This is a genomic window from Bradyrhizobium sp. SUTN9-2, from assembly GCF_003122645.1.
GTDB lineage: Bacteria > Pseudomonadota > Alphaproteobacteria > Rhizobiales > Xanthobacteraceae > Bradyrhizobium > Bradyrhizobium yuanmingense.
Window position 1 is genome coordinate 6,586,875 of sequence record NZ_LAXE01000001.1, and the last position, 113,831, is coordinate 6,700,705.

Sequence of the window (113,831 nt, forward strand, 5' to 3'; positions counted from 1 at the left end):
CAAAGGCGCATAGCGCCGTGCCCACCATTCCTCCGTGATGGATGCAGATCGTGGGCACGCTTCGCTTTGCCCACCCTACGATATCGAGTGTGTCGCGAGCAGCCTCCCGATCCCGTCATTGCGAGCGCAGCGAAGCAACCAGAATCCCTCCGCGGAAACAGTCTGGATTGCTTCGCTGCGCTCGCAATGACGGAGCAAGGAGCAACGGCGTCGTTCTCCGCTGGCAATTCAATTTGCAGACACAGCTTCGCAGCCTCGCGGCTCATCTCGCCCGAGCTTTGCTTCATTCCGTCGCCCCAAAAGAAAGAGGGCGCAGGGAAGACCGGGTGCCGACGGGCACCCGCGGTCCGCTGCGCGAAAAGCACACGCAGAGAAACCGCACAGCAGCATACAGGTGTCGCCGATCACTCGGCCTTCCCTGCGCGATGGTCGGACGGCTTATGCCGTGCTCTCCCGGGAGCCGAATTCCTTCTGGCCTCCCTCGCCCCGCGAATTGACGATGCCGTCCGCCCGGTTGGGCTCGCGCGCATCTCCGCAAGAGGCTTGACCGTAGCAACGACGGCCAGGACCACACGGTTTTGCCGTACGCAGCTCATCCGGCTTCGCCAAGAGGCTTCGCCGGACTTCAGCGCCGTTCGTCTGCACGCGGCCTCGGGCTCACAGGGACTACCCGCCCTGCCCGCACCCATCGTGCCGACGCTGCCGCGTCCACCGCAACCCGGCCCGCGTTTCGAACGACTCGCGAACCGCCCCTCTTTCGTGAGCCGGGCTGTTTCGATCTATGCCGCAATTCCGAATTTCGGTAAAGCGGAATATTTTTATGGAGAGGGGTTGACGGGGTGACGGGGTGTTTTGCCCGACGGGCTACGGGCCGTGAAGCGTCGCCGCCCACTCCAGCGCCGGCAGCACCGTGCCTACGAGCAGACCATATGAGAAGGCCTTTTGAACTGGTGTGCGCCGTGGAAACCATCCTACTCCGCCCATGAAGTACATTATCGCCCAGAGGCCGGCAAAGAGGGTCCAATCGCGCCAGCCCACGCGGAGCAGCAGACCGAGCGGAATAGCGTTGCAGAGAAAGACGACGCCGCAGAAGGCAATCTGGCCAACGGATTGCCGCTCAGCGCCGGATTGGGGCATTTGGCGTTTTGCCTATCGGTGAAGCGCATAGGGCGGATTGGCCGAAGGCGTAATCCGCCACGGCTCGTTTTCACATCGAAAGAAGCGGTGGATTACGCCTACGGCCGCGCTTCGCGCCGCCGCTGGCTAACCCACCCTACGAAGATATCACGCCACCGCTGCGTCCGGAATCCTTGCGGCTTCCAGCGGCTGCTTACCGCGGATGAGGTCGGAGGCGCGGTCGGCGATCATCATCGTCGACGCATTCAAATTCGCCGAGATCATGCGCGGCATCACGGAGGCGTCAATGACGCGGAGGCCTTCGAGCCCGTGGACGCGGAGCTGGTCGTCGACCACCGCCCACGTCGAGTCCGCCGGTCCCATGCGGCAGGTGCAGCCGGGGTGGAAGGTGGTGGTGCCGCGCTCGGTGGCGGCGTGCAAAAACTCGTCGTCGGTGTTGACGTTGGGGCCGGGGAAATCCTCGTAGGCGTAATAGGGCGACAGCGGCGCGGACTTCAGCAAGCGCCGCGCGAGCTTCATGCCGCCGACGATGACGCGGCGGTCAAGCTCGGCATCGAGATAATTGGTCTGGATAACAGGCGGCGCGAACGGATCCGATGAGCGGATGCGGACATAGCCGCGGCTCTCCGGCCGCTGCTGCCAGGACGCCACCGTCATGCCAGGCTCGTCCTCGAGCTGGCCCTGCACGCCCTCCTTGTAGCTTGCCGGCGTGAAGGTGAGCTGCAGGTCGGAGCTCTCCGCGCTCTCGCCGGAATGCCAGAAGCAATAGACCATGGTCGGCGAGAGCGACAGCAGGCCGCGGCGCGCGGTGGCCCATTTCGCCGCCTCGACCCAGAGACGCCAGCCGCGGCGGAGCTCGTTGATGGTCTTGATGTCCTTGACGCGCGCCACCGTGCGCGGGGCGTAATGGTCCTGCAGGCCTTCGCCGACCGGTAGCGCGTGACGCACGGCAATGCCGTGCTGCTGCAATAGGTCCGGCGAGCCGATGCCGGAGAGCTGCAGCAGCTGCGGCGAATTATAGCTGCCGCCGGACAGGATCACCTCCTTGTTGGCGCGCACTTCGACCGGCTGGCCGCCGCGGCCGCCCTTCATGTAGCGCACGCCGACGGCGCGCTTGCCCTCGAAGATGATCTCGGTCGCGTGCGCATGGGTGTGCACATGCACGTTGGGCCGCTTCATCGCCGGCTTGAGGAATGCGGTGGCGCCGGAGACGCGCAGGCCGTTGTTGATGGTGCGCTGGCAGTAGGAGACGCCTTCCTGGGTCTTGCCGTTGTAATCGGGATTGCGGGGAATGCCGAGCGAGACCGCGCCTTCCATGAAGGCCTCGCAGAGCGGATCGCGCCAGTTCATGGTGGTGACGATGAGGTTGCCGTCGCGGCCGCGATAGGTCTCCTCGCCCTCGCCGATCCGCTTCTCCAGTCGGCGGAAATAGGGCAGCACGTCGGCATAGCCCCAGCCGCGATTGCCCATCTGCGCCCAGGTGTCGAAATCCATGCGCTGGCCGCGATTGTAGATGTGGCCGTTGATCGAGGACGAGCCGCCCAGCGTCTTGCCGCGCGGCGCATAGATGCTGCGCCCGCCGGTCCACGGACCGGGCTCCTGCTGATAGGCCCAGTTGATGCTCTTCATGTGGAAGGTCTTGATGAAGCCGGCCGGCAGATGAATGTAGGGATGCCAGTCGGACGGGCCCGCCTCGAGCACGCAAACGGAGGTGTTGGGATCCTCGCTGAGCCGGCTGGTGAGCACGCAACCGGCGGAGCCCGCGCCCACGATCACATAATCAAATCTATCCATGGTCCCTCGGCCGCCCCTAGCGCGGCTTGTCGTTGAGTTGAAATTCGAGATGCGCCTGCACCGTCGGCCATTCGGCGGCGGTGATGCTGTAAACGACAGTATCGCGCAGCGTGCCGTTCGGCGCGATCTGATGGCTGCGCAGGATACCGTCCTGCTTGGCGCCCAGGCGCTCAATGGCGCGGCGGCTCTGGTGGTTGAAGAAATGCGTGCGGAACTCGACCGCGATGCAGTTCAGCGTCTCGAAGGCATGGCGCAGCAGCAGCAGCTTGCACTGCGTGTTGAGCGGGCCGCGCTGCGCGCTCTTGCCATACCAGGTCGAGCCGATCTCGACGCGGCGGTTGGTGGCATCGATGTTCATGTAGGTGGTCATGCCGACGATCTTGCCGCCGGCATCGAACACGGTGAAGGGCAGCATCGAGCCCGCGGCCTGCAGGCCTAAGCGGCGGTCGATCTCCTTGCCCATGTTCTCCGGCAGCGGGATTGCGGTGTACCACAGCTTCGACAGCTCGCCGTCCTTGACCGCCTCGACCAGCCCTTCGCGATGGTCATGCGACAGCGGCTCGAGACGGGCATGCTGTCCGCGCAGGGTGACGGGATCGGGCCAGGGCATTCTGTCGTTCCTTATGATTGTCATTCCGGGGCGGCTTGAAGAGCCGAACCCGGAATCTCGAGATCCCGGGTTCTATGCTCCGCATAGCCCCGGGATGACAATCGCGTTTTACGCGATTGTCACTTGTTCAGAAAATTCAACGGCAATCCGGCGCGCGGCCAGTCCATGGCGATCAGCTCGCCCTTGCCCGACAGCGTGATGTAGGCGGTCTTCAGCTCGGGGCCGCCGAAGGCGATGTTGGTGGTGACGCGGTCGCCGGTCGGAACCTGTTCCACCAGGGTGCCGTCGGGCGCGATCACCGAGATGCAGCCGGAGACGAGCGTGGCGACACAGACATTGCCGTTCGCTTCCACCGCGAGCGAGTCGAACATCTGGTAGCCGCCAAGGCCGCAGATCGGCTGGCCGCGCTCGCCGCGATAGATCGGATCGCGCGGCTTGAGCGTGCCCGGCGCCGAGAGCTCATAGGCCCAAAGCCGCCCGGTCGGCGTCTCCGCGATGTAGACCGTATTCTCGTCCGGCGACAGGCCGATGCCGTTCGCCGGCAATACGCCATGCACGATTTCGACGATCTCGCTCATGCCGGGCTTGAGGTAATACATGCCGCCGACATCCATCTCGCGCGCGCGCCGCTTGCCGAGGTCGGAGAACCAGAGGCCGCCGTGCTTGTCGAAGACGAGGTCGTTCGGCCCGCGCAGATCGTGCGCGCCACATTTGGTCACGACGGTCTCGACCTTGCCGGATTGCAGATCGACGCGCTGGATCGCGCCGCCGAGATAATCGTCCGGCTGCGGACCCGGCATGATCATCTTGCCGGCCGGAATCCAGGAGAAGCCGCCATTGTTGCAGATGTAGATCTTGCCGTCGGGCCCGAGCGCGGCGCCATTCGGGCCGCCGGGAATCTTCGCCACGATCTCCTTGCGGCCGTCGGGATAGACACGCGTCAGGCGCTGGCCGCGGATCTCCACCAGCACGACCGAGCCGTCCGGCATCACGACCGGCCCTTCGGGAAATTCGAGGTCGGTGGCGAGAACGCGGACGTTGGACATTGGAGACCCTCCCGGCTGCTTGTTATGGCTTGCGCGGGATGTCCGGCACGGGCCCCCGCAGGCAAGATTTGCCTGCGGTTATGGCAAAGTCGCCGGAGCTTGCCAAGCAAGCGGGACGGTATGCCAGCGTTGCGTGTTATTCTCTGACCGGTATCCAGATTTCGAAGCCGCCGTTGCCGGTCGCGGGATCGAATTTTTCGTCATAACGCTCGAAGTTGGGCGCGTCCGCGGCTTTCAGGCCAGACGCCGGCAGCCATGGATTCCAGATCGTGTTGACGGTGCGCCGGATCGAGGCGACGTGATCCTTGTGCGTGAACACCGCATAGCGCTGCTCCGGAATGCGGATGCGACCGAAGCGGCGCGGCAGGTCGGAGAAATCGGCGACCTCGACGCCGGCAATGTAATCGAAATTGCCGGCATCATCGCCGTTGCAGCAGACGCCGTAGGCGACGTGACCGACCCGCGCGGAGATGTCGGCGACCTCCTGATTGAAGCGCTGCCACAGACCAGGGATCATGGCACCGTTGTCGCAGGAGATGCGCTCGGCGCAACCGGCGACGAGGAAGGCCTTTGCGGTCTCGAAACGCGGTGGGGCAAGATGGTCGAGCATGGTGGAATCCATGAGGATCGGCTCCTGTAGCCTGAGCTGGTTGACGCACGCTGCCGCCCTCACCGCTTCGGGCGTGGTGCCGAATTGGTCGCGGAACGCGCGGGTGAAAGCTTCGTGCGAGCCGTAATCCGCCTCCAGTGCCAGCGACAGGATGTCAGGTGCGCCCTTTGCCAGACTGCGCGCCGCCTCCGTCAGCCGCCGCGCGCGCACGTAGCGCATCACCGGCAGACCGACGGCTGCGGCAAACGCACGCACAATGTGGAACCGCGACACGCCCGAGATCGCAGCGATCTCGTCGAGCGTCATCGGCTCGGCCAGATGGCTCTCGATATACCAGAGCGCGCGCTGGGCTGGATTCATGGCGGTTCAGGCTCTCGTTCGAAGCGCGGTGATGATGCGCCGATCGGCATCACTTTGCTTGATCGGCATTGCTGTCGTTTGCATGAGGATAGCCGGTCAATGGAAGCTGGCAACGCCCCGGTGTTCGTGGCTACACTCGCCGAAACCGCTCACGAGAAAGAGGAACCGGGTCATGGAAATCACCGATGTGCGGGCGCACCATATCCGCATCCCCTATGATGCCGGTGTCGCGAGCTTCCGCCAGGGCGCGTCCGCCATCACCGCACTCGACATGGTCCTCGTCGAGGTCACGACCGATGCCGGGCTGACCGGCTGGGGCGATGCTTTCGCCTATGTCTGCCCGCGCACGACGCGCAGCGCCGTCGAGGAGATGATCGCACCGCAGGCCCGCGGGCTGGAGGTGCCCGATGCGGCCGGCATCCCCGCCGTCATGGAGCAGATCCAGCGCAATTTGCATCTGTTCGGCCGCTACGGCATCACCATGTTCGCGATCTCCGGGCTCGATATCGCATTGTGGGACCTCGCCGCGAAGGTCGCGGGCGTGCCGCTGCACCGCCTGCTGGGCGAGATCAGGCGCACGGCGATCCCGGCTTACGCGAGCCTGCTCCGGATCGGCTCGCCCGACAACATCGCCGCCGAATGCAGGAAGGCGCTCGCGCTCGGCTATGGCGCGATCAAGCTGCACGAGACCACGACGCCTGCGGTGCTTGCCGCGCGCGAAGCGATCGGTCCGAGGATTCCACTGATGGTCGACATGAACTGCCCGCTGACCGGGGACCAGGCGATCGCGTTCGCGGCGACATGCCGCGACGCGCAGCCGATGTTCCTGGAAGAGCCGGTCTGGCCGCCGGAAGACTTCGCCACGCTTGCCGAGGTGCGCAGCAAGAGCGGGCTCGGAATTGCCGCCGGCGAGAATGCCTGCACCGAATATCAATTCCGCCAGATGATGGAAGCGGGCGCGGTCAGCCACGCCCAGCCGTCAGTCATCAAGGTCGGCGGCATCACGGAATTCCTGAAGGTCGCAGGCTTGGCCGATCGGCTCGGCATCAGGATCGTGCCGCACTCGCCTTACTTTGGCCCGGGCCTGCTGGCGACGCTGCATCTGCTCGCGACGCGCGACGACGGGCTGGTCGAGATGTTCTATTTAAAGCGCGAAGCCTGCCTCTGGGGCGGCCGCGCCGATGTCGATGCAAGCGGCCATGTTGCGGTGCCGGCGGGTCCCGGGCTCGGCTACGAGCCCGATCGTGGCGTGATGGAGCGATATCGCGTCGCGTGATCGACGCGCCTATTTCGCAGCATCCTTCGCCGGCGGCGCGTCCTGCTTCTTCTTCAGATCCTCAGTGGTCTTCGCCTGCGCGGCCTGGAGATCGAGAAGCGTCTTCTGCAGGCCGGCGATGGCTGTCTTCAGCGCATCGATCTGGCGAGTGGCAACATCCAGCTTTTGCTGATGGTCGAGGCTGAGCTTGGTGATCGTCTTCTGCAGGAAGTCGACATTGCTCTGGAGGCAGCTGGTGCGGCGCTCCATGGTTTTCTCGACCGTGCAGATCTCGATGCCGGGCACGTCCTGCGCGAGCACCGGCAGAGGCGCCAGCGTGGCGAGCAGCAACATTGCGAAACAAATTCCGGCGTTTCGAAGCAGCATGAAAGTTCCTCGGCCAGTCGATCACATCAATGTGCGCTGTTTGCGCGCTGCAGCGTGAGGCTACCACACTCGCACCGCATTCTCGCGTTGAGCTTGGGCCCGTTCCCTTGGGACGGGGAGCAGTGAACCGCATGCGGGAGAAGTGGGCGCTCTCCGCGGCTTTGTTTAGGGGAGATTTTTGGAATGGCAACGCGCGATAGACGTTTGGCGGAATTCGACGGCGCCGGAGAACCACCGCCGGGCCTGCCACTTGAAGTGCTGTGCGAGGATCACAGCGGGACGTATCAACTGCCGTTCGCCTGCCGCTATGTCGAAGGACGCTGGCAAAACCACGAGGCCGGGATTGCGGTGGAAGCAACCGTGATCGGCTGGCGCCTGCCGCGCCTGAAGCAGCGCGGGGCCGCCTGAAGGCGGTGTCTGTTTCAAAATGCGACGGGGCCGCGCTGCGCTTTAACCTTCGGAACGCGGCCCGAACGAATCACGTCCGAATCAGCCGAAGCGCCTTGTACGCACCTGTTCACGGCTAGATCTCGCTGCGGTTCGGCAGGCGCGCACAATATCTGCGCAGCCGGCCGGATCGCAGGCGCCTGTCGCCGGGTCCAAAGGTTAATTGTTGCAAGGGCATAGCGCCGCGGTCCGCAGCGGAGGGCCGCCGCCCTCGAAACAGGCACAGCCGTGCAACGCCTGCCTAATATTCGACCTCGAGCTCCTCGATCTCGGCCGGCTCCTCCTTCGCCGCCGCGACCCATTCCTGCATCTCGGGCATGGCCATGATGGTGTCGGCATAGGCCTTGAGCGGCGGTGCGAGCTTGACGTCATAGGTCACGAAGCGCGTTACGACGGGAGCGTACATCGCATCCGCCATGGTGCGCTTCTCGCCAAACAGGAAGGGACCGCCCGATTTCTCCAGGCAGTCGCGCCAGATGAACCAGACCCGGTCGATATCGGCCTGCGCCCGCGACCAGATCTTGAAGCCGGGAAAGTGCCCCTTCAGGTTGACCGGCAGCGAGGCGCGCAGCGTGGTGAAGCCGGAATGGATTTCGCCCGAGATCGAGCGGCAATGGGCGCGCTGGATGCGGTCGGCCGGCAACAGGTCGGCGTCCGGCATGACCTCGTTGAGATATTCGGCAATCGCCAGCGTGTCCCAGACCACGGCGCTCTCGTGCCGCAGGCACGGCACCAGGATCGAGGACGACAGCAGCAGGATCTCCGCACGCGCCGACGGATCGTCCGGCGCGGTGACGATCTCCTCGAAATCGAGCCCGGAGAATTTCGTCAGCAGCCAGCCACGCAGCGACCAGGACGAGTAGTTCTTGCTGCTGATGGTCAGTGTCGCCTTCGCCATAGAGCCCTTCCCTCACGCCTGGGCAACGCACCGCCGCGCGTGCGTGCCCGTGATCTGTGCCTACCCGACCGGGGCGCAGCAAGCGACGTGCCAATTTTCCGGGCGGTCCGGCTCCCGTCTGGCTTCGATATTGCATCACGACAGGAGGCAAGTGGGCGCTTCAGTATGATGTCGATGTATTATCAGGCTTTTCAGAACCACATGGACCTGACGGCGCCATGGCGCGCGGGGGCTTCGTCCGCACTCAAATTCCTCAATCTGGTGCCTCAGGGCTCATCGGACCAAGTGGTCGGCCGGCTTTCGGCCGCGCTGGAGCTGATCTCGCGCTCCACCCTCACCTATGACCGTCCCGCCTACGGCATCGACAGCGTCATGGTGGGCAACCGCGACGTCGCGGTCAGCGAGGAGATCGCCTACGCGACGCCGTTCGGCTCGCTGCTGCACTTCAGGAAACACGGCGTGGCCGAGCAGCCGCGCATGCTGCTGGTTGCGCCGATGTCCGGACACTTTGCCACGCTCCTGCGCGGCACCGTGAAGACGCTGCTGCAGGACCACGACGTCTACATCACCGACTGGCACAATCCGCGCGACATCCCGCGCAGCGAGGGCCGCTTCGGGCTCGACGACTACACCGAGCACCTGATCGACTTCCTCGGGCAGCTCGGGCCGCGCCCGCACATGGTGGCGATCTGCCAACCGTCCGTCTCCGCGCTCGCGGCCGCCGCGATCATGTGCGAGGACAACCATCCCTCGCGCCCGGCGACGCTGACGCTGATGGCCGGCCCGATCGACACACGGATCCAGCCGACCAGGGTCAACGAATTCGCCAAGAGCAAGCCGATCGAATGGTTCGAGCGCAATCTGATCAACTACGTGCCGGTGCAGTGCCGCGGCGCTCTGCGCAAGGTCTATCCCGGCTTCGTGCAGCTCACCGCCTTCGTCTCGATGAATCTCGAGCGCCACATCAAGCAGCATCTCGACCTCGCCAACCACATCGCCAAGGGCGAGAAGGAGAAGGCCGCGACCATCAAGACCTTCTACGACGAATATTTCGCCGTGATGGATCTGCCGGCCGAATTCTACATCGAGACCGTGCGCGACGTGTTCCAGGAGCATCTCCTGCCGCAAGGCAAGCTGATGCATCGCGGCCGTCCGGTGAACACCAGGGCGGTCAGCCGCATGGGGCTGATGACGGTCGAGGGCGAGAAGGACGACATCTGCTCGATCGGCCAGACGCTCGCCGCCCAGGATCTCTGCACCGGCGTACGCGCCTATCGCCGCGTCCACCACATGCAGGCCGGCGTCGGCCATTACGGCGTGTTCTCCGGCAAGCGCTGGAACAACGAGATCTATCCGCTGCTGCGGGATTTCGTGCACGTGAATTCGTGAGGCGCACGCCGCGGCGCACGAGAGCTACTCTTCAAGCTCGTATCGCGCTGGGCCACGCGATGATTTGCCCTGACATCACAAGGCGGTTGCGCCCGCTCTCCTTGGCGGCGTAGAGCGCCTTATCCGCGGCCGCTATCAACGACGTGAAATCAGCATTATCGCCGAACGACATATGTGTGGCGCCACCAATACTGAGGGTGACCTGCTTGGATGGCGGGTTGAGCGCGTGCAGGATGCCGAGGTCTTGAATCGCTTGCCGGATTCGCTCGCCGACCTGCTCGCACCCTCCCGTGTCCGTATTTGGTAGCAGCAAGGCGAATTCCTCACCACCATACCGAGCGGCCAAGTCTGCTGGCCGCCGGGCCTGTTCTGCCAGGACCCCGGCGACCGAGCGGAGACATGCATCGCCCGCCTGATGCCCGTACTGATCATTGAAACTCTTGAAATGATCGACATCCATCAGCAACAGTGACAGAGGCCTTCCTTCGCGCCTGGCTCGGTCCCATTCCGCCTCTAGCCGCTCGTCGAAGTGTCTGCGGTTTGCCAAGTCCGTCAGGCCATCCGAACTGGCGAGAGCCGCCAGCTTATCCTCCAGGTCCTTACGTTCGGTCATGTCGCGCGAGATCGCCACCACGCCGTTGATGTCTCCACTCTGCGCACTCCTGGCGACGCGCAGCGCGGTTTCGATCCAGACCTCGCCTTTCTCGCGATGCCGAGTGCGATAAGTGATTCTCGCCTCCTCGGCTTCGCCGTTCATCAACGCGGAGATCGTCTCCTCAACCCGCGCCAGATCCGCCGGATTTATGCCGGCGAGGGCCGACGTATCCACCAATTCGTTCGGAGCCCAGCCGAGGACTCGCGCGCTGGACGGCGACGTATAGAGAATCCGTCCATCGACCGCTATACGCATGACCATGTCTCCCGACTGCTCCGCGAGGAGACGAAAATCCGCCTCCTTGGCGATCAGAGCAGCGGCCATCTTCTGCCGCATGTGCAACTGGCGCACCAGCCAAACCCCCGCAACAGCGAGCCCTCCTATCAGTCCCAGCACCGCAACCACGCGCGTCAGCGCCGCTTTGCGCCAGGGGGCCAAGACGTCGTCTTCCGATTCCGTCGCAACCACGACAACAGGGTAGCGACTGCTGAGTTGATAAAAGCTCAGACGCCGAACGCCGTCGAGAGGCGACGTGAAGTAGTAGACGTCCGCACTTGGCCGCTCGCGGAAATTCCTAAAAAGCGGTGCATTCGACAGATCGCGACCCGTATATCCGTTGTCCGGGCTACGCGCGAGGACAACGCCCTTCGCGGTCGCCAGTGCAATTGAGCCGTTCTGGCCAACGTCGAATCCGCGATAGAATTGCAAAAAATAGTCGACATCGATCGTGGTAAGAGCCACTCCGGCAAAACTGCCGTCAGGATGGTCGAAGCGCCTTGACGCTGTGATGATCCATTGCCCCCCCGATCTGCTCCTCACTGGACCCCCAATGAAGGTTCCTCGCTCAGCCACGGCGCGATGATGCTGGAAATACTCGCGGTCGCTGTTGTTGAGGCCGGCGAAATCCACGGGCTCGCTGGTTGCGAGCCAGCGGCCGGTCTCGTCATAGACGAACACAGCTCGAATCCGGTTCGCGGCTTTGCGCCGGGAAAGAAAGGTCTGAATCTTCGCGATCGCCGCCGGGCTGGTCCCCTCGAGTTCGAGTTGGCCGACCACCACATTGAGAACGGTGTCCGCGAGTTCGAACGTATCGTCCGCGTGTTGCGTCACCGACCGGGCCAGATTGGCCACGTCTGTTTCGGAGCCCTTCAGCAGCGTCTGTCGCTGGGACCACTCCCGCCAGCCGCTGAGCGCGACAATCGCCAAGCAAGCGACCGCCACGAATGCGGAGGCCCAGAGCGTCAGACGCCCCTTCCGAAGATCGCTGCGGTGATCGATCAAGAGATGCTCCCTGCACCCTCAACCCCGTAAACGCCTTGGGCTAAAGGATGGTTGCTCGTTCCGCTTGTGATTTTTTGGGAGAACACCGGAAGGAGATTGACGGCATCGATGAGCGGCTTGACCGTCGATCGATAGCGCATGGACTGGTCCGGCGAGAAAGACAACACAGCAATCAACTCGGCGCGACGGCTTCGATTACTGTGCCGGCCACTCGGCCAAAGCCAGGTTCAGTAAAACTCGTCGGATGCAGGCTTCGAGCTCCGGCAAGAAGTGCAAAATCGTCTGTCCGCGGTTGAGGCCGAATGACCATGCTCTCTGCCGGCAGACGCTCGGTCGGCGAGACCGACGCGGGCTTCGCGCCGCCTGCAACAATGTGGGGCAACGGTGCGGCCATCAACCAGATGTTCTTAAGCATCGCCCTATTCACCGAGCACGCGACGACACCTTTCCGCTTCAGACGGGCGACGGTAAAGAGCTTGCGGATCAGCAGGTCTCGTTCAAGCGACTGCGGCAATTTGAACTGCACCCCGATGAGCCGGCCCCTTTGTTGCGCAATCACCGCATCGACCCATCCGACCTGCATGATGTGCACGCGCAGCGGTTCTCCGGCGCGAGGACAGTCAATACCGGAGCCAAGCAGAACGCCGGCGCCAGAGAGGGAGATGTTGCTCACGCGTCCAGAAAGCTGCTCGCCGGTCACGGTCTGGATCAAGATAGTTTCGTCGATGTCGAAACGCTCCTCGGTACGTCCCATCCGCGCCTGCAGCGAGGTCATGCAGACGAAGAAAAGCACGACGATGTTCACGACCGACCAGAAGGCGACCATCGGTAGAGCGGCCGGATGATCGATGATGCGCCATTCCGGGATCGTGTTCAGAACCACACCGACAACCGTCAACGCCATCAAGACCGCCGACGGCCAGAATATCTCCGCAGCGTAACTTGCGCGCCGCGCGGCAGCGCCCTTCGGCGTCACCCTGAACGCATGTCCCGCCGGCTTGACGAGAGTCCCCAGCACCGTCGGCAATATCTTGAAGCTCTGGATCGTCGCCGACACCTGAGCGGCGAGCGGAAAATGCACGTGCGGCGCGAACCAGGAGATGCCGCCGTTGAGCGCCAGGATCGCGGGGAACAAGTAGTAGAACACCGATTCGGGGGTGACATCGACGACAGGCGCCAAGCCGGTCCACATGAACACGATCGGAACCACCACGACCATGAGCGCCCGCAAGCCCAATGAGAGCCAATGCGTCGGAAAGAAGAGGAGCCGATGCATCAAGCCCAATCCGGGGCCGAGCGGACCGGCGGCGAGGTACAGCGTCTGAATCGCGCCACGCGCCCAGCGTTGCCGCTGCACGAAAAAGGCATCAAGGCTTTCCGGCGCCAGTCCAATCGCCAGCGGTTCGCAGAGATAGCGGGTGACGTATCCCTTGCGCAGCAGGACGAGCGTCAGCAGGATGTCTTCCGTAATGGACTGGGTCGGCAAGGCATCGCCTACCGCGCGGAGTGCTGCGCGACGCGTGACGGAGTTGGAACCACAACAAAAGGCACCATCCCAGCCGTCGCGCGCGGGCATGATGGAATCGAAGAAGAACCGTTGCTCGTCCGGCAATCCCCTGTGCAGGCCGAGATTCGCCTGCATCGGGTCCTCATTGTAGAAGGCGTGCGGGATCTGAACGATTCCGACCTTTGGATCAGCGAAGAAGCCCATCGTGCGCATCAGGAAATTGCGCTGCGGCACGAAATCCGCATCAAAGATCGCGAAGAACTCGCCGCTCGTCTTGGTCAGGGCATGATTGATATTGCCGGCCTTGGCATTCAAATTGTCGGCGCGCGTGAGATAGCCGGCGCCCTTTTGCATGCAGAGTGCCCTGAGCCAAGGCCTGCGACCATCATCCAAGACCCACACCTGGACGTTCGGATAGTCCAGGCACAGCGCGCCGGTGATCGTCTTTTCCAGCACCTCGAATGGCTCGTCGTAGGTCGGAATAAAGACGTCGACCGAGGGCAGCTCATCATCCGGCAGCCTGCGAAGCCGACGCTCGTGCTGATCTGCTTCGCTTCGGCGATCGGTCCTGCGAAGGAACGTCAGATAGAGAATGAACTGATCTGTGAAAGTCACAAGCTCGACGAACAGACAGAACCAGATCCAGCCGACCTGATACCAGGTCCCGCTTGCCGGCAGCACTGTGGTGAAAATACGCCATTCGAGATAGTGGGCCACCACAAGCCAAACCACAACAAAGACCGCAAGACGCGCCCAAGGGCGCGCGACCGGAAAGGTCGGCGCCAACAGATACATCGCAGCAAAGATGCCCAGCATCGGCGCGAACAGCTGAGAGAGAGGCAGAGTCATGGCTTGCATGGAACTTCTCGCTCACAGGAGCGACTGGTCGAGTTCCAGGCGAGCGGTCAGCCATTTCAACTTCGAGCTGACCAATCGTAGCAGGCCGTCGGCTCTGCGCTCGAAGCGCACCTCAGCCAATCGTCCGATATCGCAGGAGCCGTTGCGGTCGGCCGACGTCTCATTGGGTGGAAGCGATATCTCAATGGTAATGTTGCCCGGATCAGGCCGCGGCACCCGAGCCGCAAGCAGCCGATCATCGCCGTACGCGGCCGATCCGCGGACCTGCCGGATCTGGCCGCTCTTCCATTCGCGACTCCCAATCAGACGGACGGTAGCCGCATCTCCGGCCTTGATCTTCTCGAAATCGCGCTCGGGTAGTTCAACGACGATAAACCGGCGTTTGCAATCTGCGAAATCGAAGACCGACTGCCCTTCCGTGACCATCGAGCCCGGGCTGGCCGCGACCGACCAGACCACATGGGCTGCGGGCAAGGACAGATCGTAGTGATCGAGACGATCAAGTCGAGTGCGTTCCTCTGCAATTTCCGCGGCCAACTGCGCGGCACGTGAGCTGTTCTGCAACAGGTCTGTCTCGAGCTCCTGGCGGCGGAGGACAAGCCGCTCGCGCTGCTGCTGAGAATAGGGCACGTCGTTGGCATCGCCACGAAGATAAATGCCCTTGTCGGCCGCCCCCAATTCCGTCTTGAGGCGCCGCAGGCGTTCATCGGCCATCTGGCACCGCGTTGCGGTTGCCTCCTGCGAGGCCTGGGCCTCACCGGAGCGGATCTGCGAACTGATGCCGAGCTTCACGAGCCTCTCCATCCGGCCCGCGACATCGTTCCGCTGCCGCGCCTCAGCGAGACAGCCGCCTTTTTCAACTTCCGTTTCACCTATCTCGTGGCGCAGGCGCGCTACCATCCCCGAACGATAGTCCTCGCTTCGCTCGCGGAGCTTGCGATCGAGCTCGGCGATTTCCTCGAGTTGCCGGCGTGCGAGCTCGGCGCGTTTGGTGGACATGGCCAGCTGCTGATCAAGGTCCATGAGGTGCCGGCGATCCGGCGAACGCGCCTCGACCAGCGGCACCATCCGGGTGTGCTCGAAATATTCGCCCTTGCGGGGAAGATCTGACGAGAGCTGACCCGCCATCGGCGCAGTCACCCGCATGAGCTCGGCATTGACATAGGCGGAGGGCGCGATTCGGTAGGTCACATACGGCAACAGGGCCCATCCGCTGAGAGCGATGATCCCGAGCGCCAGGGACCGCCGAGCGATCCGGCTGCGAATGAAACGTTCGACATGCAGGCGAACCACGACTGGATCTCCAAATGGGCTTTGGTCGCTCCGCCTGCCCTTGCGAAGGCAAGCCTATCACCGCATGGCCCAGGTGTTGGCATGAAGCCTGCGCCTTGAGACAATGAGCAATCCGACAACAGCTGCTTGCCGAAATCAGGATTCGCCGCCGCAGCAGACTCCCCCTCGCAACCAGGAGAAGCATATCTAGCTTTCACCACAGCAGGTTAAGACGTGTCAAAACCGGAGAACTACGGCTCGGGAATCGAGAACAAGATGCCGACCTATTCTGGCTTGAAGTCGGCGCGGCGCTTGTACTGATCGAATGGCGGCGCGGCTAACGCCCATTCTTAAGCAGCTCTTTCGCTTCCGCAAATTCGGGAAGTCCATGCTCCGCCTCGAATTGAGCGACCACGGGCGCAAGCACTTCGGATAGCGTACGCGCTCGGCCATTTGTCTTGTACAGGCGTGCAAGTTCAAGAGCGCTGCGCAGCTCAAAGGTCTTGGTCTGCTGATGTTGTGCGATGTCCAGCGCCCGCTTGATGGCGTCTTCGGCACTGGATTCGTCCGAAGGATTATGGCGCGATAAGAGTTTACCGCGGACACGATGCAGCTCGGCATCAAGCCAATGCTGGCCGGATTGTCCCGTCCCGGCGATCAATTCGTCCAGGATTTCCAGCCCGGTCTCGACTTCACCTACATCTGCAATCGCGAGGGCGACATGCATCCCCCAGAACGGTTCGCAGAGATAGCAATCGTTCTCGTGCAGGAAGGTCCAGCCGTGACGCATGTCCGCCAGTCCGGCCATTCGGTCTCCTGCACGCCACTTGGCGAGGCCGTTCAGGTAGGTGCCGGCGGCCACGTACAGCGGCATCGTGTGGTCGCGCGCGAGACCGAGCGCCAGGATCGTCTCTGTCTGCTGCAACATGCCCCCGCATACTCCGTCGAACACCGCGCGATGAACCAGCGCATTGGCCTGGGACAGCGCCCGTTTTTCTCCTGGAGCACCCACCGCTTCCGCGGCGAGCTTGCGCGCACGAGCGATGTCGCCGAGCGGCCAGAGCACCAAAGCGAGAAATCGCATGATCACGAACGGGAGATCCAGCGCCGAAGCCCTGAAGGTCGCGGGATCCGGTTCGGCCCGATAGATCGCCAGCGCCTGCTCAAGATGCGTACGCGCGTTCAAATACTCGCCGGCGAACCAGCAGGTCACGCCCTCGGTCCAATGGGCCACGACGGCGGCCACCGGCGAGTCCGGCCGCAGCTCAGCGGCGCTCCTGATGGCATCCGCCAGCTCCCGCATCGGAGCAAGTTCGCCATGGGTCAGGCAGGCATTGAAGAGGCCGGAATGGACCGGCGCAAGTTCAACGGGATCATCGATACTGGCTGCGAATTGTCGCGCGCGCGTCCATGCCGCGACCGTTTCCGGAGCACTGTGGCCGAGGCTGCCCCGCAAGGCACGGCCATATGCGATTTGAAGATGCAGCCTGCTCATCATCCGGTGGGGCTCGCCAGGCAATTGATCGGCGATCGCGATGGCCTTGCCCAGATGCGCGATCGCCTCGGAATAGGCCGAGCGTTTCAACGCCTGCTGGCCCGCCTTGCGCCACCATTCGAGGGCGATCTCGCTCAGCCCCGCCTCGGTGAAGTGGTGCGCGAGAACTTCCGGCTCGGTCTCGGCGACGATTGGAAACTTGTCGCGCAGGACATCGCCAATCCGTGTGTGAAGCACCTGCCGTTTGCTCTTGAGCAGGCTCTCGTAGGCCGCTTCTTGAACAAGGGCATGCTTGAAACTGTAATTTGCTTCGGGCGGTGTCCCACGACGCAGCAGCAGTTCGGCCTCTTCAAGTTGTCCCAGCGCCGCGCCCAGCGTCAGATCGTCGCGTCCCGCCACGGTTTTCAGCAGCGCGTACGAGAAGTCGCGGCCAATGGCGGCTCCTATCTGGGCCACCTCCTTGACCGGAGCGAGCCGATCAAGCCGCGCCATCAGCGAATCCTGCAGCGTCGCAGGGATAGCAAGCGGCGGCAGCGGATTATTCAGGCGGTAGCGCCCGGCATCCTCAACGAGCAGCCCGGACTCCAGCACCATCTTGGTCAATTCCTCGACGAATAGCGGAATGCCATCGGTCTTGTCGATGATCTGCTCCATCATCTCGCGTGGCAGCTGGCGACCGACGACAATCTGCTCGACGAGCGCGCGCGTGTCCTGGCGATCGAGCCGGTCGAGCCGCAACAGACTGACGTTGGCAAGGCCCGACCAGGAGGGCTCGAACTCCGGCCGGGACGTCAAGAGCACAAGTATCGGCAGTCCCCTGATCCGATCGACCGCGAGATCGAACAGTTCAAGTGTCGTGGCGTCGGCCCAATGCATATCCTCGCAGATGATCAGCAGCGGCTGGCCTCGCGCCAGTCCCTCAAGCTGATCGAGAAGGGCGGCAAAAGTCTGCCGCCGCTGCTGCGCCGGGCTCAAGCCGAGGGGCGGGCAATGGTCGCCGGTGGGAATCGAAAGCAGAGCCGCAATGAGCGGTGTTGCCCGGGCGACCTGCTGGGTTCCTATTGCGAGCATTGCCTCGAGCTTGTCGAGTTTTTGATCCGCCGTGTCGTGCGAGCGAATTCCGGCGGCGCGCTCGAGCTGCGCGACGAAGGGATGAAGCGCACTATTGGTGTGGTAAGGCGAACACTGATATCGCACGCGACGGTGCAACCCCAACGAGGGGCTTTCCGACAGCGTTGCCACAATACGGGACTTGCCGATGCCCGCTTCGCCGGAAATCAATACGAACTGGCCCCGCCCCTGCCATGCCTCCCGCTGGCGCGAGAGGATGAACTCGATCTCGTTCTTGCGGCCGACAAAACCGATCGAGCGCGCGGCACGGACTGCCTCGAAGCGACTCTCGGATGCAGTCGCGCCTTCCACCGCCCAGACCGCGATGGGGTCTGCCATTCCCTTGACCTCCCGACGACCGAGATTGCGCAGGGAGAACAGATCGCCAAGCAGCCGGCGCGTCGATGAAGCAACGACGACGACCCCCGGCTCCGCCAGGCTCTGGAGCCGGGCGGCGAGGTTTGGTGTGTCGCCGATGGTTGCGTGCTCCTCCGACGCATCTCCGCTGATGAGGTCGCCGACCACCACAAGTCCAGTCGCAATTGCGATCCGCAGTTCAGCTCGTTCGTCGGTCCCTGTCTTGAGCTGGCGTATCGCGGAGATCATGTCGAGGCCGGCGCGCACCGCGCGCTCGGCATCATCTTCGTGGGCGCGCGGATAGCCGAAATAGACGAGTATTCCATCGCCGACGAATCTGGCTATCCTGCCATCATAAGCAGCAACCACGCTCGCGCAGGCAGCGCGATAGGCCCGGATCACCTCCCACATATCCTCGGGATCGAGACGCGCCGAGAGCGCAGTCGAGCCGACCAGATCGCAAAACATGACCGTGAGATGACGCCGCTCGGCGTCCTGAGGAGGAGCGGGAGATGCGATCAACGCGGCCGGATCGAGGTCAGCGATAGCACGCAGCATCTTGCGGCGATGGCCGAGCAGGACTCCGAGCTTATCGAAGTCCTCTTCCATCAGTTCGGGAAGGACGCCTATGTCGATCCCATTTTGGGCAAAGCGCTCCGCGTATTGCGCAAGCCCCAGCTTCTCGAGCCACTCCGCAATCTGCATTGGCTCCACCGATCGTGTGGTTAGCGGTTAGCAGAAATTTTGGACCACGGCGCGCGGGGACAATATACCAACGTTACCATTATGGCACGTCATGTTTGTTGCGCGACCACCTAGGCTTCTCAATCCCGATATCGCATTGAACCAGTGAGCTGCGCGAGGCGAACGGCTTCGCACCTAAACATCGTCGGCACGCAGCATTGGACGGCAGAGGTTGCGATGAGTCTCGTCGCAGTCGTTCCGAACCAGAAACTGAGGCTTGTGCCAAGCGGATATTTTTCGCGACCGCAGCTCCTTCATTGCTCGCCGATAGGCGCTTCATGGCTGCGAGCCATCGTGCCCGCCGCAACCTGGAGCGAAGAACCGATTACCCAGCAGCCGGCAACAAAGCCGATCAGGCCGTTAGGCAGATTTTGATCAAGGACAAGAATGCTGACGGACAGAGTCGCAGCGATTGCCGCACCGAACGTGCCAGCCGCACTCATAATCTCGACCGGCTCGGAACCGTTCCATTCTTCGGAGATGCTCGATGTCGACCTCTGTGCGCCATGGCCAGCCATATCAATTCCGACGTAATAGCCGACAGCTCCGTAGAGCATTGTTATCAGGACGATCCAGCCGCTTTCGAATAGTCCGGCTTTCTGACGTAACAGGGCCGCCCCAACATAGAGGCCGCCAGATGCACCAACGGCGGCCAGCCCGATTCTTTCAAGAAGATGAGCCGATTTGATCAGACTTGAACGGGCGATCCGAAGATTGCCGACGCGCCTTGTTGCAGAAAAGGCGCTGAAAATTGCGCTGCTTATCTTCATAAGAGCTCCTTCTGAGTAAGTAGCAGCCTACCGGCCGACCCCGAACAGAAGCTGCGTGAGTTGCGCGATGCCCTTTCATTCCAATTTCTGAAGAATCTTTGCTGAGTGATGGGACTGGCTTTGCTCGTGAGCGAGACGGAACCAATCCAAAGCTGCGAGCATGTGGCTGCGCAGGCATTGCATCTCACCCGTGTTTCAAATGATCCGGGTGCGGCAATTTTCGTTGCGAGAGTGGTAATTCAGAAAGAGAGCGAGCGCGTATGAAGCGGTTCACACACGGTCCTCCCTGTCGCTCTATTCGGTCACAATTTCCGAAGGACGCATCTCATTTCGCGATAACGGACGGCGAACATGCTGGATCTGCAACGCGCGGTTGGTCAGCACGCTGCCCGCGTCTGGCCGAAATCAAAGATACGCGCTTGGTTTCGTGAAGCTCGCAGCCTCAGGCCGACCATTCCTCGCCCCACATCTGCACGACGTGACCGGGCGACACTTCGCGATAGCGCCGCACGGGGGGCTGATAATCCGGCGCGCGGACCGGGCTTCTGATCTCGTCGTTGGAGGTTGGACGCGGCGTGCCGCGGCGTGACGGATCGGGCACCGGCACGGCGGCCATCAGCTTTTTGGTGTAGGGGTGCTGGGGGTTGCCGAACACCGACGCGCGCGGGCCGATCTCGACGATCTCGCCGAGAAACATCACGGCGACGCGGTGGCTCATGCGCTCGACCACGGCGATGTCGTGGGAAATAAAGAGATAGGCGAGGCCCATGCTGGCCTGGAGGTCGAGCATCAGGTTCACGACCTGCGCCTTCACCGAGACGTCGAGCGCGGAGACAGCTTCGTCGGCGACGATCAGCTTCGGCCCGAGCGCGAGCGCGCGCGCGATGCAGATGCGCTGCCGCTGGCCGCCGGAGAATTCGTGCGGGAAGCGCGCGGCCATGTCAGCGGAGAGGCCGACGCGGACGAGCAGGTCGGCGACCTTGTCGCGCGCCTGCGACGCCGTTGCCAGTCCGTTGGCAAGCAAAGGCGCAGCGATCGCCGTTCCCACCGACATGCGCGGATTGAGGCTCGCGAACGGATCCTGAAACACGATTTGCATGTGCTTGCGGACATCGCGCAAAGCCCGGCCGTTCATGGCCAGCACATCCTGGCCATCGATCAGGACCGTACCGCTGTCCGGCTGCGTCAGCTTCAGAATGGAGCGTCCGGTGGTCGACTTGCCGCAGCCGGATTCGCCGACCAGCGCCAGCGTCTCGCCGGCGCGCAAGGTGAAGGAGACGTTCTCGACCGCATGGACGCGGCCCGAGACCTTGCCGAACAGGCCCGAGCGGATCGGAAAGCGCGTCGTGAGGTTTGAGACTTCCAGCAGAGGCCGCTCGGCGGGCGAGACCGTATCGGGCGTCTCGGCCGGCTCGTCCGACGTGCCCGTCACCTTGTCGACGATCGGAAACCGCATCGGCCGCATCCGCCCGTCCATCGAGCCGAGCCGCGGCACGGCCGCGAGCAGCGCGCGCGTATAGGGATGCGCGGGCGCGGCAAAAATGCGCGCGGTGGCGTCCGTCTCCACCGCCTGCCCGCCATACATCACCACGGTGCGGTCCGCGATCTCGGCGACCACGCCCATGTCGTGGGTGATGAAGAGGATCGACATGCCCTCCTCCTGCTGAAGTTCTTTGAGCAGTTCCAGGATCTGGGCCTGGATGGTGACGTCGAGCGCGGTGGTCGGCTCGTCCGCGATCAGAAGCTTCGGCTTGCAGGCCAGCGCCATCGCGATCATCACGCGCTGGCGCATGCCGCCGGAGAAGCGATGCGGGTGCTCGTGGAAGCGCGACGCCGCCGCAGGGATGCGGACGCGATCGAGCAGGCGGACGGTCTCCGCCTCCGCCGCCGCGCGCGACAGGCCGCGATGCTGGATCAGCGCCTCCGCGATCTGGAAGCCGATGGTGAGCACCGGATTGAGGCTCGTCATCGGCTCCTGGAAGATCATGGCGACGTCATTGCCGCGGATATCCTTCATATCAGCCTCGGGCAGCGCGAGCAGATCGCGCCCCGCCAGCATGACGCGGCCCTCGACCCGGCCGATCTCGCTCGGAATGAGCCGCATGATCGACAGCGCGGTGACGCTCTTGCCCGAGCCGGACTCGCCGACGATCGCGACGGTTTCGCGGGCTGCGATGTCGAACGAGACCTTGCGAACGACGGGAATCCATTGCCGCTCGAGCATGAAGGAGGTGGTGAGGCCGGAGACCGAAAGCACGGAGGACTGTGCTTCGGCAACGGCCTGATCAGATCTTCTTCTGTCGATGCTCATGCGATTGCCCTAATAGCCCCGCCTGCGATCGACCAGCCCCGGCAGCTCCTCGCCGCGGCGGTGACGCGCGATGACGTCGAGCACGAAATCGACGGCCGTATCGGGCGTGGTCATGCTGGCGTTGTGCGGCGTCAGCAGGATACGCGGATGGCTCCAGAACGGGTGGCCTACCGGCAGCGGCTCGGGATCGGTGACGTCGAGCACCGCACCTGATAGCGCGCCGCTGTCGAGGGCTGCGAGGAGATCGGCCTCGACGAGATGCGGGCCGCGTCCGACATTGACGAGCCCTGCCCCGCGCGGCAGGCGCGCGAACAGCTCGGCATTGAGAATGCCGCGCGTTTGATCCGTCAGCGGCAGCAGGCAGACGAGAATGTCGGCCTGCGCCAGAAATTCTGGCAAGGCATCGGCCCCCGCGTAACAGGTGACGCCTTCGATCTCGCGCGGCGAACGATTCCACCCAAGAAGCGGAAAGCCGAACGTCTTGAGCCGTTCCAGCACGGCCTGGCCGAGCTGGCCGAGCCCCATCACGCCGACGTGCCGGCGCCTGGCCGGCGTGATCCGGATCTCGCGCCAGACCTGCTGCCTCTGCTGACTGACGAAATCGAGGAGATCACGGTGCAGGGCAAGCACGGCCATGGTGACGTATTCGACCATGGTCTCGGCAATGCCGGGCTCCAGCATGCGGACCAGCGGGATGTGCGCCGGGACTGTCGTGGTGTCGAACTGATCGACGCCCGCGCCCACCGAGAAGACCAGCTCGAGATTGGGAAAGGTCGTCGTGATGTCATCCGGCGGCACCCAGGCCACGAGATAACGCACCGCGGCGGGATCGCCGATGTCGGGCCAGAGCCGGAACGGCACATCAGGCGCGCGCTCCGCGAAGAAGAGCGCCCACTCGGCGCCGCGCACCATATTGGCCTTGTAGAGAACCGTCATGCCGGCCTCAGAACGGGCTGACCGGCGCGAGACGACGGCCGTCGATCATGCGCTTGTGGCTGTAAGCGGCGGGATCGACCAGCGGCGTCGCGCCCGTCACGAGGTCGGCCGCAAGCTTGCCAGCGGCGGGACCGATGCCGAAACCGTGGCCCGAGAAGCCGGTCGCGAGGAAGAAGCCCGGCAGCGCATCGACCGGTGAGATCACCGGTATCGTATCGGGCGTGCAGTCGATGGTGCCGCCCCAGGCTTCGGCGATCTCGATGTCCTTCAATTCCGGATTCGACTTGATCAGCGCCGCCAGCGCCGAGTTGACCAGCGACATGTCGGGCGCCGGATCGCGCACGCGCTCGGCCTCGAACGGCGATGGCTTGTCGAAACTCCAGCTGGTGCCGCGCATGAGCTGATCGAAGAACGACTTGCCGAACGAGAGCTTCAATCCGTTCTTGCGATGCTGATAGGTCGGCCAGAACGTGCGCGCGTAACGGAACAGGTCCGGCGACAGCTCGACCGTGCCGCGGTTGCGCAGCGCCAGCGTGAAGCCGCCGTCGAGGCGGCGGCGGATGCAGTAGAAATCGGTGCCGAGCGCGCCGGAGGTGATCTCCGGTCCCGGCGTGGTCCGGCACGCGGTGGCGTTGACGAGGCCGATCGGCAGCTCGATGCCGTGGCGGCGGCAGAACAGCGATGACCACGCGCCGCCCGCCAGCAGCACGGATTGCGTGCGGATGGTGCCCTTCTCGGTGACGACGGCGCTGACCCTCCCGCCCATCGTCTCCAGCCCGCGCGCGGCGCAGCCCTGGTGGATGGTGACGCCGTGCTTGCGTGCGGCGGTGGCGAGCGCAGGGACGGCCATCGACGGCTCGGCGCGGCCATCGCTCGGCGTGTGCAGGCCGCCGACCCATGTGTCGGCGTTGCCGGGCATGCGCTCGGCGACCTCGGCCGGCGTCAGCACGGTGGAGTGAACCTGCATCTCGCGCGCGACCGCGGCCCAGCGCTCCCAGCTGGCGAGTTCGTCCTTGCTCTTGGTCAGGAACAACACCCCGGTTCGCCGGAAGCCGGCATCGACGCCGGCATCGTTCTGCATGTCCTCCCACAGAAGCAGCGCCTCGCGCGCGAGCGGGATCTCCTCGCGTGCGCGGCCTTGCTGGCGGCACCAGCCCCAATTGCGGCTCGACTGCTCGCCGCCGACATGGCCCTTCTCGACCAGCGCGACGGAGTGCCCCTTCTGCGCCAGATGATAGGCGGCCGAGACGCCGATGACGCCGCCGCCGATGACGACGACATCTACCTGCGCCGGCAGGCGTTCGTCGCTGTTGATGCGGTTGAGCGGCGGGGACATGGGGCACTCCTGGAGTTCAGTTCGAGCTCTTGCGCGTCAGAGGTCTTGCGCGTCACGGGATGTTCATTCGCGGATCGAGCGCATCGCGCAGGCCGTCACCGAGAAAGTTGAAGCTGGTCACCGCGAGCGTGATGGCGACGCCCGGCGCGATCGCGAGCCAGGGCGCGCTGGTGAGATAGATCTGCGCATTGTTGAGCATGTTGCCCCAGCTCGCCGCCGGCGGCTGGATGCCGTAGCCGAGATAGCTGACATAGGATTCGAGCAGGATCGCCTTGGCGACGTTGAGCGTCGCGGCAACCACGATCGGCGCGATCGCGTTGGGCACGAGCTCGCGGAACATGATGCGCAGGTTCGAGGAGCCGAACGCGAGCGCGGCCACCGCGAATTCCCGCTCGCGCAACGAGCGCACCTGGGCTTCGACCACGCGGGCCACCGCCATCCAGGCCGTGGCGGCGATCAATATGGTGGTGGTGACGAGACCGGGCTCGGTCAGCGCTGCGAGGGCCAGCAGCAGGAAGATGGTCGGAAAGCACAGCACGGCGTCGACGAGCCGCATCAACACCGCGCCGACCGCGCCGCCATAGAACCCGGCAAAGGCGCCGACGACAATGCCGACCGCCATCGCGATCACCATCGCGACGATGCCGATCGAGAGCGAGACCCGCCCGCCCATCATCAACCGTGCCAGCACGTCGCGGCCGAGCTCGTCGGTGCCGAGAATATGCGCGCCGGAGAGCGGCGGCGCGAACCGCTTCATGATGTCGATGTAGGTGTCGTCGAACGGCAGCAGGTAGGGGCCGAACGTCGAACCGAGCACGAGCACGAGGATGATCAAGGCGCCCGCGAGCGCCAACCGATGCCGGCGAAAGCGCCGCCACGCGGCCTGGCCGGGCGAGAGCTGAACGGTGGAGAGGGCTGCGGTCGCCATCGCTTCAGCCCACCCGGATGCGCGGATCGACGACGGCATAGAGGATGTCTGCCAGCAGCGAGCCGATCAGCACCATCGTCGCCGAGAACATCAGGATGCCCATCACAACGGGATAGTCGCGGTAACCAATCGAATCCAGGAACAGGCGGCCCATGCCCGGCCAGGTGAACACGGTCTCCGCCACCAGCGCACCGCCCAGCAGCGTCGGAAACTGCAGGCCGGCGACCGTGATCATCGGCAGCAGCGCGTTGCGAAGCGCGTGCACCGTGAGAATGCGCCATTCCGGCATGCCCTTGGCGCGTGCAGTGCGGATGTAGTCCTGGTTGATGACCTCGAGCATCGAGGAGCGCATGAAACGGCCCCACATCGCGGTCTCGACCAGCGCCAGCACCATGGCCGGCGCGATCAGATGATGCAGCAGGTCGAGGAAGGAGCCGTCGCCAATGGTGTGCCGGTTGCCCGCCGGCAACCAGCCGAGCTTGACCGAGAAGACGTAGATGGTGACGAGGCCGAACCAGAAGGTCGGGATCGACAGCGCGATCATGGCACCGACGGTGGCAAGCGTATCGAACAGCGAGTAGCGGCGCAGCGCGCCAAGGATGCCGATCCAGCAGCCGAGCAGCACGGCGATGATGGTCGCCGTCGCCATCAGCTCCAGCGTGGCGCCGAGATGCGAGGAGATCACCGACAGCACCGCCTCGCCGTCGCGATACGACTTGCCCCAATCACCCCGCACCATGCGGCCGAACCAGTCGAGATATTGGACCGGCAGCGGACGATCGAGGCCGAGCTGCCTGGTGACGCGGTCGAGATCCTCCTGCGTCATCTGACTTGAGACGGCAAACTGCGACAGCGGCCCGCCGGGCGCCAGATGCAGGATGGCGAAGCCGATCCCCGAGACGATCACCAGCAGCATGATCGCCTGCGCCAGGCGATTGACGACGTAGCGGGCCATCTCAGGCGATCCGACCAGCCCGAGACATCAGGCCCAATACCATTCGCGGATGTTCCAGCAATTGATGGAGGTGTTGATGTTGGGACGGAAGCCTTGCAGCCCCTCCTTCACCCCCTCCGCAATGAAGCCCTGGAACAGCGGCAGGATCGCAAAATCGTTGCGGATCAGCTTCTGCAGATCGCCGTAGGTGGTCTTGCGCTGGGCGAGTTCGAACTGCTTGGCGCCTTCAGCGAGCAGACGATCCGCCTCCGGGCTTCTGTACTGATAGGTGTTGAAGCCGCGGCCGCCTTTGGCGGGAATGGCGCCGGAGCCGAAGCGCGGCGTCACGTCGGGGTCGCTGCCGAGCATGAAGTTCACCGACACCAGCACCGAGTTGAACTTCGACTGCTGCCAGAACTCGCCCCAGATCACCGCCGCCGGCATGTTGTTGACGCGCATCGCAGCGCCGATCGCACGCCAGTCCTGGATCAGGAGCTGCTGCGTCTGCTCGCGCACCGCATTGCCCGACGTCGTCGAGTTGGTGAATTCGAGCTTGGCGCCGCCCTTCTCGCGAATGCCGCCGGAGCCGCGAACCCAGCCCGCGGCGTCGAGCAGCGCGTTGGCCTTGGCAGGATCGTATTTGTGCTGCGGCAGACCCTGCTGGAACGACCAGGCCTGCTGCGGCACGAAGCTCTCGGTCGGCGTCGGCAGACCGTAATTCAGCGCGTCGATGATCGCCTGCTTGTTGATGGCGAGATAGAGCGCCTCGCGCACGGCACGATCAGTGAAAGGACCAAAATCCAGGTTCGGCGCGATATGCTCTACCGAGGAGGTCGAAGAGACGAAGATCTTGCGGCCCTTCAGCGTCTTTGCCTCCTGCACGAAGTTCGGCAGGATGCCTTGCAGGCCGGTGTAGTCGACCTGACCGGTGCGGAACTGGGTGTAGAGAACGGTCAGGTCCGGAATGTATTTGAAAACGACGCGTTCGACGTAAGGTCCTTTGCCATGATAACCGGTATGGGCATTCAGCTGGATGTGGTCGCCCGGCACGCGCTCGGCCCAGCGGAACGGCCCGGTACCGATGGGTGCGTTGTGGAACGGCGAGGAATTAGGATCGGACACCTTCTCGAGGATGTGCTTGGGCACGATGAAGGTGAGCGAGAGAATTGACATATATGGCGAATAGGGAGCCTCCATTCGCCAGTGGATCTCGTCGGGCGCGACGACCTTGATGTCCTTGACGAGGCTGTGGCCGACGCGGTTGCGGACGCGGAAATCGGGATTGTTGATCAGCTCGAGCGAGAACTTGACATCCTCGGCCGTGAACGGCGTGCCGTCGTGCCATTTCACGTCGCTGCGCAGCTTGATCTTCCACGTCAGGCCGTCGGCCGAGAGGCCGCCATTCTCGATGGTCGGGACTTCGCGGGCGAGGTCGGGAACGAATTTCCCGTCGGGCTCGATGTACCAGAGCGGCGAGAACACCTGCCACCAGATGCCCTGATCGACCTCGATGCCCGGCATCAAGGGATGAAAGACGGTCGGCTCCTGCGACAGCGCCGCGATCACCTGGCCGCGCGGCTTGTCCGGCGGATTGGTGGGACGTTCGGTCTGCGCGGAAGCGTTCCCTGAAAGCGTCCAGCCTGCGGCCGCGCCCGCGCCGAGCTGGAAGAATTGACGGCGATTCGGAATGCCGAGATGTCCTGCCCCAACGCCGAACTTGCCGGTGTCGTCCGCCATGACCCACTCTCCGTTTCCGCACGCGGCACCGTCTCCCGCGCCCCCGAGACCCCGGCAAAGGGACAGGAGTGGGCTTTAGTGCTTCTAAATTTTTCTCCCAAAAGTTCATCACGACTAAATACAGCTGTCAATCGCATTGCTAGAATGCGCCAGCTTTTCACTCTGACTGAAGGCGCGGGGCTCGATCCCCGACGCTGAGATGATGCATGGGAGAGCGACATGGATGGTCGCGGCGACACGAACAGTCTGAAGGACGCTCCGACGACCGAGGCCGAAGATGCGGTCGACCAGCGCCTGGGTGAAACAGTGCGGCTGCTGCGTCAGCGCGCCGGCCTCTCGATCCAGGACGTCGCCAACAAGACCGGCCTGTCGACCGGCATGATCAGCCAGCTCGAACGTGCGCGCGCGATGCCGTCGATCCGCACGCTGCGCCTGCTCAGCATCGCGCTCGACGTTCCCATCTCCTATTTCTTCGAGAGCAGCGATCCTGCCGAAGCGCCGCGCTACACCGTGCGCAAGAACGCCAGGCGGCTGCTGCGGCTCACCGCCAGCGGCGTCGTCAAGGAAGCGCTGACGCCGGAAGGCAAAGGCCAGCTCGAGCTCTACGAGCTCACGCTCAACCCCGGCGCCTCCTCCGGCACCGACTTCCTGCAGCACACCGGCGAGAAGGCGGGCTACATTCTCTCGGGCAGCCTGCGGCTGTGGCTCGACAACCAGGCCCATGTGCTGGAAGCCGGCGACAGCTTTCGTTTTCCGAGCATCGTGCCGCACATGTTCGACAACCCGACCCAGCAGGTGGCGCGCGTGATCTGGGTGACGACGCTGCGCCAGACCGACTCGCCGGCGGGTTGAGTCCGGCATCAAGGTCTGGCGAGACGGATCTAGCTCATCCTTCGCCGCAGCGTGGCTGACGGCGTCTCGCCGAATTTCTCGCGGTAGGCGCCGGCCATGCGGCCGAGATGGGTGAAGCCGAGATCGAAGGCCATCTCGGTGATGGAAACATCGGGTGCGGCTTGCGCGAGGCGCGCATTGAGGCCGGCGAGGCGCATGTCGAGCAGCATCTGCGAGATCGACACGCCGAAGTGACGGCGGAAGCCGAGCTGCAGCGCGCGGATGCCGATGCCGGAGGCGCAGGCGAGCTGCGCGAGGTCGAGCGGCTCGCCGGCATGGTCGGCAAGGTGGTCGCGCGCGGCGCGAAGGGCACGCGGCAAACGCTCGGCCTGTCCTGAGAAAGTTTCAATCGCATCCGACAGGCCATGCCGCTGCCGGTTGAGCAGATGATCGAGCAGCGCTTCGCGCCAATCGGCCATTGCGGCCGGCGACAGCCGGCCTGATGGTCCGAGACGCTCGGCGAGTGTCATCAGCTCGGCGAGCCTCGTCTGCAGGGCCCGCCCGGACGGCGCATCCAGCTCGATCACCGGATCGAACTCGACCACCCCGGTCGCCCTGCCCGACAAGGCCGCGGCGCGCTGCTCGACCATGCGGCGATCGAGCAGCAGGATCGCCTGCGCACAATCGCTCCACATCATCCGGGTCGGAATTGTCGGCGACAGCAGCGACGCGATCCGGTCCGGGGCCGCATCGAGCTCACGACGACCGGCACGAATGCGGGCGCTGCCAGCAAGCGGGACCTGCACCAGGAAGAAGCGCTCGAGGCAGCCCGGATCGATGCTGACCGCTCCGCCATAGGCGACGTAGTTGATGGAGAAACCCTCGAACGCCGCGCAATTGTGCCGGGCCGAGAAGCCGGCCGCGCGCGCCTGTGTCGGCTTGAGATCATGCGGGCAGAAGATGCGCCCGATCTGCTCGGCCGCCTCGTCGACGTCATCAGTGGTGACGCGGGCGAAGGCCGCAAGCCGTTCGGCTGCAGAGGCTGTTGCGCTCATTTCCAGCTCGGCTGCGGACATCGTCGACCATGCTTCGCGCCCGGAATTCCTTTAAGCCTATAATAGTTCCGCGGGGGCGAAAAGGGCCGGAGCTCGCAAATTCGTCGTGCTGCATGGCAATAGGTTCATCCGGATTCGTTTAACGGATAGACAGGCGGTCCGTCCTCGGACGATGCTCCGTCCCCGCCGGAATCCATGAGGAGCAAGCCATGACTGCACTCGAAAAAGGCATCACCGCGAACGGGAAAGGCTACGGCGGCAAGAGCTGGAACATCCTTGGCCAGGTCTATTTCCCCAAGGCCGTCACCGACTCCACTTTCGCGTTCGAGACCAACAGCGATCCCGGCCAGTTCGTGCCGGTGCATATCCATCCGACCCAGGACGAGTTCATCCTGGTGCAGGAAGGCACGCTCGATCTCAAGCTCGACGGTCAATGGGTCAAGGCCAATGCCGGCGACCTCGTGCGCATGCCACGCGGCATCCCGCACGGCTATTTCAACAAGTCCGACAAGCCGTGCCGCGCGCTGTTCTGGGTCTCACCGATGCAGAAGCTGGAGGCGCTGTTCAACCAGCTGCACAATCTGACCGACCCGGCCGAGGTCGTGCGCATCTCGGCGCTGCATGAGGTCGACTTCCTGCCGCCCGAGGCCAACGACTAGCCGTCGCCGCTTCCTCCGCTTGCATCTGCTTGCAGCCCCGGCCGGCCGCGCCTTGTGGCCGAACGCGGCCGCTTGCGCGCCAAACACATCGAGCAAACCCATGGTCAGCCCAAAACATGTCTGCGTGATCGGCGCCGGCGTCTCCGGCCTTGCCGCCGCGAAAGCATTCTCCACCCGAGGCCACCGCGTCACGATCGTCGAGCGCAGCTCAGATCTCGGCGGCGTCTGGGAGCCGGCGCGCTCCTACCCCGAGGTGCAGACCCAGAGCCCGAAGGAGCTCTACCGCTACACCGACCGCGCCATGCCGGATGCCTATCCGGAATGGCCGACCGGGCCGCAGGTCCACGCCTACCTCGCCGATTATGCCAAGAGTTTTGGCCTCGAGCGCATGCTGCGGCTCAACACCGAAGTCGCCGGCATGGCGCGCCGTGCCGACGGCAGGCCGGGATGGACGCTCGCCTTGAAGGACAAGAACGGCACGACCACGAGCGAGGATTTCGATTTCGTCGCGGTCTGCACCGGGCAGTTCAACGAGCCGCGCGAGCTGCATTGCCCCGGCGAGGACGGCTTTCTGGCGCAGGGCGGCCAGATCCTGCACTCGTCGACATATGGCGATCCGACACTGGCGAAGGGACGCCGCGTCGTCGTCCTCGGCGGCTCGAAGTCCGCGACTGACATCGCCGTGAATGCGGTGAAGTCAGGCGCGCGCAAGGTCACCATCGTGATGCGTGAGCCGGTCTGGCGCATTCCCTATTTCATCGGCGGTCTCGTGAACTTCAAGCGCATCCTCTACATCCGCGCGCAGGAGGAGATGTTTCCGGGCTGGGGCATCAGCGCGATGGGGCGGCTCGCGCACCGCCTCGCCGCGCCGCTGGTCTGGGCCAATTGGCGCGGGCTGGAGAGCCTGTTGAAGGCGCAGCTCAAGCTCGGCCGCTGCAACATGGTGCCGAAGGAGCGCATCGAGGACGGCGTCAACTGCTCGGTGCCCATCGCAACGCCGGGCTTCTACCCGATGGTCGCCGACGGCCGCATCAAGGCCGTGTTCGGCACGTTCGACCATTATGAGGGCGACAGCATCGTGATGAGTGGTGGCGAGCGCGTGGGCGCCGACGTCGCCGTGCTCGCGATCGGCTACAAGCTCGGCGTGCCGTTCCTGCCCGAGGCCTACCGGCAGAAACTGGTCGATGCCGACGGGCAGTACCGGCTCTATCGCCTGATCGCCAATCCGGATCTGCCCGAGCTCGGCTTCGTCGGCTTCAACTCCTCGTTCTGCACCGTGCTCTGCGCCGACCTCGCGGCGAACTGGCTGGTGCGTTATGCCGACGGCCAGCTCGCGAACCAGCCGACGGCACAGGCGATGCGCGACAACATCGAGATGATGCTGCACTTCAAGCGCGTCGAGCGGCCGGCCGCGGGCGTCTATGGCGGCCTCTGCGTCGCCCCTTATCACTACCGCCATTTCGACGAGCTGATGGCCGATATCGGCGCGAAAAACCAGAAGCGCGGCGGACTCGCGGGCCGCTTCCAGCCGCCGGATGCGGATGCTTACGCCAAGTTCCTGGCGACGGCGCCGGACTACCGGGCGGCGTGAAAGGAGAATTGCGGCGGCTCGCCTCCGACGTCTACGATCTCGCTGGCCATCGAATCGACGGGAACCAGCCATAGGATCGGCCATGGGATCGAGACGACTTGCCGCCGCGGCCCTTGCGGCTGTTGCCATCTTCGGCGCGGTGCCCACCGTTGCGCAGAAGGCGGCGCCGACGCCACAGCAATCGGAGGCGCTCGCGGCTTACGAGCGCGCGCTCGGCGACTTCAAATCCATCCTCACTGAGCGGCGGCGCCAGATCGAGGCGAAGGAGCCGCTGCCGAACCTGCCGGGACAGGCGCTCTATCTCGCGCGCGTCGCTGTGATCAGCAGCTACAAGGACCTCACCGACGTCATGCCGTCGCGGATCGGCCGGCCCAACAAGTTCGAGATTCCTCCGGTCTATTTCGACGCCGAGATCGAGCCGCTGGTCGACGAATACGGCAGGCTCTTCGACCTCATGGAGGCGCCGCCTGCCAGCGCGCAGAGCTCGCCGACGCCGTTCAAGGACGTCGTCGATCTCGCCGTTGCGATCGCGCGCGCCAAGGGCCTCGCGCCCGAACATGCCGAAGTTGCGGGGCGGATCAGCCTCGGGCTGTTCTTTGCGGAGACCAACGGCAAGCAGAACGTCCGCAACGCACGCTCGAACACCTATATGGGCAGCTTCCAGACCGGCCCCTCCGAAGACCGCAACGGCCGGCGGAAATGGGAGAAGATCAAGGGCGACGTAGCTGCGATCGACCCGGGCTTAAGCGCGCGAGACGACAAGGAGGAGGCGCGTGCCCGCGGCACCGATCAGCGCTTCAACCACTGGACCAACGTCCGCAACGGGTTGATGAACGCGCACTCCGATCTGTTCCGCGAGATTCCGGGTATCGTCAAGACGCTGCCTGATACGATCGACCAGATGAAGCTTTTCCAGCTGATCCAGATCGTTCCAACCCCGACGCGGTCCGCGCTCAAATCGGGCGATCTCCTGAATTACCGGGTGTCAAGCCCCAGAATCATGGGATACCTGCGCAACAACAGCATCTTTGCCTTCGGACGGGCCGACCGGGCGAAAACCTCGGCAAGCTATCGCGAAATCTTCGCCGCGATGTGGCTGTTCAACCGGAAGTTCGAGAAAGCGATGGCGAAATACGCCGAGATCAGGACACGCTGAGAAAGCGGGTTGCAACTGCCAGCGCAGGTTGTAGTCTCGCGGTGGCATCGACCCCACGGACCATTTCATGCGCATTCTCGTTCTCGGCGGCAGCCAGTTTCTCGGCCGGGCGATCGCAAGCCATGCCTCCGCTGGCGGGCATGACGTGACCTGCGCGGCCCGCGGCCTTGCGGGGCCGATTGCCGCCGGCGCCCGCTTCCTGCGGATCGACCGCGACGTGGCCGACGGACTTGCGCCGCTCGCGGGTGAGACATTCGACGCCGTGGTCGATGTCTCGCGTCATCCCGGCCAGGTCCGTCGCGCAGTCGCCGCGCTGAAGCGGCCGGGCGTGCATTGGACCTTCGTCTCGACGATCAGCGTTTATGCGGACAACCGCATCCCGGGGCAACGCGCCGACACGGCGCCGCTGCGCGAGCCTGTTGCGGGAGAGATCGAGCACAGCACCGAGGCGATCTACGGCGCAGCCAAGGTCGCCTGCGAACAGGCGGTCGGCGATGACGCCTTCATCTGCCGCGCCGGACTGATCGCAGGCCCCGAGGACCCGACCGGACGGTTCGCCTATTGGCCGGCGCGGCTTGCGCGCGGCGGCGAGGTGCTGGCGCCGGGATCGCCGGAGGATGCGGTCCAGTTCATCGACGTGCGCGATCTCGCGCAATGGATCGTGCATGCGGCAGAGAGCGGTCTCGTCGGCATCTATGACGGGATTGGGCCGATCCGCACGCGCGGCGGATTCCTGAGCGAATGCGCTTCCGCGCTGAACGCGTCCTGCACCTTCACCTGGATCGATCGCGCCTTTCTGGAAGCGCATGACGTCAGGCGTTGGGCGGGCCCGCGGTCCTTACCGATGTGGCTGCCATTGCCGGACTACGCCGGCTTCCTGACGCGCGATACCTCGCCGGCACGCGCGGCCGGATTGACCTCGCGACCGCCGGGAGACACCGCGCGCGATACGCTTGATTGGCTCAACGCCGTCAACGGGCCCGTCGTCGGTCTCACTGCCGAAGACGAGAAGGATGTGCTCGCGGCGTGGCATGCGCGCCAGCTCTAGGTGCGGACGGGCCAATCGTTCGCCGGTGAAGAAGCGCCTTGTCGTGACAAATCTGTCAAAAGCCACACTGCCGTTTTCGGTGCAAGACCCGTGACCGCCATGGCTATGGTGTTCCACGACTGCCCGTTTGTTGGTAGCCTGCCGCACCGACAGACAGCAATCGGGGACCACCGAATGACGCGCGCCAATCCCGCATCTCCCGCACGACGCAATGGAGCAGCGAGCAAACATATCGGTCGGGCACTCGCTGCAACCGCGGCATTGGCTGCGCTCGCCGGCTGCGAGGACAAGAACACGTTCGTGGCGCCGCCGCCGCCCAAGGTCGACGTCGCGACGCCGGTGCAGCGTCCGGTGACGCGCTACATCGAGGCCACCGGCAACACGGCGCCGATCAAGAGCGTCGATCTCGTCGCGCGCGTGCAGGGCTTTCTGCAAACGATCGACTATCAGGACGGCACGTTCGTCAAGCAGGGCACCCAGCTGTTCACGATCGAGCCTGAGACCTACAAGCTCAAGCTCGAGCAGGCTCAAGCGGCCGAGGTCGGCGCGCAGGCCTCGCTCCGGCAGGCGGAGGCCGACTACAAGCGACAGGCCGAGCTGGTGCAGCGCCAGGCCGTCTCGCAAGCCACGCTCGATAATTCCACCTCCGCGCGCGACAACGCCCAGGCCAATCTGCAGCAGGCCCAAGCCAACACCAAGCTCGCCGAAGTCAATTACGGCTACACCAAGGTCACGGCACCGTTCGACGGCATCGTCAGCGCGCACATGGTCTCGATCGGCGAGCTCGTCGGCGTCTCCTCGCCGACCCAGCTCGCCACCATCGTGGCGATGGACCCGATCTATGTGAACTTCACCGTCAACGAGCAGGACGTGCTGCGCATCCGCGCCGAGGCGACCCGTCGCGGACTGACGCCCGCGGACATGAAGCACTTCCCGATTCAAGTGGGGCTGCAGACCGATACCGGCTACCCTCATGAGGGCAAGCTCGACTACGTCTCGCCGACCCTCAACCAGTCGACCGGCACGCTGGCCGTGCGCGGCCTCGTTCCCAACGACAAGCGGGTGCTGCTGCCTGGCTATTTCGTCCGGGTCCGCGTGCCCTTCGATCAGGAGAAGAGCGCCCTGCTCGTTCCCGACACCGCGCTCGGCAGCGACCAGGGCGGCCGCTATCTCCTCGTCGTCAACAGCGACAACGTCGTCGAGCAGCGCAAGGTACAGATCGGCCCGGTCGACAACGGCCTGCGCGTGATCGAGAGCGGCCTGAAGCCAGAGGATCGCGTCGTGACCGCGGGGCTCTTGCGCGTCATCCCGGGCCAGAAGATCGACCCGCAGGTGACGAAGATCGAGCAGACGCAGGCCTCGAGCAAGTAGGGGCTGCCAGCCATGATCTCAAAGTTCTTCATCGAGCGGCCGGTCCTCTCGAACGTCATCGCGCTGTTGATGATCCTGATCGGCGGCGTCGCGCTGTTCAATCTCGCCATCGCGCAATATCCCGACGTGGTGCCACCGACCGTGCAGGTCACCACGCGCTATCCCGGCGCCAGCGCCAAGACCGTGATCGATACCGTGGCGCTGCCGATCGAGCAGCAGGTCAACGGCGTCGAGGACATGCTGTACATGCAATCCTACAGCGGCTCCGACGGCACCTACACGCTGACCGTGACCTTCAAGATCGGCACCGACCTCAACTTCGCGCAGGTGCTGGTGCAGAACCGCGTCTCCAGCGCATTGTCGCAATTGCCGCAAGCCGTGCAGAACCAGGGAGTCACCGTGCAGAAGCGGTCGACCTCGATCCTGTTGTTCGTGACGCTCACCTCGCCGGATGCGAGGTACGACAGCCTCTACTTGAGCAACTACGCCACCATCAACATCCGCGACGAGCTCTCGCGCCTGCCCGGCGTCGGCAACGTCACCGTATTCGGCGCCGGGCAATACTCGATGCGGATCTGGCTCGATCCCAACAAGCTGCAGGTGCGTGGCCTGGTGCCGCAGGACGTGATCCAGGCAATCCAGCAGCAGAGCCAGCAGGTCGCCGCCGGTCAGGTCAGCGCGCCGCCGACGCCGCCGGGACAAGCGTTCCAGTACACGCTGAACGTCAACGGACGGCTCGACGATTCCGGCCAGTTCGAGAACATCATCGTCAAGACGGGCACGAGCGGCGACGTCACGCGGGTGCGCGACGTCGGCTGGGTCGAACTCGGCGCGCAGACCTACAGCCAGATCTTCTCGCTCAACAAGCAGCCCGCGGTCGGCATCGGCGTGTTCCAGTCGCCGGGCGCCAACGCGCTGCAGGTTGAGCAGGCCGTCGAGAAGAAGATGGCGGAGCTCGCCAAGCGCTTCCCCGAAGGCATCAAGTACGACACGCCGTTCGACACCACCAAGTTCGTCGAGGCCTCGGTGCACGAGGTCTATATGACCCTGATCGAGGCCGGCCTGCTGGTGCTGGTCGTGATCCTCATCTTCCTGCAGGACTGGCGCGCGATGCTGGTGCCGGCGACGACCGTGCCTGTCACCATCATCGGCGCCTTCGCCGCGATGGCGGCACTCGGCTTCACCATCAACATGTCGACGCTGTTTGCGATCGTGCTCGCGATCGGCATCGTGGTCGACGACGCCATCGTCGTGGTCGAGGGCGCCGCCCACAACATCGAACAGGGCATGAACGGCCACGACGCCGCGATCCGCGCGATGGACCAGCTGTTCGCGCCGATCGTCGGCATCACGCTGGTGCTGATCTCGGTGTTCCTGCCCGCTTCGTTCCTCGCCGGACTGACCGGGCGCATCTACTCGCAATTCGCGCTGGTGATCGCCGCGACCGCCCTGCTCTCCGCCATCAACGCCGCGACCTTGAAGCCGACGCAATGCGCGCTGTGGCTGCGGCCGGCGGTGCCGCCGGAGCAGCGCAATTTCTTCTATCGAGGCTTCAATGCGGTCTACAACCGCGTCGAGCGCGGCTACACGCGGCTGATCACGTTCCTCGTGAAGCACGCCGCCATCTCGGTCGCGTTCGCACTGCTGATCATCGCCGCCAGCGGCTACGGCCTGTCGCGGGTGCCGACCGGCTTCCTGCCGATCGAGGACCAGGGCTATCTGATCGCCGCGGTGCAGCTGCCCGACGGCGCCGCGCTGGAGCGGACGCAGGCCGTGCTCGACAAAGCGAGCGGGCTGATCAAGGACACGCCCGGCGTGGCGCAGGTCATCACTATCGCCGGCATCTCCGCGCTCGACAACAGCGCCAGCCTCGCCAATGCCGGTGTCGCCTACATCATCCTGAAGGATTGGGACGCGCGTAAAGGGCCCGGTGAGGATCTGCGCTCGCTGGTCTTTGGCCTGAACGACAAGCTCGCTGATATCATGGAGGCGCGCACCATCGTGTTGCCGCCGCCGCCGATCCAGGGCATCGGCAACGCCGCCGGCTTCTCGATGCAGGTCGAGCTGCGCGACGGCAACAGCGATTTCGCCAAGCTGCAGGCCATCACCGGCGCGATGGTCACCAACGCTCAAAGCCAGAGCGCGCTGCAGCGCGTGCAGTCCTCGTTCCGCTCCTCGGTGCCGCAATTCAACGTCGAGATCGACCGCGTCAAGACTCAGACGCTTCATGTCACCACGGATCAGGTGTTCTCGGCGCTGTCGACCTATCTCGGCTCTTCCTATGTCAACCAGTTCAACAAGTTCGGCCGCGTGTTCCAGGTCTATACGCAAGCCGATCCCGCCTTCCGCGTCACCGAGCGCGACATCGCCAACATGCAGGTGCGCAACTCGAATGGCGACATGATCCCGATCGGCACCGTCGCAAAGATCACGCCGGCCACCGGCCCGTCGCTGATCAGCCTCTACAATCTCTATCCGTCCTCGACCGTGATCGGCCTGCCGGCGCAGGGCTATTCGTCGGGCCAATCGCTGAAGCTGATGGAGGAAATCGCGGACAAGACGTTGCCGCCCGGCACCGGCTATGAATGGACCGCGATGTCGTATCAGGAGAAGGCGGTCTCGAACCAGATCTACTGGGTGTTCGGCCTCGCCATGCTGCTGGTCTATCTCGTGCTCGCCGGCCAGTACGAGAGCTGGTACGCGCCGATCTCGGTGATTCTCGCCGTGCCGCTGTCGCTGCTCGGGCCGATGCTGATCCTCTCCGCCCTCAAGATCGACAACAACCTCTATTGCCAGATCGGCCTGATCCTCCTGATCGCGCTGTCGGCCAAGAACGCCATCCTGATCGTCGAGGTGGGGCTCGAGCTGCACGGCCGCGACGGCAAGCCGATCATCGAATCCGCGATCGAGGCCGCGCGCGCCCGCTTCCGGCCGATCCTGATGACCTCGTTCGCCTTCATCCTCGGCGTCGTCCCGCTGGTGCTCGCCACCGGCGCCGGCGCCAGCGCGCGCAAGTCGATCGGCATCACGGTATTCTCGGGCATGCTGGCCTCGACCTGCCTTGCGGTGCTGTTCGTGCCGGCCTTCTTCGTCGTGGTGCAGTGTTTCGAGAACTGGCGGTCGTCGAAGAAGAAGCCGCAGGCGGTGGCGGAGGTGAAGCCCTAACCCTGCTCCGCCGGCGCCTGCCGCGCCTCGCCGCTCGAGACCAGGAGCACCGAGACCTTCGACTGTCGCAGCACTGCATCGGCGACGCCGCCGAAGGAGAGATGGTCGGCCTGGATCCGGTCAACGCCCATGACGACGAGGTCGACGTCGGTGGTGTCGATCTCGCGCAGAATCGCCGCCTCCGGCGCGCGGTTCACGCGCAGGGTCGTGGTGATGTCGACGTCGTAGCGGGCGGCGAGATCGCTGGTGTCCTTGAGGATGCCTGTCTCCTGGCTCAACCCGCGCGAGCTACCGCGCTGCGCACCCTTGTCGCGCGTCGTCGCTACATAGACCACCCGAAGCGAACCTGAGCCGGCCTGCGCCAGCGCCACGGCGACCTCGGCACCGCGCTTGGAGACGGCGCTGCCGGACACGGGAACGAGGATGTTGAGCGCCTCGGGCATCGGCTGTTTCAGGTGCTTGCCCTTGGCGGCCACGATCGCAAGCGGTCCTTCGAACTTCGCGGCAATACCCTCGACCTTGCGATCGAAACGGTCCTTGGTGGCGGCGACCTTGGCGATGCCGACGACCAGGAGATCGAAGCCCTTGCGCGCCTCGTCGGCAATGGTCTCGCCAAGCTCCGCGCGCCTGGTGCGGCTGATGACATCGACGCTGCCGGCATCGTTGTCGCTGTTGGCGGAGACGGTTTCGGCCGCCTTCTTCACCACGGCTTCGTGGCTCACTTCCTCGCCGCGCCCCTTCTCTTGTTCCTCGGCGCGCTTGCCGATATGCAGCACCGTGATCGGCAGGCCGCGCATGCCGGCGATCAGTCCGGCGACATGCGCGGCGAAGGTGGCGTTGACGCTCTCGTCCACGGCGAGCAAGGGACGTTCGAGATTGGCGACGAAGCCGCGCCTCTCGAACTCCTCGCGCTCCAACCGCTCCTTCTCCTCCGCGCTCATCGGCAGCCTGGCCAGCGCCGCGCGCAGCATCGGCGGCATCGCCATCGTGGTCACGATCGCCATCGTCACGATCATCGTGAACAGGTTCTGGCTGAGCACGCCGATCGACAGGCCAATGGTCGCGATGATGACCTCGGTCGAGCCGCGCGCGTTCATGCCGCTGGCGAGGGCCAGCGACTCCCTCCCGTTCAACCCGCCCACGGTGCCGCCGACGAACGCGCCACCGAACTTGCCGACGCTGGCGATCACGACGAGCAGGCCGGTGAGCATCAGGAGGTTGGGATCGCGCAGCACCGTGAGATCGGCGCTGAGCCCGGCGAGACCGAAGAACACCGGCATGAAGAAGCTTGAGATCAGCCCGCGCAGGCGCTCGTCGATCTGCCGCGTCAGGATCGGCGATTCCCCGACCAGGATGCCGGCGACGAAGGCACCTAATACGGTGTGGACGCCGATCAGATGCGTGATCATCGCCATGACGCTCATCAGCAGCAGGATCACGGAGATGACCGCGGCCGCGCTGACGAGATTGTCGTTAGCCCAGCGGATCAGCTGGAACACCAGGCGGCGGCCGATGGTGAAGCTGACCGCGAGGAAGGCGAGCGTTCCCAGCACCGACTTGGTCACGGAAGCGATGTCGAGCGAGCCTTGCGAAGCGAGGCTGAAAATGACGGCGATGATGATCCAGCCGATGGTGTCGTCGATCACGGCGGTCGCGACGATGATCTGCCCGACGTTGCGGCGCATGAAGTTCATCTCACGCACGACGACCGCGACGATCTTCACCGAGGAGATCGACAGCGCCGTGCCCATGAACAGCGACGCCACCAGGCGCTCCTGCGGATTGGGCAGCAGCGCATCCGGCAGGAACTCGCCGAGTGCGAAGCCGCAGGCGAACGGCACGACGATGCCAGCGATCGAGATCGCGATCGCGGCCCTGCCCACCTTCCGGACCAGCTTGAGGTCGGTTTCCATGCCGGTCAGCAGCAAAAGCAGCAGGATGCCGAACTGGGCGATGCCGGCGATCATCGCCTTCTGCTCGGGCGTGTTGGGAAAGATCGCGGCTTGCGCCTCGGGCCAAATCCAGCCGAGCAATGACGGCCCCAGGATGATGCCGGCGAGCAGCTCGCCGATCACCGAGGGTTGGCCGATGCGCATCATGATCTCGCCGAGGCCGCGACCCACCGCGATCAGCAGGACGATCTGCGCCACCAGCAGGAATTCGGACGGGCCGGCCGATTTGCCCGCTTCGGCGCCGGCCGCAATGGTGGTGAGGATGAGCGCCGCGGGGACGAGGCCGACCGGCCGGAGCAAGGTCCACAGCATGCAGGCGTCATTTCCCCTTTACCCGGCCCCGCTGTCGGGGCCACGGGGATAGAACCCGCGGGAGGCGGCGGGAGTTCCTGCCGCGCACGACGGGACGGAGGGGGCAAAAACGCCAAACGCGAAAACAACCCCATGCACAGTAGGGATGCCGTTGAAAACTTTCAAAAAGTTCGGCTTTGCCGAAACGGCTTGCTCCGTCGGGCAAAACACTGGCAGAATGGCATCGTGGGTGGCATGGCGAGGGTGCCTCCTCATTCTCCGTCATTCCGAGCGCAGCGACTTGTCCGCCGAAGCCTTGGCGAAGGCGGAAGCAATCCAGAATTTTTCCGCGGCGGCAATTTGGATTGCTTCGTCGCAAGGGCTCCTCGCAATGACGGTGGAGAGAGTCTCCCTCACACCACCTGCGGCGTGCGGATCTCGCGCGGCAGGATCAGCGCGGCGGCGATGGCGAGCAGGCAGAGGGCGGCGAAGGCGTGCAGCATGGTGACGAATCCGCCCCGCTCATAGAGCCAGGCGACCAGACCGACGGAGGCGCCGGCCGCGGTGAAACCGACGAAATAGCGCACGGCATAGGCGCGCGAACGCCACTCTTCCGTGGTGTATTTGCCGACCATGGCGTCGTTGACCGTCACCTGCCCGAACGCACCCATGACGATGCCGATCGAAACGACGATCAGCGGCAGGTTGGACAGGCTCGCGGCCAGATACAGGAATGGCGCCAGCATGAAGGAAAGTGGCAGCGCCACCGTCTTCAGGGAGTAGCGGTCGAGCAGCCGGCCGATCGTGTACTGCGTCATCGCGCCGAACACGTAGACGCCGGCGGCGATGACACCTAACAGAGCCGGGCTCTTGGTCAGGTCCGCAAGGCGCTCGGCGAACAGCTTTGGCAGCGCCACGGTGACGGCGTTGAAGGTCGTGGAGATCGCGATCACCACGATCAGCAGCGCCAGGATCACGCGCCACATGTCCTGCCTGGCCACCCGCGCCTGCGCCGCCGCTTGCTTCGAGCCCTTGCGGTCCTCATGCACGACGCTCAGCGAGAAGGCGATGCCGATCAGGACCGTAACCGCGCCAGGAACGATGAACGCAAAACGCCAGCCGAGATATTGGCCGATCACGCCGGTGACCAGGGCCGACGACGCCACGCCGAGATTGCCCCAGACGCCATTGATGCCCATCTCGCGGCCGAGCCGGTCGGCGTAGGACACGATCATGGCGGTGCCGACGGGATGATAGATCGACGCAAAGATGCCGATCGCAAGCAGCGCCGCGCCGAGCTGCACGGGGGTCTGCACGAAGCCGACCGCGATCATCGAAAGGCCGATGCCGACGAAGAAGATCAGCATCATGTGGCGGCGGCTCCAGCGATCGCCCAGCCAGCCGGTGAGCAGCGAGCCGGCGCCGAAGGCAACGAAGCCCGGCGTCGCGTAGGGCAAGAGTTCCGAATAGGCCATGCCGAGCGCCGGGCCCATGATGATGACAGCGGCGGCGAAGATCAGCATCGAATAATGGTCGATGAAATGACCTGCGTTGACGAAACCGATGACCCGACTGGGGCTGTTCATTCCCGAATCCTCTCCTGCTCCGAAATGAGTTATATGTCCTCCCCATGACGGGATGCTGCCAATGACTGTCTTGGAAACGCCAATCCTGCGGGAGGTCCGGAGCAACCACCGCTCGCCCGCGGGCGTGCACCTGGTCGCCCGCGACTATCCCAAGGGGATGCGGATCGATCTGCACATGCACCGCGAGGCGCAGCTGATCTATGCGGCAAAGGGCACGATGCAGGTGACGACGCCCGCCGGACGCTGGCTGGTGCCGCCGGACCGCGCGGTCTGGGTGCCGGCCGGGCTCGAGCATGCCATCGACCTGCTCGCCGACATCGAGATGCGCACGCTGTATTTCGACCTGTCCTGGCTGAAGCGCGAGCAGCGCTATGACGGCCTGACCAGGGAATTCGTGGTGCGGGTGTCGCCGCTGCTCAATCAGGCGATTCTCGCGCTGTTCGACGGGCGCAACACCGAAGAGCGCACCGAGCTCCTGGTGCGCCTGGTGATGCTGGAATTGCACCAGGCCGAGGATTCCGCGACCTTCGTGCCGCTGCCGCGCGAAGCGCGCTGCCGCCGCGCGGCGATGATCGTGCTCGACGATCCCACCGGCCTGCACGACATCGACACGCTGGCGCGCGCGGTCGGAACCTCCGCGCGTACGCTGTCGCGGCTGTTTTCGAGCGAGACGCAGCTGAGCTTCAAGAGCTGGTGCCAGCGCGCGAGGATTGCGGCGGCGATCGAGCGGATATCGACGGATGCGAGCGTGTCGGTGAAGCAGCTCGCGACCCAGCTCGGCTATGCCAGCGTGCCGGCGTTCTCGGCCGCATTCCGCCAGGTGACGGGTCGGACGCCGACGGAGTTTGCAGCACACGCGGTGTCGTCGCCCGGCTTGACCGGGCGACCCAGTACGCCGAGACGGCTCGGCTAGAATCGAGAAGCTGCGGCGTACTGGATGCCCCGGTCAAGCCGGGGCATGACAGCGCGTTGGAATGAGCACTGCCCGGCATATCATCGACCCGTTCCGGCATGCCCTCATTCTCCAAACGCACGGCGGAGCGAAAGATGCCGCATTCGCCTGCTTGATTGTGATCGGCTTGCACCCAAATCCCGTGTAAGCTTGCCGCATCGCACAGACCTGATACGAAAGCCCCGATGGCCAACGCCTTCTTCTCCGACCTGCTTGCCACCATCTCCGAGCGCGGCCGCACGTTGCTTCGCCGGGGGGACGCCGCCGATACCAAGCATGATGCCGACGGACTGCTCGAGCTCTGCGATGCGCTGCTGTCGGGCCGGGGCGAAGCCTCGGGCACGGCGATGGCGCGCGAGGTGCTCGACATCTACCGGGAGCTGGACGCTGCGGGACGCCGCGCCTTCTTCGAGGGATTGGTGCGCGATTTCGGTCCCGACCGGGAGCGCCTGTCCAAGGCGATCGAGACATGGCGGGCCGCGCCCAGCGACGAGGACGCAAGCTCGCTGCACTTCGCTTCCGAGCCGCGCCGGCAGGAGCTGATCCGGCGGCTCAACCGCGCGCCCGGCGGTACCGGCGATCTCGTCAACATGCGCGCCGATCTGCTCGGCATGATGAACGGGCACACCGATCTCGCCGCGCTCGACCGCGACGTCTCGCATCTTCTTTCTTCGTGGTTCAATAGGGGGTTTCTCGTGCTGCGCAGGATCGACTGGTCGACGCCGGCCAACATCCTCGAAAAGATCATCCGTTATGAGGCCGTGCACGAGATCTCGGACTGGGATGATCTGCGCCGCCGCATCGATCCGGTCGACCGGCGCTGCTACGCCTTCTTCCATCCTGCGATGGTGGACGAGCCCTTGATCTTCGTCGAGGTGGCGCTGACCGAGACGATCCCCGGCGCGATCCAGCCCCTGCTCGCAGTCGACCGCCAGCACCTGCCGATCGAGCGCGCGCGCACCGCCGTGTTCTATTCGATCTCCAACACCCAGCGCGGCCTGGGCGGCATCTCCTTCGGCAGCTTCCTGATCAAGCAGGTGGTGGAAGAGCTGCGCCGCGAGTTGCCGAAGCTCGACACCTTCGTCACGCTGTCGCCGGTGCCGGGCTTCATGGCCTGGGTTAAGCAGGACAAGGATCTGCCGCTGTCGGACGAGGACCGCGAGGTGCTGAGGCGCCTCGACGATCCCAGATGGTTCGAGAGCCCGGAGACGGCGGCGCTGCTCCGCGCCGTGCTGGAGCCGCTCGCGGCGCACTATTTCCTCAAGGCGCGCACGCCGAAAGGCAAGCTGATCGATTCCGTCGCCCGCTTCCATCTCGGCAACGGCGCGCGGCTGGAGCGCATCAACTGGCTGGGCGACCTCTCGCCCAAGGGAATGCGCGAGTCCGCCGGCGTCATGGTCAACTACCTCTACCGCCTCGACGACATCGAGAAGAACCACGAGGCCTATGCCAATGACGGCGAGGTCGTGGCGTCGAGCGCGGTGAAGAAGCTGCTGAAGGGCGAAGGGCGAAGGCTCCTGGATATGCGGCTGTCGTAGGGGGCGGACGCTTACCACATCGTCATTGCGAGCACAGCGAAGCAATGCCGCCGTGGAAAGATTCTGGATTGCTTCGCTGCGCTCGCAATGACGGAGTGTGGGGCGACAGCTGGCGAAACCCAACGACCGCCCACCGCAGGCTCGGACAACCACGGATGACTTCCGCTCCCTCCCCGTCGTTGCGAGGAGCCCTTGCGACGAAGCAATCCAGACTGCCTCCGGGGAGAGATCCTGGATTGCTTCGCTACGCTCGCAATGACGGAGGACGTGGCAGCGGCTCGCCGAGTAGCCGCAGATCTCCTGCCGGTCAGATCAGCGTCTCGTACAAATCGTCCCAATTCGGATTGAGGCTCTCAATGAGCGCAAGCTTCTTCGCCCGGCTGCCACCTTTGATCTGCTTCTCGCGCACAATCGCGTCGGACATGGTCGCGTTCAGCTCGTACCAGACGAGGAGCTTGCAGCCGTACTTCGATGAAAAACCCTTTACCAGTCCTTCGCGATGCTCGAACGCGCGGCGCGGCGGATTGGAGGTGACGCCCGTGTAGATCGTTCCGTTGCGGCGATTGGCGAACATGTACACGCAGGGTTGCTTCATAATCGTACTCGGCTGAGGACAGCTTCTACAATAGCACAACCAGGAGATGACTACGAGGCTTTCGCCAGCGTCATTGCGAGGAGCCGTTGCGACGAAAGCAATCCAGACTGCCGAAGCGGAAAGACCCTGGATTGCTTCGCTGCGCTCGCAATGACGGAGTGTGTGGCGACAGCTCGCGCAATTCGGCACATTGGGCTGCGGGCCAGACGCCCGCGAGCGGCCAGTGGCCCCTCCACCGTCATTGCGAGGAGCTCTTGCGACGAAGCAATCCAGACTGCTTCCACGGAAAGATTCTGGATTGCTTCGCTGCGCTCGCAATGACGGAGTGTGTGGCGCGGACGTCGCGCTCCAACGATACTCCTACTCCGCCAGCGCCTGCATCTCCTTGTAGAGATCGGACTTGCCTTCGAAGCCGATGCCTGCAAGCTCGGGCATGGTGATGTGGCCGTTCTCGACGCGGACGCCGTCGGGGAAGCCGCCATAGGGCTGGAACAGGTCGGGATAGCTTTCGTTGCCGCCTAAGCCGAGGCCGGCGGCGATGTTGAGCGACATCTGGTGGCCGCCGTGCGGGATGCAGCGGCTCGGCGACCAGCCGTGGGTCTTCAGCACCTCCAGCGTGCGCTGGTATTCGCACAGGCCATAGGACAAGGCGCAATCGAATTGCAGCCAGTCGCGGTCGGGGCGCATGCCGCCGTAGCGGATCAGGTTGCGGGCGTCCTGATGGCTGAACAGGTTCTCGCCCGTCGCCATCGGGCCCGGATAGAATTCGGCGAGCGCGGCCTGCAGCGCGTAGTCGAGAGGATCGCCGGCTTCCTCGTACCAGAACAAGGGATAGTCACGCAGCATCTTGGCGTAGGCGATGGCGGTCTCCAGGTTGAAGCGGCCGTTAGCATCGACGGCGAGCTGCGCGTCCTTGCCGATTTCCTTCAGCACTGCCTCGATGCGCCTGCGGTCCTCGTCGATATCAGCGCCGCCGATCTTCATCTTGACGACATTGTAGCCACGATCGAGATAGCCGCGCATCTCGGCCCGCAGCATCGAGAGATCCTTGCCGGGATAATAGTAGCCGCCCGCGGCGTAGACGAAGACGCGCGGATTGGCTTTGACGCCGTGACGCTCGGCGAGTAAGCGGAACAGCGGCTTGCCGGCGATCTTCGCCACCGCGTCCCACACCGCCATGTCGATGGTGCCGACCGCGACCGAGCGCTCGCCGTGGCCGCCCGGCTTCTCGTTGGTCATCATCGCGGCCCAGACCTTGTCGGGGTCGAGATTGTCGCCGGCTGCGTCGAGCAGCGACTTCGGATCAGCTTCCGTGATGCGCGCGGCGAAGCGCTCGCGGATCAGGCCGCCCTGCCCGTAACGGCCGTTGGAGTTGAAGCCGTAGCCGACGACGCGCTTGCCGTCGCGGACCACGTCGGTCACGACGGCGACGAGGCTGGTCGTCATCTTCGTGAAGTCGATATAGGCGTTGCGGATCGGCGAAGAGATCGGCTTTTTAATTTCGCGGACGTCGACGATGCGGACGGACATGGGGTGGGCCTTCAGTGGTTATTATCGTCATTGCGAGGAGCGAAGCGACGAAGCAATCCAGACTGCCTCGGCGGAAAGATCCTGGATTGCTTCGCTGCGCTCGCAATGACGAGGAGAGAGTGCGCGCTCCTCGCAATGACGAGGAGCGAACGGCGCGCGCTCAGGTCAAGCCTATTTCTTATCCCTGAAATACGGCTCCACCGGACCGTGCACCTTGATGGTCAGCGGGTTGCCGTGGCGGTCCTTGGCGTTCCCTGCGGTGACGCGGACCCAGCCTTCGCTGATGCAGTACTCCTCGACATTGGTCTTCTCGATGCCCTTGAAGCGGATGCCGACGTCGCGCGACAGGATCTCCGCGTTGTAATAGGGGCTGTTCGGGTCGACCGACAGGCGGTCCGGAAATTCGTCGCTCATGATTGTCTCGCTCACAACAATGTTTCGATTTGATTGCGCAATCCTTCGGGCCGGGCGGTCGGCGCGTAGCGCGCGACCACGCGGCCCTCACGGTTCACCAGGAATTTGGTGAAATTCCATTTGATGGCGGCGCCGAGAAGCCCGGATTGCTGGCGTTTCAGGTACTCGTACAGAGGATGCGCCTTCGGCCCGTTGACGTCGATCTTCTCGAACAGGGGAAAGGTGACGTCGTAATGGGTCGAGCAGAATTCCTGGATCTCGCTCGCCTGCCCCGGTTCCTGCGTGCCGAACTGGTTGCAGGGAAAGCCGAGCACCGAGAAGCCGCGCGGAGAGAGGTCGCGATGGAGATCCTCGAGGCCGCGATATTGCGGCGTGAAACCGCATTTGCTCGCGGTGTTGACGATCAAGAGCACCTGCCCCTCGAAACGCCGCAGGGCGACCTCCTCGCCGGCCAGCGAGTTGGCCTTGAAGTCGTAGATGGCGGTCATCGCTAGCCCACGGGATCGATCGGCGATGGCGGCACGCCGCCGGCCTCGATCGCTTCGCCCGCGAGCAGGCACAGATCCTCGCGATAGCGGCCAGAGACGATGTGCACGCCGACCGGCGCCCTGCCGACGAGACCTGTGGAGACCACGAGGCCCGGCAATCCCATGAAGGGAATCGCGATCTGCGGCAGCTGCGCTTCCCAGACCCGCTTGAAGGAATCCTCGTCCTTGCGATCGAGATGGTCGTGGAACGGCAATTCGCCGGAGACCGGCGTCAGCAGCACGGCGTATTTTTCGAAGAACAGCATCCAGTCGCGGGTCAGCGTGGCTCGCCGGGTCAGCGCCTTGGCGTAATTGGCCTGATCCATCGGCGTGACCCTGGCGCGGTTGCCGCGCAGGCAGGCCAGTGCGCCGGGATCGCCCTCGCGCTCGGCCATCTCCAGCTGCGCCTCATAGCCGTCACCGAGCCAGAGCTTGATCTGCCATTCCACCGCTTCGCGCATCGGCGGCGTGTCCTCGATCACATCGACGGTCCAGCCGGCGCGCTCCAGCCGCTTGCCGGCATCGCTCACCGCGGCCTTCACCTCCGGTGCGGTGGCAAGGCCACCCGGATTGAGGCACAGCGCAGCGCGCTTGTCCCGTGCGGGTCCTTGCAGCGGCACCGGCGCGAACCAGGGATCGCGGATGTCGCGGGCCGACATCGCTTCAAGCGAGATGCGCAAATCGTTGACCGTGCGCGCCAGCGGGCCCGAGACCGCCATGATCTGCGGACCGATCGGGCGCTCCGGCAGCGCCGGGTTGAAGGCGGGAATGCGTCCGAGCGTCGGGCGCAGACCGTGCACGCCGCAGGCATAGGCGGGATAACGGATCGAGCCGGCGATGTCGGTGCCGTGCGCGATGTGGCCGATGCCGGCCGCGACCGCCGAGCCGGCGCCGCCGGACGAGCCGCCCGGCGTCAGCGAAGCGTCGCGGGGGTTCTTGGTGTCGCCGTGGATGAGATTGGTGGTGAACCAGCGGTAGGAGAAGGCCGGGCAATTGGTGCGGCCGAGCAGGATGGCGCCCGATTTCCGGAAATTGGCGACCACCGGATTGTCCTCGCGCGCGATCAGGTCGCGCTGCAGCTTGAGGCCGTTGGTGGTGGCAAAGCCTTCCTGGTCGACATTGGCCTTGATGGTGACGGGCACGCCCGCGAGGACGCCGGGGTCCTCGCCCCGGCTAATTGCGGCATCGACGGCATCGGCCTGCTTGAGCACGTCATCCGGCCGGTGGTCGATCACCGCGTTGAGCTGGGGATTGACGGCATCGAGCCGCGCGAGACCGGCCTTGGCGGCCTCCCTGGCGGAGACTTTTTTGGACCTGACGAGGGTGGCGAGGTCGGCGGCCGACAGGCGCCAGAGATCTTGCATGGCTTGCTCCGTTTGACCGGCGTCTTTTAGCGCCGGGAACGCGGCAAAGCCATGCGGATTTCGCGGGGGTGCCTCCGTCATTGCGAGCGCAGCGAAGCAATCCAGACTGCCGCCGCGGAGGCAGTCTGGATTGCTTCGTCGCAAGGGCTCCTCGCAATGACGTGGAGGGAGTGGTGGGCCTCTCTTGCCACCTCGCGGACTGGTCCGGCTAATGCCTCGTCGCGGACTGGTCCGGCATGTCGAGCAGCGCTTCGGTGAAGGGAAACTCCAGCACGATCTCGCCGTCGGCGTCGGTGACCTCGATGACGGCCTCCAGCAGCGCCGGCTGGGTTCCTTCCGACTTCACGACCTCGAGGATCATCTGGCGCGCGACCTCCCAGGCGCGATCGGGGTTGCGCAGGTCCTCGCCGTCAGGATCCACGATCAGTTCGTCTCCGATGCGGGTGTTGAAGAAATATCTGGGCATGCCTGATCCATTGGGGTCGTCTGTCGCCGATGAGAAGCCGGTCCATACTCACAACTGGTTTATCCCGACAGGGATCACGACCTATCGGCAATTTTGCGTATCTGATCCGCTCATCTTGCGGCCGCAATACGCCATCTTTGCAGTGCAACAATTCCCGCAGCCTACTACCTAGGTCGGGAAAATTTCACTGGCGAACTTTGCCGTCCGCACTAATTTGTCCAATGGGCGGATACGTCCGAATTCGCGAAAATGGAGAGCCAAATGGCCTGGAAAGCCCCTAAGATCGTCGAAGTGCCCTGCGGCATGGAAATCAATATGTATGTGAGCGCCACCCGCAAGTAAGCGGCTGGTGGAAACGCGTTCTGCGCAGGTGGTTCTTTCGGTCACGATACGTTTCCGGCAAGAGAAACCTTGTCCGAAACTGTCTCGGCCTGAGATCCACCTCGCCAATTCGCCTCCAGGAGACGGATCATGCTTCGCGTCGTCGTCCTGGGCGCCGGGGCCGGCGGCGGAGTTCCGCAGTGGAATTGCGGCTGCGAAGGCTGCCGCGCGGCTCGTGCGAAGGGACAAGAGCTGTTTCGAACCCAGGCTTCTGTCGCCTTCAGCGGCGACGGCGAGCACTGGTTCCTGATCAACGCCTCACCCGATCTTCGCCAGCAATTGAACGCCACGCCGCAGCTGCACCCAAAGGCGGGCGCGCTGCGCCACACGCCGATTGCGGGCGTGATCTTGACCAACAGCGAAGTCGATGCCGTGGCCGGCCTGCTGTCGATGCGCGAAGGCTCGCCCTTCACGATCTATGCGCACGAGAAGGTGCTGGCGATCCTCAGCTCCAACAGCATCTTCAACGTGCTGAACGAGAAGAACGTGCGGCGCCAGCCGATCGCGATCCGCGAGCCGTTCGAGCCGCGGCTGCCCGACGGCACGCGCTCGGGGCTCGAGGTGCTGCCCTTTGCCGTGCCGGGCAAGTCGGCCTGGTATCTCGAAGGCAAGGTGCATCCGGGCGGCGAGAGCGGCGACGGCGACACGCTGGGCCTGAAGATCACCGACAAGGCCACGGGCAAGTTCTTCTACTTCATCGCGGCCTGCGCCGAGGTGACCGACGCGCTCAAGGCCGAGATCGACGGCGCTTCACTGGTGTTCTTCGACGGCACCGTCTGGCGCGACGACGAGATGATCAGGGCCGGCCTCGGCCACAAGACCGGCAAGAGCATGGGCCATGTCGCCATGTCCGGCGAGGACGGCGCCATCGCCCGGCTGGCCGATCTCAATATCGACAGGAAGCTGTTTCTGCATATCAATAACTCGAATCCGGCGCTGCTGCCCGGCTCGCCCGAGCGCAAGCTCACTGAGGAGGCGGGCTGGCAGATACCGGCGGATGGAACGGAGATCGTGCTGTGAACGCCGAATCACTGACTGGAATGACCGCGCTCTCGATCGGCAAGGACTTGAGGCTCAACTCGGCCGAGGAGCTCGAGGCGGCGCTGCGCCACATCGGCGCCACGCGCTATCACAGCCTGCATCCGTTCCATAAGCTGCTGCATGGCGGCAAGCTGAACAAGGGCCAGGTGCAGGCCTGGGCGCTCAACCGCTACTATTACCAGAGCACGATCCCGATCAAGGACGCGGTGGTGATCTCCCGCTTCCGCGACCGCGCTACCCGCCTGGAATGGCGCCATCGCATCGAGGACCATGACGGCGATGTCGGCAGCGAGGGCGGCATCGAGCGCTGGATCAAGCTGACCGAGGGCCTCGGGCTCGACACCGCTTACGTCGAATCCACCGAAGGCATCTTGCCGGCGACGCGCTTCGCGGTGGAAGCCTATGTGCACTTCTGCCGCGAAAAAAGCCCGCTGGAGGCGATCGCCTCCTCGCTCACCGAGTTGTTCGCGCCGAACCTGCATGAAGAACGCATCTCGGGCATGCTGGAGCACTACGACTTCGTCAACCCCGATATCATGAGCTACTTCAAGCGCCGCCTGACCCAGGCGACGCGCGACGCCAATTTCGCGCTCGATTATGTCAAGAGGCACGCCACGACGCCGGAGCAGCGCGCGCAGGTCTGCAACGCGCTGATCTTCAAGACCAACGTGCTGTGGGTGCAGCTGGATGCGCTCCAGCATGCCTATGTCGAAGGCCACATTCCGCCGGGCGCGTTCGTGCCCAAAGCGAGCTGAGGATTAAAGCAATGGCCGGGCCGCGGAACATCAGCGTCAGCGAGGCGAGCCGCCCCGTGCTGCCGCGGCATGCCAAGCTCAGATATGACGAGACCCGCAAGGTCTGGGTGATCCTGGCGCCGGAGCGCGTGCTGGCGCCGGACGAGATTGCGGTCGAGGTCTTGCAACTCTGCAACGGCGAGCGCAATGTCGGCGACGTCGCCGATCAGCTCGCCGCAAAGTACGCAGCGCCGCGCGAGGCGATCCTGGCCGACGTCATCGCCATGCTGCAGGATCTCGCCGACAAGGGCTTTCTCACCGAGATCAGGGAGAAGACGTCATGAGCGACGTGACCATCCCGCCCAGCGACAGCCTCGCGGTGCTTGAGAAGCAGCGCTCGACGGCGGAGACGTTCGGCATTCCGCTCGCCGTGCTGCTCGAGATCACCCATCGCTGCCCGCTGCAATGTCCCTATTGCTCCAACCCGGTCGAGCTCGACCGCTCCGGCAAGGAGCTGACGACCGAGGAATGGAAGAAGGTCTTGAGCGAGCTCGCCGAGATCGGCGTGCTCCAGGTGCATTTCTCCGGTGGCGAGCCGACGGCACGGAAAGATCTCGTCGAGCTGGTCAAGCATGCCAGCGACGCCGGGCTCTATACCAATCTCATCACCTCGGCCGTGCTGCTGACGCGCGAGAGGCTCAGCGATCTCGCAGATGCCGGGCTCTGCCATGTGCAGATCTCGTTCCAGGGCATCGAGGACGGCCTCGCAGATCGCGTTGCCGGCTACAAAGGCGGCCACCGCAAGAAGCTCGAAGTCGCGAAATGGACGCGCGAGCTCGACCTGCCGCTCACCGTGAACGCGGTGATGCACCGGCAGAACCTGCACCAGCTGCCCGACATCATCCAGATGGCGCTCGATCTCGACGCCGACCGGCTCGAGGTCGCCAATGTGCAATATTACGGCTGGGCGCTGAAGAACCGCGCCGCGCTGATGCCAACCGTGGCGCAGCTCGATGAGTGTACCCGCCTCGTTGAGGAGGCGCGCGAGCGGCTGAAGGGCCGACTGACCATCGACTACGTGGTGCCGGATTATTACGCGCTGCGGCCGAAGAAATGCATGGGCGGCTGGGGCCGGCAGTTCTTCAACATCTCGCCCGCCGGCAAGGTGCTGCCCTGCCATGCCGCCGAGAGCATCACCGGGCTCGATTTCGAATCGGTGCGCTCCAACCATTCGATCGCCTGGATCTGGCAGAACTCGGAGGCCTTCAACCGCTATCGCGGCACCGGCTGGATGAAGGAGCCGTGCAAGAGTTGCGAGTTCCGCGAGATCGATTTCGGCGGCTGCCGCTGCCAGGCCTTCGCGCTGACCGGGGACGCCGCCAACACCGACCCGGCCTGCGCGCTGTCGCCGCTGCACGAGACCATCTTCAAGCAGGCGGAAGCCGAGGCCGCAGGCGACACCAGCCGCTTCCTCTATCGCAACTTCGCCGGCGGCACCCTGGAATCCGAGAATGACGCCTGACGCCGACGCGGGCACAGCGGCCAAACGCACTGATCCCTTTGCGCCGCTGACCTCCGATATGCTCGACGTCGGCGACGGCCATGAGCTCTATGTCGAGAGCGTCGGCCGCAGCGACGGCATCCCCGCGGTCTACCTGCATGGCGGGCCCGGCAGCGGCTGCCAGCCCGACCATCGCCGGCTGTTCGATCCCGACCGCTTCTGCGCCGTGCTGTTCGACCAGCGCGGCTGCGGCCGCAGCCGGCCCAAGGGATCACGCGAGCACAACACCACACAGCATCTGATCGCGGACATGGAAACGATCCGCGAAAAGTTTGGCTTCGAACGCTGGATGGTGGTCGGCGGTTCCTGGGGCGCGACGCTGGCGCTGGCGTATGCAGAGGCGCATCCCGAGCACGTCTCCGGCATAGCGCTGCGCGCGACGTTTCTCGGCACGCGGGCCGAGGTCGAGACGGCCTTCACCTCGCGCCTGTCGCAATTCCATCCGGCGCTGTACGAGGATTTCCTCAGCGTGCTGCCGCCAGAGGAGCGCGACCGGCCGGTGGATGCCTATTGGCGCCGCATCCTCGATAGCGACCCTGCCGTGCATGGCCCGGCGGCGAAGGCCTGGCACGACACCGAGCGCGTCTTGTCCGAGCACAAGCCGGCACGGACGCGGCTCGACCTCGCCGGGCTGAACGTCTGGCGCACATTGCCGGCGACGCCGTTCATGGAAGCGCATTATTTCATCAACGACAGCTTCATGAACGAGGACCAGCTGCTGCGGAACGCGGGCCGGCTCGACGGCATTCCCGGCATGATCGTGCAGGGGCGCTATGATCTGTTGTGTGCTCCCGCGACAGCGCAGGCCCTTGCGAAAGTATGGCCCGGTTCCGAGCTTCGCATCGTGGAAGAAGCCGGGCATTCGCTCTATGATGGCGGCGTGAGGGACGCCGTCATGAAGTCGATCGCGGACCTTGCGTCGAAGATCGGGCGATGAGAGGACAAGAAGAATGCCGCTCGCCGGAAAGGGCATGCTGCTGACGTCGATGAATATCGACGCTTCGGACGAAGCCGATTTCAACCGCTGGTACGATCGCGAGCATCTGGAAGAGCGTGTCGCAATCGACGGATTTCTCGAAGCGCGGCGCTATGTCGCGCATGCCGCCAACCCCAAATATCTCTCGCTGTACTCGACCGCGACGCTCGACGTGCTCGACAGCCCCGCCTATCGGGCGCGACTCGCCAACCAGACGGATTGGTCGCGGCAGACCATGGCGCGCTTCAAGGACATGCTGCGCGTCGTCGCGCGCATCACCGTCAGCAAGGGCACCGGACGCGGCACTGCGCTCGGCACGGTGCGGCTGCGGCCGACGCCTGATAATGCCGCGTCCTGGCGTGATGCACTGCAAGAGAAGCTCGTGCCGGACAAATGCGACGGCATCATCTCGATGCACCTGCTCGAAAGCGAGCCGGAATTGTCGGGCGCAACGGCGGGAATTCCGGCGGTGCGCAACGAGGGCGCGCGCGACTGGTTCGTGCTGATCGACGGCACGCATGTCAATGCGGTCTCCGCCGTCATCGCCGAGCGCTTCACCGGCCCGGCTGCGGCGCCCTTCCCGCTCCCCATCTCCGTCGGCACCTACTGCCTGATGTGGGACCTCGCCAAGAGCGATGTCGCGCGCGGCTGAACGGCATCCGCATCGCAGCATATTGCACCGCACGCATCTCGTGCGCCGCGCGTTAATGCCGTGCACGCGTAGCTCCCATGAAAGCGGTGACGCGCGCAAATTTGCCGTTGTACTTCGGAACGGTTCTAATAAGCTAACCCAATGACGTCATTCAGAAACCAGATCGAAGCGCGTTAAGCGCTCGCCAAGCTCAAACAAAAAAGGCCGCGGGGTCTTCGGGCCTGCGCGGACAGGGTAGGAATGAAACCGACCGACATCGCGGCCCCCGACTACTTTCACAAGGTGGTCGATTGCCAATGGGCCTGTCCTGCGCACACCCCGGTTCCCGAATACATCCGATTGATCGCCCAAGGCCGCTACAGCGATGCCTACATGATCAATTGGAAATCGAACGTATTTCCCGGCATTCTGGGACGCACCTGCGATCGTCCCTGCGAGCCGGCGTGCCGGCGCGGACGCGTGGAGGAAAATCCTGTCGCGATCTGCCGCCTCAAGCGCGTTGCCGCCGATTTCAAGGACGACATCAGGCAGCGGTTGCCGAAGCCCGGCCCGAAGAACGGCAAGCGCGTCGCGCTGGTCGGCGGCGGTCCCGCTTCGCTGACGGTGGCGCGCGATCTCGCGCCGCTCGGCTATCACTGCACCGTGTTCGACGCCGACCCGGAAGCCGGCGGCATGATGCGCACGCAGATCCCGAAATTCCGCCTGCCCAATTCGGTGATCGACGAGGAGACCGGCTACATCCTGGGTCTCGGCGTCGAGTTCAAAGGCGGCCACCGCATCGACAGCATGAAGGCGCTGCTTGCCGAGAAATACGACGCCATCTTCGTCGGCTCCGGCGCGCCGCGCGGCCGCGAGCTCGAGCTTCCCGGCCGGAAAGAGGCCGCCGCCAACATCCATATCGGCATCGAATGGCTGGCCAACGTGTCGTTCGGCCATGTCGACAAGATAGGCAAGCGCGTCATCGTGCTCGGCGGCGGCAACACCGCGATGGATTGCTGCCGCACCGCGCGCCGGCTCGGCGGCGAGAAAGTCACGGTGGTCGTGCGTTCCGGCTTCGACGAGATGAAGGCCTCGCCCTGGGAGAAGGAAGACGCGATCCACGAGGATATCCCGATCCTCAACTACATGGTCCCGGTGGCCTTCAAGCATGTCGCCGGCAAGCTGATCGGCGTCACCTTCCAGCACGTCAAAGCCGAATACGACGCTAAAGGCCGCCGCAACCTCGTGCCTTCGGGCGATCCCGATCAGACCATTCCCTGCGACGACGTGCTGGTCGCGGTCGGTCAGGAGAACGCCTTCCCCTGGATCGAGCAGGATTGCGGCATCGAGTTCGACAAATGGCACATGCCGAAGGTCGATCCGAAGACCTTCGCCTCGACCAATCCGAAAGTGTTCTTCGGCGGCGATGCCGCGTTCGGCCCGAAGAACATCATCTGGGCGGTCGCGCACGGCCATGACGCCGCGCTGTCGATCCACAAGATGCTCTCGGGCGAAGCGGTCGACGAACGGCCGCTGCCGGAGGTGCAGATCTCCTCGCAGAAGATGGGCATCCACGAATGGAGCTATGACAACGACATCTCGCCCGACAAGCGCTATAAGGTACCGCATCGCGACAAGGTCATTGCGCTCAAGGACATCCGCGCCGAGGTCGAGCTCGGCTATGATGTCAAGCTGGCGCTCGGCGAAGCGCATCGCTGCCTGAACTGCGACGTGCAGACCGTGTTCTCGACCTCGCTCTGCATCGAGTGCGACGCCTGCGCCGACATCTGCCCGATGGATTGCATCACCTTCACCGCCAACGGCGAGGAAAGCGATCTGCGCCAGCGCCTGAAGGCGCCCTCCGCGCATCCGGACCAGGACCTCTACGTCTCCTCGGACCTGAAGACCGGGCGGGTGATGGTGAAGGACGAGGATGTCTGCCTGCATTGCGGGCTGTGCGCCGAGCGCTGTCCCACCGGCGCCTGGGACATGCAGAAATATTTCATCGAGATGACCCACGCAGGTTCGACATGTCCGACAAAAAGCCGATCAGCAGCGTAAACGACTTCGTCGTCCGCTTCGCCAACGTCAACGGCTCGGGCTCGGCCAGCGCCAACGAGATGTTCGCGCGCGCGATCCTGCGCCACGGCGTGCCTGTCAGCCCACGCAACATCTTCCCCTCCAACATCCAGGGCCTGCCGACCTGGTACGAGGTGCGCGTGACGGAAGCCGGCCATCTCGGCGCACGCGGCGGCGTCGACATGATGGTGGCGATGAATCCGCAGACCTGGGACAAGGACGTCGCCGGCATCGAGCCCGGCGGCTACCTGTTCTACGATTCCACCAAGCCGATGCCGTCGACCAAATTCCGCGACGACATCACAGTGATCGGCGTGCCGCTGACTGCGATCACCAACTCGACCTATACCGATCCGCGTCAGCGACAGCTGTTCAAGAACATCATCTATTTGGGCGCGCTCAGCGCGTTGCTCGACATGGACCCCAAGCTGATCGAGCAGCTGATCGGCGAGCAGTACAAAGGCAAGGAGAAGCTGCTCTCCTCCAACGTCCATGCGCTGCATCTCGGCCGCGACTGGGCGCTGCAGAACCTGAAATGTCCGATTGGGCTGCGCGTGAAGAAGTCCGACAAGGTCGGCGACCGCATCTTCATCGAGGGCAACAGCGCCGCCGCGCTCGGCGCGGTCTATGGTGGCGCCACCGTGTGTGCCTGGTATCCGATCACGCCGTCCTCGTCGGTGGCCGAGGCTTTCACCGCCCATTGCAAGAAGTACCGGCACGATCCTGAAACGGGCAGGGCGAAATACGCGATCGTGCAGGGCGAGGACGAGCTCGCGTCGATCGGCATCGTGATCGGCGCGTCCTGGAACGGCGCCCGCGCCTTCACGGCGACCTCCGGCCCCGGCATCTCGCTGATGACGGAGTTCATCGGCCTCTCGTACTTCGCAGAGATCCCGGCCGTGATCATGAACATCCAGCGCGCCGGCCCCTCCACGGGCATGCCGACCCGCACCCAGCAATGCGACATCATCGCCTGCGCCTATGCCTCGCACGGCGACACCAAGCATGTGCTGCTGTTCCCCGAGGACCCGGCCGAGGCCTTCGAGTTCGCGGCGGCCGCCTTCGATCTCGCCGAGCGGCTGCAGACCACGATCTTCCTGATGCTCGATCTCGACATCGGCATGAATCACCGGCTCTGCCGTCCACTGAAGTGGGACGATGCCAGGCAATATGACCGCGGCAAGGTGATGACGGCGGCGATGCTGGAGGAAGGCCGCGACTTCGGCCGCTATCTCGACGTCGACGGCGACGGCATTCCCTACCGCACCTATCCCGGCACGCATCCGACCAAGGGCTCCTACTTCACCCGCGGCACGTCGCGGGACCGCTATGCGCGCTACTCCGAGGAAGGCACGGTCTACGCCGACAACATGCAGCGCCTGATGCGCAAGTTCGAGACCGCGCAGGACCTCGTGCCGCGTCCGCTGCAGGCCAATGCGGAACGGCCGACCAAATATGGCGTGATCTATTTCGGCTCAACCTCGCCGGCGATGGACGAGGCGATCGGCTTGCTGGAAGCGCGCGGGCATCAGCTCGACCGCCTGCGCATCCGCGCCTTCCCGTTCCATTCCAGCGTGGCCAGCTTCCTCGCCGAGCACGATTTCGTATACGTCGTCGAGCAGAACCGCGACAGCCAGCTGCGCCAGCTCATCGTCAACGAGAACGGCATCGATCCCGTCCGGCTGGTGCCGATCGTGCATTACGACGGCACGCCGATCACCGCCCGCTTCATCGCCAAAGCCATTGGCGACCACCAGGACCACCTCAAGGTGACCCCGCTCCGCAAGGCCGTGTCATGACCTACATCGCAAAGCCCAAATTCCATCATCCAGGCCTGAAGAAGAACGCGCTCGGCTACACGCATCGGGACTACGAGGGCAAGATCTCGACGCTGTGCGCGGGCTGCGGCCACGATTCGATCACGGCCTCGATCATCGAAGCCTGCTACGAGCTCTCGATCGAGCCGCATCGGGTGGCGAAGATCTCCGGCATCGGCTGCTCGTCGAAGACGCCGGACTATTTCCTCGGCAATTCGCACGGCTTCAATTCCGTGCACGGCCGCATGCCATCCGTGCTGACAGGCGCCAACCTCGCCAACCGCGAGCTGATCTATCTCGGCGTCTCCGGCGATGGCGATTCCGCCTCGATCGGTTTCGGGCAGTTCGCGCATTCGATCCGGCGCGGCGTCAACATGACCTATATCGTCGAGAACAACGGCGTTTACGGCCTGACCAAGGGCCAGTTCTCGGCGACCGCCGATCGCGGCTCGAAGAGCAAGAAGGGCGTCACCAACACCGACAACGCCATCGACCTCGTCGCCATCGCGCTGCAGTTAGGGGCCACCTTCGTGGCGCGCTCGTTCTCCGGCGACAAGAGCCAGCTGGTGCCGCTGATCGCCGCCGCGATCGGCCACAAGGGCGCGTCCTTCATCGACGTGATCAGCCCCTGCATCGCCTTCAACAACCATGCCGGCTCGACCAAGAGCTTCGACTATGTCCGCGAGCACAATGACGCCGTGAACCGGCTGGATGTGCTGGTCGGCCGCGACCCGATTGCGGTGGACTACGCGCCCGGCACGGTGCAGGTGGTCGAGCAGCACGACGGCAGCAAGATCGCGCTGCGCAAGATCGATGCCGATTACGATCCGCACGACCGCCTGGGCGCCCAGACCTTCCTCGCAAGGCACGCCGCCAAGGGCCAGATCGTCACCGGTCTTCTGTACGTCGACCCCGACGCGGAGGACCTGCACGAGCATCTCAACACGGTCGAGACGCCGCTCAACGCGCTGGAGGCTGACACGCTCTGCCCGGGCTCGGCGGTGCTGGACAAGATCAACGCCAGCCTGCGGTGATCATCTTCGCGCTGATGCCGCCGGCCTGACGCGTATCGTGATCTTCTCCGACACGACGGGTGGTTCGAAGGGATAGTGCTTGGCGTCGCCAAGCACCAGTTGCAGCGTGTGCGTGCCCGGCGGAAGCTCGAGAAACGTTTCGGTTTGTCCCGCTCCGAAATGCAGATGGGACTTGTCCTGCGGAATCGGCTCCTTGGCATCGATGGGGTCTTTCACATCGATCAACAGATGATGGTGGCCGGCATTGTGGTAGTCGTCGCCGGCATGCGTCACGCCCATGTTGCGCAGGCCGAAACGGACCCAAAACCCACCACGGATCTTCTGGCCGTCATACGGCGAGATGAAATAAAGCTTGGCGTCCTTTGGCGCAGTTTTACCTTGCGGATAGGCCGCGCCGGGGAGCAATGCGATGGCGGCCGCCAGCGCGATACAGGAAACGATCTTCATCAAATTGACTCCAGTACCTACGGACTGAGCGCGATCCGGAATCCATGCGTGGGGTAACGGACGCCGGTGTCGTATCCACCGCGGTTTGACGGCCGCACATATCTCGAATCGTTCTTCCAGGAGCCTGAGCGCAGGACATGAGAGCTGCAGTCAGCGCTGGTCCGCGCCGAGCCGTCGCTGGGCGCGCCCTGATAGGTCCGGTGCCAGCAGTCCGCGACCCACTGATCGATGCCACCGCCCATGTCGTAAAGCCCGAACGGATTTGGCTTGAAACTGCCGACCTTGGCCGGCTGCTCGGTCGCAAGTTCACCGCAATCCTTGCAGCCGGCCATGCCCGGCTGCAGCTTGTCGCCCCACCAATATTTGGTCTGTGTCCCGCCGCGTGCCGCATATTCCCATTCGGCTTCGCTCGGAAGCCGGTAGGGCTTCTTCGTCGCTTGCGCGAGCCAGGCGACATATTGCTGCGCATCGGTCCAGCTCACATTGCTGACCGGGGCATCGTCCTTGCCGGTGGCCGTGAATCCGCACGCCTTGGCGGCAGCGCATTCGTTCCACTCCTGCACCGTCACCGGGTATTTTCCGATCGAGAACGGCTTGATCGTGACCTGGTGGACGGGACGCTCGGTCGGATCGTCGTTGCTTCCCATGGCGAAGCTGCCGCCGCGAATGGCGATCATTTCGGGCTCGCGCACCGGCGTTGCCGATGGGCTGGGAGCCGGAGCCGGAGTCGGGGCCGAAGGCGACGAAGCCAATGACGGAGAGGGTTGCGGCGTCTGCTTCGCCGCCTCGCTCGGCAATGGCTGAGGAACCGGTGAGACGACCGGAGCGGTGGGCGGCGCGGCAGCCTGCTCGCCGATCCTGCCGGGCTGCGCCAGCAAATACCAGAGCACGCCGGTGGCCATCATCAGCACTGTAATGGCCAGCAAAAAGATCAGCGCGTTCTCACGCCGGCTTCTTGTCTTGCCGACCGCATCAGCGTCCGGCAGCACACGATACACGCGCACCGGATCGGTGATGTTCTTGACCTTGCGGTCGCCGAGCGACTCATAGCCGCATACGATCTTGTGTTTGATCTGCTCGTAGATCGCGCCGGATATGAAGACCTGCCCCGGCTCCGCGATGCCCTCGATACGCGTGGCGATGTTGACGCCGTCACCGTAGATGTCGTCCGGCTCCACGATGACGTCACCGAGATTGACTCCGATCCGATATTCGAGCCGGGAATGCTTGGGAATGGAGGCGTTGCGGCCGACGAGATTCTGCTGGATGACGATGCTGCATCGAACGGCTTCCACGGGACTGTCGAATATGGCGATGAAACCGTCGCCGGTCGTCTTCACCAGACTTCCATGGTGCTCGATGATGCTGGGCTGGATGATGTCGCGCTCGATCCGCTTGACGCGGGCATGCGTGCCTTCCTCGTCGGCCTGCATCAACCGGCTGTAGGAGACGATATCGCCGACGATGATCGCGGCGAGACGGCGAGGCATTCCGCTGTGCGGCGGCGGCTCGTCGGGATTTCCGGGTCTGAAGTTGCGAATTTCGCCCATGCGGGGGACTCCACAAACTTACAAGGCAGCCCCAGCCTACGACCGCCAAAGGCGATCGTCTGTGAAGGCTATCACATTGACGAACCGAGACAATGTCGCAGCGATTGCAGGCTTCAAGTTCCGAAGAGCCGCCCGCTTCACCGCTTGAACCTTCTCGAGCCCATCAGTGACTAAGGCGGAGCGTGAAGCGAGTTGCGCGAATCCGCACCGCGACCACCGCTCGAGCGGCTTGCGACGGTTGAACGCGGGTCACCAATTCTGCGTCTAACAGACAGCAGCTCTGTCCTGCTGCGACGAAATTGTCGTGTGCACGAGGCCCTTATGAAGCTCGTCATCCTTGCTGCCCTCACTTTTGCTGCGCTGACCAGCGTCGGCCGCGCCGAGGAAGTCGACGATATCCGCGAGGCCGGTAAGGCCGAGGCCGAGACCTTCAATACGCGGATGTATGCGAAGCCTCCCGGCGACAAGGCCTATGCCTGCTTCGTCCGCCGCTACGATGCCGACCATCTGGCGCGGCATCCGAAGCAGAAGGTCGCCGCGATGAAGCTGCTGATCTCCGCGGAATTCGACAAGGAGGACAAGGAGCTTCACCATTCCTTCCGCCTTGGCTTCAGGTACCGTCACCGCAGCGGCGATTTCGACTCCAGCGGCTCGTGCAACCACGCCGTATTCACCAGGAGCGGCGACGAGGTCCGCCTCGGCTGCGGCGTCGACTGCGATGGCGGCGGCATCGGCGTTGCGCTCTCCAAGGACGACAAGTCCGCGATCGTCCGGCTCGAACGTGTCAGGGTCTGGCAGAACAACAAGCCGGACGATGACGCCGAGCATTCGCTGACCGCCGGCGCCGACGACAAGATTTTCCGGCTCGACCGGGCCGACAATCGCGAGTGCGCCTCGCTGGTGACCGACCGCAAGGAACTCGCGGCGCTGCGCCACAAGTGATATGCCTGCGGCAATGTCAGGCAATCCAGGGAGAATGCCATGAACCGCCGCAGCATCTTGTGGAGCGCCGTCTCGGCTTTGGGCGCAGCACTCGGCGCCTCCGGCGCCAGAGCCGCGACGGAAGTGAGCGCGAGTGGCAAGCTGAAAGTCGCCTACCATCTCAGCGACGCCGAGAAGGTCCATTTCGTGCTCGGCAATATCCAGAACCACATCGACGGCGTCGGCGGCCCCGAGCACGTGACGATCGCGCTGGTGATCCACGGCCCGGCGCTGAAGGCGTTTCACTCGGCGCAGGCCAACCCCGACGTCAGCAAGCGCGTCGGTGACTTCTCAAAGGGCGGCGTCGAGCTCGCCGCCTGCGGCAACACGATGAAGGCGCAGAACGTGACGCTGAGCGAGCTGCTGCCGGGCTTCATCAACGCCGAGAAGGGCGGCGTGGTCCGGCTGGCCGAGCTGCAGTCGCAGGGGTATCTGTATTTGCGGCCGTAGCGTTTCGCGGGGCGCCTCCACATTCTCCGTCATTGCGAGGAGCCCTTGCGACGAAGCAATCCAGACTGTCTCCGAGGAGGGATTCTGGATTGCTTCGCTGCGCTCGCAATGACGGCGGAGGACGTTGCGCGAGCGACAGCAATTTCCGCTCCAAGTCCACTTGACTCACCCATAACTCTGCAGTTATGAGTCTACCCATAACCTCCCGGTTATGGATTTTTCATGCCTCCCACCCCCGACCTTCTGTTCCGGACGCTCGCCGATCCCACCCGGCGAGCGATCTTCGAGCGGCTGTGCCGTGAGGGGGAGCAGACGGTCGGGGCGCTGACGGCACGATCCGGCGTGTCGCAGCCGGCGGTGTCGAAACATCTTGGCGCCCTGAAGCAGGCGGGCCTGGTTCGCGACCGGCACAAAGGACGGCAGACCCATTACAGCGCGCAGCCCGGTGCGCTCAATCCGCTGATCGACTGGACCAGCCAGATGGCCGGGTTCTGGCAGAAAAGGTTAGATGCCCTCGACGATCTCCTGAAGAGGATGGACCAATGAACGCCCCCGCCGAGACGCGCTCCGTCGTGATCGAGCGCGAATTTGCCTATCCCGCCGAGCGGCTCTGGCGCGCGCTGACGCAGCCGCATCTGATCGAGGAATGGCTGATGAAGAACGACTTCAGGCCGGTCGTCGGCCATCGCTTCAATCTGCGCGGCGAATGGGGCGGCGTGCTGGACTGCGAGGTGCTCACCATCGAGCCGCAGAGGACGCTGGCCTACACCTGGAATTTCTCGCATGAGGACGCCGCCTTCGACCTCAAGAGCATCGTCACCTTCACGCTGACGCCGACGAGCGCGGGCACGCATCTGCGCGTCGAGCAGGCGGGCTTCCGCCCGACGCAGAAACAGGCGTTCGGCGGCGCGCATGCCGGCTGGAAGCAGTTTTTGGCCAAGCTGGACGATTTGCTGGCGCGGGCGAGCTAGCTCCACCACCCATTCCGATCATTCTCAAAGGAGGTCCCAATGAGCACGCCTATGTGGATTCGGCAGATTCATCGCTGGCTGTCGATGGCTTTCACGCTTGCCGTCATCGCCAACATCGTGGCGATGACGATGCAAGTCGAGGCCGTGTGGATCGGCTTCCTGGCGCTGGTGCCGCTGATTCCGCTGCTCGCGACCGGGCTCTATCTGTTCGCGCTACCTTATCGCGGCCGCAGCAACGCGTGAACGAGGCCATGATGAAGAAGCCCGTGGCGGCGAAGACGAGCAGCGCGAAGCAAGCAGGTACCGCCTCGCCATCCAAGCTGATCGACGGCCGGATCAAGGAGCTCGGCGACTGGCGCGGCGAGATGCTGGGGCGGGTTCGCGCGCTGATCAAGGAGGCCGACCCTGATGTCGTCGAAGAGTGGAAATGGCGCGGTGTTCCCGTCTGGGAGCACGACGGCATCATCTGCACCGGCGAGACCTACAAGGAGGTCGTGAAGCTGACCTTCGCCAAGGGCGCCGCGCTGGCGGATCCCGCAGGTCTCTTCAATTCCAGCCTCGACGGCAATGTGCGCCGCGCGATCGATATTCGCGAGGGCGAAACGATCAACGAGAACGCGTTGAAGGCGCTGATCCGCGCGGCGGTCGAGCTGAATGCGAGCAAGAAGAAGCCGGGGAAGCGATCAGCCTCGTAGACGCGATGGGCCGCCACAAGTGCCTTCCTTCTCCCCTTGCGGGAGAAGGTGGCGCGAAGCGCCGGATGACGGGTCTCCATCGGCACGGGAGAGTGCGGAGAGATACCCCTCACCCCAGTGAGCTTATGTCTGCCGGCGTCGCTGCCCTCTCCCGCAAGGGGCGAGGGCACATCAATGCGCATCTCGCGTGGTGCCCCATGTAGGCAGCCCCCGTCACGCCACCGCCGCCGCTATCGGGCGCGGGCTGACGACGTATTCGCGCAGGACCTTGTCGTTGGCGTCGACCTCGATCAGTGCGACGTCGTAGGTCCAGAGATCGGCCAGGTGCTGGAGCACGCGCTTGGCGTCGGTCTCGTTGAGCTGCGAGCCCTTGATGACGTGGTGATGCAGGATCAGGCGGCGGTCGCCGGAGAGATCGACGTCGACCACCTCGATATTGGCATCGATGAAGCCGACATCGTGCTGCCGCGCCAGCTCACGGCGGACGCGGCGGAAGCCGCGCTCGTCGTGGATTGCGTCGACCCGGATGCCGGCGCGCTCCTCGGGATCGTCGTGCAGGTGGAACATGCGGAAGTGCCGCATCAATTTCGGGCTCAGGAATTGGCCGATGAAGCTCTCATCGCGGTAATTGGCCCAGACGTCGCGCAGCACGCCCATGACGTCGCCCTTGCCGGCGATGTCGGGAAACCAGTCGCGGTCCTCGTCTTCGGGATTGCTGACGATGCGCTCGATGTCCTGCATCACGGCAAAACCGAGTGCGTAAGGATTGAAGCCCGAGAAGCGCGGGTCGTCGAATTCGGGCTGGAACACCACATTGGTGTGCGACCCCAGAAATTCGAGGAAGTTGCCGTCGCTGATGCGACCCTGCTCGTGCAGCTTGGTCATGATGCGATAATGGACGTAGGTCGCCGTCCCCTCGTTCATGACCTTGGTCTGGCTCTGCGGATAGAAATATTGCGCGATGTGGCGAACGATGCGGAGCAGCTCGCGCTGCCAGGGCGCCAGCCGCGGCGCGCTCTTCTCCAGGAAATACAGCAAATTCTCCTGCGGCAGGCCGAGCAGCTTGCGGCGGCGCTCGATGCTGAGCGTGGAGCGGCTCTTGGCGGCGCCCTTCGGCACGGTGCGCCAGAGATCGTTGAAGACCTCCTCCTCGTGCTGACGGCGACGCCCTGCCCGCTTCTCCTCGGCGCGCAGATCGAGCTTCTTCTTGCCGGGATAACGGTCGATGCCGTGCGACATCAGCGCGTGCGCGGCGTCGAGCGTGCGCTCGACCTCGATGCGGCCGTAGCGATCCTCGCACTGCATGACGTAGTTCTTGGCGAAGTCGAGATAGTCCAGGATGCCGTCGGCATCGGTCCATTGCTTGAACAGATAATTGTTCTTGAAGAAATGGTTGTGGCCGAAGGCGGCGTGCGCGATCACCAGCGTCTGCATCGTCGCCGTGTTCTCCTCCATCAGATAGGAGATGCAGGGCGAGGAGTTGATGACGATCTCGTAGGCCAGCCCCATCAGGCCCTTGCGGTAGGACGCCTCATGGAACGCGAAGTGCTTGCCGAACGACCAGTGCTTGTAGAACAAGGGCATGCCGACCGACGAATAGGCGTCCAGCATCTGCTCGGCGGTGATGACCTCGATCTGGTTCGGATAGACGTCGAGGCCGAGATCCTTCAACGCCACCTCCTCGCAGGCATCGGTGATGCGCTGCAAGGTGTGGAAATCCCAATCGGCGCCTTCGAACAAACGTTCCTTCATGGAGCGGCCTTCTCCTGGGCAGTGTCGCGGCGCTGGAATAGATCGTGGAACACCGGGAAGATCTCGCTGCGCTCCGAGACCTTGCGCATCGAGAGCGGGGCGCCGCTGTTGCGCAGGCGTTCGTAGAGGCTCCAGAGCGAGGAGTCGGAGAGATCGAAGGCGCTGCCGCCGGCCTCGCCGACCTCGAGATAGGCGAAGAACTGGCAGACCGGCAGGATCTTCTCGGTCAAGAGGAGCCCCGTGAGCTCGCCGTCGGAATAGGCATTGTCGCCGTCGGAAGCCTGCGCGGCGTAGATGTTCCAATCCGACGGGTTGAAGCGCTCGCGCACGATCTCGTGCATCGCCTGCAGCGCACTGGAGACCAGCGTGCCGCCCGAGGCCGGACCATAGAAGAAGGTCTGCTCATCGACCTCCTCGGCGCGGTCGGTGTGGCGGATGAAGACGATCTCGACGTGCTTGTAGCGCCGCTTCAGGAACACGTAGAGCAGCATGTAGAAGCGTTTCGCCAGGTCCTTCATGTGCTCGGACATCGAGCCGGAGACGTCCATCAGGCAGAACATCACGGCCTGCGCGACGGGCTTGGGCACCGTCTCGAAGCGCCGGTAGCGGATGTCGAGCGGATCGATGAAGGGGATGCGCTTCGACTTCGCCTTCAATGTTTCGAGCCGGGCCACGAGAGCCGCACGCTCGTCCTCGTCGGTGCATGCTTCGATCGCGGCTTCCAGCTCTTCGATCTCGTCCTTGCGCGGACGCTTGAGCGCGATGCGGCGGGCGAGCGCGAGCTTCACCGTCCGGCTCACCGAGATGTTGGCGGGCGAGCCGGTCATGGTGTAGCCGGCGCGCTGGATGCCTTCGCTCTCGGTCTGTGCGATCTTGCGCTTGGCGAGATCCGGAAGCTCGAGGTCGTCGAGGAACAGATCGACGAACTCGTCACGGCTCAACACGAAACGGAAGGCATCCTCGCTGTCGCCTTCGCCGGGACCGGAATCCTTGGCGCTGCCCTGCCCGGAGCGCTGGAGATAGTCGCCTTCGATGAACTTCTTGTTGCCGGGCAGGACCATGTCGCGCGTCCCGCCTTCACGGCGGAAACGCGGCTCGTGCATGCCGTCGAGTGGAATCGTGACCTCACCACCCTCCAGGACGTCCTTGATGTCGCGTTCCTGCGAGGTCTTCTTGACGGCGCCCTGCACCAGGGATTTGGCCCGACGCAAGAACCGCTGGCGGTTCTCAAGACTCTTGCCGCCTGGATTCAGGCGCCTGTCAATAATGTGAATGGGCACTTTACCATTCGCCTCCCATCCGCCTCAACCGGCCTGCTTCACGCGCATGTACCATTCGACGAGCCGGCGAACCTGACGTTCGGTATAGCCGCGCTCCACCATGCGTGCGACGAACTCGCCGTGCTTCTTCTCCGTCTCGCCGTCCTTCTTCGACCCGAAGGAGATGACCGGAAGCAGGTCCTCGACTTGGGAGAATATCCGCTTTTCGATCACATCGCGAATCTTCTCGTAGGAGGTCCAGGTCGGGTTTTTGCCGCCGTTCTGGGCCCGGGAGCGTAACGAGAATTTGACGACCTCGTTGCGGAAATCCTTGGGGTTGGCGATGCCCGCCGGCTTCTCGATTTTCGTCAGCTCCTGGTTCAAAAGCTCGCGATCGAGCAGCTGGCCGGTATCGGGATCCTTGAAGTCCTGGTCCTCGATCCAGGCGTCGGCATAGTCGACGTAGCGATCGAACAGGTTCTGCCCATAATCCGAGTAGGATTCGAGATAAGCCTTCTGGATCTCGTTGCCGATGAACTCGGCGTAGCGCGGTGCGAGCTCGGCCTTGATGAACTCGAGATAGCGTTTCTCGGTCTCCTCAGGCAGCTGCTCGCGGCGGATCGCCTGCTCCAGCGCGTACATCAGATGCACGGCGTCGGCGGCCACCTCCTGCGGATCGTGGTTGAACGTCGCAGCCAGGATCTTGAAGGCGAATCGGGTCGAGGCGCCATCCATGCCCTCGTCGACACCGGCGGCGTCGCGATATTCCTGGACGCTGCGCGCCTTCGGATCGGATTCCTTCAGGCTCTCGCCGTCGTAGACCCGCATCTTGGCGAACAGGGTGGAGTTCTCGTGCTTGCGCAGGCGCGACATCACCGAGAACCGCGCCAGCGTCTCCAGCGTCGACGGCGCGCAAGGAGCCGAGGCGAGCTCGGAGCCCTGGATCAGCTTCTCGTAGATCTTCTGCTCCTCGGTGACCCTGAGGCAGTAGGGCACCTTGATGACGCAGATGCGGTCGATGAAGGCTTCGTTGTTCTTGTTGGCCTTGAAGCTCGCCCACTCGGCTTCGTTCGAGTGCGCCAGGATAATGCCGGTGAACGGGATCGCGCCGATGTTCTCGGTGCCGATATAATTGCCTTCCTGGGTTGCGGTCAGCAACGGGTGCAACATCTTGATCGGCGCCTTGAACATCTCGACGAACTCGAGCACGCCCTGGTTGGCGCGGTTGAGGCCGCCGGAATAGCTGTAGGCGTCGGGATCGTTCTGGGCGTAGGTCTCGAGCTTGCGGATGTCGACCTTGCCGACCAGCGAGGAGATGTCCTGGTTGTTCTCGTCACCGGGCTCGGTCTTTGCGATCGCGATCTGGCGCAGCCGCGACGGCTGGATCTTGGCGACCCGGAATTGCGAGATGTCGCCGCCGAAGGCTTCGAGCCGCTTGTAGCACCACGGACTCATCAGGCCGGTGAGGCGACGGCGCGGAATGCCGTACTTCTCCTCCAGCATCGGACCGAGCTGATCGGGATCGAACAGGCTGAGCGGGCTCTCGAACACGGGCGAGAGCTCGTCGCCGGCCTTGAGCACGTAGATCGGCTGCACTTCCATCAGCGACTTGAGCCGCTCGGCGAGCGAGGACTTGCCGCCGCCGACCGGGCCGAGCAAATAGAGGATCTGCTTGCGCTCTTCGAGACCTTGCGCCGCATGGCGGAAGAAACCGACGATGCGCTCGATGGTTTCTTCCATGCCGTAGAAGCCGGCGAAGGCCGGATAGGTACGGATGGTGCGGTTCAAAAAAATACGGCCAAGGCGTGGGTCCTTGGCCGTGTCAATCGTCTGAGGCTCACCGATCGCCGCTAGCAGTCGTTCGGCCGCGTTCGCGTATTTCATGGGATCGCTTCGACACGATTCCAGATATTCCGCCATCGACATGTCGTGCTGGCTTCTCGCCTCGAACGACCGAGCGAAAGCGTTGAATAGAGAATCGTTGTACATGATCCCTCTCCGCGTGAGTTCCGCTACAAGCTGAAACGAAAGCAGTTACCGGACCGTTCCTCAGGCCGTTTCGAATCAGCGTGAGCACATGACGATCATTGGACACCCTGGTGCCGACTCGACGCAACGCACAACGTAGGCACTCCATGAGTTACGAACAGGCACCTGCCTGTAATTTGTGCGAATCTCTGTCTATTCTGGCTCATTTCCAGAAAATGTCACTCGGTCGCCACATCCGGGCCTTCCCGGGGATGGCCCTATCCGGCGATGCAGCATAGCGGTCCGGGAGCGGCGATCTTATGACGCTGGTACGGCGAAGCCTTGCGGTCCCCGTTCATCTTCCTGCTGCAATGCGGTGTTCGCCGGTGGCCGCGGTGAAGTCGGCGACAGGCGCGCAGCACCGTGACACAATCGCTGCCAGGCCAGCCCACCCGACGGATGACAACGCGATCGTAACGCGATCGTTCTGCGCGTAGCGCCGGCTCGGGATGCTGCGGAGCTCTTCGCATGTCCGGTGTCGGCCTCAGCACGATCATTTCGTGACCGCGGCAATCTTCGAGCAAGATCTCCGCCATCGAACCCCGTGGCAGAAATTCAATGTCGATGCGGAGATCGCGGATGCGTAGGAGTGGATGACGACGACATGCCCGTTGGGGCAGCGAAGCGCTCAGATCGGCCGGATGGCGAACGACCTTTACGCAACAGTGAGCGTGACCGCCGGGATCGCCATGATCGCGACGGAGTTACACTGGAGGGTATGACTCCCGCACCCTTGATTGGTTCCCTCCCGGGTGCATCTAGGCTAGAGGATAGCGCGTCAGGACCTTCGCGAAAACCCCTCGTCCGCAGGCTTGGAGATAAATAGGCATCATGAATCCCGTCAAAGAACTGGAAAAGCACGGACAGGCGGTCTGGCTCGACTTCCTGGCCCGCGGTTTCATCGCCAAGGGCGACCTGAAGCGGCTGATCGACACCGACGGCGTCAAGGGCGTCACCTCCAACCCGTCGATCTTCGAGAAGGCGATCGGCAGCTCGGACGAATATGACGCTCCGATTGGCAAGGCGCTGAAGCGCGGCGACCGCACCGTGGCCGACCTGTTCGAGGCCGTTGCGATCGAGGACATCCAGAACGCCGCCGACGTGCTGCGCCCGGTCTACGACCGCCTCAAGGGCGGCGACGGCTATGTCAGCCTGGAGGTCTCGCCCTATCTCGCCATGGACACATCGGGCACGATCGCGGAGGCGCGGCGGCTCTGGAAGGACGTCGGTCGCAAGAACCTGATGGTGAAGGTGCCGGCGACGCCGGAGGGCCTGCCGGCGATCGAGCAGCTGATCAGCGAGGGCATCAGCATCAACATCACGCTGCTGTTCTCCAAGGCGGTCTATCTCGAGGTGGCCGAGGCCTACATCGCCGGTCTGGAGACCTACGTCGCCGGCGGCGGCGATCCGTCGCATGTGGCCAGCGTCGCCAGCTTCTTCGTCAGCCGGATCGATTCGGTGGTCGACAAGCAGCTGGACGAGAAGATCGCCCGCGCCAACGATCCGTCCGAGAAGGAACGTCTCGCCGCGCTCAAGGGCAAGGTGGCGATCGCCAACGCCAAGCTCGCCTATCAGGACTACAAGCGCCTGTTCGCAGGCCCGCGCTGGGAGAAGCTCGCCGCCAAGGGCGCCAAGCCGCAGCGCATGCTGTGGGCCTCCACCGGCACCAAGAACAAGGACTACAGCGACGTCCTCTATGTCGAGGAGCTGATCGGCCCCGACACCATCAACACCGTGCCGCCGGCAACGCTGGATGCGTTCCGCGACCACGGCAAGCCGCGCGACAGCCTGGAGGAGAACGTCGAGGACGCGAAGCGCGTGCTGGAGGAGCTGGAGCGCTCCGGCATCTCGCTCGATGCGATTGCCGAGGAGCTGGTCAAGGACGGCGTCAAGCTGTTTGCGGATGCCGCCGACAAGCTCTACGGCGCCGTCGCCCACAAGCGCGCCGTCGTGCTCGGGCCCGCACTCGACCGCCAGCAGCTCTCGCTGGGCGACGGGCTCGGCAAGGCGCTGGCCAAGACCACTGAGGAATGGCGGGCGTCGGCCAAGATCCGCAGGCTGTGGCAGCGCGACAAGTCGGTCTGGACCGGTGCGGACGAGGACAAATGGCTCGGCTGGCTCGACAGCCCGCACCAGGCCGACATTGCCGATTACGAGGACTATGCGGGCCGCGTGAAGGGCCAGAAATTCTCCGACGCCGTCGTGCTCGGCATGGGCGGCTCCAGCCTCGGCCCCGAGGTGCTGGCGGAGACCTTCGGCAAGAAGCCCGGCTTCCCCAAGCTGCACGTGCTCGACTCCACCGATCCGGCACAGGTGCGGGCGATGGAGGCGAAGATCGACATCGCCAACACCGTCTTCATCGTCTCCAGTAAGTCCGGCGGCACCACCGAGCCGAACGCGATGAAGGACTATTTCCACGAGCAGGTTGCCAAGGCGGTGGGGCCGAAGGTGAAGACCGGGCATCGCTTCATCGCGGTGACCGACCCCGGCTCGTCGCTGGAGAAGGCGGCGAAGCAGCTGAACTACGCCCGCATCTTCCATGGCGAGCCCTCGATCGGCGGACGCTATTCGGTGCTCTCGCCCTTCGGCTTGGTGCCGGCGGCAACCGCGGGCATCGACGTCAAGAGCTTCGTCAAGCATGCGCTGGCGATGGCCCGCTCCTGTGGCCCCGATGTGCCGCCGTCCGAAAACCCGGGCGTGCAGCTCGGCCTTGCCATAGGTCTCGCGGGACTCGAAGGCCGCGACAAGGTGACGATCCTGGCGTCGAAGAAGATCGCCGATTTCGGCGCCTGGGCCGAGCAGCTGATCGCGGAATCGACCGGCAAGGAGGGCAAGGGCCTGATCCCGATCGAGGGCGAGCCGCTGGGCGATCCCTCCGTCTACGGCAACGACCGTTTCTTCATCGACATCCGCGTCGAAGGCGAAGCGGACGCAGCACACGATTCCCAGCTTGCCGCGATCGAGGCGGCGGGCCACCCCGTGGTGCGCATCGTCATGAAGTCGATCGAGCATCTCGGCCAGGAGTTCTTCCGCTTCGAGATGGCAACCGCCGTGGCCGGCAGCATTCTCGGCATCAATCCGTTCGACCAGCCGGACGTCGAAGCAGCCAAGATCAAGACCCGCGAGCTCACCGCCGCGTTCGAGAAGACCGGCAAGCTGCCGGCGGAAGAGCCGGTGGTCAGCACCAAGGAAGCCGATCTCTACACCGACGAGGCCAATGCCACGGCGCTACGCGCCGCCGGCGCCAATGGCGATCTCGGCTCCTGGCTGAAGGCGCATCTGTCGCGATCCAACGACGGAGACTACGTCGCCCTGCTCGGCTACATCGCGCGCGACAAGGCCACGATCGACGCGCTTCAGGCCATGCGCCTCGAGGTGCGCGAGAAGCGGCATGTCGCAACCTGCGCCGAGTTCGGCCCGCGCTTCCTGCACTCGACGGGACAGGCCTACAAGGGCGGGCCCGACAGCGGCGTCTTCCTCCAGATCACCGCCGATGACGCCAAGGACCTGCCTGTGCCGGGCCAGAAGGCGAGCTTCGGCGTGATCAAGGCGGCGCAGGCGCGCGGCGATTTCGACGTGCTGACGGAACGCGGCCGGCGTGCGCTGCGGGTGCACCTGAAGGGTGGGCTCAAGAAAGGCCTTGCCGCGCTCAATGCAGCGCTCAACGACGCGCTGAACTAAAGGAATAATGCAGATGCAACTCGGCATGATCGGCCTCGGCCGAATGGGCGGCAACATCGTTCGCCGCCTGATGCGGCACGGGCATTCGACCGTTGTCTACGACAAGGACGCCAAGGCCGTCGCGGGCCTTGCCGCCGACGGCGCGGTCGGCTCGGCGACGCTGGAAGAGTTCGTCGCCAAGCTGGAGCGGCCGCGCACGGCCTGGGTGATGCTGCCGGCAGGACGCATCACCGAGACCACGATCGAGACGATCGCCGCCGTGATGCAGGAAGGCGACGTCATCATCGACGGCGGCAACACCTTCTGGCAGGACGACGTCCGCCGCGGCAAGGCGCTGAAGGCGCGCGGCATCCATTACGTCGATGTCGGCACGTCAGGCGGCGTGTGGGGGCTCGACCGCGGCTACTGCATGATGATCGGCGGCGAGAAGCAGGTGGTCGACCGGCTCGATCCGATCTTTGCGGCGCTCGCGCCGGGCGCCGGCGACATTCCGCGCACGCCGGGGCGCGAGGGCCGCGATCCCCGCGTCGAGCAAGGCTACATCCACGCCGGGCCCGTCGGCGCCGGCCATTTCGTCAAGATGATCCACAACGGCATCGAATACGGCCTGATGCAGGCCTATGCCGAAGGTTTCGACATCCTCAGGAATGCCAATATCGAGGCTTTGCCGGCGGATCATCGCTACGATTTCGATCTCGCCGACATCGCCGAAGTGTGGCGGCGTGGCAGCGTGATTCCGTCCTGGCTGCTCGACCTCACCTCGACCGCCCTCGCCGACAGTCCGCAACTGTCGGAATATTCCGGCTTCGTGGAGGATTCCGGCGAAGGCCGCTGGACCGTGAATGCGGCGGTCGACGAGGCCGTGCCGGCCGAGGTTTTGACCGCGGCGCTCTACACACGTTTCCGGTCCCGCAAAGAACACACCTTCGCCGAAAAAATTCTTTCGGCGATGCGTGCAGGGTTCGGCGGGCACAAGGAGCCGACGCAGCCGGGCGCGGCGAAGCCGAAGTAACGCGTAAACCAAGCGAAGGCCGACCATTCGTGACAAAAGACCCGCAGCCAAAGCGCAAGCCGGACAATTGCGCCTTCGTCATCTTCGGCGTCACCGGCGATCTCACCCATCGCCTGGTGATGCCCTCGCTCTACAACCTGGCCGCCGAGCATCTTCTGCCGGAGAAATTCTGCGTCGTCGGCGTCGCCCGCAGGGGCCAGTCGGATGAGGAGCTGCGCGACAGCCTGCTGAAGGGCTTGCGGCAATTCGCGACGCGCCCGGTGGACGACGACATCGCGACGAGGCTTTTGGAATGCGTGACCTTCGTCGAGGCCGACGCAAAGGATCCGCCCTCCTTCGACCGCCTGCGCCAGCATCTGGATTCGCTGGAATGCGCGCAGGACACCGGCGGCAACCGGCTGTTCTATCTTGCAACGCCGCCGGCCGCGTTCGCGCCGACCGCGCGGGAGCTCGGCCGCACCGGCATGATGAGGGAGAACGGCGCCTGGCGGCGGCTCGTGATCGAAAAGCCGTTCGGCACCGATCTGGCCTCGGCCCGCGCGCTGAATGCCGAACTCTTGAAGATCATGGACGAGCACCAGATCTACCGGATTGATCATTATCTCGGCAAGGAAACGGTGCAGAACATCCTGGTGCTGCGCTTTGCCAACGGCATGTTCGAGCCCATCTGGAATCGCAACCACATCGACCACATCCAGATCACCGTGGAAGAGAAGCTCGGGGTCGGCCACCGCGGCGGCTTCTATGATGCCACCGGCGCGCTGCGCGACATGGTGCCGAACCACCTGTTCCAGCTGATGTCGCTGGTCGCGATGGAGCCTCCCGCCCGCTTCGACGCACATTCCGTACGCTCCGAGAAGGCGGACGTGCTGACATCGATCCAGCTGCCCAGCCGGGAGGACGCACTGAAGAATTCGGTGCGCGCGCAATATCTCGCGGGCCGCAGCGGCGACGACGAGATCACGGACTATCGCAAGACCGCGGACGTCAAGCCCGACAGCACCACCGAGACCTTTGTCGCGCTCAAGCTGATGATCGACAATTGGCGCTGGGCAGGCGTGCCGTTCTACTTGCGCACCGGCAAGGCGCTCGGCCACAAGCGCACCGAAGTCGCGATCAAGTTCAAGCAGGCCCCGCTGTCGATGTTCTCAGGGACGGACGTCGACCGGCTGTCGCAGAACTTCCTCACCATCGGCATCGCGCCGACTGAGACCATCGAGCTGCAGTTCAACGCCAAGATCCCGGGGCCGAGCATCACCATCGACGGCGTCGAGATGAAGTTCCGCTATGGCGACTATTTCCGCGCCGATCCCTCGACCGGCTATGAGACGCTGATCTACGACTGCATGATCGGCGACAACATCCTGTTCCAGCGCGCCGACGGCATCGAGGCCGGCTGGCAGGCCGTGCAGCCGTTCCTGGACGCCTGGAAGAGCGCGGGCAGCAACGGCATCGAAACCTATGAAGCCGGCAGCGACGGCCCTGCCTGCGCCGACGAGCTGCTCCGGCGCGACGGGCGAAGCTGGCGAAAGTTCTCGTGATGGCTCAGGCCGTGCAGCCGAAGCTGATCGTCGAGGCCGATGCCGAAGCTCTCGCCCGCGCCGCGGCCGAACGCGTGCTGGCGCGGATCGCGGCCAATGCCGGCCGCATCGCGATCTGCCTCACCGGCGGCTCCAGCCCGAGGACGCTGTATCAGTTGCTCGGCAGCGAGGCCTGGCGCGGCAGGATTCCGTGGGAGCGCGTGCACTGGTTCATCGGCGACGAGCGTTTCGTGCCCGACAGCGATCCCCTCAACAACATGGCGGTCGCCCGCGCGACCTTTCTCGATCGCCACGCGCCCGCCGGCCATATTCACCCGATCCCGACCACAGCCGACAATCCCGATGCCGCTGCGGAAGCCTATGCGCGTGAGCTGCAGGCCTTCTATGGCGGAGACCAGCTCGATCCCGCACGTCCGCTGTTCGATCTCGTCCTGATGGGCGCAGGACCGGACGGCCACACCGCCTCGCTGTTTCCTGGCTTTCCCGAGATCGAGGAGACCCGACGCTGGGTCGTCGGCGTTCCCAAGGCGAACGTTGCGCCGTTCGTGCCGCGGGTCTCGCTCACCCTGCCCGCTTTGGCCTCCTGCCGCGAGATGCTGTTCGAGATTGCGGGGCAAGACAAGCGGCCGATCTTGACGCGCCTCTGCAATGGCGAGAATCTGCCGGCCTTACGCGCGCGCTCGAACGGCGAGACCGTCTGGCTGGTCGACAAGGCCGCGCTTCCGGAGGACATTCGTGGGCCGCGCTGAAGCACCCTGTGCATTGATCGTGATGGGCGTGTCGGGCTCGGGCAAGAGCACGGTCGCGAAGGCGCTCGGCGAGCGCCTCGGCTGGCGGTTCGAGGACGGCGACAGCTTCCATCCCGCCAGCAATGTCGAGAAGATGCGGGCCGGACATCCCCTCACCGACGAAGACCGCTGGCCCTGGCTGAATGCCATCGCCGACGAAATCGCGCGGGTCTGCGGCCGCGGCGAGCACGTCATCATCGCCTGCTCGGCGCTGAAGCACGCCTATCGAGACGTGCTGCTGCGCGGACGCGATGACGTCCGCTTCGTGTTCCTGAAGGGCACCAAGGAGCTGATCGCCGAGCGGCTGGCGCAACGCAAAGGGCACTTCATGCCGCCCGGACTGCTCGCCAGCCAGTTCGAGACGCTGGAGCCGCCGGAGCCGGGCGAGCACGTCATCACCGTCTCGATCGACGAGACCGTCGAGGCGATCGTGGACGGCATCGTGCGGCAGCTCAAACTGGGCGCCGCAACACCCAAGGTTCTGCCATGACCCAAATCTCACTCGTGGTCTCCGACGTCGACGGCACGCTGCTGACCAAGGACAAAACGCTAACGGAGCGCGCGAAGAACGCCGTGCAGCGGCTGCACCAGGCTGGCATCGGTTTCACCATCACCTCCAGCCGTCCGGCGATCGGCATGCGCTTCTTGATCGAGCCGCTGGCGCTGTGGCTGCCGGTCGGCCCGTTCAACGGCTCCTCGATCGTCGATCCCGAGATGCGGCCGGTCGAGCAGCACCTGATTCCAGCGCGCGCGGCCGAGCGCACCTTGCAGATCCTCCGCGATTACGGCGCCGACGTCTGGCTGTTCACCACCGACAAATGGCTGATCGACAATCCCAGCGGCAGCTACGTCGCGCACGAGCGGCACACGATCCGTTCCGATCCGACGATCGTGACTGACTTCTCGCCCTACCTTGCCAGCGCCTGCAAGATCGTCGGCGCCAGCGCCGACGCCGCCCGGCTCGAGGCGTGCGAGAAGGTGATGCAGGAAGCCCTCGGCAGCGCGGCGACCGCGGTGCGCTCGCAGACCTATTATCTCGACATCACCCCGCCGGGCTTCAACAAGGGCACATTCGTGCAAGCGATGGCCAAGCGCTTGGGCATCTCGACCGACGCGGTCGCCACCATCGGCGACATGCAGAACGACCTCGCCATGTTCCGCGTCAGCGGCACCTCGATCGCCATGGGCAACGCCGCCGACAACGTCAAGGACGAGGCGACGCATGTCACTGCGACCAACGAGCAGGACGGCTTTGCCGAGGCGATGGAGATGATCTTGACGCGGAATGGGGTTGGCTAAAGCGGAATGGCTTAGATTGACTCGATTGCCACGGGCTCGGTGCAACCTCTCCCGCTTGCGGGAGATGTCGCGCCGAAGGCGCGGGTGAGGGCTTTCTCCTCTAGGGGGCTATCCCATTGCGGAGACACCCTCTCCCCAACCCTCTCCCGCAAGCGGGAGAGGGAGTGCACCGTGCTCGTGGGGGCAAAAGCGCCTGACGGCTCTTCCTACTACTTCGACCGCTGCACCGCCGGCTTCTCGCTGCCTTGCCTTGCCGCCGACAAATTGTGCGCCGTGTTGATCAGCGCGATGTGGGTCAGCGCCTGCGGGAAATTGCCGGTCTGGCGGCGGGCCACGGAATCGTATTCTTCGGCCAGTAGCCCGACGTCGTTGGCGATGCCGACCACGCGGTCAAGCAGAACTTGCGCCTTGTCGAGATCGCCCGACAGCACATGGGCATCGGCGAGCCATAGGGTACAGGCCAGGAAGGCGCCTTCGAGCGGCGGCTGGTCCGGGGGCAGCTCGCGCGGGTCGTGCCGCAGCACGAAGCCGTCGCGCATCAGGCATTTTTCGGCCGCCGCGATGGTGCCGCGGATGCGCGGGTCGTCCGCCGGCAGGAAGCCGACGGCGGGCAGCAGCAGCACGCTGGCGTCGAGCATCTTCGAGCCGTAGGATTCGACGAACGCATTTTCCTCCGCATCGAATCCCCTGTTGCAGACATCGCGATGGATGGCTTCGCGTAGCGCACGCCAGTGCAGCAGCGGCGCCTTGAAGCCGAAGGTCTCGGCGCTCTTGATGCCGCGGTCGAAGGCGACCCAGGTCATCACCTTGGAGAAGACGTAGTGCTTGGGCTGGCCGCGCCGCTCCCAGATGCCGTGGTCGGGCCGGTCCCAGACTTCGGCCAGATGATTGAGCACGGCGCATTCCAGCGCCCAGGTCGTCTCGTCGTCGAGCTTGAGCCTCGCCATGCGCGACTGGTGGAAGGCGTCGATCAATTCGCCGTAAACATCGAGCTGGAGCTGCGCGTGGGCGGCATTGCCGACGCGCACCGGCTGCGCCCCCTCATAACCGTCGAGCCAGCCCGCCTCCCATTCCAGGAGGCGCCGCTGGCCCCAGATGCCGTACATGATCTGCATGTTCGAAGGGGAGCCGGCGGCCGCGCGCAGCAGCCAATTGTGCCAGGCCAGGGCTTCCTCGGTGTAACCCGAGTTCATCAGCGCCAGCAGCGTGAAGGTGGCATCGCGCAGCCAGCAGAAGCGATAGTCCCAGTTCCTGCTGCCTCCGAGCTTCTCCGGCAAGGAGGTGGTGGGTGCCGCGACGATGCCGCCGGTCGGCGCGAAGGTCAGCGCCTTCAGCGTGATCAGCGAGCGCAGGACCAGCTCCTGATAGTCGCCGTCACGGGTGCAATGGCCGCACCAGTTCTCCCAGAATTTTTCGGTCTCCTGAAGCGCCAGCTCCGCATCGATCGGCGCAGGCGGGGCGAGATGCGAGGGACCGTAAGTCAGCACGAATGGCACGGTCTCGCCTTCCTTCACCTCGAAGTCCGAGACGGTGGTCAGATCCTCGCCGCGGGTCTCGACCGGCGTGCGCAGCACCGTCATGTCCTGGCCGGCGATGGCCATCAAGGAATGGTCGATCCGCCGCACCCAGGGAATATCCGCGCCGAAGCCGAAGCGGATGACGAGCTCCATCCGCATCTTCACGGTGCCACGGATGCCGCGGACCAGCCGCACGATGTCGGACGCCTTGCCGCGCAGCGGCATGAAATCGATCAGCGCGACGGTGCCATTCTTCGTCTCGAAGCGCGTTTCGAGGATGAGGGTGTTGCCGAGATAGCGCCGCGAGATGGAGGTTGCGCCCTCGCTCGGCGCGATCAGCCAGCGGCCGTTTTTGTGGGTACCGAGGATGGCGGCGAAGCAGGCGTCGGAATCGAAGGCGGGCCAGCACAGCCAGTCGATCGAGCCGTTGCGCCCGACCAGCGCCGCGGTCTCGCAATCGCCGATCAGCGCATAGTCCTCGATCCTTTGAGCCAATGTCGTGCGAGCCTGGCAAGTCCCGGCGGTTCAATTCCCGCCGGGCAATGAACGTTCCCGCGTCGCAGCCTTCAAAGCTGCGAGATCGATCTTGGACGCGATCTTGTCGAGCGCGACCGGAAGGCGCTGGCGCCAGTTCGGATGCTCGTCGATCGTGCCGGGAATGTTGGGCTGGTCGATCACGCCGAGCAGGTCCTCCATCGACACCGCGAGCAGCCGTGACGGCGTGCGCGACAGGAAGGCCAGCACAGAGTAGAGATCATTGGCGCTGATGCCGTTCTGGCGCAGGATCTCGTCGAGCCCGCCGAGCGCATCCCAGCGCGCCTGGTCGTTCTCGCCGGGATCGAGCCCGAGCGAGCGCTTCATCTTGAGATCGCTGAAGGAGCGCCAGCCGGCATAGGTCGACAGGTCATGCGTGTTCAGCGTCACCAGCGCATTGGGCCGGTAATGGTCGACATTGCGGAAATGGCCGGCATCGTCGCGCTCGAACATCATGACGAGATAGGACCAGATGCCGAAATCCTGCATCATCTCGCGGAAGCCTTCCGGCACGGTGCCGAGGTCCTCGCCGATCACGATGCATTTATGGGCCGCGCTCTCGCGCGCTACGGCGGCCAGCAGTGCCTCGAACGGCATCTGCACATAGGCGCCGTTGTCGGGCTTGAAGCCGCGCGGCACGAGATAGAGCCGTTTCAGGCCGAGCACGTGATCGAGCCTGATGGCGCCGGCATGGCGCATCGACGCCGCGAGCATGTCGGCGAACGGGACGAAGGATTGCGCTTCCAGCCCACCGGCATTGAAGCCGGCAAGGCCCCAATCCTGGCCGATCGTATTGAGCACGTCGGGCGGCGCGCCGACCGCGAGATGACGCGAGATCGCCGTCTGCTCGTTCCAGGCATCGAAGCCGTTGGACTGCACGCCGACGGCGACGTCGAGATAGAGCCCGACCCGCATGCCGAGCTGGCTGGCCAGCTCCTTGGCCGCATGCAGCTGGCTGTCGGCCGTCCATTGCGCGAATTCGACGAACTCGACCTCGCGCTTGTCGGGGCTGTTGCGCAGCTCGGCGCATTTCGCCTCGTCCGGCTGCTGCCATTCTTGCGGCCATTCCCACCAGGGTCCGGTGAAACGATGCCGCAGCACCTCGAAACAGGCAAAGCGGGACAACAGCGGCGCGCGCTCCGCACGGAAGGCGTCGAACGCCTTGCGGCGCGCCTCGCTCGCGCTTGTCACGAAGCTGTTAAAGGCGGCGCGCAGACTCAGCCATTTCAGCGCCGCCATGTCGGTATAAGGGACGCGGTCGCCCTCGCGCAGACGGGCGGCGGTTGCGGCCGCGTCGGGCACGAGGTCGGCCGAGAATTCAGGGATAGCCTCGACGTCGATATAGAGCGGGTTGAGGAAAAGCCGGCTGTTCGGCGAATAGGGGCTGCAATCGGCCGGGTGATCGTCGAACAGGACATGCAGCGGATTGAGCCCGACGCCGTCGGCACCGAGCTGCTTGGCGAGCCGGACCAGGCCCGCGAGATCGGTGAAATCACCGATGCCCCAATTGCGGTCGGAGCGGACGCTGTAGAGCTGCACGGCGAGCAGCCAGCCGCGGTCGAAATCGCCGCCGAAACAGCGCTCGGGCGCCACGATCATCGGCACGTCTTCGCTCGCACCTTCGGCATCGGTCAGCGTCAGGCGGTGATACCCGAGCGCCAGGCCCGCGGGCCAGGCGATCACGGGCTCCCGTGTCTCGCCTGCCGCGATCACATTGCCGTTGCCGACGATTTTCCATTGCAGCGGCGGCGCGCCAACCGACGCTAATTCCGTGCGCGGGCGTCCGAGCGCACGGACCACGACCGGCCCGCTGACGAAGCGATAGACCCGCTTCTCCGGCAGGGCGTCGAGGATGGATTTGAGGGCCTCGGGCGCGGTGACCCGCAGCTTGCCGAGGGCATCGATGAATTCGGATTGAACGCCCTTGATCCGGGCTTGAGCTAAAAGATCCATTCGGCACGCAGCTTGCAGGCCATTGTTTGGCCAGGGGCATCGAGAATAACGAGATCGCGGAAGAGGTTAGTCAGGGGTAACTCGCAAACTGCGCTTGCCGTTCCCAAGGGAACCAATGACACACAAGCGGCTTTCTATCATGGTACCAAGCGTGGGTTCCCGACAAGGGAAACGGGCTCCTGCTTTCTTGTCAATGGCATCACCGTGAACAAGACAATTCAAACTGTCGAGAGTGCCGCGGCCGGCAGCGCTTTCCTGATCGAGGACGTCTATCCTGCGATCGACGGCGGCCGTTTCGCCGTGAAGCGGATCGCGGGCGAGCCGGTCGAGGTCTGGGCCGACATCTACCGCGATGGCGAGGCAGTGATCTCAGCCGCGCTGATCTGGCGAGGAGAGCAGGAGCGCGAATGGCGGAGCGAGCCGATGACCCATCACGGCAATGACCGCTGGTCCGGCGCGTTCACGCCCCCCGAGCCCGGCCAATATGTCTACGCGATCGAAGCCTGGACCGACGAGTTCGCTACATGGTCGCACGCCGCCGCGCGAAAGCGGCGCACCGGGGCCGATGTCAGCCTCGATGCGATCGAGGGCGCCGGGCTTTTGACCAAGGCGCATGGCGCGCGGCAGGACGCCGCAGCGATCATCATCAGACAGTGCGAAGATTACCTGAGGAACGGCGACATCACCTCGCTGCTCGCGACCGAGCTCGGCGAAGCCATGGCCGAGAGCCAGTCGCGGCCGGACCTGACGCGTTCGCCATTCTTCCCGCTGACTGCCGACCGCGACAAGGCCCGCTTCAGCACCTGGTATCAGATGATGCCGCGCAGCCAGAGCGCATTGCCGGGCCGGCATGGCACCCTGCGCGACTGCATCGCGCGCGTGCCTGACATCGCCGCAATGGGCTTTGACGTGCTCTACTTCACGCCGATCCACCCGATCGGCAAGACCAGCCGCAAGGGCCGCAACAACGCACCGGTGGCCCGTGAAGGCGATCCCGGCTCGCCCTATGCGATCGGCTCGGCCGAGGGCGGCCACGATGCGCTGCATCCGGAGCTCGGCACGATCGAGGACTTCCGCGCGTTGGTCGCCACATGTCTTGAATACGGGCTCGAGCTTGCGCTGGACTTCGCGGTGCAGTGCTCGCCGGATCATCCCTGGCTGACGCAGCATCCGGAATGGTTCAAATGGCGGCCCGACCGCTCGGTGAAGACGGCGGACGGCCCCTATTCTGACATCGTTATCCCCGACTTCAATTCGGTCGATCGCGTCGGGCTGTGGAATGCGTTTCGCGACGCCATGCTGTTCTGGATCGACAAGGGTGTAACCATCTTCGCCATCGACAATCACGACACCGCGCCGCTCGCGTTCTGGGAGTGGCTGATCCGCGACATAAGCCGCCGTCATCCCGACGTGATCCTGTTCTCCAAGACCTATGCACGGCCAAAGCCGATGAAGGGCCTCGCCAAGCTCGGCTTCGCGCAGTCCTTCACTTACTTCCCCTGGCGCACGGAAAAATGGGAGCTGGAGCAATATCTCGGCGAGCTGACGCGCTATCCCGAACGCGATTTCTACCGTCCGAACATGTTCGTCAACACGCCTGACCTGTTGCCCTTTCACCTGCAGAGCGGAGAGGCGTGGGCCTTCAAGTCGCGGATCGCACTGGCTGCAACGCTCTCGGGCAATTACGGCATCTACAGCGGATTCGAGCTGCTGGAGCATGAGGCCATTCCCGGCCGCGAAGAATATCTGGATTCCGAGAAGTACCAGATCAGGCAGCGGGACTGGGATCGTCCCGGCAACATCAAATCGTACATCGCCGCGCTCAACCGCATCCGCAACGAGAACGCGGCGCTCCAGCAGACCGCGAATTTGCGCTTTCTCGCCATCGAAGACGGCCAGACGATCGCCTTCGCCAAGGAGGCGGCCGATCCGGCCAACATTGTCGTCGTCGTGATCGCGCTGTCGCGCCGTGAGCGAGAATGCTGGCTGCCGCTCGGCGATCTCACCGTTGACGCCGGCGGGCTGCGTCACCATGTGACGGCACTCGAAAACCTCCTCACCGGCGAACAGTCCCGCATCGAATGGGGCGGCATCAAGTTGCGTATCGATCCCGACCGCGATCCGGCACTTCTGTTCCGCTGCCTGGCGTAAGGGGTCACGCCATGAATGTTCTGTCTTCCGTCGATACCAAGAAGGCTGAGGCTGCCGAGATCGTGGATGAGCTCTGGTACAAGGACGCCATCATCTACCAGCTCCACGTCAAGGCCTTCGCCGACAGCAACAATGACGGCATCGGCGACTTCGCCGGCCTGACCGAGCGGCTGCCCTATCTGCAGGAGCTCGGCGTCACCGCGCTGTGGCTGCTGCCGTTCTACCCTTCGCCCGGCCGCGACGACGGCTACGACATCGCCGATTACGGCGCGGTCAATCCCGATTTCGGGACGATGAAGGACTTCAAGCGGTTCATCCAGGAAGCGCAGAAGCGGGGCCTGCGCGTCATCACCGAGCTCGTCGTCAACCACACCTCGGACCAGCACAAATGGTTCAAACGCGCGCGGCGCAGCCATCCGGGTTCGAGCGCGCGCAACTGGTACGTCTGGAGCGACACCGACCAGAAGTACCAGGGCACGCGTATCATCTTCACCGACACGGAGAAGTCGAACTGGACCTGGGATCCGGAGGCCGGCGCGTTCTACTGGCACCGCTTCTTCTCGCACCAGCCCGATCTCAATTTCGACAATCCGCGCGTTGTCAGCGCCATCATCCAAGTGATGAAGCGCTGGCTCGATGCCGGCGTCGACGGCTTCCGGCTCGATGCCATTCCCTATCTGTGCGAGCGCGAGGGCACCTCGAACGAGAACCTGCCCGAGACGCATGCGATCATCAAGCGCCTGCGCCAGGAGCTGGACGCGTATTCCAAGGGCAAGCTGCTGCTGGCCGAGGCCAATCAATGGCCGGAGGACGTGCAGGAATATTTCGGCCGTGGCGACGAGTGCCACATGGCCTACCATTTCCCCTTGATGCCGCGCATCTACATGGCGATCGCCCAGGAAGACCGCTTCCCGATCACCGACATCCTGCGCCAGACGCCTGATATCCCGGCGAGCTGCCAATGGGCGCTATTCCTGCGCAATCATGACGAGCTGACGCTGGAGATGGTCACCGACGTCGAGCGCGATTATCTCTGGACCACCTACGCCAACGATCCCCGCGCGCGCATCAATGTCGGCATCCGCCGGCGCCTTGCGCCGCTGATGGACAACGACCGGCGCAAGATCGAACTGATGAACTCGCTGCTGCTGTCGTTCCCGGGCACGCCGATCATCTATTACGGCGACGAGATCGGGATGGGCGACAACATCTATCTCGGCGACCGCAACGGCGTCCGCACCCCGATGCAATGGAGCCCGGACCGCAACGGCGGTTTCTCGCGCTGCGATCCCGCCCGCCTCTACGCGCCGCTGATCATGGATCCCGTTTACGGCTATGAATCCGTCAACGTGGAGGCGCAGTCGCGCAGCCTGTCCTCGCTGCTCAGCGCCACCAAGCGGCTGATCTCGGTGCGGAAGTCGACGCTCGCCTTCGGCCGCGGCACCATGACCTTCATCCGCCCGGCCAACCGCGCCGTGCTCGCCTATGTCCGCCAATACCGCGACGAGGTGATCCTCTGCGTCGCCAATCTGTCGCGCGCCGCGCAGGCGACCGAGCTCGACCTGTCGCCGTGGAAGGACCGCATCCCGCAGGAGATGCTCGGCCGCACGCGCTTTCCCGCGATCGGCGAATTGCCCTACATGATCACGCTGGGGCCCTACGGCTTCTACTGGTTCCAGCTTCAGGAGCGCGACAAGTCCGAGCCGGTTGTGCCGCGCGCGGTGCCGGAATTCGAGACGCTGGTCGTGCCGGTGAACTCGAACTGGGTCTCGCTCGCCCGCGAGCGCGGCGTGTTCGAGCGCGACGTGCTGCCGGGCTTCCTGTCACGGACGCGCTGGTATCCCGAGAACAATCCCAAGCACATCCGGACCACGCTGACCTCCGCGGTACCGTTCAGCGACATCGGCGACAACAGACCCTGGATCGCGTTCTTCGAGACGACGCGGGACGAGGTGACGACGCGGTACGTGATGCCCATGCAGATCGAATGGGTGCGTTTCGACCGCGAGCGCTTCAACCCGAAGGCGCTCGCCGCCGTCCGCCAGGGCGCACGCGAAGGCACGCTCCTCGACGTCGCGACCGAGCAGATCTTCATCGGTCTGTTCTTACGAGGGCTGTCGCAAAACCTGGTCGTGGACGAGAACAATCTGCGGCTCGAGTTCAAGGCGACCAGCCGTTTCGCCGACTACACCATCAAGGAGCCCGAACGCATCCGCGCCATCGAACAGTCGAACAGCACCGCGCTGGTCGACAACAAGTACGTTGCCAAGATCTATCGGCGGCTGGAGAGCGGCATCAGCCCCGAGATCGAGATCGGCTACTATCTCACCGAGGTCGCCCGCTTTGCCAACACGCCGGCACTGCTCGGCAGCGTCGAGCTGGTCGACGGCAACCAGCGCAGCGCGCTCGGCGTGCTGCATGCCTATGTCGAGAACCAGGGCGACGGCTGGACCGTGACGACCGGATATCTCGACCGCTATATCGACGAGCAGCGCGTGGCGCCCGCCGATGAGATGCCGCGCGAAACCCAGGAGCAGGCGCCCTATCTGCATTTCATCGCGCAGATCGGCCGGCGGCTCGCCGAGCTGCATGTCGCTCTCACCGCGGCAGAGCCCGCCGATCTCGCCCCGGAGCCGATCGACTCCGCCCAGATCAAGGCTGCGCTCTCCGACCTCAAGGCGCGTGCCGAGCGGATTCTCGAGCTGCTTGCCGACAGCCGCGACGGGCTGCGGGAGATGGACCGGCCCCTGATCGACCGGCTCATTGCTGCACGCGCGGACCTGTTCGACCGCCTCAATGCGCTCTTGCCATCCGAGATCGGCGGGTTGAACATCCGTCATCATGGCGACTTCCGGCTCGGGCAAACTCTGATCGTGAAGGACGATATCTTCATCATCGACTTCGACGGCGATCCGCGTGTGCCGCTGGCCAACAAGCGCCGCAAGGCGCCGGCCGCGCGCGACGTCGCCGGCCTGATCCATTCCATCGACCTTTCTGTGAACGTGGCGCTGAGCCGCGCGCTCACGGGTGCTTCCGACGAGCAGGACCGGCTCGCGGCCGCCCTCGACGAATGGCGCGAGCGCGCCACCGCGACCTTCCTGTCCGCCTACCGCGAAGCCATGACCGATCGGAGGCTGTGGCCGGACGATCGGTCCTGCGCGGAAGGCCTGTTGAGATTTTTCCTGCTGGATCGAGCGTTCCACGACGTAGAGTACGAGCTGTCCCGCCGGCCTGAGGGACTCCATGCGCCGCTGACCGGACTGCTTCGCATTCTGTCAAGTGCCGAGAGCGAAGCCCATGCCTAAACTGCCTGCAGAAGCCTACGCGATCATCGAAGGCCGCCACTCCGACCCCTTCCACTATCTCGGGCTGCATCCTGAGGGCGGAAAGAGCGTTGTCCGCGCGTTTCTGCCCGAGGCCACCAATGTCGAGGCGGTCGGCGACCACGGCGAGGTCGCGCCGCTCGACCGCGTCCACGATTCCGGCCTGTTCATTGGCGCCCTGCCCAACGGTTCGAAGCACTACCAGCTGCGCGCGAAGTTCGGCAACGACGTGGTCGAGTTCGAGGATGCCTACCGTTTTCCGCCGATCCTGACCGATTTCGACCTCTATTTGCTCGGCGAAGGCACCCATCAGCGCCTCTATGACAAGCTCGGCGCGCATCCGATGCGGCTCGAGGGCGTCGATGGCATCGGCTTCGTCGTGCTGGCGCCGAACGCGCGGCGCGTCTCCGTGGTCGGCGACTTCAACTACTGGGACGGGCGGCGCCATCCGATGCGGGTGCGCGGCAACGGCTATTGGGAATTGTTCATCCCGCATGCGAAGGCCGGCGATCATTACAAGTTTGAAATCGTCGGACCTCATGGTCATCTGCTGCCGCTGAAATCCGATCCGATGGCATTTGCCAGCGAGCTGCGGCCGAAAACGGCCTCGATCGTGTTCGACGAGGCGCGCCTGCCGCGGCCGCGCCCGGCGCCTGAAGGCATCAACGCATTGTCGGCGCCGATGTCGATCTACGAGGTGCATCTCGGCTCGTGGCGGCGCAAGGACAACAATGAATGGCTGACCTATCGCGAGCTGGCCGAGCAGCTGCCGGCCTATGCCCGCGACATGGGCTTCACTCATCTCGAATTCCTGCCCGTGAACGAGCATCCGTTCGATGGCTCCTGGGGCTATCAGCCGACCGGCCTCTATGCGCCGACCAGCCGTTTCGGCGGCCCCGAGGATTTTGCGGCGCTGATCGATGCCTGCCACCGCGAAGGCATCGGCGTGCTGCTCGACTGGGTGCCGGGTCACTTCCCCGACGATCCGCACGGGCTCGGCCATTTCGACGGCACCGCGCTCTATGAGCACGCCAACCCGCTCCAGGGCCGCCACCTCGACTGGGGCACGCTGATCTACAATTACGGCCGCACCGAAGTGACGAACTTCCTGGTGTCGAATGCGCTGTTCTGGATGGAGCGTTACGCCATCGACGGCCTGCGCGTCGATGCGGTCGCGTCCATGCTCTATCTCGACTACAGCCGGCCGCCCGACGCCTGGATCCCGAACCAATATGGCGGGCGGGAGAACATCGAGGCGATCAACTTCCTGCGCCGCTTCAACACGGAAGTGTTCGCCCGCTTCCCGCAGGCAACCACCGCCGCCGAGGAGTCCACCGCCTGGCCCCAAGTCTCGCGCCCGGTCGAGTTCGGCGGGCTCGGCTTCGGCTACAAGTGGAACATGGGCTGGATGCACGACACGCTGAACTACATCAGCAAGGATCCGATCCACCGCAAGCATCACCACGGCGAGATCCTGTTCGGCCTGCACTATGCGTTCTCGGAGAACTTCATCCTGCCGCTGTCGCATGATGAGGTCGTGCACGGCAAGCGCTCGATCCTCGGCCGCATGCCCGGCGACGAGTGGCAGCGCTTTGCCAATTTGCGCGCCTATTACAGCTTCATGTTCGGCCATCCCGGCAAGAAGCTCTTGTTCATGGGCGCCGAGATCGCGCAGAGCCGCGAATGGAATCACGACCAGTCGCTCGACTGGCACCTGCTCGAATACAAGGTCCATTCCGGCGTCCAGGCCTTGATCCGCGACCTCAATCGGCTCTATCGCGCGGTTCCGGCGCTGCACCAGATGGATTGCGAGCAGGCCGGCTTCGAATGGCTGATCACCGATGATGCCAACCGCAACGTCTTCGCCTGGCTGCGCAAGGGATTCGACGAGCACGCGCGGTGTCTCGTCATCGTCAACTTCTCGCCTAACGTCTACCAGAACTATCGCGTTCGCGTGCCCTTCGGCGGCAAGTGGAAGGAAGTTCTCAACTCCGATTCCGCCCATTACGGCGGCAGCAATGTCGGCAATGTCGGCGAGGTCCATGCCGAGGGCGGCGAGCTGCGCCTCACCATTCCGCCGCTGGCTGCGATCTTTCTCGTTCCGGAAAGCTGATCGATGCGCCTGACTGCCGGATCGCCCGCACGGCTCGGCGCAAGCTGGGACGGACGCGGCACCAATTTCGCGCTGTTCTCCGCCAACGCGCAGAAGGTCGAGCTCTGCCTGTTCGACACCCAAGGCCGCCGCGAGCTCGAGCGCATCGAGCTGCCCGAGAAGACGGAGGATGTCTGGCACGGCTATCTCAACGACGTCGCGCCGGGCCAGCTCTACGGCTTTCGCGTGCACGGCCCCTACGAGCCCGAGCACGGCCATCGCTTCAACGCCAACAAGCTGCTGCTCGACCCCTACGCCAAGCGGCTTGCCGGGCGCCTGGTCTGGAGCGATGCGCATTTCGCCTACCGCACCGGAAGCCCGCGCGAGGACCTGTCCTTCGACCGGCGCGACAATGCGCGCGGCATGCCCAAGGCCGTCGTGGTCGACGAGACCTTCAACTGGGGCCGCCGCGAGATCCGGCCGAATATTCCCTGGGAAGACACGATCATCTACGAGGCCCACGTCAAGGGCCTGACGCAGAAGCGCGAGGACGTTCCGCCGAATCTGCGCGGCACCTATGGCGGCCTGTCATCGCCCGCGATGATCGAGCACCTCAAGAAGCTCGGCGTCACCACGGTCGAGCTGCTGCCGGTGCACAGCTTCGTCGACGACCGCATCCTGGTGGAAAAGAAGCTCGCCAATTACTGGGGCTACAACACGCTGTCGTTCTTTGCGCCCGAGCCACGCTACGCCCAGGACAACGCACTCGATTCCTTCCGCACCACGGTGGCGCGGCTGCACGATGCCGGCATCGAGGTGATGCTCGACGTCGTCTACAACCACACCGCCGAGGGAAATCATCTCGGTCCGACGCTGTGCTATCGCGGCATCGACAACGCCTCCTATTATTGGCTGAACCGCGAGAACCCGCGCTATTACGACGACTTCACCGGATGCGGCTCGTCGGTGAACCTCGCCCATCCCCGCGTGCTGCAGATGGTGATGGATTCCCTGCGCTACTGGGTCGAGGTCTGCCATGTCGACGGCTTCCGCTTCGACCTCGCCACCACGCTGGCGCGCGGGCCGAACGGTTTCGATCGCGGCAGCTCGTTCCTGACCGCGGTACGGCAGGACCCGGTGCTGGCGACGGTCAAGCTCGTCGCCGAGCCGTGGGACCTCGGCCTCGGCGGCTACCAGGTCGGAGCCTTTCCCTCGCAATGGTCAGAATGGAACGACCGCTATCGCAGCGCCATGCGCCGCTACTGGAGCGGTGAAGGTAGCCTGATCGGCGACATCTCCAGCCGCATGACCGCGTCCTCCGACTTGTTCAATCACGACGGACGGCGGCCGCGCGCCAGCATCAACCACATCACCGTCCACGACGGCTTCACGCTCGCCGACCTCTTCAGCTACAACGAGAAGCACAACGAGGCCAACGGCGAGGACAATCGCGACGGCTCCAACGACAATCACAGCAACAATTGCGGCGTCGAGGGCCCGACCGACGATCCTGGCATCATCAGCCTGCGCCGCCAGCTGCGCAAGAACGTGCTGGCCTGCCTGATGCTGGCCCAGGGCGTTCCGCTGATCCTCGCCGGCGACGAGGTCGGCAACTCGCAATCCGGCAACAACAACGCCTATTGCCAGGACAACGAGGTCGGCTGGGTCGGCTGGGACAATCTCGGCAAGGACGGCGACGACATGATCGACTTCGTCGCCCAGCTCGCCGACATTCGCCGCCGTTTCTCACAGTTGCGCAGCCATCGCTGGCTCGACGGCCGCCCCAAGGACGGCGTCTCCTACGGCGCATTGTGGCTGACGCCCGCCGGCAACGAGATGACGGAGAGTGACTGGACATTCCCGGATGGGCGGTTTCTCTCCTATGTGATGGGCCCGATGGAACCGGGCGGCGCTGCGATCTTTATCGTACTGAACGCCGCTCCCGAAGAGATCGCATTCAAATTGCCCAAAATGACCGAATACAAGAGCTGGCAGCAGATCCTGAACACGACCGATGCCAAGCTGAATACGATCGACTTCCTGCCCGGGAGCGACAGCAAGGCGCCGCCGCGCTCCGTGCTCGCCTTCGCAGGCGCACTATGAGGCCATCCTTCGGGGCGAGGCCGACCAAGGACGGCGTGTCGTTCCGGCTGTGGGCGCCGGCCGCGCGCCGCGTCGATCTCCTGCTCGACCGCAGGCACGCGATGCAGCGCCGGCAGGATGGCTGGTTCGTCGCCGAGATCGCCGGCTTGTCATCTGGCAGCAAGTACAAGTTCAGGATCGACGACGACATCGACGTGCCGGATCCCGCTTCGGCCTTCCAGCCCGACGACGTGTTCGGCCCGAGCGAGGTGATCGATCACGATGCCTTCGTCTGGCGCGCACGCGATTGGCGCGGCCGTCCCTGGGAAGAGACGGTGCTGGTCGAGACCCATGTCGGCACCTTCACGTCCGAAGGCAGCTATCGCGCCATGATCGACAAGCTCGATCACCTCGCCGCGACCGGCATCAATGCGCTGGAATTGATGCCGCTCGCCGATTTCGCAGGCCGCCGCGGCTGGGGCTATGACGGCGTGCTGTGGTATGCGCCGGACAGCGCCTATGGCCGGCCCGAAGACCTGAAGTCGCTGATCGACGAGGCGCATCTGCGCGGGCTGATGGTGTTCCTCGACGTCGTCTACAATCATTTCGGCCCGGAAGGAAACTATCTCGGCCGTTACGCGCCGACCTTCTTCACCGATGCGCACACGCCGTGGGGCAGCGCGATCGATTATCGCGTGCCGCAGGTGCGAGCCTTCGCCGTCGAGAATGCGCTGTCCTGGCTCGGCGACTACCGCTTCGATGGCCTCAGACTCGACGCCGCCAACCACATCATGGCTGTCCCGGGCGAGCAGTCCATGCTGCAGGACCTCAGCGTTGCCACCGGCGAGCTCGCCAAGGCCACGGGACGCCACATCCATCTCGTGCTGGAGAACGGCGACAACCGCGCCAGCCTGCTCGATGCCGCGCAGGAGCCGCCGAACGGCAAATATCGCGGGCAGTGGAACGACGATTATCATCACGTCTGGCACGTGATGCTGACCGGCGAGCATGCCGGCTACTATGGCGATTACCAGACGCCGCGCCTGGATCTGGCACGCGCTCTCGCCTCCGGCTTCGTCTATCAGGGCGAGATCTCGGAATTCTGGGGCAAGAAGCCGCGCGGCGAGCCGAGCGGCCAGCTGCCGCCGGCGACCTTCGTCAATTTCCTGCAGAACCACGACCAGATCGGCAATCGCCCGCTGGGCGAGCGGCTGGAAAGCCTGGCATCGCCACAGCAGATCGAGGCCGCGCTCGCGGTCACCCTGCTCGCGCCGATGGTGCCGATGCTGTTTCAGGGCGAGGAATGGGGCTCGACGGCCCCCTTCCCGTTCTTTTGCGATTTCCAGGGCGAACTCGCCGATGCCGTGCGCAAGGGACGCAAGCGCGAATATGCCTGGGCTTACGAGAAATACGGCGAGGAGGTGCCCGATCCGCTCGATCCGGCAACGCTGCAATCGGCCGTGCTCGACTGGACCGGCCGCACGCCGCAACAGGATGCGCGGCTCGCGCTGGTGCGTGAGTTGCTCGGCGTCCGTCGCAAGCAGATCGTGCCGCGGCTGAAGGGCGCAAGCTTCGGTGATGCCGAGGCGGCCGACAACGGCATCGTCACCGCACATTGGCGCATGGGCGACGGCACCACGTTGCGTCTTGTCGCCAATCTGTCGGATCACGAGATCACCTCCAGCGTCAGCGCGGGCACGCCGATCTGGGGCGGCGGCGCCGGCGAGCGGCTCACGCCCTGGTCGGTGGTCTGGCGCCTCGGAGGTTAGAATGCCTCCCGCCATTCCGCTCGCGACCTACCGGCTCCAGCTCACCGCGGATTTCGATTTCGACAAGGCCGCCGCGGTCGTTCCCTATCTCAAGGCGCTGGGCATTACGCATCTCTACGCCTCGCCGGTGATGAAGGCCCGCAAAGGCTCGACCCATGGCTACGACACCGTCGATCACGGCCAGTTCAATCCCGAGCTCGGCGGCGAGGCCGGCTTTGCGCGGCTGAGCCAGGTGCTTCAGCAGCACGATCTCGGGCTGATCATCGATTTCGTTCCCAACCATGTCGGCGTGCATTTTGCCGACAATCCGTGGTGGCTCGACGTGCTGGAATGGGGCCAGGCCTCGCCGCACGCGGCGTCCTTCGACATCGACTGGGACCAGCTGGCCTACCGCGCCCGCGGCGGCGTGCTGCTGCCGATCCTCGGCGCGTCCTACGGCGAGGCGCTGGAGCGCGGCGATATCGAGCTGCGCTACGACCCGGACGAAGGGACTTTTTCCGCCTGGTATTTCGAGCACCGCTTACCGATCGCGCCGGAGCGCTATGGCGAGATGCTGCGGATTGTCGTCAAGGAGGCGGACGCGGCGGAAACAGAGCCCGGCAAGCGCCTGCTGTCGCTCGCGACCCGCACCACAGGGCTGCGGCGCCCCAATCGCAAGGAAGCTCCCGGCTTCAAGTCCGAGCTCAAGGAGATCGCAGGCGCCGCCGACATCATCAAGCGCGGCCTTGCCGCCTATCGCGCCGGCAAGGACCGCCCGGCACAGACGTTGACGCTGCATCATCTCCTCGAGCGCCAGCACTACAAGCTCGGGCACTGGCGGCTTGCTTCCAGCGACATCAATTATCGCCGCTTCTTCGACGTCAACGGCCTCGCCGGCCTGCGCGTCGAGGACGCGAGCACGTTTGCCGCCACGCACCGGCTGGTGAAGCAGCTCATCGCCGACGGCAAATTGCAGGGAATCCGGCTCGATCACATCGACGGCCTGCGCGACCCCGCGCAATATTGCCAGCGGCTGCGCCGGCTGGTGCGCGACGCCCAAAGCAACACCGCCCAAGGCAACAGCAAGCCTTTCTATACCGTGATCGAAAAGATCCTATGCGAGCACGAGCGCCTGCCGCATTTCGCCGGCGTCCAGGGCACCACGGGCTATGAATGGATGAACGTCATCACCCACGTGCTGATCGATCCCAAGGGACTGGAGGCGCTGGACGAGACCTGGCGGCAGATCAGCAACCGGCCGCCGCGGCTTGTGCCTTACGTCAAGGACGCCAAGCGGCGGGTGCTGGAGACGCTGCTCACCAGCGAGTTCACCGTGCTGACGCGCCTGCTCGCGCGCATCGCCAACGGCCATTATTCGACGCGCGACTTCTCGGCCGACAGCCTGCGGCAGGCGCTCGAGCTCTATGTGCTGCATTTCCCGGTCTATCGTACCTACCTGACGCATAGTGGCCCGACCGCAGCGGACCGCAAGCTGATCGACGACACCATCGCGCGCGCCCGCCGCGACTGGTTCGCCGCCGACGAAGGCATCTTCGACTTCCTGCGCGATGCCTTGACCATGGACCTGCTCAAGCCGGGCCGCCCGCCGCACAGCGCCCCGCGCGTGCGCCGCTTCGCGCTGAAGGTGCAGCAATTCACCGGCCCGATGATGGCAAAGTCGCTGGAGGACACCGCGTTCTATCAATTCCACCGGCTGCTGGCGCTGAACGAGGTCGGCGGCGACCCCGCCAGCACCGGCCTCAGCATTCCCGCCTTCCACCAGGCCATGCTGGCCCGCGCCAGGGAATGGCCGCAAGGCATGACCGCAACCGCCACCCACGACACCAAGCGTGGTGAGGATGCGCGCACGCGCATCGCATCGCTCAGCGAGATTCCCGGTGAATGGACCAGCGCAGTGGCGCGCTGGAAGGTGCTGAACGCGCCGCACCTCACGCTGCACGGCAATTTCCGCGCGCCGTCGGCGACGTTCGAATACATGCTCTACCAGACCCTGCTCGGTGTCTGGCCGGTTCAAGCGCCGGCCGATGCTGGCTTCATCGAGCGCATCCAGGCCTATGCCCTCAAGGCCGCGCGCGAAGGCAAGGAGGAGACGAGCTGGCTCAACCCTCATGAAGCGTATGAGAACGGGATCCGCGATTTCATCGCGAAGATCCTCGACCCCGACCAGTCCGCGGAATTCCTTCAGGCCTTGCAGACGCTGGCGCGCCGCGTCGCGCTGCTCGGCACGCTGAACTCGCTAAGCCAGCTCACGCTCAAGGCGACGCTGCCGGGCGTGCCGGACTTCTATCAAGGCACCGAATTCTGGGACCTGTCGCTGGTCGATCCCGACAACCGCCGCCCGGTCGACTTCGCCGCACGCCACGCGGCGCTGACATCACTGGAAGCGCCGGACTGGAGCGGCCTGATCAAGAGCTGGCCGGACGGCAAGCTCAAGCTGGCCTGGACGCGGCATCTGCTCAAGCTACGGAACGAGCTGGCCGACGTCTTCGCGCAGGGCGACTACCAGCCGCTGGAGGTACGAGGCGCCCATGCCGACCATGTCATCGCCTTCGCGCGTCGTCATGGCCGCGCCGCCGCGATCGTCGTGGTCGGGCGTCAGTTCGCGCCGTTCACCCAAGCAGGCCGGGAATGGCCCGCACCGGAAGCTATTGACGCCACTATCGACACCACGGGCTATGTCGTGCCCGGCCTTGCCGGCAACGACTTGCCGCTCGCGCAGGCCTTCCGCGATTGTCCTGCCTTCGTCGTCGCAGGCCGAACGGCGAATGCCGTCAGGGCGGCGCGGCAGCGCGTGCGCGCCTGAAGTCACTTTCCCCCGTCTTTGGTCAGCAGCAATTGGCCGCGCTTCCTGATCGTCGCCTGCGCCATCTCGGCAAAGCGCTGCAACAGCCAGGGCAGCACCACCTCGACCCGGACCTGATCGTCGCCGACATGGACCTGCCCCGTCGCGACCTGGCCGAGCGCGCGGACGCGGAAGGCCAGAGTGTCGCCGCTCCAGCTTTCCTCCTCGACCTGCATCACGGGAATGCTCGCCGCGGCGCGGCCAAGCCCCGTCTTGAGCCGGCGCACCGCCTCCTCACGGCCGAGACGATGCGGAATCGAGACGACGAGCGGTGCTGACATGGTCCTGCCTCTTCTGACTGACGTCACATAATCATGCCGGGTCGACCAGCAAAGGTTCCATGCAAGTTGATCCCCCGGCCGTGTTTCAAGGCCGGAACTTTACAATCTACGGCAAGTTGCTCCCGCACAACGGGACAGGTTTGCAATGACCCTTCTTACGAAGGGCTGGAGGAGATTCGTATGTCAATCGGCACGATCATTCTGATCATCTTGATCATCGCCCTGCTCGGCGGCTTCAGCGGCATCGGCGGCGGGCCGTTCTACGGCACCGGTTATTACGGCGGCGGCGGCCTCGGGCTCGTCATCGTCATTCTGCTGATCCTGATCCTGATGGGAAGGATCTGAATTGCAGACTTCGTAGGATGGGCAAAGGCGCAACGCGCCGTGCCCACCACTTCGCTCGAACGAAAGAAGGTGGTGGGCACGATTCGCTTTGCCCACCCTACGAGACCTGCCTTCGCCGCAACAGCGCAGGCCTACTTCACCTTCCCCGCCAGCTTCTTGATCGCGGCCTTGATCGACACGGCTGCATCCTCATACCCCTCCCACGCCTTTGATCGCGCCAGCAGGGCCGGCACGGTGCGCAGCGTATAGCGCTTCGGATCGAGATCGCTCTTCACCTGCGCCCAGGTGACCGGCATCGATACGGTCGCGCCGGCGCGCGCGCGCGGCGACAACGGGGCCACCGCCGTCGACATGCGGTCGTTGCGCAGATAATCCAGGAAGATCTTTCCCCTGCGCAGCTTCTTCGACATGTTGAGCAGATAGCGCTCGGGATCGTCGTCGGCCATCCACTGGCAGACGCCTTGCGCAAACGCCTTGGCCTCCTTCCAGCTCACCTTGTCGCGCGCGCCATGGAGCAGCGGCACCACGACGTGAAGGCCCTTGCCGCCGGTGGTCTTGCAGAAGCTGTCCATGCCGATATCGGCGAGCCGCTGCCGCATCTCCTTGGCCGCCTCGACCACGTCGGGAAAGTCCACGTCAGGCGCAGGATCGAGATCGAACACCAGGCGGCCCGGGGTATCATAGGCATAGGGCGCGCAGTTCCAGGGATGCAGCTCGACGCCGCCGATCTGCGCCACCGCGGCGAGCCCCTCGATCCGGTCGATCTGAAGATACGGCTTGCGGTCACCGGAGACCCGCGCGAGCTCAAGAAGGTTCGACGTTCCCTGCATCGCATGGCGCTGGAAGAAGCATTCGCCCTTGATTCCGTCGGGCGCGCGGATCAGCGAACAGGGCCGGCCCTTGAGATGCACGATCATCCATTCGCCGACGGCTTCGAGGTAGCGGGCAAGGTCCAGCTTGGTGACGGCGCCACCATCGCCGTCATCCGGCCAGAGCTCCTTGTCCGGCTTGGAGATGACGACACCCATGACCTCGGCATTTTGAGCGGTCTGCTTCGTTCGCCCGCCCGCCTTGGTGCGCGCCGCCTTCCTGGCCCGGGGCTCGGCGAGCTCGGTGTCGACGGGCGTCTCGGCCTCGACCTCCTCCGCCGCCTTGTCCTGCCGCAAGCCCTTGAAGGCCGCCTGGCGAATATTGCCGTCGGCCGTGAAGCCCGCGAACTCGATTTCGGCGACGAGCTCGGGCTTCAGCCAATGCACGTCCCGCGTCTTCTTCGGCGCGTTCTTGCCGCCGAACGGGCTTTCCTTGCTCTCAATCGCCTTCAGCGCCGGCATGATGCGCTTGACTTTATCAGCGCCAAAGCCGGTACCGACCATGCCGACGAACGCGAGATGATCGCCGCGCTGCACGCCTGCCATCAGGGAGCGGAATTTGCCGTTGGTGGTCTTGTAACCGCCGATCACCACTTCGTGGCCGGCGCGGCATTTCGATTTGACCCAGCTCTCGGTGCGCCCCGAACGATACGGCGCATTCAGCTTCTTCGACACGACGCCTTCGAGCTCGAGCTTGCAGGCCGATTGCAGCACGGCATCGCCGCCGCTCTCGAAATGCTCGACATAGCGGATCTGAGTCGATTTCCGCTTGCGCGCTTCCAGCAGCTTCTTGAGCTGCGCCTTGCGCTCCCCAAGCGGCAGCCGACGGTAGTCCTGCCCTTCCGCGAAGAGCAGATCGAAGGCGAAGAAGATCAGGTCGTCGGTCTTGCCATCGGACAGCGCAGCTTGCAGCGAGGAGAAGTTCGGCGCGCCGTTATGGTCGAGCGCGACGATCTCGCCGTCGATCATCACGTCCGGCAGCGCGGCGGCTTCCTCGGCGATGGAGGCGAACTTGCTGGTCCAGTCGAGACCCTTGCGCGTCTTCAGCGTCGCCTCGCCGTCCTCGACCCGGAGCTGGACACGATAACCGTCGAACTTGATCTCGTGGCACCAGCCCTCGTCTCCGGGCGGCCGCTCGACCAGCGTGCAGAGCTGCGGCGCAACGAAATCCGGCATCTCAGACACCGTCTTGGCCCTCGTCGCGGTCGCGGCAGTTTTCTTCGCCGCTTTGCCGCCCTTCAACGCGGTGCGCGGCGACGGCTTCACCGTCCGCCCTTTCGTCTCTTCCGCGCGGTTGGACTGCCAGACCGCGTCGGCCTTGCCCTTGGTCCCCTTCGCCAGCATGAACGGCTTCGGCGCGCGGCCCTTTCCCTCCGCGATCTGTTCCATCGCCCGGCCCGAGGCGACGGACTTGTCCTGCTCGAGAATATCGTTGTCCGCGCCTTCGCGGACATACTCGTCACGATGCTTGATCAAGAGCCAGTTGGTCCGCTTCTCGCCGCCGCGGTTGCGCATCCGCACCAAGACCCAGCTTCCCTGCAGCTTGTCGCCATGGAGCGTGAACTTCAGGTCGCCTTTCTTGAAGCCGGCTTCCGGATCGTCCGATTCCCAGGTGCCGCGGTCCCACAACATCACGGTGCCGCCGCCGTACTGGCCTTCCGGAATCGTGCCTTCGAAATCGCCGTAGTCGAGCGGATGGTCCTCGACTTCGACGGCAAGCCGCTTGTCGTGGGGATCGAGCGAAGGCCCCTTCGTCACCGCCCAGGACTTGAACACGCCGTCGAATTCGAGCCGGAGGTCGTAGTGCAGCCGGGTCGCATCATGCTTCTGGATGACGAAGCGCCGCTGTTTCGATGGCGCCACGGCGGTCTTGCCCGAAGGCTCCGGCGTCTTCTCGAAGTCCCGCTTCTGTCGGTAGGTGGAGAGTTTCTGCAGCACGTCCGGTCCCGCTTCTCGTTCGGCACTTGAAGCCTATCACGGCGAAAGTCCCGCCCGGAACCAAAACCCGATGGGACGGTTGGGGTTCCAAAACACGTTGAAAACGCTGGAGAATGGAATGGCCCCGCGCGCCTACTGGAAGGGAACGCTGAAGCTGTCGCTGGTCAGTTGCCCGGTTGTGCTCTATCCGGCGACCACCGCGGCCGAGAAGACGCGGTTTCACTTGATCAACCGCGAGACCGGGAACCGGCTCAAGCAGCAGATGATCGATTCCGAGACCGGTGACGTCGTCGAGAGCGACCAGAAGGGCCGCGGCTACGAAGTGCGCAAGGGCAAGTACGTCGAGATCGAGCCGGAGGAGCTCGAGGCGGTCCAGATCGAGAGCAATCACACCATCGATATCGAGAGCTTCGTGCCGCGCGAGGAGATCGACCAGCGCTATCTCAACCATCCCTATTACATCGCGCCCGACGGCAAGGCGGCGGTCGATGCGTTCGCGGTGATCCGCGACGCGATGAAGGACCAGGAACGCGTGGCGCTCGCCAAGATCGTTCTGACGAATCGCGAGCACGTCATGGCGATCGAGCCGCGCGGCAAGGGCCTGCTCGGCACCACGCTGCGCTTCCCTTACGAGCTGCGCGAGGAGGACCAGTTCTTCGACGACATCAAGAGCCCGAAGATCACCAAGGACATGGTCGAGCTCGCCGGCCACATCCTGCAGACCAAGGCGGCGCATTTCGATCCCAGCAAGTTCAAGGACGAATACGAGGACGCGTTGAAGGCCCTGGTGAAGCGCAAGGCCAGCGGCAAGAAGATCGAGCTGCCCGAGCCCGAGGAACGGCCGAGCAACGTCGTCAGCCTGATGGACGCACTGAAGCAGAGCCTGAAGGGACGCGGCGGGAAGAAGTCGGCGGCGAAGTCGCACGCGCGGCGCGCGACTGGACGGCATCGAAGTGCGAAGAAGGCGCACCGTTCGACGGCAAGGCACAGGAAGGCGGGTTAGTTCGTCATTCCGGGGCGATGCGAAGCATCGAGCCCGGAATCCATCGTGCCAAGCGCGACGGGCAGAGAAATGGATTCCGGCCCGCGCCAACGGGCGCGTCCCGGAATGACAGCCGGGGTCTATTCCCCCGCCTTCAGCCGATACCCGATCCCCGTCTCCGTCAGCACGTATTGCGGCCGCTCCGGATCGGCTTCGATCTTCTGGCGAAGCTGACGGACATAGACGCGTAGATATTGCGCGTCGGTCAATTCGTCCCACAGCTCCTTCAGCAGGAAGCGGTGGGTAAGCACCTTGCCGGCGTGCTGCACCAGCACCCGCAACAGGTCATATTCCTTCGGCGAGAGCTTCACCTCGCGCTCCCCGACCTTGACGATGCGGCGGACGAGATCGACCGAGAGATCGCCGGTGCGGAACACCGGGCGTTCGCCCTTGACCTGAAGCTGGTGACGCAGCGCGGCGCGCAGGCGCGCCAGCAGCTCCTCCATGCCGAACGGCTTGGTGAGATAATCGTCGGCGCCGAGATCGAGCGCCTGCACCTTGCCGGCTTCGTCGCCGCGGCTCGACAGCACCACGATCGGCACGCCGTCGTTGCGGGCGCGGATGGTGCGGAGCAGCTCATGGCCCTGAACGTCGGGCAGGCCGAGATCGAGAATGATCAGCGCCGGCTCCTCGCCAAGTTTCTCCAGCGCCGTCTTGCCGTTCGGCGCTTCCAGGATTTCGTAGCCCTGGGTCGTCAGCCCCATTCGCAGCAATTTGCGGATCGGCGGCTCGTCGTCGATGACCAGGACCTTGATCGGAGCAGCGCTCATGCGGCGGTATCCAATGCGTGGCTCTCTGCCGGAACCGGCAGGCGAATGGTGAGGACCGCGCCGCTCCGCTCGCTGCGATTGGCGGCGGAGATCGTGCCGCGCATCGCCTCGACGAAGCCGCGCGAGATGGCAAGCCCGAGCCCGGTGCCGGGACGGACGTGATCGCCCTTCTGCACGCGATAGAACTTGTCGAATACGCTCTCGAGCTCGTCCGGTGGAATGCCGGCGCCCTCGTCGGCGACCTCGAGCACGACATGAGCGCTGTCGCGCCGGCCGCGGATCGAGATCGTGGTTTCGGGGGGCGCGTATTTCGCGGCATTGTCAAGCAGGTTGAACAGCACCTGCTCGAACAGCACGGCGTCGAGCTGGAGCATCGGCAGATCGGCGGCCAGCACCAGCTCGACCTTATGGCGGCTGAGGATCTTGCTGGCGCGCCGGAGCGCGCTGCCGACGATCTCGCTGAGATCGTGCAGCGCTGTGTTGGGCACGATGGCGCCGGATTCGAGCTTGGTCATGTCGAGCAGATTGGCGATGAAGCGGTTGAGCCGCTCGGATTCGTCGATCACGGTGGCGAGCAAATCGCGCTTCTCGGTGTCCGAGAGCGCACCGGCGAGATCGCGCATGGTGGAGGCCGCCCCTAACACCGAGGCGAGCGGCGTCTTCAGATCGTGCGAGATCGAGGTCAACAGCGCCGAGCGCAGCCGCTCGGATTCGACGGTGCGCTTGACGCGGTCCATGTCCTCGACCAGCAGCACACGCTCGATCGCGAGCGCGCCCTGGTCGACCAGCGCATCGAGCAGCCGCCGCTGGTCCGGCGTCAGCAGTGGGCCGGTACGATCGTTGTCGATGCCGATCACACCGATCGGGCCCCGCCCGGTGCGCATCGGCAGAAACAGCCGCTTGGCGCCCGGCAAGGTATCCGAGCCGCGACCGGCGGGACGATCGTTGCTCCAGGCCCAGTTGGCGGCGGCAAGATCGGCCTGGTCAAGCTCGTCCTCGGGCGGATAGCCTGATTTCACCGTCAGCAGGCCTTCATCCGGCAACAGCAGCACCACGCGGACGTTGAGCATCAATGCGGTCTGGTATGCACTGGCCCACAAGACGTCGTCCAGCGTGGCAGTACCGGCGAGCTTGCGGCTGAAGGCATAGAGCTGCTCGGTCATCCTGATCCGGCCGATCGCGGTGTCGGCCTGGATGCGCACGCGCGCCGCGACATTGGAGACGATCATCGCCACCACCATGAACAGCACGAAAGCGGCGACATTGGTCGGGTCGGTGATCGTGAAGGTGTAGATCGGCGGGATGAAGAAGAAATTGTAGCAGAGCGAAGCCGCCACCGTGGCCAGCAGCGAGGGCCACAGGCCGTAGCGCACGGCAACCGCGACGACCGAGGTCAGCAGCACGAGATCGACGTTCTCGATACCGAAATAGGGCTGGATCAGCTTGGCAGCGCCGAGACCCACAAGCACGATCCCAAGCGCCTTGAGAAAAGGCAAAGGATCGAACGGCTCGGATCGTGCGGCTGTCTGCACCGCCATCTTGGGCGCGGCCTCTCCGGAAAGCTCGTTGCCGGGAATGACGTGAACGCTGATATTGCCCGCACGCCGTACCAGGTCGTGCACGACCGAGCCGCGCGTCATCTCGAACCAGCGCGAGCGCGTCGACTTGCCGATCACGATCTGGGTGACGTTGTTGCCTTGCGCAAAACTGACGACGTCGTCGGCGATACGCCGGCCGACGGCGGGAATGGTCAGCGCCTCGCCGCCGAGCGATTCCGCGAGCCGCAGCGTATCGGCCAGTCGATCCCGCTCCTCGTCGGACAATTGCAGCGATCGCCGCGTCTCGATCGAAATCGCGGTGAACGGCGCATGCAGCCGGTCGGCCAATCGCTTGGTGTAGCGCACGAGGCCGGCCGCGCGCGGGTCCTCGCTGACGCAGACCAGGATGCGCTCACCCGCGGCCCAGGGCCCCGGAATCGCATTCGCCTGCATGTGGTTGAGCAGCTGCTCGTCGACCCGCTCGGCGGTGCGCCGCAGTGCGAGCTCGCGCAGCGCCGTGAGATTGCCTGGCGAGAAATAATGCTCCAGCGCCCGCTCGGCCTGCTTGGGCACATAGACCTTGCCCTCCTTCAGGCGCTGGATCAGGTCGTCGGGCGTGAGGTCGATCAGCTCGATCGCGTCGGCGCGGTCGAACACCGAATCCGGCACGGTCTCGCGCACCCGGACATGGGTGATCTGGGCAACGACGTCGTTCAGGCTCTCGATGTGCTGGATGTTGACGGCGGTGTAGACGTCGATGCCGTGCGAGAGCAGCTCCTCGACGTCGAGATAGCGCTTGGGATGGCGGCTTCCGGACGCATTGGTGTGGGCGAGCTCGTCGACCAGCGCAATCTGCGGCCGCCGCGCGATCACCGCGTCGAGGTCCATCTCCTCGACGATCTGGCCGCGGTAGTCCAGCCTCTTGCGCGGGACCACTTCGAGGCCGCGCACCAGCGCCTCGGTCTCGGCGCGGCCATGAGTCTCGACGAAGCCGACCACGACATCGATGCCGGCCTTGCGCTTGGCCTGGGCGCTTTGCAGCATCTCGTAGGTCTTGCCGACGCCGGGAGCGGCGCCGACGAAGATCTTCAGCCTGCCGCTCGCACCCTCCTCCCGGCGCGCCGCTTCCAGCAGGGCCTCCGGTGACGGACGTTGTTCGGGATCGCGACGCTCTCGGACCATCTTGCCAGTATAATCACCCGTCCACTGCGAGCCTAGACGGCTACTTCGCGGCCATGCGATCGAGCGCGAGATTCAATGCCAGAACGTTAACCCTGGGTTCGCCGAGCAGGCCGAGCAGGCGGCCTTCGGTGCTGGCGGACACGAGCTGCTTGACCTGATCCTCGGGCAGATTGCGCGCCTTCGCCACGCGCGGCACCTGGAATTGCGCCGCTTCCGGCGAGATGTTCGGGTCGAGGCCGCTGGCCGACGTCGTCACCAGGTCGACCGGCACCGAGGCGTTCGGATTCTCGCGCCTGAGCTTGTCCACATCTTCCTTCAGCCGGTCGGCCAGCGCCCTGCTGGTCGGACCGAGATTGGAGCCGCCCGAATTGGCGGCGTTGTAGGGCGCGGGCACCGTCTTGGTCGAATCGTTCGGGTCCGGCGCCAGCGTCGCCGAGCGGCGGCCGTGGAAGTACTTGTCGTCCTTGAACTCCTGCCCGATCAGGGCGGAGCCAATCACCTTGCCGTCTTTCTCGATCAGGCTGCCTTGCGCCTGCACGGGAAACAGCGCGCCGGCAATGCCGGTCATGGCGAGCGGATAGGCAAGGCCCGTGATGGCGGTGAGCGCCAGCAAGAGGACGATGGCGGGGCGGATTTCTCTGAGCATGTGCGTTCTCCAATTTCTCCCGTCATTGCGAGGAGCGAAGCGACGAAGCAATCCAGGCTATCAACTGCTGAGATATTTCTGGATTGCTTCGCTTCGCTCGCAATGACGAATTCAAGCCAAATGCAAGGCGGTCACCGCGAGATCGATCGCTTTGATGCCGATGAAGGGAATGACGATGCCGCCGAGCCCGTATATCAGGAGGTTGCGGCGGAGCAGTGCGCCGGCACCGACGGCGCGATAGGCGACGCCCTTCAGCGCGAGCGGGATCAGCGCGATGATGACGAGCGCGTTGAAGATGATCGCCGACAGGATGGCGCTCTGCGGGCTCGACAGGTTCATGACGTTGAGGACGTTGAGCTGAGGGTAGAACGCCAGGAACATCGCCGGGATGATCGCAAAATATTTGGCGACGTCGTTGGCGATCGAGAACGTCGTCAGCGCACCGCGCGTCATCAAGAGCTGCTTGCCGATCTCGACCACCTCGATCAGCTTGGTCGGGTTGGAATCGAGATCGACCATGTTGCCGGCCTCCCGGGCGGCCTGAGTGCCGGTATTCATGGCGACGCCGACGTCGGCCTGGGCGAGCGCCGGCGCGTCGTTGGTGCCGTCGCCGCACATCGCCACCAGCTTGCCCTTGGCCTGCTCGTCACGGATCAGCTTGAGCTTGTCCTCGGGCGTTGCCTGCGCCAGGAAATCGTCGACGCCGGCTTCCGCGGCGATGGCGGCCGCCGTCATCGGGTTATCGCCGGTGATCATGATGGTGCGGATGCCCATGCGGCGCAGTTCGGCGAAGCGCTCGCGGATACCGCCCTTCACGATGTCCTTGAGCTGGACGATGCCGAGCAGCTTTCCGTCCTTGGCGACCGCCAGCGGCGTGCCGCCCGATTTGGCGACCTCGTCGGCAATGGCGCTGATCTCGCGGCCCGCCTCGGATAGGGCCGCGGGCTGCATCGCCCGTGCCGCAGTACCGGAGGAGATCGCGGTCGGCGCCCTGCCGGCGATATAATTGAGGATGGCATCGACCGCGCCCTTGCGCACCGACGAGCCGCCGGCGTCGACGCCGCTCATGCGGGTCTGCGCCGTGAACGGCACGAAGGTCGCGCCCAATTCGGCCATGTCGCGGCCGCGGATGCCGTACTTCTCCTTGGCCAGCACGACAATGGAGCGGCCTTCCGGCGTCTCATCCGCGAGCGAGGCGAGCTGGGCGGCATCCGCCAGGTCCTGCTCGGCGACGCCGCGCACGGGACGGAAGGCGGTCGCCTGCCGATTGCCGAGGGTGATGGTGCCGGTCTTGTCGAGCAGCAGCGTGTCGACGTCGCCGGCGGCCTCGACCGCGCGGCCCGACATCGCCAGCACATTGAAGCGCACCAGGCGGTCCATGCCGGCGATGCCGATCGCCGACAACAGCGCACCGATCGTGGTCGGGATCAGCGTCACGAACAGAGCGACCAGCACGACCACCGAGATCGAGCCGCCGGCATAAGCGGCGTAGCTCGGGATCGTCACCGTGGCGAACACGAAGATGATGGTGAGGCCGGCGAGCAGGATGTTGAGCGCGATCTCGTTCGGCGTCTTCTGCCGCTCGGCGCCCTCGACCAGCTTGATCATGCGGTCGATGAAGGTCGAGCCCTGCGCGGCGGTGATGCGCACCCGGATCCAGTCCGACAGCACCTGCGTGCCGCCCGTCACCGCCGAACGGTCGCCGCCGGATTCGCGGATCACGGGCGCGGACTCGCCGGTGATGGCGGCCTCGTTGACGGAGGCGACGCCCTCGACCACCTCGCCGTCGGAAGGAATGGTGTCGCCCGCCTCGACCAGCACGAGATCGCCGACCTTCAGGCTCGTGCCCGGCACGAGCTTGTAGTCACGGCCCGCGCCGCTCAGGAGCTTGGCCTGGCTCTCGGTGCGAGTCTTGCGCAGCGTCTCGGCCTGCGCCTTGCCACGGCCCTCGGCCACGGCTTCGGCGAGATTGGCGAACAGCACGGTGAACCACAGCCAGAGGATGATCTGGAAGGTGAAGCCGAGATTCTCCCCGCCGGTGACGAGATCGCGCAGGAAGATCACGGTGGTGAGCGCGGCCACGATCTCGACCACGAACATCACGGGGTTCTTGATCATGGCGCATGGATCGAGCTTGGTGAAGGCAGCGCCGATCGCCGGCACGACGATTTTGGGATCCAGCATCGCCGAGACCGGCATGCGCTTGTGGGATTTGTGGACAGGTTCCATGGAGGTCACTCCGAAAAGCGAGATCAGAAGACGTTGCCGGCGTTCATTGCGAGATGCTCGACGATGGGGCCGAGTGCGAGCGCCGGGAAGAAGGTCAGGCCGCCCATGATCAGGATGACGCCGACGACGAGGCCGACGAACAGGCCTCCGGTGGTCGGGAAAGTGCCCATCGACGGCGGGATCGATTTCTTGGCCGCGAGCGAGCCTGCGATCGCCATCGCCGGCACGATCATGAAGAAGCGGCCGACGAACATCGCGGATGCGCCCGTCAGGTTGTAGAACGGGGTGTTGCCGGTCAGGCCGGCGAAGGCGGAGCCGTTGTTGGCGGTCTGCGACGTATAGGCGTAGAGCACTTCCGAGAAGCCGTGCGGGCCCGCATTCGCCATCGAGGCAACGCCGGTGGGCAGCACGACCGCGACGGCCGACCAGCCCAGGATCATCAGCGGCAGAATCAGGATCGCGAGCATCGCCATCTTGACCTCGCGGGCCTCGATCTTCTTGCCGACATATTCCGGCGTACGGCCGACCATCAGGCCTGCGACGAAGATCGCGAGAACGACGAACAGCAGCATGCCGTATAGGCCGGCGCCGACGCCGCCGACGATGATCTCCCCTAACTCCATGTTGATCAGCGGGACCATGCCGCCAAGCGCGGTGAAGCTGTCGTGCATGGCGTTCACGGCACCGCAGGACGCGGCGGTGGTGATCACCGCGAACAGCGAGGACGCGACGATGCCGAAGCGGACTTCCTTGCCCTCCATGTTGCCGCCGGTCAGGCCGAGTGCATGCAGGGTCGTGGTGCCGCTGGCTTCAGCCCAATAGCAAACGGCGACGCCTGCGACGAACAGCACGCCCATCACGGCGAGGATCGCCCAGCCCTGGCGCTGGTTGCCGACCATGCGGCCGAACACGTTGGTGAGCGCCGCGCCGAGCACGAAGATCGACAGCATCTGCACGAAATTCGACAGCGCGGTCGGGTTCTCGAAGGGGTGAGCGGCATTGGCATTGAAGAAGCCGCCGCCATTGGTCCCTAACATCTTGATCGCGACCTGCGAGGCCACTGGGCCGACCGCGATGGTCTGCTTGGCGCCCTCGAGCGTGGTCGCTTCGACGTAGTCGCCAAGCGTTTGCGGGATGCCCTGCCAGACCAGGAACAGCGTGTAGACGATGCAGATCGGCAGCAGGATATAGAGCGTGCAGCGGGTCATATCGACCCAGAAATTGCCGACGGTTCGAGCAGAGGCGCGGGCAAAGCCGCGGATCAGCGCGACAGCGAGCACGATGCCGGTGGCCGCCGACAGGAAATTCTGGTGCGTCAGGCCGACCATCTGGGTCAGATAGGAAAGCGTGCTCTCGCCGCCGTAGTTCTGCCAGTTGGTATTAGTGATGAAGGAGATCGCGGTGTTGAAGGACAGATCCTCGGCGACCGCGGATTGGCCGGCTGGATTGAACGGCAGCACGGGCTGCAGCCGCATGAGGCCGTAGATGATGAGGAAGCCGCCGACATGAAACAGCAGCATCGCGACCGTGTAGGTCAGCCAGTGCTGCTCGCGCTTCTCGTCGATGCCGGAGATCCAATAGATGCCGGCCTCGATCGGCCGCAGGACGGGCGACAGGAAGGTGCGCTCGCCGTTGAACACGCGCGTCATGTACCAGCCGAGCGGCTTGGTCAGCGCGACCACGATCGCGCAATAAAGAATGATCTGGAACCAACCGATCACAGTCATGGCATTAACCCTTCAGGCTTTTGGTCCGGCGCAAAAGCGGCAGGAGCAGCGCGAGCAGGCCCGCGACGAGCGCAGCGTCGGCCAGCAGCAATTTTGCGAGCAGCAACACGGCTCAGAACCGCTCGGGCCGCAGCAGTGCATAGGTGAGATAGATCAGGAGGCCGAACGAGACGGCGCCGGCGAGCGCATAATCGAAGATCATGGTCCGCTCCCTCACAGCCGTTCGCAGGCATAGGTGTAGCCGATCGCGAGGGCAAAGAAGAAGAAGCCCAGCGCCAGCATCAAAAGGTCCATCATGGCGATACTCCTTGGTACGACACGATCGCCGGCCGAGTTCAATGCAAGCGCATCGCCAGCCGGAAACTTCACCGCTGACGTGCCACTGCGCGCATAGCTTTTCGAGGTGAGGGCTATGGTAGCGTTATAGGAATCTCATAAAGGCCGGCGGGAGCCAGCGGCTATGCGCACCCGCAATGCGTCCCCCGCGGTCGCTCCGGACGGGGCGGAGGCCTGGTGGTGCCCGGCCTCGGCGTCTAGCTCCTCACCTCCGCCTCGATCAGTCGCGCCAGCTCCGACGCGGTGACCTCGATCGGCCGGCCGCTGCGCTCGACGCGGGCCTGGATCAGCGCGCCCTGGAGCGCCGACGTGCAGAGCACCGCCAGCGCCTCCGCCCGCGGCCTGGCAAACCCGTCGGCGACGAGCTTGTCACGCAGGATCGATAGCCGTGCCGCATAGGCCTTGCGACCGGCCTCCGACACGGCGCGCTCGCGCGGCGCCAGCTCGAGCAGCACGGTCGTGATCGGGCAGCCGTTGCGGAAGCCGGAGCCCTGCATCCAGCCTGCCAGCAGTCTGGCGTGCGCGCGCAAGAGCTCGCCGGTCGAGCCGCACTCTGCCGCGAGCTCGGCGACCGTCGCCGCGACGCGGCGGCCCGCCTCCTCCACCGCCGCCACCGCGATCGAGGATTTTCCGTCCGGAAAGTAGTGATAGAGCGACCCCTTCGGCGCGCCGCTGACGTCGACGATGTCGTTGAGGCCGGTGCGGGCAAATCCCTGGCGGCGGAATAGCGTCACCGCGGCATTGATGATGGGCTGACGGTGCTTCGGCACGGCCGGCATGGCACTCTCCTCCGCTCGAAAATTATATTGATTGGTCTACATCAGCCTCCGACAGTCAAGGCATGACAATGACGGAGAGAGGCAGATGGCTGAGAGAGTGATCTATGAACTGAACGACGGCGTGGCGCGGATCGGGCTCGACGACGGCAAGGTCAACGTGATGTCGGCCGCGATGCTGGGCGAGATCGGCGCCGCCTTCGACCGCGCCGAGACGGAGGCAGAGATCGCGGTGCTGCGCTCAGGCCGGCCCGGCATCTTTTCCGCGGGCTTCGATCTGAAAGTGTTCGCCTCGGGCGATGCTGCCAAGAGCCTGGAGATGGTCCGGGCCGGCGCCGAGCTTGCGCTGCGGCTGATGTCGTTTCCGCATCCAACCATCGGCGTGATGGAGGGCCATGCTTACCCGATGGGAACGTTCCTGCTGCTCGCCTGCGACGTCAGGCTGGGCGCGCGCGGACCGCACCGCATGGGGCTGAACGAGGTGGCGATCGGCATCGCGCCTCCCAGCTTTGCCATCGAGCTCGCGCGCAGCCGGCTGCATCCGGCCTGGCTCAGCCGTACCGTCACGCTTGGCGAGATGTACGAGCCCGAGGAGGCGCAGACGGCCGGCTTTCTCGATCGGGTGGTTGCACCTGAGATGGTCGACGCCACGATCGAGACGATCATCACCGGCCTGCGCGCCATCCACATGCCGTCGCATGCCACCGCAAAGCGGCGCCTGCGCCAGGGAGCCATGGACGCCATGCGCGCGGCGATCGACCGCGAGCTGACCAATGCTGCCTATGAGGCAAGCAACCGCGCGCGCAGCGCAGTCGCGCTGCCCGGTTGAGGCCGGCTATCCCGCGGAAAAGGCGTTGCCTAAAACTACCTGGCCGATCTGGCGCAGTTTCACGGAACCGTGTAGAGCGGTTTCATGAGCACAGGCAATGTCAACGTCGTCGCCCACCCCCTGGTCCAGCACAAGCTCTCCCTGATGCGGGAGAAGGACCGCTCGACCAAGAGCTTTCGCGAGATCCTGAACGAGATCGGGATGCTGCTGGCCTACGAGGTGACGCGCGACCTGCCGCTGGAGCTGGTGGACATCGAGACGCCGATCGCGCCGATGCAGGCACCCAAGATCGCCGGCAAGAAGCTCACGCTGGCGCCGATCCTGCGCGCCGGCGTCGGCTTCCTCGACGGCATGCTGGCGCTAATGCCCTCGGCGCGCATCGCCCATATCGGGCTCTACCGCGACCCCGAGACGTTGCAGGCCGTGGAATATTACTTCAAGGCGCCGCAGGACCTGTCCGACCGCACCGTGATCCTGATGGATCCGATGCTGGCGACCGGCAATTCCGCCTGCGCCGGCGCGTCCCTGCTCCAGGCGCGCGGCGCCCGCGACATCCGCTTCGTCTGCCTCCTGGCCGCGCCCGAGGGCATCGCCAAGTTCCAGAGCGAGCATCCCGACGTGCCGATCTGGACCGCCGCGATCGACGAGCGGCTCAACGACCACGGCTATATCGTGCCAGGCCTGGGCGACGCCGGCGACCGGATGTTCGGCACCAAGTAGACAGGTTTGCACGACCGGGTTAGTCCGATGGCCATGAGTGCCAACGATTTTTCGCTGCAATCGCTGCTCCGGATCAAGACCGCCGCCGACCCTGCCCTGGTATTCGACGGCACAGCCGTCTCTCGCGCGGAATTCTCGGCGAAGATCGAGCAGAGCGCCGTCTGGCTAGCCGCGCAAGGCATCGGCAAGGGCGACGTCGTCGCAGTCTGGCTGGTCAACCGGGTCGAATGGCTCGCGCTGCTGTTCGCCGCGGCGCGGCTCGGCGCGGTCATCGCCGCCGTCAATACGCGCTACCGCAGCGCGGAAGTCGCGCACCTGCTCAAGCTGTCAGGCGCGAAGCTCATGGTGGTCGAGGCGGCATTCCGCGCGATCGACTTTGCCGCCATCCTCGCCGATGTCGCCGAGGCCGAGGTGCCCGCGCTGGAACGGCTGGCGGTGGTCGGCGCGGATGCGATCCCCGCACGCTGGCCCTGCGTGCGGTTCGATGCGTTCGAGACGCCTTACCCTTCCCCTCCGCCGCGCCAGGATGATGTCGACCTGCCCGTGCTGCTCTACACCACGTCGGGCACGACCAAGGGGCCGAAGCTGGTCGCGCATTCGCAGCGGACGCTGGCGGCGCACGCCGCCTCCGTCGCCGACGCGCTCCAGCTCGATCACCACCGTCATTCGCTCCTGGCGATGCTGCCGTTCTGCGGCACCTTCGGCATGACGAGCCTGCTCGGCTTCCTCGCGGCCGGCGCGACCATTCATGTGCTCGATGCCTTCGAAGCAGCGCCGGCGCTGGAGATCCTCAGCACGGAGCGCATCACGCATTCCTTCGGTTCGGACGAGATGTTCCGGCGCATCCTCGCCCTCACCGATGCGCCACACCCGTTTCCGCATCTCGAAGTCTGCGGCTTCGCCGCGTTCCAGCCCGGCTGGCGCGAGCTGGCTGTGGAAGCCGAAGCGCGCGGCATGAAGCTGTATGGCCTCTACGGATCGAGCGAGGTGCAGGCGCTGTTCTCGATCGGCGGCCCCAGTGATGCCTTTGCCGATCGGATCGAGGGCGGCGGCTGGCCGATGTCCCCGGAGGCGAAAGTCCGCGTGCGCAATGTCGAGACGGGCGAGCTCGCCGCAAGCGGCGTCTCCGGCGAGATCGAGATCAGCGCGCCCTCGCGCTTCCTCGGCTACTTCAACAATCCGGAGGCGACGCGCAAGGCGATCACCGCCGGCGGCTTCTTCCGCACCGGCGACATCGGCCGGCTGCGCGGCGACGGGTCGTTCGTCTACGAGACCCGCGCCGGAGATGCGATGCGGCTCGGCGGCTTCCTGGTCGCGCCCGGGGAGATCGAGGACGAGCTCAAATCCTGCACCGGTGTCGCCGACGCCAGGTCGTCG

The 113,831-nt window shown here is 64.6% G+C and carries 87 protein-coding genes and 1 pseudogene; 45 read left to right on the top strand and 43 right to left on the bottom strand.

Going from position 1 to position 113,831, the window contains the following annotated elements; all coding sequences use genetic code 11:
- Positions 1–1,284: 1,284 nt before the first annotated feature.
- The 4 genes from XF30_RS30575 to XF30_RS30595 form a co-directional block, all read right to left on the bottom strand.
- Complete coding sequence (locus tag XF30_RS30575; RefSeq protein ID WP_109144723.1) at positions 1,285–2,931, bottom strand: GMC family oxidoreductase; 1,647 nt, start codon at positions 2,929–2,931, stop codon at positions 1,285–1,287.
- A gap of 16 nt (positions 2,932–2,947) precedes the next feature.
- Positions 2,948–3,541 (bottom strand): GNAT family N-acetyltransferase, encoded by a 594-nt coding sequence (locus tag XF30_RS30580; RefSeq protein WP_109144724.1) that lies wholly within the window; start codon positions 3,539–3,541, stop codon positions 2,948–2,950.
- A 119-nt stretch (positions 3,542–3,660) separates the two neighbouring features.
- Positions 3,661–4,587, bottom strand: a complete 927-nt coding sequence (locus XF30_RS30590) for an SMP-30/gluconolactonase/LRE family protein (protein WP_109144725.1) — start codon at positions 4,585–4,587, stop codon at positions 3,661–3,663.
- 136 nt (positions 4,588–4,723) lie between these two features.
- On the bottom strand, positions 4,724–5,557 hold the full coding sequence (locus XF30_RS30595) for an AraC family transcriptional regulator (protein ID WP_109144726.1): 834 nt from the start codon (positions 5,555–5,557) through the stop codon (positions 4,724–4,726).
- A gap of 172 nt (positions 5,558–5,729) precedes the next feature.
- Here XF30_RS30595 and XF30_RS30600 point away from each other — a divergent pair, with 172 nt between their 5' ends.
- Positions 5,730–6,833, top strand: coding sequence for a mandelate racemase/muconate lactonizing enzyme family protein (locus XF30_RS30600; RefSeq protein ID WP_036028533.1), 1,104 nt, complete (start codon positions 5,730–5,732; stop codon positions 6,831–6,833).
- A gap of 9 nt (positions 6,834–6,842) precedes the next feature.
- Here XF30_RS30600 and XF30_RS30605 read toward each other — a convergent pair whose 3' ends face one another.
- Positions 6,843–7,199: a hypothetical protein gene (locus XF30_RS30605; protein ID WP_109144727.1), complete on the bottom strand. Its 357-nt coding sequence runs from the start codon at positions 7,197–7,199 to the stop codon at positions 6,843–6,845.
- Between the two features lie 183 nt (positions 7,200–7,382).
- Between XF30_RS30605 and XF30_RS30610 the strand changes: the two genes are divergently transcribed.
- Positions 7,383–7,607 carry a hypothetical protein gene (locus tag XF30_RS30610; protein WP_036028537.1) on the top strand — a complete coding sequence of 75 codons (225 nt, stop codon included), beginning with the start codon at positions 7,383–7,385 and terminating at the stop codon, positions 7,605–7,607.
- Between the two features lie 280 nt (positions 7,608–7,887).
- On the opposite strand, the gene XF30_RS30615 is transcribed toward XF30_RS30610, so the two are convergent.
- The gene (locus tag XF30_RS30615; protein WP_109144728.1) at positions 7,888–8,544 is read right to left on the bottom strand and encodes a glutathione S-transferase family protein; all 657 of its coding nucleotides are present in this window, start codon (positions 8,542–8,544) and stop codon (positions 7,888–7,890) included.
- A gap of 165 nt (positions 8,545–8,709) precedes the next feature.
- Between XF30_RS30615 and XF30_RS30620 the strand changes: the two genes are divergently transcribed.
- Positions 8,710–9,933: a polyhydroxyalkanoate depolymerase gene (locus tag XF30_RS30620; RefSeq protein WP_081492994.1), complete on the top strand. Its 1,224-nt coding sequence runs from the start codon at positions 8,710–8,712 to the stop codon at positions 9,931–9,933.
- A 31-nt stretch (positions 9,934–9,964) separates the two neighbouring features.
- Here the strand turns inward: XF30_RS30620 and XF30_RS30625 are convergent, their stop codons facing one another.
- The 11 genes from XF30_RS30625 to XF30_RS30675 all read right to left on the bottom strand — a co-directional run bounded on the left by XF30_RS30625 (position 9,965) and on the right by XF30_RS30675 (position 28,164).
- Positions 9,965–11,869 (bottom strand): diguanylate cyclase domain-containing protein, encoded by a 1,905-nt coding sequence (locus XF30_RS30625; RefSeq protein WP_192893294.1) that lies wholly within the window; start codon positions 11,867–11,869, stop codon positions 9,965–9,967.
- Positions 11,870–12,041: 172 nt separating this feature from the next.
- Positions 12,042–14,234, bottom strand: a complete 2,193-nt coding sequence (locus tag XF30_RS30630; protein ID WP_109144729.1) for a glycosyltransferase — start codon at positions 14,232–14,234, stop codon at positions 12,042–12,044.
- A gap of 12 nt (positions 14,235–14,246) precedes the next feature.
- Positions 14,247–15,527, bottom strand: coding sequence for an HlyD family secretion protein (locus tag XF30_RS30635; protein ID WP_225112145.1), 1,281 nt, complete (start codon positions 15,525–15,527; stop codon positions 14,247–14,249).
- Positions 15,528–15,843: 316 nt separating this feature from the next.
- A complete protein-coding gene (locus XF30_RS30640) occupies positions 15,844–19,173 on the bottom strand; it encodes an adenylate/guanylate cyclase domain-containing protein (RefSeq protein ID WP_192893295.1) in 3,330 nt (1,109 codons plus the stop codon).
- Positions 19,174–19,466: 293 nt separating this feature from the next.
- On the bottom strand, positions 19,467–19,982 hold the full coding sequence (locus XF30_RS30645) for a hypothetical protein (protein ID WP_109144731.1): 516 nt from the start codon (positions 19,980–19,982) through the stop codon (positions 19,467–19,469).
- A gap of 442 nt (positions 19,983–20,424) precedes the next feature.
- The gene (locus tag XF30_RS30650) at positions 20,425–22,293 is read right to left on the bottom strand and encodes an ABC transporter ATP-binding protein (RefSeq protein ID WP_109144732.1); all 1,869 of its coding nucleotides are present in this window, start codon (positions 22,291–22,293) and stop codon (positions 20,425–20,427) included.
- A gap of 9 nt (positions 22,294–22,302) precedes the next feature.
- Positions 22,303–23,229 (bottom strand): 2-hydroxyacid dehydrogenase, encoded by a 927-nt coding sequence (locus XF30_RS30655; protein WP_109144733.1) that lies wholly within the window; start codon positions 23,227–23,229, stop codon positions 22,303–22,305.
- Between the two features lie 7 nt (positions 23,230–23,236).
- Complete coding sequence (locus tag XF30_RS30660; protein ID WP_109144734.1) at positions 23,237–24,565, bottom strand: NAD(P)/FAD-dependent oxidoreductase; 1,329 nt, start codon at positions 24,563–24,565, stop codon at positions 23,237–23,239.
- Between the two features lie 52 nt (positions 24,566–24,617).
- A complete protein-coding gene (locus XF30_RS30665; protein WP_109144735.1) occupies positions 24,618–25,493 on the bottom strand; it encodes an ABC transporter permease in 876 nt (291 codons plus the stop codon).
- A gap of 4 nt (positions 25,494–25,497) precedes the next feature.
- Positions 25,498–26,448: an ABC transporter permease gene (locus XF30_RS30670; RefSeq protein WP_036028549.1), complete on the bottom strand. Its 951-nt coding sequence runs from the start codon at positions 26,446–26,448 to the stop codon at positions 25,498–25,500.
- A gap of 27 nt (positions 26,449–26,475) precedes the next feature.
- Positions 26,476–28,164 carry a peptide ABC transporter substrate-binding protein gene (locus tag XF30_RS30675; RefSeq protein WP_057026065.1) on the bottom strand — a complete coding sequence of 563 codons (1,689 nt, stop codon included), beginning with the start codon at positions 28,162–28,164 and terminating at the stop codon, positions 26,476–26,478.
- 219 nt (positions 28,165–28,383) lie between these two features.
- Between XF30_RS30675 and XF30_RS30680 the strand changes: the two genes are divergently transcribed.
- Positions 28,384–29,016: a cupin domain-containing protein gene (locus tag XF30_RS30680; RefSeq protein ID WP_057026064.1), complete on the top strand. Its 633-nt coding sequence runs from the start codon at positions 28,384–28,386 to the stop codon at positions 29,014–29,016.
- Positions 29,017–29,045: 29 nt separating this feature from the next.
- Here XF30_RS30680 and XF30_RS30685 read toward each other — a convergent pair whose 3' ends face one another.
- Positions 29,046–30,071 carry an AraC family transcriptional regulator gene (locus XF30_RS30685; protein WP_109144736.1) on the bottom strand — a complete coding sequence of 342 codons (1,026 nt, stop codon included), beginning with the start codon at positions 30,069–30,071 and terminating at the stop codon, positions 29,046–29,048.
- A gap of 188 nt (positions 30,072–30,259) precedes the next feature.
- Here XF30_RS30685 and XF30_RS30690 point away from each other — a divergent pair, with 188 nt between their 5' ends.
- From XF30_RS30690 to XF30_RS30715, 6 genes are all read left to right on the top strand, one after another.
- The gene (locus XF30_RS30690; protein ID WP_036027225.1) at positions 30,260–30,709 is read left to right on the top strand and encodes a cupin domain-containing protein; all 450 of its coding nucleotides are present in this window, start codon (positions 30,260–30,262) and stop codon (positions 30,707–30,709) included.
- Between the two features lie 100 nt (positions 30,710–30,809).
- On the top strand, positions 30,810–32,300 hold the full coding sequence (locus tag XF30_RS30695) for a flavin-containing monooxygenase (protein WP_109144737.1): 1,491 nt from the start codon (positions 30,810–30,812) through the stop codon (positions 32,298–32,300).
- 82 nt (positions 32,301–32,382) lie between these two features.
- A complete protein-coding gene (locus XF30_RS30700; RefSeq protein WP_109144738.1) occupies positions 32,383–33,456 on the top strand; it encodes a hypothetical protein in 1,074 nt (357 codons plus the stop codon).
- Positions 33,457–33,523: 67 nt separating this feature from the next.
- On the top strand, positions 33,524–34,504 hold the full coding sequence (locus XF30_RS30705) for an NAD-dependent epimerase/dehydratase family protein (RefSeq protein ID WP_109144739.1): 981 nt from the start codon (positions 33,524–33,526) through the stop codon (positions 34,502–34,504).
- 174 nt (positions 34,505–34,678) lie between these two features.
- A complete protein-coding gene (locus XF30_RS30710) occupies positions 34,679–35,875 on the top strand; it encodes an efflux RND transporter periplasmic adaptor subunit (RefSeq protein ID WP_192893296.1) in 1,197 nt (398 codons plus the stop codon).
- A gap of 12 nt (positions 35,876–35,887) precedes the next feature.
- Positions 35,888–39,040 carry an efflux RND transporter permease subunit gene (locus XF30_RS30715; protein ID WP_109144740.1) on the top strand — a complete coding sequence of 1,051 codons (3,153 nt, stop codon included), beginning with the start codon at positions 35,888–35,890 and terminating at the stop codon, positions 39,038–39,040.
- Here XF30_RS30715 and XF30_RS30720 read toward each other — a convergent pair.
- Together XF30_RS30720 and XF30_RS30725 are read right to left on the bottom strand one after the other, a co-directional pair.
- A complete protein-coding gene (locus XF30_RS30720) occupies positions 39,037–41,304 on the bottom strand; it encodes a cation:proton antiporter domain-containing protein (RefSeq protein WP_109144741.1) in 2,268 nt (755 codons plus the stop codon). The genes XF30_RS30715 and XF30_RS30720 overlap by 4 nt on opposite strands.
- A 392-nt stretch (positions 41,305–41,696) precedes the next feature.
- Positions 41,697–42,869 carry an MFS transporter gene (locus XF30_RS30725; RefSeq protein WP_109144742.1) on the bottom strand — a complete coding sequence of 391 codons (1,173 nt, stop codon included), beginning with the start codon at positions 42,867–42,869 and terminating at the stop codon, positions 41,697–41,699.
- Between the two features lie 61 nt (positions 42,870–42,930).
- Here XF30_RS30725 and XF30_RS30730 point away from each other — a divergent pair, with 61 nt between their 5' ends.
- Positions 42,931–43,782 carry an AraC family transcriptional regulator gene (locus XF30_RS30730; protein WP_036027245.1) on the top strand — a complete coding sequence of 284 codons (852 nt, stop codon included), beginning with the start codon at positions 42,931–42,933 and terminating at the stop codon, positions 43,780–43,782.
- Positions 43,783–44,006: 224 nt separating this feature from the next.
- A complete protein-coding gene (locus tag XF30_RS30735) occupies positions 44,007–45,359 on the top strand; it encodes a malonyl-CoA decarboxylase (RefSeq protein ID WP_109144743.1) in 1,353 nt (450 codons plus the stop codon).
- 307 nt (positions 45,360–45,666) lie between these two features.
- Here XF30_RS30735 and XF30_RS30740 read toward each other — a convergent pair whose 3' ends face one another.
- The 6 genes from XF30_RS30740 to XF30_RS30765 all read right to left on the bottom strand — a co-directional run bounded on the left by XF30_RS30740 (position 45,667) and on the right by XF30_RS30765 (position 50,255).
- On the bottom strand, positions 45,667–45,954 hold the full coding sequence (locus XF30_RS30740; protein WP_036007372.1) for a GIY-YIG nuclease family protein: 288 nt from the start codon (positions 45,952–45,954) through the stop codon (positions 45,667–45,669).
- A 360-nt stretch (positions 45,955–46,314) separates the two neighbouring features.
- Positions 46,315–47,484 (bottom strand): D(-)-tartrate dehydratase, encoded by a 1,170-nt coding sequence (gene tarD / locus XF30_RS30745; RefSeq protein WP_109144744.1) that lies wholly within the window; start codon positions 47,482–47,484, stop codon positions 46,315–46,317.
- A 171-nt stretch (positions 47,485–47,655) separates the two neighbouring features.
- Positions 47,656–47,898, bottom strand: coding sequence for a DUF3297 family protein (locus tag XF30_RS30750; RefSeq protein WP_036007363.1), 243 nt, complete (start codon positions 47,896–47,898; stop codon positions 47,656–47,658).
- A gap of 11 nt (positions 47,899–47,909) precedes the next feature.
- Entirely contained in the window at positions 47,910–48,386 is a 477-nt protein-coding gene (locus XF30_RS30755) for a glutathione peroxidase (protein ID WP_036027254.1), read from the bottom strand.
- 2 nt (positions 48,387–48,388) lie between these two features.
- Complete coding sequence (locus XF30_RS30760; protein ID WP_109145914.1) at positions 48,389–49,789, bottom strand: amidase family protein; 1,401 nt, start codon at positions 49,787–49,789, stop codon at positions 48,389–48,391.
- A 208-nt stretch (positions 49,790–49,997) separates the two neighbouring features.
- Entirely contained in the window at positions 49,998–50,255 is a 258-nt protein-coding gene (locus tag XF30_RS30765) for a DUF6894 family protein (protein ID WP_036007354.1), read from the bottom strand.
- A 261-nt stretch (positions 50,256–50,516) separates the two neighbouring features.
- Here XF30_RS30765 and pqqA point away from each other — a divergent pair, with 261 nt between their 5' ends.
- From pqqA to XF30_RS30815, 10 genes are all read left to right on the top strand, one after another.
- Complete coding sequence (gene pqqA, locus XF30_RS30770; protein ID WP_007595659.1) at positions 50,517–50,597, top strand: pyrroloquinoline quinone precursor peptide PqqA; 81 nt, start codon at positions 50,517–50,519, stop codon at positions 50,595–50,597.
- A 129-nt stretch (positions 50,598–50,726) separates the two neighbouring features.
- Positions 50,727–51,656, top strand: coding sequence for a pyrroloquinoline quinone biosynthesis protein PqqB (gene pqqB / locus XF30_RS30775; RefSeq protein ID WP_109144745.1), 930 nt, complete (start codon positions 50,727–50,729; stop codon positions 51,654–51,656).
- 20 nt (positions 51,657–51,676) lie between these two features.
- On the top strand, positions 51,677–52,432 hold the full coding sequence (gene pqqC / locus XF30_RS30780; RefSeq protein WP_502696170.1) for a pyrroloquinoline-quinone synthase PqqC: 756 nt from the start codon (positions 51,677–51,679) through the stop codon (positions 52,430–52,432).
- A gap of 11 nt (positions 52,433–52,443) precedes the next feature.
- Positions 52,444–52,755, top strand: a complete 312-nt coding sequence (pqqD, locus tag XF30_RS30785) for a pyrroloquinoline quinone biosynthesis peptide chaperone PqqD (protein WP_025034414.1) — start codon at positions 52,444–52,446, stop codon at positions 52,753–52,755.
- Positions 52,752–53,933, top strand: coding sequence for a pyrroloquinoline quinone biosynthesis protein PqqE (gene pqqE, locus XF30_RS30790; protein ID WP_109144747.1), 1,182 nt, complete (start codon positions 52,752–52,754; stop codon positions 53,931–53,933). The genes pqqD and pqqE overlap by 4 nt, the downstream gene beginning before the upstream one ends.
- Positions 53,923–54,909 carry a prolyl aminopeptidase gene (gene pip / locus XF30_RS30795; RefSeq protein WP_109144748.1) on the top strand — a complete coding sequence of 329 codons (987 nt, stop codon included), beginning with the start codon at positions 53,923–53,925 and terminating at the stop codon, positions 54,907–54,909. The genes pqqE and pip overlap by 11 nt, the downstream gene beginning before the upstream one ends.
- 13 nt (positions 54,910–54,922) lie before the next feature.
- The gene (locus XF30_RS30800; RefSeq protein WP_109144749.1) at positions 54,923–55,600 is read left to right on the top strand and encodes a DUF4286 family protein; all 678 of its coding nucleotides are present in this window, start codon (positions 54,923–54,925) and stop codon (positions 55,598–55,600) included.
- A gap of 240 nt (positions 55,601–55,840) precedes the next feature.
- Complete coding sequence (locus XF30_RS30805; RefSeq protein ID WP_109144750.1) at positions 55,841–57,640, top strand: FAD-dependent oxidoreductase; 1,800 nt, start codon at positions 55,841–55,843, stop codon at positions 57,638–57,640.
- Positions 57,610–59,457 (top strand): 2-oxoacid:acceptor oxidoreductase subunit alpha, encoded by a 1,848-nt coding sequence (locus XF30_RS30810; RefSeq protein WP_192893297.1) that lies wholly within the window; start codon positions 57,610–57,612, stop codon positions 59,455–59,457. Before XF30_RS30805 ends, XF30_RS30810 begins: the two co-directional genes overlap by 31 nt.
- A complete protein-coding gene (locus tag XF30_RS30815) occupies positions 59,454–60,509 on the top strand; it encodes a 2-oxoacid:ferredoxin oxidoreductase subunit beta (RefSeq protein ID WP_036007309.1) in 1,056 nt (351 codons plus the stop codon). The genes XF30_RS30810 and XF30_RS30815 overlap by 4 nt, the downstream gene beginning before the upstream one ends.
- Here the strand turns inward: XF30_RS30815 and XF30_RS30820 are convergent, their stop codons facing one another.
- Entirely contained in the window at positions 60,510–60,956 is a 447-nt protein-coding gene (locus tag XF30_RS30820) for a DUF4399 domain-containing protein (protein WP_036007306.1), read from the bottom strand.
- 17 nt (positions 60,957–60,973) lie between these two features.
- Positions 60,974–62,506, bottom strand: coding sequence for an SUMF1/EgtB/PvdO family nonheme iron enzyme (locus tag XF30_RS30825; protein WP_109144751.1), 1,533 nt, complete (start codon positions 62,504–62,506; stop codon positions 60,974–60,976).
- Between the two features lie 321 nt (positions 62,507–62,827).
- On the opposite strand from XF30_RS30825, the gene XF30_RS30830 reads away from it, so the two are divergent.
- From XF30_RS30830 to XF30_RS30855, 6 genes are all read left to right on the top strand, one after another.
- Positions 62,828–63,448 (top strand): hypothetical protein, encoded by a 621-nt coding sequence (locus XF30_RS30830; RefSeq protein WP_109144752.1) that lies wholly within the window; start codon positions 62,828–62,830, stop codon positions 63,446–63,448.
- A 39-nt stretch (positions 63,449–63,487) separates the two neighbouring features.
- On the top strand, positions 63,488–63,937 hold the full coding sequence (locus tag XF30_RS30835) for a DsrE family protein (RefSeq protein WP_109144753.1): 450 nt from the start codon (positions 63,488–63,490) through the stop codon (positions 63,935–63,937).
- Between the two features lie 222 nt (positions 63,938–64,159).
- Positions 64,160–64,483, top strand: coding sequence for an ArsR/SmtB family transcription factor (locus XF30_RS30840; RefSeq protein WP_109144754.1), 324 nt, complete (start codon positions 64,160–64,162; stop codon positions 64,481–64,483).
- The gene (locus XF30_RS30845; protein WP_109144755.1) at positions 64,480–64,908 is read left to right on the top strand and encodes an SRPBCC family protein; all 429 of its coding nucleotides are present in this window, start codon (positions 64,480–64,482) and stop codon (positions 64,906–64,908) included. The genes XF30_RS30840 and XF30_RS30845 overlap by 4 nt, the downstream gene beginning before the upstream one ends.
- A 39-nt stretch (positions 64,909–64,947) precedes the next feature.
- The gene (locus tag XF30_RS30850; protein ID WP_036007290.1) at positions 64,948–65,151 is read left to right on the top strand and encodes a hypothetical protein; all 204 of its coding nucleotides are present in this window, start codon (positions 64,948–64,950) and stop codon (positions 65,149–65,151) included.
- Between the two features lie 11 nt (positions 65,152–65,162).
- Entirely contained in the window at positions 65,163–65,603 is a 441-nt protein-coding gene (locus XF30_RS30855) for a DUF1801 domain-containing protein (protein ID WP_109145916.1), read from the top strand.
- A gap of 213 nt (positions 65,604–65,816) precedes the next feature.
- Here the strand turns inward: XF30_RS30855 and XF30_RS30860 are convergent, their stop codons facing one another.
- The 3 genes from XF30_RS30860 to XF30_RS30870 are packed head-to-tail and all read right to left on the bottom strand — an operon-like array spanning position 65,817 to position 70,603.
- Entirely contained in the window at positions 65,817–67,355 is a 1,539-nt protein-coding gene (locus tag XF30_RS30860; protein ID WP_109144756.1) for a SpoVR family protein, read from the bottom strand.
- A complete protein-coding gene (locus XF30_RS30865; protein WP_192893469.1) occupies positions 67,352–68,629 on the bottom strand; it encodes a YeaH/YhbH family protein in 1,278 nt (425 codons plus the stop codon). Before XF30_RS30865 ends, XF30_RS30860 begins: the two co-directional genes overlap by 4 nt.
- Positions 68,630–68,659: 30 nt before the next feature.
- Positions 68,660–70,603: a PrkA family serine protein kinase gene (locus tag XF30_RS30870; protein WP_036007284.1), complete on the bottom strand. Its 1,944-nt coding sequence runs from the start codon at positions 70,601–70,603 to the stop codon at positions 68,660–68,662.
- 870 nt (positions 70,604–71,473) lie between these two features.
- On the opposite strand from XF30_RS30870, the gene XF30_RS30875 reads away from it, so the two are divergent.
- From XF30_RS30875 to XF30_RS30900, 6 genes are read left to right on the top strand one after another with little or no spacing between them, the layout of a single operon-like run.
- Complete coding sequence (locus XF30_RS30875; protein ID WP_109144758.1) at positions 71,474–74,323, top strand: bifunctional transaldolase/phosoglucose isomerase; 2,850 nt, start codon at positions 71,474–71,476, stop codon at positions 74,321–74,323.
- A 13-nt stretch (positions 74,324–74,336) separates the two neighbouring features.
- Positions 74,337–75,335, top strand: coding sequence for a phosphogluconate dehydrogenase (NAD(+)-dependent, decarboxylating) (gene gnd / locus XF30_RS30880; protein WP_109145917.1), 999 nt, complete (start codon positions 74,337–74,339; stop codon positions 75,333–75,335).
- A 29-nt stretch (positions 75,336–75,364) separates the two neighbouring features.
- Complete coding sequence (gene zwf / locus XF30_RS30885) at positions 75,365–76,876, top strand: glucose-6-phosphate dehydrogenase (RefSeq protein ID WP_109144759.1); 1,512 nt, start codon at positions 75,365–75,367, stop codon at positions 76,874–76,876.
- Complete coding sequence (gene pgl, locus XF30_RS30890; RefSeq protein WP_192893471.1) at positions 76,876–77,625, top strand: 6-phosphogluconolactonase; 750 nt, start codon at positions 76,876–76,878, stop codon at positions 77,623–77,625. Before zwf ends, pgl begins: the two co-directional genes overlap by 1 nt.
- A gap of 22 nt (positions 77,626–77,647) precedes the next feature.
- Entirely contained in the window at positions 77,648–78,154 is a 507-nt protein-coding gene (locus tag XF30_RS30895; RefSeq protein WP_249785477.1) for a gluconokinase, read from the top strand.
- Positions 78,151–78,963 carry an HAD family hydrolase gene (locus tag XF30_RS30900; RefSeq protein ID WP_109144762.1) on the top strand — a complete coding sequence of 271 codons (813 nt, stop codon included), beginning with the start codon at positions 78,151–78,153 and terminating at the stop codon, positions 78,961–78,963. The genes XF30_RS30895 and XF30_RS30900 overlap by 4 nt, the downstream gene beginning before the upstream one ends.
- 209 nt (positions 78,964–79,172) lie before the next feature.
- Here XF30_RS30900 and XF30_RS30905 read toward each other — a convergent pair whose 3' ends face one another.
- Together XF30_RS30905 and malQ are read right to left on the bottom strand one after the other, a co-directional pair.
- Positions 79,173–80,975, bottom strand: a complete 1,803-nt coding sequence (locus XF30_RS30905) for a glycoside hydrolase family 15 protein (protein ID WP_109144763.1) — start codon at positions 80,973–80,975, stop codon at positions 79,173–79,175.
- Between the two features lie 30 nt (positions 80,976–81,005).
- Positions 81,006–82,967 carry a 4-alpha-glucanotransferase gene (gene malQ / locus XF30_RS30910; RefSeq protein ID WP_109144764.1) on the bottom strand — a complete coding sequence of 654 codons (1,962 nt, stop codon included), beginning with the start codon at positions 82,965–82,967 and terminating at the stop codon, positions 81,006–81,008.
- A 204-nt stretch (positions 82,968–83,171) separates the two neighbouring features.
- On the opposite strand from malQ, the gene XF30_RS30915 reads away from it, so the two are divergent.
- The 6 genes from XF30_RS30915 to treY are packed head-to-tail and all read left to right on the top strand — an operon-like array spanning position 83,172 to position 97,187.
- The gene (locus XF30_RS30915; RefSeq protein WP_109144765.1) at positions 83,172–85,118 is read left to right on the top strand and encodes a maltotransferase domain-containing protein; all 1,947 of its coding nucleotides are present in this window, start codon (positions 83,172–83,174) and stop codon (positions 85,116–85,118) included.
- 11 nt (positions 85,119–85,129) lie between these two features.
- Positions 85,130–88,423 carry a maltose alpha-D-glucosyltransferase gene (gene treS / locus XF30_RS30920; RefSeq protein WP_109144766.1) on the top strand — a complete coding sequence of 1,098 codons (3,294 nt, stop codon included), beginning with the start codon at positions 85,130–85,132 and terminating at the stop codon, positions 88,421–88,423.
- Entirely contained in the window at positions 88,416–90,554 is a 2,139-nt protein-coding gene (gene glgB / locus XF30_RS30925) for a 1,4-alpha-glucan branching protein GlgB (protein ID WP_036007258.1), read from the top strand. Before treS ends, glgB begins: the two co-directional genes overlap by 8 nt.
- 3 nt (positions 90,555–90,557) lie before the next feature.
- Positions 90,558–92,636: a glycogen debranching protein GlgX gene (gene glgX, locus XF30_RS30930; protein ID WP_109144767.1), complete on the top strand. Its 2,079-nt coding sequence runs from the start codon at positions 90,558–90,560 to the stop codon at positions 92,634–92,636.
- On the top strand, positions 92,633–94,384 hold the full coding sequence (treZ, locus tag XF30_RS30935; protein WP_109144768.1) for a malto-oligosyltrehalose trehalohydrolase: 1,752 nt from the start codon (positions 92,633–92,635) through the stop codon (positions 94,382–94,384). Before glgX ends, treZ begins: the two co-directional genes overlap by 4 nt.
- 1 nt (position 94,385) lies before the next feature.
- Positions 94,386–97,187: a malto-oligosyltrehalose synthase gene (gene treY / locus XF30_RS30940; protein WP_109144769.1), complete on the top strand. Its 2,802-nt coding sequence runs from the start codon at positions 94,386–94,388 to the stop codon at positions 97,185–97,187.
- Positions 97,188–97,189: 2 nt separating this feature from the next.
- Here the strand turns inward: treY and XF30_RS30945 are convergent, their stop codons facing one another.
- Positions 97,190–97,507, bottom strand: coding sequence for a polyhydroxyalkanoic acid system family protein (locus XF30_RS30945; protein ID WP_036027316.1), 318 nt, complete (start codon positions 97,505–97,507; stop codon positions 97,190–97,192).
- A 180-nt stretch (positions 97,508–97,687) separates the two neighbouring features.
- On the opposite strand from XF30_RS30945, the gene XF30_RS30950 reads away from it, so the two are divergent.
- Entirely contained in the window at positions 97,688–97,852 is a 165-nt protein-coding gene (locus XF30_RS30950; protein WP_009798696.1) for a DUF3309 family protein, read from the top strand.
- Positions 97,853–97,983: 131 nt separating this feature from the next.
- On the opposite strand, the gene ligD is transcribed toward XF30_RS30950, so the two are convergent.
- The gene (ligD, locus tag XF30_RS30955) at positions 97,984–100,659 is read right to left on the bottom strand and encodes a DNA ligase D (RefSeq protein WP_109144770.1); all 2,676 of its coding nucleotides are present in this window, start codon (positions 100,657–100,659) and stop codon (positions 97,984–97,986) included.
- A gap of 118 nt (positions 100,660–100,777) precedes the next feature.
- Between ligD and ku the strand changes: the two genes are divergently transcribed.
- Complete coding sequence (gene ku, locus XF30_RS30960) at positions 100,778–101,662, top strand: non-homologous end joining protein Ku (RefSeq protein WP_036007240.1); 885 nt, start codon at positions 100,778–100,780, stop codon at positions 101,660–101,662.
- A 119-nt stretch (positions 101,663–101,781) separates the two neighbouring features.
- Here the strand turns inward: ku and XF30_RS30965 are convergent, their stop codons facing one another.
- The 8 genes from XF30_RS30965 to XF30_RS30995 all read right to left on the bottom strand — a co-directional run bounded on the left by XF30_RS30965 (position 101,782) and on the right by XF30_RS30995 (position 110,908).
- A complete protein-coding gene (locus tag XF30_RS30965; protein ID WP_109144771.1) occupies positions 101,782–102,471 on the bottom strand; it encodes a response regulator transcription factor in 690 nt (229 codons plus the stop codon).
- A complete protein-coding gene (locus XF30_RS30970) occupies positions 102,468–105,191 on the bottom strand; it encodes a DUF4118 domain-containing protein (protein WP_109144772.1) in 2,724 nt (907 codons plus the stop codon). Before XF30_RS30970 ends, XF30_RS30965 begins: the two co-directional genes overlap by 4 nt.
- A 40-nt stretch (positions 105,192–105,231) precedes the next feature.
- Positions 105,232–105,837 carry a K(+)-transporting ATPase subunit C gene (locus tag XF30_RS30975; RefSeq protein ID WP_109144773.1) on the bottom strand — a complete coding sequence of 202 codons (606 nt, stop codon included), beginning with the start codon at positions 105,835–105,837 and terminating at the stop codon, positions 105,232–105,234.
- A gap of 111 nt (positions 105,838–105,948) precedes the next feature.
- Positions 105,949–108,066: a potassium-transporting ATPase subunit KdpB gene (gene kdpB / locus XF30_RS30980; protein ID WP_109144774.1), complete on the bottom strand. Its 2,118-nt coding sequence runs from the start codon at positions 108,064–108,066 to the stop codon at positions 105,949–105,951.
- A gap of 23 nt (positions 108,067–108,089) precedes the next feature.
- Positions 108,090–109,793 carry a potassium-transporting ATPase subunit KdpA gene (kdpA, locus tag XF30_RS30985; protein WP_109144775.1) on the bottom strand — a complete coding sequence of 568 codons (1,704 nt, stop codon included), beginning with the start codon at positions 109,791–109,793 and terminating at the stop codon, positions 108,090–108,092.
- Between the two features lie 112 nt (positions 109,794–109,905).
- Complete coding sequence (locus tag XF30_RS30990; RefSeq protein WP_035698142.1) at positions 109,906–109,995, bottom strand: K(+)-transporting ATPase subunit F; 90 nt, start codon at positions 109,993–109,995, stop codon at positions 109,906–109,908.
- Positions 109,996–110,006: 11 nt separating this feature from the next.
- Positions 110,007–110,162, bottom strand: a complete 156-nt coding sequence (locus XF30_RS38295; RefSeq protein ID WP_156446730.1) for a hypothetical protein — start codon at positions 110,160–110,162, stop codon at positions 110,007–110,009.
- Between the two features lie 164 nt (positions 110,163–110,326).
- On the bottom strand, positions 110,327–110,908 hold the full coding sequence (locus XF30_RS30995; RefSeq protein ID WP_036007209.1) for a TetR/AcrR family transcriptional regulator: 582 nt from the start codon (positions 110,906–110,908) through the stop codon (positions 110,327–110,329).
- Positions 110,909–110,993: 85 nt separating this feature from the next.
- Here XF30_RS30995 and XF30_RS31000 point away from each other — a divergent pair, with 85 nt between their 5' ends.
- From XF30_RS31000 to XF30_RS31010, 3 genes and pseudogenes are all read left to right on the top strand, one after another.
- Positions 110,994–111,734 carry a crotonase/enoyl-CoA hydratase family protein gene (locus XF30_RS31000; RefSeq protein WP_109144776.1) on the top strand — a complete coding sequence of 247 codons (741 nt, stop codon included), beginning with the start codon at positions 110,994–110,996 and terminating at the stop codon, positions 111,732–111,734.
- An 84-nt stretch (positions 111,735–111,818) separates the two neighbouring features.
- Positions 111,819–112,454 (top strand): uracil phosphoribosyltransferase, encoded by a 636-nt coding sequence (upp, locus tag XF30_RS31005; protein ID WP_109144777.1) that lies wholly within the window; start codon positions 111,819–111,821, stop codon positions 112,452–112,454.
- A gap of 33 nt (positions 112,455–112,487) precedes the next feature.
- A pseudogene (locus XF30_RS31010) lies at positions 112,488–113,831 on the top strand (AMP-binding protein); the annotation flags it as partial.

Coding starts and splice junctions, on each gene's coding strand:
- XF30_RS30715 (WP_109144740.1), top strand. CDS start 35,888: ATGATCTCAAAGTTCTTCATCGAGCGGCCGGTCCTCTCGAACGTCATC.
- XF30_RS30765 (WP_036007354.1), bottom strand. CDS start 50,255: ATGCCCAGATATTTCTTCAACACCCGCATCGGAGACGAACTGATCGTG.
- XF30_RS30810 (WP_192893297.1), top strand. CDS start 57,610: ATGTCCGACAAAAAGCCGATCAGCAGCGTAAACGACTTCGTCGTCCGC.
- XF30_RS30805 (WP_109144750.1), top strand. CDS start 55,841: ATGAAACCGACCGACATCGCGGCCCCCGACTACTTTCACAAGGTGGTC.
- XF30_RS30740 (WP_036007372.1), bottom strand. CDS start 45,954: ATGAAGCAACCCTGCGTGTACATGTTCGCCAATCGCCGCAACGGAACG.
- XF30_RS30995 (WP_036007209.1), bottom strand. CDS start 110,908: ATGCCGGCCGTGCCGAAGCACCGTCAGCCCATCATCAATGCCGCGGTG.
- XF30_RS30620 (WP_081492994.1), top strand. CDS start 8,710: ATGATGTCGATGTATTATCAGGCTTTTCAGAACCACATGGACCTGACG.
- glgX (WP_109144767.1), top strand. CDS start 90,558: ATGCGCCTGACTGCCGGATCGCCCGCACGGCTCGGCGCAAGCTGGGAC.
- XF30_RS30815 (WP_036007309.1), top strand. CDS start 59,454: ATGACCTACATCGCAAAGCCCAAATTCCATCATCCAGGCCTGAAGAAG.
- XF30_RS30580 (WP_109144724.1), bottom strand. CDS start 3,541: ATGCCCTGGCCCGATCCCGTCACCCTGCGCGGACAGCATGCCCGTCTC.
- XF30_RS30750 (WP_036007363.1), bottom strand. CDS start 47,898: ATGAGCGACGAATTTCCGGACCGCCTGTCGGTCGACCCGAACAGCCCC.
- XF30_RS30665 (WP_109144735.1), bottom strand. CDS start 25,493: ATGGCGACCGCAGCCCTCTCCACCGTTCAGCTCTCGCCCGGCCAGGCC.
- XF30_RS30800 (WP_109144749.1), top strand. CDS start 54,923: ATGCCGCTCGCCGGAAAGGGCATGCTGCTGACGTCGATGAATATCGAC.
- pip (WP_109144748.1), top strand. CDS start 53,923: ATGACGCCTGACGCCGACGCGGGCACAGCGGCCAAACGCACTGATCCC.
- XF30_RS30900 (WP_109144762.1), top strand. CDS start 78,151: ATGACCCAAATCTCACTCGTGGTCTCCGACGTCGACGGCACGCTGCTG.
- XF30_RS30860 (WP_109144756.1), bottom strand. CDS start 67,355: ATGAAGGAACGTTTGTTCGAAGGCGCCGATTGGGATTTCCACACCTTG.
- ku (WP_036007240.1), top strand. CDS start 100,778: ATGGCCCCGCGCGCCTACTGGAAGGGAACGCTGAAGCTGTCGCTGGTC.
- XF30_RS30945 (WP_036027316.1), bottom strand. CDS start 97,507: ATGTCAGCACCGCTCGTCGTCTCGATTCCGCATCGTCTCGGCCGTGAG.
- XF30_RS31000 (WP_109144776.1), top strand. CDS start 110,994: ATGGCTGAGAGAGTGATCTATGAACTGAACGACGGCGTGGCGCGGATC.
- XF30_RS30725 (WP_109144742.1), bottom strand. CDS start 42,869: ATGAACAGCCCCAGTCGGGTCATCGGTTTCGTCAACGCAGGTCATTTC.
- XF30_RS30870 (WP_036007284.1), bottom strand. CDS start 70,603: ATGTACAACGATTCTCTATTCAACGCTTTCGCTCGGTCGTTCGAGGCG.
- kdpB (WP_109144774.1), bottom strand. CDS start 108,066: ATGGAACCTGTCCACAAATCCCACAAGCGCATGCCGGTCTCGGCGATG.
- XF30_RS30710 (WP_192893296.1), top strand. CDS start 34,679: ATGACGCGCGCCAATCCCGCATCTCCCGCACGACGCAATGGAGCAGCG.
- XF30_RS30855 (WP_109145916.1), top strand. CDS start 65,163: ATGAAGAAGCCCGTGGCGGCGAAGACGAGCAGCGCGAAGCAAGCAGGT.
- treZ (WP_109144768.1), top strand. CDS start 92,633: ATGAGGCCATCCTTCGGGGCGAGGCCGACCAAGGACGGCGTGTCGTTC.
- XF30_RS30660 (WP_109144734.1), bottom strand. CDS start 24,565: ATGTCCCCGCCGCTCAACCGCATCAACAGCGACGAACGCCTGCCGGCG.
- malQ (WP_109144764.1), bottom strand. CDS start 82,967: ATGGATCTTTTAGCTCAAGCCCGGATCAAGGGCGTTCAATCCGAATTC.
- XF30_RS30970 (WP_109144772.1), bottom strand. CDS start 105,191: ATGGTCCGAGAGCGTCGCGATCCCGAACAACGTCCGTCACCGGAGGCC.
- XF30_RS30575 (WP_109144723.1), bottom strand. CDS start 2,931: ATGGATAGATTTGATTATGTGATCGTGGGCGCGGGCTCCGCCGGTTGC.
- pqqA (WP_007595659.1), top strand. CDS start 50,517: ATGGCCTGGAAAGCCCCTAAGATCGTCGAAGTGCCCTGCGGCATGGAA.
- XF30_RS30680 (WP_057026064.1), top strand. CDS start 28,384: ATGGATGGTCGCGGCGACACGAACAGTCTGAAGGACGCTCCGACGACC.
- XF30_RS30990 (WP_035698142.1), bottom strand. CDS start 109,995: ATGATCTTCGATTATGCGCTCGCCGGCGCCGTCTCGTTCGGCCTCCTG.
- XF30_RS30895 (WP_249785477.1), top strand. CDS start 77,648: ATGGGCGTGTCGGGCTCGGGCAAGAGCACGGTCGCGAAGGCGCTCGGC.
- XF30_RS30590 (WP_109144725.1), bottom strand. CDS start 4,587: ATGTCCAACGTCCGCGTTCTCGCCACCGACCTCGAATTTCCCGAAGGG.
- tarD (WP_109144744.1), bottom strand. CDS start 47,484: ATGTCCGTCCGCATCGTCGACGTCCGCGAAATTAAAAAGCCGATCTCT.
- kdpA (WP_109144775.1), bottom strand. CDS start 109,793: ATGACTGTGATCGGTTGGTTCCAGATCATTCTTTATTGCGCGATCGTG.
- XF30_RS30630 (WP_109144729.1), bottom strand. CDS start 14,234: ATGCAAGCCATGACTCTGCCTCTCTCTCAGCTGTTCGCGCCGATGCTG.
- XF30_RS30820 (WP_036007306.1), bottom strand. CDS start 60,956: ATGAAGATCGTTTCCTGTATCGCGCTGGCGGCCGCCATCGCATTGCTC.
- XF30_RS30705 (WP_109144739.1), top strand. CDS start 33,524: ATGCGCATTCTCGTTCTCGGCGGCAGCCAGTTTCTCGGCCGGGCGATC.
- XF30_RS30875 (WP_109144758.1), top strand. CDS start 71,474: ATGAATCCCGTCAAAGAACTGGAAAAGCACGGACAGGCGGTCTGGCTC.
- XF30_RS30950 (WP_009798696.1), top strand. CDS start 97,688: ATGTCAATCGGCACGATCATTCTGATCATCTTGATCATCGCCCTGCTC.
- XF30_RS30735 (WP_109144743.1), top strand. CDS start 44,007: ATGGCCAACGCCTTCTTCTCCGACCTGCTTGCCACCATCTCCGAGCGC.
- XF30_RS30595 (WP_109144726.1), bottom strand. CDS start 5,557: ATGAATCCAGCCCAGCGCGCGCTCTGGTATATCGAGAGCCATCTGGCC.
- XF30_RS30730 (WP_036027245.1), top strand. CDS start 42,931: ATGACTGTCTTGGAAACGCCAATCCTGCGGGAGGTCCGGAGCAACCAC.
- XF30_RS30700 (WP_109144738.1), top strand. CDS start 32,383: ATGGGATCGAGACGACTTGCCGCCGCGGCCCTTGCGGCTGTTGCCATC.
- treS (WP_109144766.1), top strand. CDS start 85,130: ATGAATGTTCTGTCTTCCGTCGATACCAAGAAGGCTGAGGCTGCCGAG.
- treY (WP_109144769.1), top strand. CDS start 94,386: ATGCCTCCCGCCATTCCGCTCGCGACCTACCGGCTCCAGCTCACCGCG.
- XF30_RS30975 (WP_109144773.1), bottom strand. CDS start 105,837: ATGCTCAGAGAAATCCGCCCCGCCATCGTCCTCTTGCTGGCGCTCACC.
- XF30_RS30600 (WP_036028533.1), top strand. CDS start 5,730: ATGGAAATCACCGATGTGCGGGCGCACCATATCCGCATCCCCTATGAT.
- XF30_RS30830 (WP_109144752.1), top strand. CDS start 62,828: ATGAAGCTCGTCATCCTTGCTGCCCTCACTTTTGCTGCGCTGACCAGC.
- pgl (WP_192893471.1), top strand. CDS start 76,876: ATGGCTCAGGCCGTGCAGCCGAAGCTGATCGTCGAGGCCGATGCCGAA.
- XF30_RS30605 (WP_109144727.1), bottom strand. CDS start 7,199: ATGCTGCTTCGAAACGCCGGAATTTGTTTCGCAATGTTGCTGCTCGCC.
- gnd (WP_109145917.1), top strand. CDS start 74,337: ATGCAACTCGGCATGATCGGCCTCGGCCGAATGGGCGGCAACATCGTT.
- pqqC (WP_502696170.1), top strand. CDS start 51,677: ATGACCGCGCTCTCGATCGGCAAGGACTTGAGGCTCAACTCGGCCGAG.
- pqqD (WP_025034414.1), top strand. CDS start 52,444: ATGGCCGGGCCGCGGAACATCAGCGTCAGCGAGGCGAGCCGCCCCGTG.
- XF30_RS30965 (WP_109144771.1), bottom strand. CDS start 102,471: ATGAGCGCTGCTCCGATCAAGGTCCTGGTCATCGACGACGAGCCGCCG.
- XF30_RS30670 (WP_036028549.1), bottom strand. CDS start 26,448: ATGGCCCGCTACGTCGTCAATCGCCTGGCGCAGGCGATCATGCTGCTG.
- XF30_RS30615 (WP_109144728.1), bottom strand. CDS start 8,544: ATGGCGAAGGCGACACTGACCATCAGCAGCAAGAACTACTCGTCCTGG.
- XF30_RS30825 (WP_109144751.1), bottom strand. CDS start 62,506: ATGGGCGAAATTCGCAACTTCAGACCCGGAAATCCCGACGAGCCGCCG.
- upp (WP_109144777.1), top strand. CDS start 111,819: ATGAGCACAGGCAATGTCAACGTCGTCGCCCACCCCCTGGTCCAGCAC.
- pqqB (WP_109144745.1), top strand. CDS start 50,727: ATGCTTCGCGTCGTCGTCCTGGGCGCCGGGGCCGGCGGCGGAGTTCCG.
- glgB (WP_036007258.1), top strand. CDS start 88,416: ATGCCTAAACTGCCTGCAGAAGCCTACGCGATCATCGAAGGCCGCCAC.
- XF30_RS30690 (WP_036027225.1), top strand. CDS start 30,260: ATGACTGCACTCGAAAAAGGCATCACCGCGAACGGGAAAGGCTACGGC.
- XF30_RS30675 (WP_057026065.1), bottom strand. CDS start 28,164: ATGGCGGACGACACCGGCAAGTTCGGCGTTGGGGCAGGACATCTCGGC.
- XF30_RS30685 (WP_109144736.1), bottom strand. CDS start 30,071: ATGTCCGCAGCCGAGCTGGAAATGAGCGCAACAGCCTCTGCAGCCGAA.
- XF30_RS30720 (WP_109144741.1), bottom strand. CDS start 41,304: ATGCTGTGGACCTTGCTCCGGCCGGTCGGCCTCGTCCCCGCGGCGCTC.
- XF30_RS30650 (WP_109144732.1), bottom strand. CDS start 22,293: ATGAGCATCGACAGAAGAAGATCTGATCAGGCCGTTGCCGAAGCACAG.
- XF30_RS30695 (WP_109144737.1), top strand. CDS start 30,810: ATGGTCAGCCCAAAACATGTCTGCGTGATCGGCGCCGGCGTCTCCGGC.
- XF30_RS30845 (WP_109144755.1), top strand. CDS start 64,480: ATGAACGCCCCCGCCGAGACGCGCTCCGTCGTGATCGAGCGCGAATTT.
- XF30_RS30755 (WP_036027254.1), bottom strand. CDS start 48,386: ATGACCGCCATCTACGACTTCAAGGCCAACTCGCTGGCCGGCGAGGAG.
- XF30_RS30655 (WP_109144733.1), bottom strand. CDS start 23,229: ATGACGGTTCTCTACAAGGCCAATATGGTGCGCGGCGCCGAGTGGGCG.
- XF30_RS30850 (WP_036007290.1), top strand. CDS start 64,948: ATGAGCACGCCTATGTGGATTCGGCAGATTCATCGCTGGCTGTCGATG.
- XF30_RS30645 (WP_109144731.1), bottom strand. CDS start 19,982: ATGAAGATAAGCAGCGCAATTTTCAGCGCCTTTTCTGCAACAAGGCGC.
- XF30_RS30610 (WP_036028537.1), top strand. CDS start 7,383: ATGGCAACGCGCGATAGACGTTTGGCGGAATTCGACGGCGCCGGAGAA.
- XF30_RS30840 (WP_109144754.1), top strand. CDS start 64,160: ATGCCTCCCACCCCCGACCTTCTGTTCCGGACGCTCGCCGATCCCACC.
- pqqE (WP_109144747.1), top strand. CDS start 52,752: ATGAGCGACGTGACCATCCCGCCCAGCGACAGCCTCGCGGTGCTTGAG.
- XF30_RS30835 (WP_109144753.1), top strand. CDS start 63,488: ATGAACCGCCGCAGCATCTTGTGGAGCGCCGTCTCGGCTTTGGGCGCA.
- XF30_RS30640 (WP_192893295.1), bottom strand. CDS start 19,173: ATGCAGATTGCGGAGTGGCTCGAGAAGCTGGGGCTTGCGCAATACGCG.
- XF30_RS30760 (WP_109145914.1), bottom strand. CDS start 49,789: ATGCAAGATCTCTGGCGCCTGTCGGCCGCCGACCTCGCCACCCTCGTC.